Annotated in this window: 115 protein-coding genes, 1 tRNA gene and 1 pseudogene (1 of these 117 only partly in view); 58 read left to right on the top strand and 59 right to left on the bottom strand. The window is 59.3% G+C overall.

Annotated elements, in window-relative coordinates:
* Positions 1-2,185: the 3' portion of an aminomethyl-transferring glycine dehydrogenase gene (gene gcvP / locus J7412_RS14105; RefSeq protein WP_209079227.1), read on the top strand. The gene continues 665 nt to the left of window position 1, outside the view; only the last 2,185 of its 2,850 coding nucleotides appear in the window; its start codon lies off the left edge, out of view; its stop codon occupies positions 2,183-2,185.
* 94 nt (positions 2,186-2,279) lie between these two features.
* On the opposite strand, the gene J7412_RS14100 is transcribed toward gcvP, so the two are convergent.
* Both J7412_RS14100 and J7412_RS14095 read right to left on the bottom strand, forming a co-directional pair.
* Entirely contained in the window at positions 2,280-4,805 is a 2,526-nt protein-coding gene (locus J7412_RS14100) for an FtsX-like permease family protein (protein ID WP_209079226.1), read from the bottom strand.
* The gene (locus J7412_RS14095; protein ID WP_209079225.1) at positions 4,802-5,509 is read right to left on the bottom strand and encodes an ABC transporter ATP-binding protein; all 708 of its coding nucleotides are present in this window, start codon (positions 5,507-5,509) and stop codon (positions 4,802-4,804) included. Before J7412_RS14095 ends, J7412_RS14100 begins: the two co-directional genes overlap by 4 nt.
* A gap of 15 nt (positions 5,510-5,524) precedes the next feature.
* Between J7412_RS14095 and J7412_RS14090 the strand changes: the two genes are divergently transcribed.
* Entirely contained in the window at positions 5,525-6,202 is a 678-nt protein-coding gene (locus J7412_RS14090) for an arylesterase (protein WP_247743939.1), read from the top strand.
* Between the two features lie 3 nt (positions 6,203-6,205).
* Positions 6,206-6,817, top strand: a complete 612-nt coding sequence (locus J7412_RS14085; protein ID WP_209079224.1) for an SOS response-associated peptidase — start codon at positions 6,206-6,208, stop codon at positions 6,815-6,817.
* Here the strand turns inward: J7412_RS14085 and xth are convergent.
* Both xth and J7412_RS14075 read right to left on the bottom strand, forming a co-directional pair.
* The gene (gene xth, locus J7412_RS14080; protein WP_209079223.1) at positions 6,814-7,593 is read right to left on the bottom strand and encodes an exodeoxyribonuclease III; all 780 of its coding nucleotides are present in this window, start codon (positions 7,591-7,593) and stop codon (positions 6,814-6,816) included. The genes J7412_RS14085 and xth overlap by 4 nt on opposite strands.
* A 78-nt stretch (positions 7,594-7,671) precedes the next feature.
* Entirely contained in the window at positions 7,672-7,995 is a 324-nt protein-coding gene (locus J7412_RS14075; protein WP_209079222.1) for an iron-sulfur cluster assembly accessory protein, read from the bottom strand.
* Positions 7,996-8,088: 93 nt separating this feature from the next.
* Here J7412_RS14075 and J7412_RS14070 point away from each other — a divergent pair, with 93 nt between their 5' ends.
* The 7 genes from J7412_RS14070 (at position 8,089) to J7412_RS14040 (ending at position 14,993) form a co-directional block, all read left to right on the top strand.
* Positions 8,089-9,228, top strand: a complete 1,140-nt coding sequence (locus tag J7412_RS14070; protein ID WP_209079221.1) for a deoxyguanosinetriphosphate triphosphohydrolase — start codon at positions 8,089-8,091, stop codon at positions 9,226-9,228.
* Positions 9,229-9,301: 73 nt separating this feature from the next.
* On the top strand, positions 9,302-11,047 hold the full coding sequence (gene argS, locus J7412_RS14065) for an arginine--tRNA ligase (protein WP_209079220.1): 1,746 nt from the start codon (positions 9,302-9,304) through the stop codon (positions 11,045-11,047).
* Between the two features lie 91 nt (positions 11,048-11,138).
* Entirely contained in the window at positions 11,139-12,167 is a 1,029-nt protein-coding gene (locus J7412_RS14060; protein WP_209079219.1) for an SPOR domain-containing protein, read from the top strand.
* Complete coding sequence (gene nagZ, locus J7412_RS14055; RefSeq protein ID WP_209079218.1) at positions 12,164-13,147, top strand: beta-N-acetylhexosaminidase; 984 nt, start codon at positions 12,164-12,166, stop codon at positions 13,145-13,147. Before J7412_RS14060 ends, nagZ begins: the two co-directional genes overlap by 4 nt.
* 12 nt (positions 13,148-13,159) lie before the next feature.
* Positions 13,160-13,972 carry a ScpA family protein gene (locus tag J7412_RS14050; protein ID WP_209063334.1) on the top strand — a complete coding sequence of 271 codons (813 nt, stop codon included), beginning with the start codon at positions 13,160-13,162 and terminating at the stop codon, positions 13,970-13,972.
* Positions 13,965-14,681, top strand: a complete 717-nt coding sequence (gene scpB, locus J7412_RS14045) for an SMC-Scp complex subunit ScpB (RefSeq protein ID WP_209079217.1) — start codon at positions 13,965-13,967, stop codon at positions 14,679-14,681. Before J7412_RS14050 ends, scpB begins: the two co-directional genes overlap by 8 nt.
* A gap of 87 nt (positions 14,682-14,768) precedes the next feature.
* Positions 14,769-14,993, top strand: coding sequence for a hypothetical protein (locus J7412_RS14040; protein WP_209079216.1), 225 nt, complete (start codon positions 14,769-14,771; stop codon positions 14,991-14,993).
* A 21-nt stretch (positions 14,994-15,014) separates the two neighbouring features.
* Here the strand turns inward: J7412_RS14040 and J7412_RS14035 are convergent, their stop codons facing one another.
* From J7412_RS14035 to J7412_RS14000, 8 genes are all read right to left on the bottom strand, one after another.
* Entirely contained in the window at positions 15,015-16,091 is a 1,077-nt protein-coding gene (locus J7412_RS14035) for a 2'-deoxycytidine 5'-triphosphate deaminase (protein WP_209079215.1), read from the bottom strand.
* A gap of 58 nt (positions 16,092-16,149) precedes the next feature.
* Positions 16,150-16,226: transfer RNA gene (locus tag J7412_RS14030), tRNA-Pro, on the bottom strand.
* A 73-nt stretch (positions 16,227-16,299) separates the two neighbouring features.
* Positions 16,300-17,544, bottom strand: coding sequence for a MerR family transcriptional regulator (locus J7412_RS14025; RefSeq protein ID WP_209079214.1), 1,245 nt, complete (start codon positions 17,542-17,544; stop codon positions 16,300-16,302).
* 15 nt (positions 17,545-17,559) lie between these two features.
* The gene (ihfA, locus tag J7412_RS14020) at positions 17,560-17,862 is read right to left on the bottom strand and encodes an integration host factor subunit alpha (RefSeq protein WP_209063326.1); all 303 of its coding nucleotides are present in this window, start codon (positions 17,860-17,862) and stop codon (positions 17,560-17,562) included.
* Between the two features lie 123 nt (positions 17,863-17,985).
* The gene (locus J7412_RS14015; RefSeq protein ID WP_209079213.1) at positions 17,986-18,960 is read right to left on the bottom strand and encodes a beta-ketoacyl-ACP synthase III; all 975 of its coding nucleotides are present in this window, start codon (positions 18,958-18,960) and stop codon (positions 17,986-17,988) included.
* A gap of 23 nt (positions 18,961-18,983) precedes the next feature.
* Positions 18,984-20,072, bottom strand: a complete 1,089-nt coding sequence (gene plsX, locus J7412_RS14010) for a phosphate acyltransferase PlsX (protein ID WP_209079212.1) — start codon at positions 20,070-20,072, stop codon at positions 18,984-18,986.
* 20 nt (positions 20,073-20,092) lie between these two features.
* The gene (gene rpmF, locus J7412_RS14005; RefSeq protein ID WP_058311355.1) at positions 20,093-20,299 is read right to left on the bottom strand and encodes a 50S ribosomal protein L32; all 207 of its coding nucleotides are present in this window, start codon (positions 20,297-20,299) and stop codon (positions 20,093-20,095) included.
* A 138-nt stretch (positions 20,300-20,437) separates the two neighbouring features.
* Positions 20,438-20,998, bottom strand: coding sequence for a DUF177 domain-containing protein (locus J7412_RS14000; RefSeq protein WP_247743938.1), 561 nt, complete (start codon positions 20,996-20,998; stop codon positions 20,438-20,440).
* A gap of 110 nt (positions 20,999-21,108) precedes the next feature.
* Here J7412_RS14000 and bamE point away from each other — a divergent pair, with 110 nt between their 5' ends.
* From bamE to J7412_RS13980, 4 genes are all read left to right on the top strand, one after another.
* Positions 21,109-21,582, top strand: a complete 474-nt coding sequence (gene bamE, locus J7412_RS13995) for an outer membrane protein assembly factor BamE (RefSeq protein WP_209079211.1) — start codon at positions 21,109-21,111, stop codon at positions 21,580-21,582.
* A gap of 94 nt (positions 21,583-21,676) precedes the next feature.
* On the top strand, positions 21,677-22,405 hold the full coding sequence (locus J7412_RS13990) for a GNAT family N-acyltransferase (protein WP_209079210.1): 729 nt from the start codon (positions 21,677-21,679) through the stop codon (positions 22,403-22,405).
* A 60-nt stretch (positions 22,406-22,465) separates the two neighbouring features.
* Positions 22,466-24,277 (top strand): ATP-binding cassette domain-containing protein, encoded by a 1,812-nt coding sequence (locus tag J7412_RS13985; RefSeq protein WP_209079209.1) that lies wholly within the window; start codon positions 22,466-22,468, stop codon positions 24,275-24,277.
* 222 nt (positions 24,278-24,499) lie between these two features.
* A complete protein-coding gene (locus J7412_RS13980; protein WP_209079208.1) occupies positions 24,500-25,372 on the top strand; it encodes a hypothetical protein in 873 nt (290 codons plus the stop codon).
* A 226-nt stretch (positions 25,373-25,598) separates the two neighbouring features.
* On the opposite strand, the gene J7412_RS13975 is transcribed toward J7412_RS13980, so the two are convergent.
* Positions 25,599-26,615 (bottom strand): ribose-phosphate pyrophosphokinase, encoded by a 1,017-nt coding sequence (locus tag J7412_RS13975; protein WP_209079207.1) that lies wholly within the window; start codon positions 26,613-26,615, stop codon positions 25,599-25,601.
* A gap of 107 nt (positions 26,616-26,722) precedes the next feature.
* On the opposite strand from J7412_RS13975, the gene J7412_RS13970 reads away from it, so the two are divergent.
* On the top strand, positions 26,723-27,322 hold the full coding sequence (locus J7412_RS13970) for a 2-hydroxychromene-2-carboxylate isomerase (RefSeq protein ID WP_209079200.1): 600 nt from the start codon (positions 26,723-26,725) through the stop codon (positions 27,320-27,322).
* Positions 27,323-27,325: 3 nt separating this feature from the next.
* Positions 27,326-28,138: an alpha/beta hydrolase gene (locus J7412_RS13965; protein WP_209079199.1), complete on the top strand. Its 813-nt coding sequence runs from the start codon at positions 27,326-27,328 to the stop codon at positions 28,136-28,138.
* A gap of 73 nt (positions 28,139-28,211) precedes the next feature.
* On the opposite strand, the gene J7412_RS13960 is transcribed toward J7412_RS13965, so the two are convergent.
* Positions 28,212-28,694 (bottom strand): ester cyclase, encoded by a 483-nt coding sequence (locus tag J7412_RS13960; RefSeq protein ID WP_209079198.1) that lies wholly within the window; start codon positions 28,692-28,694, stop codon positions 28,212-28,214.
* Positions 28,695-28,779: 85 nt separating this feature from the next.
* Here J7412_RS13960 and J7412_RS13955 point away from each other — a divergent pair, with 85 nt between their 5' ends.
* Positions 28,780-29,139, top strand: a complete 360-nt coding sequence (locus J7412_RS13955; RefSeq protein WP_209079197.1) for a helix-turn-helix domain-containing protein — start codon at positions 28,780-28,782, stop codon at positions 29,137-29,139.
* A 34-nt stretch (positions 29,140-29,173) separates the two neighbouring features.
* Here J7412_RS13955 and J7412_RS13950 read toward each other — a convergent pair whose 3' ends face one another.
* From J7412_RS13950 to tyrS, 11 genes are all read right to left on the bottom strand, one after another.
* Positions 29,174-29,806, bottom strand: coding sequence for a Fic family protein (locus tag J7412_RS13950; RefSeq protein ID WP_209079196.1), 633 nt, complete (start codon positions 29,804-29,806; stop codon positions 29,174-29,176).
* Positions 29,799-30,128: a hypothetical protein gene (locus J7412_RS13945; protein WP_209079195.1), complete on the bottom strand. Its 330-nt coding sequence runs from the start codon at positions 30,126-30,128 to the stop codon at positions 29,799-29,801. The genes J7412_RS13950 and J7412_RS13945 overlap by 8 nt, the downstream gene beginning before the upstream one ends.
* 259 nt (positions 30,129-30,387) lie before the next feature.
* Positions 30,388-30,576, bottom strand: coding sequence for a DUF6500 family protein (locus J7412_RS13940; RefSeq protein ID WP_209079194.1), 189 nt, complete (start codon positions 30,574-30,576; stop codon positions 30,388-30,390).
* Between the two features lie 7 nt (positions 30,577-30,583).
* Positions 30,584-31,636 carry an aminotransferase class V-fold PLP-dependent enzyme gene (locus J7412_RS13935; RefSeq protein WP_209079192.1) on the bottom strand — a complete coding sequence of 351 codons (1,053 nt, stop codon included), beginning with the start codon at positions 31,634-31,636 and terminating at the stop codon, positions 30,584-30,586.
* On the bottom strand, positions 31,636-32,112 hold the full coding sequence (locus J7412_RS13930; protein ID WP_209079190.1) for a YcgN family cysteine cluster protein: 477 nt from the start codon (positions 32,110-32,112) through the stop codon (positions 31,636-31,638). The genes J7412_RS13935 and J7412_RS13930 overlap by 1 nt, the downstream gene beginning before the upstream one ends.
* Positions 32,109-33,041, bottom strand: a complete 933-nt coding sequence (locus J7412_RS13925; protein WP_209079189.1) for a bifunctional riboflavin kinase/FAD synthetase — start codon at positions 33,039-33,041, stop codon at positions 32,109-32,111. Before J7412_RS13925 ends, J7412_RS13930 begins: the two co-directional genes overlap by 4 nt.
* Before the next feature lie 256 nt (positions 33,042-33,297).
* Entirely contained in the window at positions 33,298-33,741 is a 444-nt protein-coding gene (locus tag J7412_RS13920) for a MaoC family dehydratase (RefSeq protein WP_209079188.1), read from the bottom strand.
* A 111-nt stretch (positions 33,742-33,852) separates the two neighbouring features.
* On the bottom strand, positions 33,853-34,728 hold the full coding sequence (locus J7412_RS13915; protein WP_209079187.1) for a TIGR01459 family HAD-type hydrolase: 876 nt from the start codon (positions 34,726-34,728) through the stop codon (positions 33,853-33,855).
* Positions 34,729-34,828: 100 nt separating this feature from the next.
* Positions 34,829-35,446 carry a hypothetical protein gene (locus tag J7412_RS13910; RefSeq protein ID WP_209079186.1) on the bottom strand — a complete coding sequence of 206 codons (618 nt, stop codon included), beginning with the start codon at positions 35,444-35,446 and terminating at the stop codon, positions 34,829-34,831.
* Between the two features lie 72 nt (positions 35,447-35,518).
* Positions 35,519-36,274, bottom strand: a complete 756-nt coding sequence (locus J7412_RS13905; protein WP_209079185.1) for an SDR family oxidoreductase — start codon at positions 36,272-36,274, stop codon at positions 35,519-35,521.
* 196 nt (positions 36,275-36,470) lie between these two features.
* On the bottom strand, positions 36,471-37,724 hold the full coding sequence (gene tyrS, locus J7412_RS13900) for a tyrosine--tRNA ligase (RefSeq protein ID WP_209079184.1): 1,254 nt from the start codon (positions 37,722-37,724) through the stop codon (positions 36,471-36,473).
* A gap of 63 nt (positions 37,725-37,787) precedes the next feature.
* Here tyrS and J7412_RS13895 point away from each other — a divergent pair, with 63 nt between their 5' ends.
* Positions 37,788-38,921 carry an anhydro-N-acetylmuramic acid kinase gene (locus tag J7412_RS13895; protein WP_209079183.1) on the top strand — a complete coding sequence of 378 codons (1,134 nt, stop codon included), beginning with the start codon at positions 37,788-37,790 and terminating at the stop codon, positions 38,919-38,921.
* Between the two features lie 144 nt (positions 38,922-39,065).
* Here the strand turns inward: J7412_RS13895 and J7412_RS13890 are convergent, their stop codons facing one another.
* The 5 genes from J7412_RS13890 to J7412_RS13870 all read right to left on the bottom strand — a co-directional run bounded on the left by J7412_RS13890 (position 39,066) and on the right by J7412_RS13870 (position 44,138).
* The gene (locus J7412_RS13890; RefSeq protein WP_209079182.1) at positions 39,066-39,974 is read right to left on the bottom strand and encodes a fatty acid desaturase; all 909 of its coding nucleotides are present in this window, start codon (positions 39,972-39,974) and stop codon (positions 39,066-39,068) included.
* Entirely contained in the window at positions 39,971-40,396 is a 426-nt protein-coding gene (locus J7412_RS13885; RefSeq protein ID WP_209079414.1) for a cupin domain-containing protein, read from the bottom strand. Before J7412_RS13885 ends, J7412_RS13890 begins: the two co-directional genes overlap by 4 nt.
* Before the next feature lie 125 nt (positions 40,397-40,521).
* Entirely contained in the window at positions 40,522-41,796 is a 1,275-nt protein-coding gene (gene eno / locus J7412_RS13880) for a phosphopyruvate hydratase (protein WP_209079181.1), read from the bottom strand.
* Positions 41,797-41,926: 130 nt separating this feature from the next.
* Entirely contained in the window at positions 41,927-42,796 is an 870-nt protein-coding gene (locus J7412_RS13875) for a DMT family transporter (RefSeq protein WP_209079180.1), read from the bottom strand.
* Positions 42,797-42,833: 37 nt separating this feature from the next.
* Positions 42,834-44,138: an HlyC/CorC family transporter gene (locus tag J7412_RS13870; protein WP_209063263.1), complete on the bottom strand. Its 1,305-nt coding sequence runs from the start codon at positions 44,136-44,138 to the stop codon at positions 42,834-42,836.
* A gap of 138 nt (positions 44,139-44,276) precedes the next feature.
* Here J7412_RS13870 and J7412_RS13865 point away from each other — a divergent pair, with 138 nt between their 5' ends.
* Entirely contained in the window at positions 44,277-44,981 is a 705-nt protein-coding gene (locus tag J7412_RS13865; protein ID WP_209079179.1) for a transporter substrate-binding domain-containing protein, read from the top strand.
* 161 nt (positions 44,982-45,142) lie between these two features.
* Positions 45,143-45,976: a metallophosphoesterase family protein gene (locus tag J7412_RS13860; RefSeq protein WP_209079178.1), complete on the top strand. Its 834-nt coding sequence runs from the start codon at positions 45,143-45,145 to the stop codon at positions 45,974-45,976.
* On the opposite strand, the gene J7412_RS13855 is transcribed toward J7412_RS13860, so the two are convergent.
* Genes J7412_RS13855 through J7412_RS13845 form a run of 3 tightly spaced genes read right to left on the bottom strand, consistent with a single transcriptional unit; the run spans position 45,892 to position 48,570 of the window.
* The gene (locus tag J7412_RS13855; protein ID WP_209079177.1) at positions 45,892-46,890 is read right to left on the bottom strand and encodes a site-specific tyrosine recombinase XerD; all 999 of its coding nucleotides are present in this window, start codon (positions 46,888-46,890) and stop codon (positions 45,892-45,894) included. The two genes, J7412_RS13860 and J7412_RS13855, sit on opposite strands and share 85 nt — an antisense overlap.
* Positions 46,891-46,897: 7 nt before the next feature.
* The gene (locus J7412_RS13850; protein WP_209079176.1) at positions 46,898-48,421 is read right to left on the bottom strand and encodes a hypothetical protein; all 1,524 of its coding nucleotides are present in this window, start codon (positions 48,419-48,421) and stop codon (positions 46,898-46,900) included.
* On the bottom strand, positions 48,418-48,570 hold the full coding sequence (locus tag J7412_RS13845; RefSeq protein ID WP_209079175.1) for a hypothetical protein: 153 nt from the start codon (positions 48,568-48,570) through the stop codon (positions 48,418-48,420). Before J7412_RS13845 ends, J7412_RS13850 begins: the two co-directional genes overlap by 4 nt.
* 120 nt (positions 48,571-48,690) lie before the next feature.
* Here J7412_RS13845 and J7412_RS13840 point away from each other — a divergent pair, with 120 nt between their 5' ends.
* Both J7412_RS13840 and aroB read left to right on the top strand, forming a co-directional pair.
* Positions 48,691-49,242: a shikimate kinase gene (locus tag J7412_RS13840; RefSeq protein WP_209079174.1), complete on the top strand. Its 552-nt coding sequence runs from the start codon at positions 48,691-48,693 to the stop codon at positions 49,240-49,242.
* Positions 49,242-50,354 carry a 3-dehydroquinate synthase gene (gene aroB, locus J7412_RS13835; RefSeq protein ID WP_209079173.1) on the top strand — a complete coding sequence of 371 codons (1,113 nt, stop codon included), beginning with the start codon at positions 49,242-49,244 and terminating at the stop codon, positions 50,352-50,354. The genes J7412_RS13840 and aroB overlap by 1 nt, the downstream gene beginning before the upstream one ends.
* A 58-nt stretch (positions 50,355-50,412) precedes the next feature.
* Here aroB and J7412_RS13830 read toward each other — a convergent pair whose 3' ends face one another.
* From J7412_RS13830 to ssb, 4 genes are all read right to left on the bottom strand, one after another.
* Positions 50,413-52,038 (bottom strand): fasciclin domain-containing protein, encoded by a 1,626-nt coding sequence (locus J7412_RS13830; RefSeq protein ID WP_209079172.1) that lies wholly within the window; start codon positions 52,036-52,038, stop codon positions 50,413-50,415.
* 137 nt (positions 52,039-52,175) lie between these two features.
* Positions 52,176-53,417 carry a peptidase T gene (gene pepT, locus J7412_RS13825; RefSeq protein ID WP_209079171.1) on the bottom strand — a complete coding sequence of 414 codons (1,242 nt, stop codon included), beginning with the start codon at positions 53,415-53,417 and terminating at the stop codon, positions 52,176-52,178.
* A 157-nt stretch (positions 53,418-53,574) separates the two neighbouring features.
* Positions 53,575-55,197, bottom strand: a complete 1,623-nt coding sequence (locus J7412_RS13820; protein WP_209079170.1) for a peptidoglycan-binding domain-containing protein — start codon at positions 55,195-55,197, stop codon at positions 53,575-53,577.
* A gap of 261 nt (positions 55,198-55,458) precedes the next feature.
* Positions 55,459-55,980 (bottom strand): single-stranded DNA-binding protein, encoded by a 522-nt coding sequence (ssb, locus tag J7412_RS13815; RefSeq protein ID WP_209063242.1) that lies wholly within the window; start codon positions 55,978-55,980, stop codon positions 55,459-55,461.
* A gap of 216 nt (positions 55,981-56,196) precedes the next feature.
* On the opposite strand from ssb, the gene J7412_RS13810 reads away from it, so the two are divergent.
* Complete coding sequence (locus tag J7412_RS13810) at positions 56,197-56,790, top strand: lytic transglycosylase domain-containing protein (RefSeq protein ID WP_247743937.1); 594 nt, start codon at positions 56,197-56,199, stop codon at positions 56,788-56,790.
* An 81-nt stretch (positions 56,791-56,871) separates the two neighbouring features.
* Positions 56,872-57,423: a hypothetical protein gene (locus J7412_RS13805; RefSeq protein WP_209079168.1), complete on the top strand. Its 552-nt coding sequence runs from the start codon at positions 56,872-56,874 to the stop codon at positions 57,421-57,423.
* Between the two features lie 37 nt (positions 57,424-57,460).
* On the opposite strand, the gene J7412_RS22110 is transcribed toward J7412_RS13805, so the two are convergent.
* Positions 57,461-58,414 (bottom strand): AraC family transcriptional regulator, encoded by a 954-nt coding sequence (locus J7412_RS22110; protein WP_209079167.1) that lies wholly within the window; start codon positions 58,412-58,414, stop codon positions 57,461-57,463.
* Between the two features lie 132 nt (positions 58,415-58,546).
* On the bottom strand, positions 58,547-59,425 hold the full coding sequence (gene miaA / locus J7412_RS13795) for a tRNA (adenosine(37)-N6)-dimethylallyltransferase MiaA (protein WP_209079166.1): 879 nt from the start codon (positions 59,423-59,425) through the stop codon (positions 58,547-58,549).
* Positions 59,426-59,542: 117 nt separating this feature from the next.
* On the opposite strand from miaA, the gene pyrH reads away from it, so the two are divergent.
* A complete protein-coding gene (gene pyrH, locus J7412_RS13790; protein ID WP_247738765.1) occupies positions 59,543-60,277 on the top strand; it encodes a UMP kinase in 735 nt (244 codons plus the stop codon).
* Between the two features lie 74 nt (positions 60,278-60,351).
* Here the strand turns inward: pyrH and J7412_RS13785 are convergent, their stop codons facing one another.
* Positions 60,352-61,176, bottom strand: coding sequence for a formate/nitrite transporter family protein (locus tag J7412_RS13785; protein WP_247743936.1), 825 nt, complete (start codon positions 61,174-61,176; stop codon positions 60,352-60,354).
* Positions 61,177-61,453: 277 nt separating this feature from the next.
* Here J7412_RS13785 and frr point away from each other — a divergent pair, with 277 nt between their 5' ends.
* The 13 genes from frr (at position 61,454) to J7412_RS13725 (ending at position 73,465) form a co-directional block, all read left to right on the top strand.
* Entirely contained in the window at positions 61,454-62,020 is a 567-nt protein-coding gene (gene frr, locus J7412_RS13780) for a ribosome recycling factor (protein ID WP_209063229.1), read from the top strand.
* A 4-nt stretch (positions 62,021-62,024) separates the two neighbouring features.
* The gene (locus tag J7412_RS13775; protein ID WP_209079165.1) at positions 62,025-62,759 is read left to right on the top strand and encodes an isoprenyl transferase; all 735 of its coding nucleotides are present in this window, start codon (positions 62,025-62,027) and stop codon (positions 62,757-62,759) included.
* Positions 62,756-63,538: a phosphatidate cytidylyltransferase gene (locus J7412_RS13770; protein WP_348540504.1), complete on the top strand. Its 783-nt coding sequence runs from the start codon at positions 62,756-62,758 to the stop codon at positions 63,536-63,538. The genes J7412_RS13775 and J7412_RS13770 overlap by 4 nt, the downstream gene beginning before the upstream one ends.
* Before the next feature lie 24 nt (positions 63,539-63,562).
* Positions 63,563-64,732 carry a 1-deoxy-D-xylulose-5-phosphate reductoisomerase gene (dxr, locus tag J7412_RS13765; protein ID WP_209079164.1) on the top strand — a complete coding sequence of 390 codons (1,170 nt, stop codon included), beginning with the start codon at positions 63,563-63,565 and terminating at the stop codon, positions 64,730-64,732.
* 33 nt (positions 64,733-64,765) lie between these two features.
* A complete protein-coding gene (gene rseP / locus J7412_RS13760; RefSeq protein ID WP_209079163.1) occupies positions 64,766-66,112 on the top strand; it encodes an RIP metalloprotease RseP in 1,347 nt (448 codons plus the stop codon).
* 133 nt (positions 66,113-66,245) lie between these two features.
* Positions 66,246-66,377, top strand: coding sequence for a hypothetical protein (locus J7412_RS22030; protein WP_280637737.1), 132 nt, complete (start codon positions 66,246-66,248; stop codon positions 66,375-66,377).
* A 213-nt stretch (positions 66,378-66,590) separates the two neighbouring features.
* Positions 66,591-68,936, top strand: a complete 2,346-nt coding sequence (gene bamA / locus J7412_RS13755) for an outer membrane protein assembly factor BamA (protein ID WP_209079162.1) — start codon at positions 66,591-66,593, stop codon at positions 68,934-68,936.
* A gap of 6 nt (positions 68,937-68,942) precedes the next feature.
* Positions 68,943-69,524, top strand: coding sequence for an OmpH family outer membrane protein (locus J7412_RS13750; RefSeq protein WP_209079161.1), 582 nt, complete (start codon positions 68,943-68,945; stop codon positions 69,522-69,524).
* Between the two features lie 116 nt (positions 69,525-69,640).
* Positions 69,641-70,105, top strand: coding sequence for a 3-hydroxyacyl-ACP dehydratase FabZ (gene fabZ / locus J7412_RS13745; RefSeq protein WP_209079160.1), 465 nt, complete (start codon positions 69,641-69,643; stop codon positions 70,103-70,105).
* Positions 70,106-70,110: 5 nt separating this feature from the next.
* Entirely contained in the window at positions 70,111-70,908 is a 798-nt protein-coding gene (lpxA, locus tag J7412_RS13740; RefSeq protein WP_209079159.1) for an acyl-ACP--UDP-N-acetylglucosamine O-acyltransferase, read from the top strand.
* Positions 70,909-70,932: 24 nt separating this feature from the next.
* On the top strand, positions 70,933-71,733 hold the full coding sequence (gene lpxI, locus J7412_RS13735) for a UDP-2,3-diacylglucosamine diphosphatase LpxI (RefSeq protein WP_209079158.1): 801 nt from the start codon (positions 70,933-70,935) through the stop codon (positions 71,731-71,733).
* Entirely contained in the window at positions 71,733-72,890 is a 1,158-nt protein-coding gene (gene lpxB, locus J7412_RS13730) for a lipid-A-disaccharide synthase (protein WP_209079157.1), read from the top strand. The genes lpxI and lpxB overlap by 1 nt, the downstream gene beginning before the upstream one ends.
* The gene (locus J7412_RS13725) at positions 72,887-73,465 is read left to right on the top strand and encodes a hypothetical protein (protein WP_209079156.1); all 579 of its coding nucleotides are present in this window, start codon (positions 72,887-72,889) and stop codon (positions 73,463-73,465) included. The genes lpxB and J7412_RS13725 overlap by 4 nt, the downstream gene beginning before the upstream one ends.
* A 42-nt stretch (positions 73,466-73,507) precedes the next feature.
* Here J7412_RS13725 and mnmA read toward each other — a convergent pair whose 3' ends face one another.
* Positions 73,508-74,653: a tRNA 2-thiouridine(34) synthase MnmA gene (mnmA, locus tag J7412_RS13720; protein ID WP_209079155.1), complete on the bottom strand. Its 1,146-nt coding sequence runs from the start codon at positions 74,651-74,653 to the stop codon at positions 73,508-73,510.
* Between the two features lie 124 nt (positions 74,654-74,777).
* Between mnmA and J7412_RS13715 the strand changes: the two genes are divergently transcribed.
* From J7412_RS13715 to J7412_RS22025, 5 genes are all read left to right on the top strand, one after another.
* Entirely contained in the window at positions 74,778-75,056 is a 279-nt protein-coding gene (locus J7412_RS13715; RefSeq protein ID WP_209079154.1) for a DUF1153 domain-containing protein, read from the top strand.
* Between the two features lie 100 nt (positions 75,057-75,156).
* On the top strand, positions 75,157-75,873 hold the full coding sequence (locus tag J7412_RS13710) for a response regulator transcription factor CtrA (protein WP_209063203.1): 717 nt from the start codon (positions 75,157-75,159) through the stop codon (positions 75,871-75,873).
* A 106-nt stretch (positions 75,874-75,979) separates the two neighbouring features.
* Positions 75,980-78,226 (top strand): NAD-dependent DNA ligase LigA, encoded by a 2,247-nt coding sequence (ligA, locus tag J7412_RS13705; RefSeq protein ID WP_247743948.1) that lies wholly within the window; start codon positions 75,980-75,982, stop codon positions 78,224-78,226.
* On the top strand, positions 78,223-80,313 hold the full coding sequence (gene recG, locus J7412_RS13700) for an ATP-dependent DNA helicase RecG (RefSeq protein ID WP_209079153.1): 2,091 nt from the start codon (positions 78,223-78,225) through the stop codon (positions 80,311-80,313). Before ligA ends, recG begins: the two co-directional genes overlap by 4 nt.
* 107 nt (positions 80,314-80,420) lie before the next feature.
* On the top strand, positions 80,421-80,543 hold the full coding sequence (locus tag J7412_RS22025; RefSeq protein ID WP_280637736.1) for a hypothetical protein: 123 nt from the start codon (positions 80,421-80,423) through the stop codon (positions 80,541-80,543).
* Positions 80,544-80,950: 407 nt separating this feature from the next.
* Here the strand turns inward: J7412_RS22025 and J7412_RS13695 are convergent, their stop codons facing one another.
* On the bottom strand, positions 80,951-81,403 hold the full coding sequence (locus J7412_RS13695) for an iron-sulfur cluster assembly scaffold protein (RefSeq protein ID WP_209079152.1): 453 nt from the start codon (positions 81,401-81,403) through the stop codon (positions 80,951-80,953).
* 67 nt (positions 81,404-81,470) lie between these two features.
* Between J7412_RS13695 and hisI the strand changes: the two genes are divergently transcribed.
* Positions 81,471-81,833, top strand: a complete 363-nt coding sequence (gene hisI / locus J7412_RS13690) for a phosphoribosyl-AMP cyclohydrolase (protein ID WP_209079151.1) — start codon at positions 81,471-81,473, stop codon at positions 81,831-81,833.
* Positions 81,834-81,865: 32 nt separating this feature from the next.
* Here the strand turns inward: hisI and gluQRS are convergent, their stop codons facing one another.
* The 3 genes from gluQRS to J7412_RS13675 are packed head-to-tail and all read right to left on the bottom strand — an operon-like array spanning position 81,866 to position 84,965.
* Positions 81,866-82,726: a tRNA glutamyl-Q(34) synthetase GluQRS gene (gene gluQRS, locus J7412_RS13685; RefSeq protein WP_209079150.1), complete on the bottom strand. Its 861-nt coding sequence runs from the start codon at positions 82,724-82,726 to the stop codon at positions 81,866-81,868.
* A 46-nt stretch (positions 82,727-82,772) separates the two neighbouring features.
* The gene (trmFO, locus tag J7412_RS13680; protein WP_209079149.1) at positions 82,773-84,128 is read right to left on the bottom strand and encodes a methylenetetrahydrofolate--tRNA-(uracil(54)-C(5))-methyltransferase (FADH(2)-oxidizing) TrmFO; all 1,356 of its coding nucleotides are present in this window, start codon (positions 84,126-84,128) and stop codon (positions 82,773-82,775) included.
* Positions 84,129-84,179: 51 nt separating this feature from the next.
* Positions 84,180-84,965 (bottom strand): enoyl-CoA hydratase, encoded by a 786-nt coding sequence (locus tag J7412_RS13675; RefSeq protein ID WP_209079148.1) that lies wholly within the window; start codon positions 84,963-84,965, stop codon positions 84,180-84,182.
* A gap of 56 nt (positions 84,966-85,021) precedes the next feature.
* Here J7412_RS13675 and J7412_RS13670 point away from each other — a divergent pair, with 56 nt between their 5' ends.
* Positions 85,022-85,456 (top strand): PaaI family thioesterase, encoded by a 435-nt coding sequence (locus tag J7412_RS13670; protein ID WP_209079147.1) that lies wholly within the window; start codon positions 85,022-85,024, stop codon positions 85,454-85,456.
* Positions 85,457-85,507: 51 nt separating this feature from the next.
* Here the strand turns inward: J7412_RS13670 and J7412_RS13665 are convergent, their stop codons facing one another.
* Entirely contained in the window at positions 85,508-85,738 is a 231-nt protein-coding gene (locus J7412_RS13665; protein WP_209079146.1) for a DUF1127 domain-containing protein, read from the bottom strand.
* Positions 85,739-85,827: 89 nt separating this feature from the next.
* Here J7412_RS13665 and J7412_RS13660 point away from each other — a divergent pair, with 89 nt between their 5' ends.
* From J7412_RS13660 to rpsI, 3 genes are all read left to right on the top strand, one after another.
* Entirely contained in the window at positions 85,828-87,219 is a 1,392-nt protein-coding gene (locus tag J7412_RS13660; protein WP_209079145.1) for a PLP-dependent aminotransferase family protein, read from the top strand.
* A 168-nt stretch (positions 87,220-87,387) separates the two neighbouring features.
* On the top strand, positions 87,388-87,849 hold the full coding sequence (gene rplM / locus J7412_RS13655) for a 50S ribosomal protein L13 (RefSeq protein WP_209079144.1): 462 nt from the start codon (positions 87,388-87,390) through the stop codon (positions 87,847-87,849).
* 3 nt (positions 87,850-87,852) lie between these two features.
* Complete coding sequence (gene rpsI, locus J7412_RS13650) at positions 87,853-88,338, top strand: 30S ribosomal protein S9 (protein WP_058240297.1); 486 nt, start codon at positions 87,853-87,855, stop codon at positions 88,336-88,338.
* A gap of 153 nt (positions 88,339-88,491) precedes the next feature.
* Here rpsI and J7412_RS13645 read toward each other — a convergent pair whose 3' ends face one another.
* On the bottom strand, positions 88,492-88,977 hold the full coding sequence (locus J7412_RS13645; protein WP_209079143.1) for a pseudoazurin: 486 nt from the start codon (positions 88,975-88,977) through the stop codon (positions 88,492-88,494).
* A gap of 303 nt (positions 88,978-89,280) precedes the next feature.
* Here J7412_RS13645 and J7412_RS13640 point away from each other — a divergent pair, with 303 nt between their 5' ends.
* Genes J7412_RS13640 through J7412_RS13630 form a run of 3 tightly spaced genes read left to right on the top strand, consistent with a single transcriptional unit; the run spans position 89,281 to position 91,318 of the window.
* Positions 89,281-89,955, top strand: a complete 675-nt coding sequence (locus tag J7412_RS13640) for a cytochrome c3 family protein (RefSeq protein ID WP_209079142.1) — start codon at positions 89,281-89,283, stop codon at positions 89,953-89,955.
* Positions 89,952-90,839: a DUF3365 domain-containing protein gene (locus tag J7412_RS13635; protein ID WP_209079141.1), complete on the top strand. Its 888-nt coding sequence runs from the start codon at positions 89,952-89,954 to the stop codon at positions 90,837-90,839. The genes J7412_RS13640 and J7412_RS13635 overlap by 4 nt, the downstream gene beginning before the upstream one ends.
* A complete protein-coding gene (locus J7412_RS13630; protein WP_209079140.1) occupies positions 90,827-91,318 on the top strand; it encodes a hypothetical protein in 492 nt (163 codons plus the stop codon). The genes J7412_RS13635 and J7412_RS13630 overlap by 13 nt, the downstream gene beginning before the upstream one ends.
* Positions 91,319-91,345: 27 nt before the next feature.
* Here J7412_RS13630 and J7412_RS13625 read toward each other — a convergent pair whose 3' ends face one another.
* The 8 genes from J7412_RS13625 to secG all read right to left on the bottom strand — a co-directional run bounded on the left by J7412_RS13625 (position 91,346) and on the right by secG (position 99,083).
* Positions 91,346-92,107 (bottom strand): hypothetical protein, encoded by a 762-nt coding sequence (locus tag J7412_RS13625; RefSeq protein ID WP_209079139.1) that lies wholly within the window; start codon positions 92,105-92,107, stop codon positions 91,346-91,348.
* Positions 92,108-92,113: 6 nt separating this feature from the next.
* On the bottom strand, positions 92,114-92,731 hold the full coding sequence (locus J7412_RS13620) for a TetR/AcrR family transcriptional regulator (protein ID WP_209063167.1): 618 nt from the start codon (positions 92,729-92,731) through the stop codon (positions 92,114-92,116).
* Entirely contained in the window at positions 92,724-93,593 is an 870-nt protein-coding gene (gene ppk2 / locus J7412_RS13615; RefSeq protein ID WP_209079138.1) for a polyphosphate kinase 2, read from the bottom strand. Before ppk2 ends, J7412_RS13620 begins: the two co-directional genes overlap by 8 nt.
* A gap of 40 nt (positions 93,594-93,633) precedes the next feature.
* The gene (locus J7412_RS13610; protein ID WP_209079137.1) at positions 93,634-94,593 is read right to left on the bottom strand and encodes an alpha/beta hydrolase; all 960 of its coding nucleotides are present in this window, start codon (positions 94,591-94,593) and stop codon (positions 93,634-93,636) included.
* 122 nt (positions 94,594-94,715) lie between these two features.
* Positions 94,716-95,660, bottom strand: a complete 945-nt coding sequence (metA, locus tag J7412_RS13605) for a homoserine O-succinyltransferase (RefSeq protein WP_209063161.1) — start codon at positions 95,658-95,660, stop codon at positions 94,716-94,718.
* Between the two features lie 39 nt (positions 95,661-95,699).
* Complete coding sequence (locus J7412_RS13600) at positions 95,700-96,569, bottom strand: ATPase (protein ID WP_209079136.1); 870 nt, start codon at positions 96,567-96,569, stop codon at positions 95,700-95,702.
* 266 nt (positions 96,570-96,835) lie between these two features.
* Positions 96,836-98,479 carry a CTP synthase gene (locus J7412_RS13595; RefSeq protein ID WP_209079135.1) on the bottom strand — a complete coding sequence of 548 codons (1,644 nt, stop codon included), beginning with the start codon at positions 98,477-98,479 and terminating at the stop codon, positions 96,836-96,838.
* Positions 98,480-98,720: 241 nt separating this feature from the next.
* A complete protein-coding gene (gene secG / locus J7412_RS13590) occupies positions 98,721-99,083 on the bottom strand; it encodes a preprotein translocase subunit SecG (protein WP_209063154.1) in 363 nt (120 codons plus the stop codon).
* Between the two features lie 209 nt (positions 99,084-99,292).
* Here secG and nthA point away from each other — a divergent pair, with 209 nt between their 5' ends.
* From nthA to J7412_RS13560, 6 genes are all read left to right on the top strand, one after another.
* Positions 99,293-99,910: a nitrile hydratase subunit alpha gene (gene nthA / locus J7412_RS13585; RefSeq protein ID WP_209079134.1), complete on the top strand. Its 618-nt coding sequence runs from the start codon at positions 99,293-99,295 to the stop codon at positions 99,908-99,910.
* Positions 99,907-100,584, top strand: a complete 678-nt coding sequence (nthB, locus tag J7412_RS13580) for a nitrile hydratase subunit beta (RefSeq protein ID WP_209079133.1) — start codon at positions 99,907-99,909, stop codon at positions 100,582-100,584. Before nthA ends, nthB begins: the two co-directional genes overlap by 4 nt.
* Complete coding sequence (locus J7412_RS13575; RefSeq protein WP_209079132.1) at positions 100,581-100,922, top strand: nitrile hydratase accessory protein; 342 nt, start codon at positions 100,581-100,583, stop codon at positions 100,920-100,922. The genes nthB and J7412_RS13575 overlap by 4 nt, the downstream gene beginning before the upstream one ends.
* Before the next feature lie 124 nt (positions 100,923-101,046).
* Positions 101,047-102,360: an adenylosuccinate synthase gene (locus J7412_RS13570; RefSeq protein ID WP_209079131.1), complete on the top strand. Its 1,314-nt coding sequence runs from the start codon at positions 101,047-101,049 to the stop codon at positions 102,358-102,360.
* 41 nt (positions 102,361-102,401) lie between these two features.
* Complete coding sequence (locus tag J7412_RS13565; RefSeq protein WP_209063145.1) at positions 102,402-102,647, top strand: DUF2842 domain-containing protein; 246 nt, start codon at positions 102,402-102,404, stop codon at positions 102,645-102,647.
* 122 nt (positions 102,648-102,769) lie between these two features.
* Complete coding sequence (locus J7412_RS13560; protein ID WP_209079130.1) at positions 102,770-103,237, top strand: DCC1-like thiol-disulfide oxidoreductase family protein; 468 nt, start codon at positions 102,770-102,772, stop codon at positions 103,235-103,237.
* Positions 103,238-103,317: 80 nt separating this feature from the next.
* Here the strand turns inward: J7412_RS13560 and J7412_RS13555 are convergent, their stop codons facing one another.
* On the bottom strand, positions 103,318-105,831 hold the full coding sequence (locus J7412_RS13555) for a hypothetical protein (RefSeq protein ID WP_209079129.1): 2,514 nt from the start codon (positions 105,829-105,831) through the stop codon (positions 103,318-103,320).
* 194 nt (positions 105,832-106,025) lie between these two features.
* Between J7412_RS13555 and J7412_RS13550 the strand changes: the two genes are divergently transcribed.
* Entirely contained in the window at positions 106,026-106,652 is a 627-nt protein-coding gene (locus J7412_RS13550; protein WP_247743935.1) for a thiamine diphosphokinase, read from the top strand.
* On the opposite strand, the gene J7412_RS13545 is transcribed toward J7412_RS13550, so the two are convergent.
* From J7412_RS13545 to J7412_RS13535, 3 genes and pseudogenes are all read right to left on the bottom strand, one after another.
* Complete coding sequence (locus tag J7412_RS13545) at positions 106,609-107,520, bottom strand: DMT family transporter (protein WP_209079127.1); 912 nt, start codon at positions 107,518-107,520, stop codon at positions 106,609-106,611. The genes J7412_RS13550 and J7412_RS13545 overlap by 44 nt on opposite strands.
* Positions 107,521-107,961: 441 nt before the next feature.
* On the bottom strand, positions 107,962-108,294 hold the full coding sequence (locus tag J7412_RS13540) for a hypothetical protein (protein WP_247743934.1): 333 nt from the start codon (positions 108,292-108,294) through the stop codon (positions 107,962-107,964).
* A 368-nt stretch (positions 108,295-108,662) separates the two neighbouring features.
* Positions 108,663-109,323, bottom strand: a pseudogene (locus J7412_RS13535) (AMP-binding protein); the annotation flags it as partial.

The following is a 109,323-nucleotide window of genomic DNA, read 5'->3' as shown; positions in this document are numbered from 1 at the left end:
CCATGTGCGCGATTTCACGAAGGAGATGGAGGCGCTGCATGCCACCAAGGCGATTGGTGTTGTCGCGGCCGATATTCTGGCGCTGACCCTGCTTAAAGAGCCGGGCGCGATGGGGGCGGATATTGCCGTAGGCAGCACGCAGCGCTTTGGCGTGCCGGTGGGCTATGGCGGCCCGCACGCTGCATACATGAGCTGTCGTGATGCCTTCAAACGCGCGATGCCGGGCCGCATTATCGGGGTGTCTATCGACAGTCACGGCAACCGTGCCTACCGCTTGTCTTTGCAGACGCGGGAGCAACACATTCGCCGTGAGAAAGCCAACTCCAACGTCTGTACGGCGCAGGCGCTGTTGGCGGTGATGGCCTCGATGTATGCGGTTTTCCATGGGCCCAAGGGGCTGAAGGCGATTGCACAGCGTATCCACCGCAAAACCGTGCGTCTGGCGCGTGGGCTTGAGGCCGCAGGTTTTACCGTGGAGCCAACGGACTTCTTTGACACGATCACAGTCGATGTTGGGCTGCTGCAACGCGGTGTTCTGCAACATGCGGTGCAAGAAGGCATCAACCTGCGCAAAGTGGGCAAAACCAAAGTGGGCATCTCGCTTGATGAGATGACCCGACCGCAGACCATAGAAGCGGTTTGGCGTGCCTTTGGCATCGTTCAGGACGATGATGATTTTGCGCCAGCATATCGTCTGCCGGAGTCGTTGCTGCGCAAGTCTGGGTATTTGGATCATCCGATTTTCCACATGAACCGCGCGGAAACCGAGATGATGCGCTACATGCGGCGTTTGGCGGATCGGGATCTGGCACTGGACCGTGCGATGATCCCGCTTGGTTCCTGCACCATGAAGCTGAATGCTGCTGTGGAGATGATGCCGGTGAGCTGGCGCGAATTCTCGCTGATGCACCCCTATGCGCCCAAAGATCAGGCGCAGGGCTACACCCAGCTGATTGACGATCTGAACGACAAGCTTTGCCAGATCACTGGGTATGACGCGATTTCCATGCAGCCAAACTCTGGTGCGCAGGGGGAGTATGCGGGGCTTTTGACCATTGCAGCCTATCACCGCGCACGCGGTGAAGCGCATCGCAACGTCTGTCTGATTCCGATGAGTGCCCATGGCACCAATCCGGCGTCGGCGCAGATGGTGGGCTGGAAAGTTGTGCCGGTGAAGTCTGCCGAGAATGGCGACATTGATTTGGACGACTTCCGTGCAAAAGCGGAAAAGCACGCGGGCGAGCTGGCAGGGTGCATGATCACCTATCCGTCCACGCACGGCGTGTTTGAAGACACGGTCCATGAGGTCTGCGGCATCACGCATGAATTCGGTGGGCAGGTCTATATTGACGGTGCAAACCTCAACGCCATGGTCGGGCTAAGCCGTCCGGGCGATATTGGCGGGGACGTCAGCCACCTCAATCTGCACAAGACCTTCTGCATTCCGCATGGCGGGGGCGGCCCCGGCATGGGACCGATTGGTGTGAAAGCGCATCTGGTTGCGCATCTTCCGGGCCATCCCGAAACCGGTGGCTCAGAAGGTCCGGTTTCGGCGGCACCATTTGGGTCTCCAAGCCTTCTGCCAATCAGCTGGGCCTATGTCTTGTTGATGGGCGGTGAGGGGCTGACCCAGGCGACCCGTGTGGCGATCCTGAACGGGAACTATATCGCCAAGCGGCTCGAAGGCGCGTTTGACGTGCTTTACAAAGGTCCAACCGGCCGTGTGGCGCATGAATGCATCATCGACACGCGCCCCTTTGCGGAAAGCGCGGGGATCACGGTGGATGATATTGCCAAGCGCTTGATGGATGCGGGTTTCCATGCGCCGACCATGAGCTGGCCGGTGGCAGGGACGCTGATGATCGAGCCAACGGAATCGGAAAACAAAGCCGAGATCGACCGCTTCTGTGAGGCCATGCTGGCGATCCGTGAGGAAATTCGGGACATCGAAGACGGCCGTATTGATGCGGAAAACAACCCGCTGAAAAACGCGCCGCATACGATGGAAGATCTCGTGAAAGAATGGGATCGCCCCTACAGCCGCGAGCAGGGCTGCTTCCCTCCAGGTGCGTTCCGAGTCGACAAATATTGGCCACCTGTGAACCGGGTCGACAACGCCTTTGGCGACCGCAATCTGGTGTGCACCTGTCCTCCAATGGATGATTACGCTGAAGCCGCAGAATAAGGCGAGGGGGCCAGCCCCCTCACTTGTGTGACCACAAGCTCTCCCCCGGGATACTTCTCGAATGAGAAGATCTTTGGGGGTGGGCTTTTTTTGTTCAGTCTCTGGCGCGCAGAATACGGGCCGGGCGCGTTGCCAGCGAAGGCCAGGCAAAGACGAGACCGGCCAAGAGGTTGGCGAAGACGCCGGCGCTGAGGATCCATAAAGCGTTGGGCCAAATGACGATGAAATCGCTCTCCATCACAAAGGTCATCACGGCCCAGCCTCCCAGCAGGCCAACTGCGAGTGCGACGCCGCCAGCGGCACCGCCCAGAAGGGCTGCGCGCCAGGCGAAGCTTTTGAGGATCTGGCCGCGCGTGGCGCCGAGGGTTTTTAATATGGCGGCCTCATAAGTGCGCGCGGATTGGCCCGCGGCGGCGGCGCCAAAAATCACCAGAAGGCCTGTGAGCAGGATGGTGGAGGCGCCGTAGGTTGTCGCATTGGCCAGCTGCGCCACCAAATCTGAAACCTGTTGTGCAGCGTCGCGTACATGGATCGCGGTCACATTGGGGTAGGTTTCAGACACCTCTTTCAACAGGCTCGCTTCGCTCTCAGCCTCCGCGTAGACGGTTGCGATGAAGCTGTGGGGGGCGCCGGCGAGGGCGGCTTCGTTCATGATGATGACAAAGCCCATGCCAGCGTTGGAGAAATCCACCTCACGGAAGCTGGTCACCGTGCCGGTGATATCCCGTCCGAGGATGTTAATTGTCATGCTGTCGCCCAGTGAGAGACCCATCTCTTCGGCTTCTTCATCGGCAAAGCTGATCTGGGGCGTGCCCGAATGCTTGGGATTCCACCATGTGCCAGCGGTGAGTTTGGTGCCTTCGGGCATGTCGCTGGCATAGCTCACGCCACGGTCGCCGCGAATGACCCAGTGGTCGCCGGCCACGTCTTTGGCGGGGCGGTCGTTGATCCGGGTGATCACGCCGCGCAGCATGGGGGCGTTTTCGACATCTTGGATGGTTGGCGTGTCTGCCCAGTCAGCTTCCAGAAGCGGCATCTGATCGCGCTGGATGTCGACAAAAAAGAAGGAGGGCGCGACTTCGGGCAGATCACTGGCAATGGCGTTGCGCAGATTGCCGTCCACCTGGCCAACGGTGGCAAGCACGCTGAGGCCCAAACCAAGGGATAGCACGACCGGGGTTGTTGCCTCCGAGGCGCGGCCTACGGATTGCAGCGCCCAGCGGACTTGTGGGGATTGGCGCAGACGTTGGGAGAGGCTGTTGAGCAATGCGCGCAGTCCGGCGGAGGCGGCAGTCAGTGCGAACATGGCGATGGCGACGCCCCCCGCGAACCAGATCGTGAGGCGCGCTGAGCCTGAAAGCCAGCTTGCGAGGGTGATCAGTAAGGCGATTAGGCCCACAACTGTGAGCATATAGCGCAGGGCAGGCCAATGGCGGGTTTGCCCAAGCTGGTCGCGAAACAGCGCGCTGGGGCGGACGTTTTCCACGCGCGCCAGCGGCCAGAGGGTGAAGATGGCGGCGGCCAATGTGCCGTAGAGTGCGGCTTCGATCAGCGGGAGCGGATAGATCGCAAAACTTGCCGGAAAAGGCAGTACAGCGGTGATCAGCGGAGCAAGCAGAATTGGCAGCAGTGCGCCGAGGATCAGGCCTGAGGTAATCCCAATCAGCGCCACAAAGCCGATTTGCAGGAAATAGCTGAGAAATATCGTGCGACGCTCAGCGCCAAGGCTGCGCAGGGTGGCGATGGTCTCGGTCTTGCGGGCGAGATAGGCGCGGATGGCGGTGGAGATTCCCACGCCGCCTACGGCAAGGCCCGCAAGGCCCACAAGGATCAGGAACGCGCCGAAGCGTTCCACAAAACGAGTGATGCCCGGCGCACCGTTGCGGCTGTCTCGCCACCGCAGCCCTGTGCTCTCAAAGGTGGCTCTTGCGTCGGCTTCAAGCGTGGCAAGGTCGGCTTGCGTAGGTAGGTTGAGGCGGTAATGGGAGGTGAACAGCGTACCGGGGGCCAGAAGGCCGCTTTCAGAGAGGTCACTTGTGCGCACCAGCGCGCGGGGGGCGAAGGAGAAACCATCGCCGGTGTCGGGCTCGCGCAGAAGGCGCGCCATATAGACGAAGGTTTGCGATCCCAGTTGAAAGGTGTCGCCGGGAGAAAGGTCAAGACGATCGGCCAGAAGCCCGTGGAGTACCGCGCCTGGCAGGTTGTCTTGGCCGTTCAGCGCGTCCTCCAAGGAGATGTCTGGCGACAGAGAGACTGCGCCGACAAGCGGGTACGCGGTATCCACCGATTTGACTTGGGCCAGCGCGCGTTCGGTCTCGGCCTCCCTCGGGACAACCACCATGGAGCGGAAATCGATGATTTCGGAGCTTCCCGTGGTGTTGGAGGCCATCCATGCGCGCTCTTCCTCGGTGGCGCGCCGGTAGGTGAAGCTCATTTCCGCATCCCCGCCGAGTAGGGTCGCGCCCTCAGAGCTGAGACCGGTTTGGATGGCACTGCGCACGGAGCCAATGGCGGCAATGGTGGCGACGCCAAGGATTAGGCAGGCGAGAAAGACGGTGAAGCCCCGCAACCCGCCCCGGATTTCCCGGCGCGCGATGCGCGTTGCGGTTGACAGGCTCATGCGCGGGCCTCGGATGCGACGGGTGCCAGATGGGTTTCATCATCCAAGCGACCGTCACGCAGGCGCACAACCCGTTCGCAGCGAGCGGCGAGGCTGTTGGAATGGGTCACCATGATCAGAGTTGTGTCGCGTTTGGCATGCAGATCAAACAGCAGATCCATGATGGTTTCACCGGTTGCCTGATCAAGATTGCCGGTAGGCTCATCTGCCAGAAGCAGTCGCGGTGATGGGGCGCAGGCGCGGGCCAGCGCGACGCGTTGCTGCTCCCCGCCCGACATTTGACTTGGGTAGTGATCGGCGCGGTGTGCGAGGCCGACGGCCTCAAGCTCGGCACGGGCGCGCTCTTGCGCGTCGCTGCGACCCGCCAGCTCCAGAGGGGTGGCGACGTTTTCCAGCGCGGTCATGGTGGGGATCAGGTGGAAGTTTTGAAACACCACGCCCATGTTTTCGCGGCGGAAGCGCGCAAGGGCATCCTCATCCATCGCCGAAAGATCGTGATCCAGCGCCATGATCTGCCCGGAGGTCGCGCGCTCAAGCCCACCCATCAGCATCAGGAGTGAGGATTTCCCTGAGCCAGAGGGGCCAACAAGCGCCAAAGTTTCGCCCGCGGCCACATCTAGCGAGATCCCATGCAGAATTTCTATCCGTCCGGCATTGCTATCCAGCGCTAAAGTCGCATCTTTGAGGGAGAGTATGGATGACATGTCGGAGGTCGCCTGTTGAAACTTCATTCCTCTCTATATGGGGCCGTGTCGCGTTGCGGCAAGGCATTGGCATTTGGCATTTTAAGCGTCTCATTAAGCGTTTCTGCGGCCAAGGCGGAGACCGTTGTGATTGCCGCTTTGGGGGACAGTTTGACCCACGGCTATGGCGTGGCGCAGGGTGCCGGGTTTGTGCCGCAGCTTGAGGCCTGGCTGATTGCGCAAGGCCATGATGTGAAGCTGCAAAATGCTGGCGTGTCCGGAGACACGACGCAGGGCGGCTTGTCACGTGTGGGCTGGACGTTGGGGCCGGATGTGGACGCGATGATTGTGTCTCTGGGTGGCAATGATGCGCTGCGCGGCATTGATCCGGCGGTGAGCAAAGCCAATCTGGCGGGCATCGTGGAGGCCGGACAGGCGGCAGATGTGGACGTGATGCTGGTCGGAGTGCAAGCGCCGATGAATTTTGGTGCGGACTACAAGCAGGACTTTGATGGCATGTATGGAGCCTTGGCGGAGGACTACAACCTGACGCTTGCGCCGGATTTCTTTGCGGCCATCCGGGATTTGCCGGAAGATCAGCTTCGCGCTTTGATGCAGCCAGATGGCATTCACCCAAATGTAGATGGGGTGGCAGCGATTGTCCCTGTTCTGGGGTCTTATGTGGTCGAGATGCTGGAGCAGATGCAGGAGTAGGCGATGCCGGGGCGGTTCTTTCTGACCACGAAAATGCGCGATGTTGGCCAGTGGGTCAGCGCAGATGCATCGGCGGTCGAAGATGAGCCGCCGCGCCGAAATATTGCTCCGGGGCAGGAGGTTGTCTGTCTCACCTCAAGTGGCTTTCAGCGTATGCGCTGGGGGATCATCCCGGTGGGGCGCGTGAATGCGCGTGGGCGGCCTGTGATGGAAACGATCATCAATGCGCGCTCTGAAACCGTGTTTGACAAGTCGGCTTTTGAGGGCACAGGGCGCGCCGTGATTATCGTCGATGGCTGGTATGAATGGACGGGTGAGACGCGGCGCAAGACAGCTTGGCGGATATCTGGCGACGACCCACTGATCTTTGCCGCGATCACAGATGTCTGGAAAGCGCCGGGTGGGCGCGAGGTACATCAGGTGGCGGCAGTGACTTGCGCGCCGAACGCCGATGTTGCGCTGATCCATCACCGGATGGGCGTGTTGCTTGAGAAGCAGGATGTGCCGCTTTGGCTGGAAGGCTCACCGGAAGAAGTGCGCCCGCTGATGGTGCCTTGGCCCGATGGTCGGCTCAAAATTGAAGAGGCATCAGATGTGGATTGGGACGCGCCTTAGGCCGCCAACTCAATCCAGACAGGCACGTGATCTGAGGGTTTGGAGCGGCCGCGCTCTTCTTTGTCGATTTGGCAATCCTGCAAGAGATCCGCACATTGCGGGCTAAGCAGGAAGTGGTCGATGCGGATGCCGTTGTTGCGGTTCCATGCGCCGGCTTGGTAATCCCAGAAGGAATACATGCCGGATGCAGAAATGCGGGCGCGGAACGCCTCTGTCAGGCCGAGGTTCACAAGGCGGCGATAGGCGGCGCGGCTTTCTGGGCGGGCGAGGGCGTCTTCTTGCCAGTCTTCGGGTTGGGCGGCGTCTTCATCCTGCGGGATGATGTTGTAGTCGCCTGCCATGAGGAAAGGCTCTTCCGCTGCGAGGAGCGCTTCGGCACGGGCGCGCAGGCGCTCCATCCATGCGAGTTTGTAGTCGTACTTCAGCCCGGGCGTCGGGTTGCCGTTGGGCAGGTAGAGGCCACAAATGCGGATCGGCGTGTCGCCCATCACCGTTGCTTCGATATAGCGGGCCTGTTCGTCGCTGTCGTCACCGGGTAGACCGCGTGTCACGTCTTCCAGTGGAAGCTTGGACAGGATCGCCACGCCATTGAAGCTCTTCTGGCCGTGGGTTTCGACCTGATAGCCGCGCTCTTCAAAAATCTCGCGCGGAAAGGCCTCATCGACGGATTTGATTTCCTGCAAGATCGCCACATCGGGCTGCGCCTCATCCAGCCAGCGGGGCAGGGTTTCGATGCGCGCCTTGATGCCATTGATGTTGAACGTGGCGATTTTCATGAGGCTGTCCTTTGTCCGCTGGGTCTTTGTATCTACCCAGCAAACATCGGTGGCGGCAAGATGAGAAACGCCGCGTGCTTACATCGAAAAGCTGGTGCCGCAGCCGCAGGAGCTGGTGGCATTGGGGTTGTTGATCACAAACCTTGCACCGATCAGCTCTTCAGAAAAGTCGATGACCGCATCCGTCAAGAACGGCAGAGAGACGCTATCGACCAGAACTTTCTCTCCAGCACCTTCAAGCACAAGGTCATCATCCTTGGGCGTATCGAGCTTGATCTCATACTGAAAGCCGGAGCATCCGCCACCCTCGACGGCCACGCGCAGGGCTTGACCCTGATCGGCGGCGCCGATCTCTGCGAGACGTTCGAAGGCTCTTTTGGTTACTTTGGGCGGCAACTGCATGATTTTTTGTCCTATTCGCGCGATTTGCCCGGTTCAAAGCGGGCGCAAAACCCAATATAGAAAAGCCAAGGACAGGCTACAAGGACCACGCACATGTATGCGCCCTACGCCTCAGATCCGGCACATGCGCGGGGACGGCGCATTCCGGAGGAGGAGAGCAGCTTTCGGTCATGCTTTCAGCGGGATCGGGACAGGATCATTCACGCCAGCGCCTTTCGGCGGCTCAAGCACAAAACGCAGGTGTTTGTGGAGCATGAAGGGGATTATTTCCGCACGCGGCTGACCCACTCTATTGAGGTCGCGCAGGTGGCGCGGACCATCGCAGGGGCTCTGGGCCTCAATCAGGAAATCACTGAGGCCATCGCTTTGGCGCATGATCTTGGTCACACCCCTTTTGGCCATACGGGTGAAGATGCGCTGGACGCGCTGATGCAGCCCTACGGCGGCTTTGATCACAACGCCCAAGCGGTGCGGATCGTGACATCACTTGAGCGGCACTATGCGAATTTTGACGGGTTGAACCTGACCTGGGAAACCCTTGAAGGCATTGCGAAACACAATGGCCCAGTTGTCGGCGATCTGCCTTACGCGCTGGCGGATTACAACGCGGTGCATGATCTGGAGCTTCACACCCATGCGAGTGCGGAGGCGCAGGTGGCAGCCTTGGCCGATGATGTGGCTTACAACAACCACGACCTGCATGATGGGTTGCGCGCTGGGCTCTTCACCGAAGAAGAAATCTGCGCGCTGCCGATTGTCGGGGATGCTTTTGCGGATGTGGACAAGACCTATCCAGGGCTTGAAGCGATCCGTCGGCGGCATGAGGCCTTGCGCCGTGTGTTTGGTGTAATGGTGAGCGATGTGATCGCAACCTCGCGCGCGGCGCTTGAAGAGGTGGGAGCGCAATCTGTGAAGGAGTTGCGGGGATGCGGAAGGCCGGTGGTGCAATTCTCCAGCGCATTGTGGGCAGACCTCAAAGAAATCCGTGCCTTCCTGTTTAGCCGCATGTATCGCGCGCCTTCAGTTGTGAAGATGCGCAAAGAAGTGACAATCGTGGTGGAGGAGCTGTTTCCGCTGTTCCTCAAGCAGCCTGATTTGCTGCCTGCACGTTGGCATGATGATCTGCGACGATGTGGCGATGAAACCGCTGTGGCGCGCATGGTGTCGGACTATATTTCGGGTATGACTGACCGCTATGCATTGCAGCAGCACGCGCGCCTTATTGGCAAGTGACGTTGACGTGACAGCCTGTGGTGATAAACCCACCGCAATCTGACAAGACCAAAGACATGTATAGGACGGTCTGATGAACCTGTTTTCCGAGATCCGCGCGCTGGTGATTGACGCGCTGGAAGCGATGCAAGCCGAGGGCGCACTGCCTGAAGGGCTGGACTTTAAAAACGTGGCCGTTGAGCCACCGCGCGATGCGCTGCATGGCGATATGGCCACCAACGCAGCGATGGTGTTGGCCAAACCTGCCAAAATGAAACCGCGCGACATTGCCGACACGCTGGCGGGTAAGCTCGCGGAAGATGCGCGTGTCGACGTGGCGGAAGTTGCGGGCCCCGGCTTTTTGAACCTGCGCCTCGCGCCGGTGCTCTGGCAGAATGTTGTGAAAGCCGCGCTGGAAGGCGGCAATGACTTTGGCCGCTCCACCATGGGCGCGGGCAAGAAGGTCAACGTAGAGTATGTTTCTGCGAACCCGACTGGCCCACTGCACGTGGGGCACACCCGCGGCGCGGTCTTTGGCGACGCACTTGCGAGCCTTCTGGATTTTGTCGGCTTTGACGTCACGCGCGAATATTACATCAACGACGGTGGTGCACAGGTCGATGTGCTCGCGCGCTCTGTGTACCTGCGTTATCAGGAAGCGCACGGACAAGAGGTGGCGTTTGAAGATGGCACCTATCCCGGTGACTATCTGATCCCGGTTGGAGAAGCGCTGAAAGAAAAGGTGGGCGATGCCTATCTCGACAAAGGCGAAGACGTTTGGCTCGCCGAAATTCGTGAGTATGCCACGGAAGCCATGATGGATCTGATCCGCGCTGACCTGAAGGCGCTGGGCGTGACCATGGATAAGTTCTACTCGGAAAAGTCGCTTTATGGCACCGGCCGGATTGAGAGCGCCCTGGCGGAGCTTGAGGGCAAAGGCCTGATCTATGAAGGTGTGCTGGAGCCACCAAAGGGTAAGAAGCCGGAAGACTGGGAGCCACGTGAGCAGACCCTGTTCCGCTCCACCGATCATGGCGACGATGTTGACCGTCCGGTGAAAAAATCGGATGGCAGCTGGACCTATTTCGCGCCCGATATCGCATATCACTATGACAAGGTCACCCGTGGCTTTGACGCGCTGATCGACGTCTTTGGCGCGGACCATGGCGGCTATGTCAAGCGCATGAAGGCTGCGGTTTCGGCTCTGTCGGACGGCAATGTGCCGCTCGACATCAAGCTGACCCAGCTGGTGAAGCTCTTCAAAAACGGTGAGCCGTTCAAGATGTCCAAGCGGGCAGGGACGTTCATCACCCTGCGCGACGTGGTGGATCAGGTTGGGCCGGATGTGACCCGTTTTGTGATGCTGACCCGCAAGAACGATGCGCCGCTGGACTTTGACTTTGACAAGGTGCTGGAGCAGTCCAAGGATAATCCGGTTTTCTATGTGCAATACGCGCATGCGCGGGTGTGTTCGGTTCTGAAGAATGCAGCATCTGCGGGCATTACTGCAGACGATGCCACGCTGGCTGGCGCTGACCTGAGCAAGCTCGGCCATGATGCAGAGATTGGTGTGGCCAAAAAGATTGCTGAATGGCCGCGTCTGGTAGAGATTGCGGGGCGCACAAATGAACCGCACCGCATTGCCTTCTATCTCTATGAATTGGCTGGAGAACTCCACGCGCTCTACTACAAAGGTAATGAGGATACCTCGCTGCGTTTCGTGCAAGAGGGCGATGCGGCCACAAGCCAAGCAAAAATTGCACTGGCACGTGCCGTGGCCGTTGTTATTTCCGCCGGTCTTGGTATTCTTGGCGTAACTCCGGCGCAAGAGATGCGCTGAAACTGCACGTTCGTCGGGGTTGAGGACTAGGCAAGACGACCCCGGCGACACCGTATCGCTTACGAGAGCGCGCGCGGGCAGTGAGGCGAAAATGGCAGAAATTCCAATGGGTGCGCCTGGCGCGCCCAACGGCGACTCCCCGAATGCGGCCCTTTTGGTCAATCGCGCGGGTATGTTTGTTTCGGCAGCGCTTGTGCTTGGCACCTGCGTCTGGGGCTACCAAATTCTTTCACGGGATGTGAGCGGCGTGCCTGTGGTGCGCGCGCTGGAAGGGCCGATGCGTATTCAGCCCGAGGATCCCGGCGGACGACAGGCGGGCCATCAGGGTTTGATGGTCAATGAGGTTGCGGCAGATGGCGGCGCGGCTGGTCCCGCCGATCAGGTGATTGTCGCGCCCCCGCCGATTGCATTGACCGAAAGAGACCGGGTTGTGTCTGGCGCTGCCAATGCGGCCGCTCCAGCCGCAGAGCAACCGGTCACGCGTGTGTCACCACCAGCGGTGGAAACGGACACGCTGACGCTTGCTGATACAGCTCCGATCGTAGCCCCCGCGGCTTTGGACGTGAGCAAACCTTTGTCGGTTGAAGAGCTTGCTGCGCAGCTCTCTGCCGGGGCAACACTTTTGAGCGGCACCGAAGCGGCAGAGGCACAGGCCATCCCCGCGTCGCTGAATGTGATCGAAGCTGAGAGCGAGATCGCGCCAGAAACCGAGACACCCAAGCCCGAGATTCAAGGTGGGATCAAGCGCTCCTTGCGGCCCGTGTTGCGCCCTGCAGGCTTGTCAGCCTCTCCGCGACAACAGCAAATTGCTGCGATTGATGCCGCTGTGGGCAGCGTGCTGAAATCCATCGATCCGGAAGATATTCCTGCAGGGACACGTCTTGTCCAGCTTGGTGCCTATGAAACCGCAGAAATTGCGAGCGCTGAATGGGCCCGCCTTCAGAGCCGTTTTGAGCCGTATCTGGGCGACAAAACCCGCGTGATCCAGAAAGCCAGCAGCGGAGGCCGCGTTTTTTACCGGCTGCGCGCCATGGGTTTTGAAAACGTTAGTGATGCACGTCGTCTGTGTTCCGCTCTGAAAGCTGAAAACGCGGACTGTATTCCGGTGACCACCCGGTGAGCCGGTTTGGTGCGGTCATTTCCGGCTGCGAAGGTCTGCGCGTAACTGCGGAGGAGAAAGCGCTCTTTCGCGAGACGCGGCCTTTTGGCTTCATCCTTTTTGCGCGCAATATCGACACTGCGGATCAAGTGCGGGCGCTGTGCGATGATCTACGCGCCTGCGTCGACCATGATGCGCCGATCACCATTGATCAGGAGGGCGGGCGTGTACAGCGCATTCGCGCACCCATGGCCACGGAATGGCTGCCGCCTTTGGAGCAAGTGGCACAGGCCGGTGAGAATGCCGCCCGCGCGATGTATCTGCGCTACCGTATGATTGCGCATGAGCTGCGGGGCCTCGGGATTGATAGCAACTGCGCCCCCATTGTGGATGTGGCACGCCCTGAAACCCACAAATTCCTCCAAAATCGCTGTTATGGCGATGACAGCGCGAAAGTTGCTGAGATCGGACGCGCGGTTGCCGATGGCCTGCTGGATGGCGGTGTCTTGCCGGTGATCAAACATATGCCGGGCCATGGCCGCGCCTTTGTGGACAGCCACTTGGATCTTCCCCGCGTGACAGCTCCACGCGCGGAGCTTGAGGCCGATTTCGCCCCCTTTCGGGCGCTAAATGACCTACCGATGGGCATGACCGCACATATCGTATTTGATGCGGTTGATGATGCCCCGGCAACCACCTCTGCCAAAGCAATGCAGATGATCCGCGAGGACATTGGCTTTGGTGGTCTGATCATGACCGATGACATCGGTATGGAAGCCTTGAGCGGCACCGTTGCTGAGCGTTCCATCGCATCGCTGGCGGCAGGCTGTGACGCGGTTCTGCACTGCAATGGCAGCTTTGCGGATCGACAGGCCGTTGCGGAAGCTTGCGGTGAGATGAGTGATGCGGCACAGGCGCGGGCTGAGGCCGTTCTGGCGATCAAGCGCGTGCCACAACCTGTTGACATTGAAGCGCTTGCCGAGGAACTTAAAGCGTTCTGAACGGGCAGGTGAATGGCCGACACTGACATCGAAGACACCGGACCCGATGACACGGGGGAGATGACTGTCGCTGAGCGTATGGCGGCTGAGGCTCTGATTGTGGATGTCGATGGTTTTGAAGGGCCATTGGACCTTTTGTTGACGCTGTCGCGCACGCAGAAGGTGGATCTGCGCAAGATCTCTATTCTGGAGCTGGCTCAGCAATATCTTGATTTCGTGGAACGGGCCAAGCGTTTGCGGCTGGAGCTCGCAGCGGATTATTTGGTGATGGCCGCATGGCTTGCCTTTCTGAAGTCGCGGTTGCTGCTCCCTCCTGATCCCACGGAAGAAGGCCCCTCGGGCGAAGAACTCGCTGCGCACTTGGCGTTTCAGTTGGAACGCTTGCAAGCGATGCGTGATGCGGCGGCCAAGCTCATGGCGCGTGATCGGTTGGGGCGAGATTTTTTTGCGCGCGGCATCCCAGAGAGCGTGGAGCGTGTGCGCAAAGTGACATTCACAGCCACACTGCTTGACCTGATGCAGGGATATGCGCGGCTTAAAACCAAAGATGAGTTCCGCCCATTTGTGATGGACCGCGAATCCGTCTTTACGATGGAAGAAGCCTTGGAGCGCATGCGCGGGTTGATCGGCTTTGCTGGCGCTTGGACGGATATTTTAAGCTACTTGCCAACTGGGTGGGAGAACGATCCGAAGAAACGGCGTTCGGCCACGGCGGCGACATTTGCAGCGTCTTTGGAGCTGGCCAAGGAGGGCAAGGTATTTATCCGGCAAAGCGAGACCTTTGCGCCGATAGAAGTGCGCAGGAGAGACGACAGGGATGACTGAGACCGACAACGCCGCCAATATTGATTCCGGGGCAGAGGCTGAGGCTGCGCGCAAAGAGCGGCCCGGGCAGGAGGAAAGCCTGTTTGAGGCACCGCCCATTGCGGAGCAGGAGCGCATGTGTGAAGCGATCCTCTTTGCCAGCACAGAGCCCGTGAGCGTCAAGGAAATGAACGATCGCATGCCCCACGGCTGTGATGCGGCGGAGGCGCTGGCGCACCTGCGCAAGCGCTATGAGGGGCGCGGCGTGCGTGTAGTCAAAGTGGGCGACGCTTGGGCCATGCGGACAGCGCCTGATCTAAGCTTTTTGCTGCAGAAAGAAACCGTTGAGACGCGCAAGCTGTCGCGTGCAGCGATCGAAACACTTGCCATTATCGCATACCATCAGCCGGTGACTCGCGCCGAGATCGAAGAAATCCGGGGCGTGAGCGTGAGCCGGGGCACGGTTGATCAGTTGCTTGAAATGGAATGGATCCGTTTAGGGCGTCGTAAGATGACCCCGGGACGTCCGGTGACCTTTGTGGTGACGCCTGAGTTTCTGGATCATTTTGGCCTGTCCAGTGCGCGCGATCTGCCCGGTTTGAAAGAACTGCGTGCCGCGGGGCTTTTGGAGAACCGTCCGCCGCCGGGCACCATCCCGTTGGGTGTATCCACAGGTGATGATGAGGACGAAGAGGCCGTCACAGGCCAATCCGAACTCTTTGAGGATTAAACACAATCCCGACAACAGGGAGCGTGGGCCTTAAATTCGGCGCAATCTTAGTATACATTCCGCTTGAGGCAGCAGGGAGCGCGCAAAATGAACGCGAACCAACTTATCAATATGGTCATCCGTCAGGTTGTGCGGCGGCTGGTGAATGGCGGGATCAACGCAGGCTTTGACGCCCTGTCCAAATCGCGTGGCAAGTCCCAGAAACATGCGCGCGCGAATGGTGACGAAGGGCAGGGGCCGCAAGTGAACCCGCAAGGGAGCAAGCAGGCCAAACAAGCCATGCGCGCGATGCGCCGGCTGAATCGCTTCTAAGCTCCGATGGCAGCGTCTGTGTTACGCTGCCTTAAAATGTTTGCTGAGTTTCAGGCCTTGACCCTGATAGTTGGACGCAATGCCAGCGCCATATAGCTGTTCTGGCACATCCGCCATGCGCTCATAGACCAAGCGTCCGACCACCTGGCCATGTTCCAACACAAAGGGGGCCTCGTGGCAGCGTACTTCCAACACGCCCCGTGACCCTGTTCCACCAGCTTCAGCGTGGCCAAAGCCCGGATCAAAGAAGCCCGCGTAGTGAACGCGGAATTCACCGACCATCGCAAGGAACGGAGCCATCTCAGCGGCATAAGCCGGTGGGATATGCACGGCTTCACGGCTCACCAGAATGTAGAATGCGCCGGGATCGAGAATGATCTTTCCGTCCGAGCTGTGCAACTCTTCCCAGTATTCTGAGGGGTCGTAATGCCCGATATTTTCCAGATCAATCACGCCCGTGTGCGGCTTGGCACGATAACCAACAAGAGTGCCGTCTGCGGGTTTCAGATCGACAGAAAAGCCAAGACCGTCGTCAATTACAGCCTCGCCGTCCACCAGTGGGCTGCGCTCATGCAAGACGCGCAGATCGGCGTCGCTCAGGAGGCTTTGTCCCGCACGGAAGCGAATCTGGTTGAGGCGCATTCCAGGGCGCACCAGCACCGAAAAGCTGCGTGGGCAGATCTCTGCATAAAGTGGGCCGTTGTAACCGGCAGCGATGCGGTCAAATTCCGTGCCGCCATCCGTGATGGTGCGGGTCAGCAGGTCCAGTCGGCCAGTTGAGCTTTTGGCGTTGGCAACAGCTTGAACATCTTCGGGAAGGTTAAGCGCTTCCATCAGGGGCACGACATAAACGCAGCCCTTTTCCAGCACCGCGCCATCTGAAAGGTCAATACGGTGCATCTCAAATTCGCTGAGACGTTCGGCCACCGTGCGGCCCTGTCCGGCCAGGAATGATGCGCGCACGCGATAGGCAACATTGCCCAGGCGCAGATCAAGCGATGCAGGTTGGACCTGGCCTTCAACAACCGGCTCTGACACGCGAATTTCGCCGTTTGTCAGCATGGTTTCAATGGTTTGGCTGGGCAATACGCCGGTCATAATGGTCCTTCCGGATATACAAAACGCCCGGACCTTGCGGCACACGGGCGGTTTTGAATGGTCGGGCTAGCAGGACTCGAACCTGCGACCTTCCGTCCCCCAGACGGACGCGCTACCAGGCTGCGCCATAGCCCGACGATGGGCTGTTCATAACGGAATTGCGGGCGGGAGCAAGTCAAAAATTGCAACTTTTTCGCACCCTTCCGGATTAGCTTGCTTTGGCGTGCAATGCCTCAAGGCGCGCTAAAAGCTCAGCGGCGCGGCTTTGATTTTCTGGAGCCACACGCACCTGTTTGGTGAACACGGAAAGGAAGGCATCTTGGCTTTCCTCCTGTTCTATTGTCATGCCGGTTGTTTCTGCCTCGACAGGCTGGCCTTCCTCTGCACTTGCGGGCTGAACTGCGTCTACTGAAGGCATATCTTCAGGCGTCGCAGGTGCTGTCTGTTCAGGTGCGAAAGGCTCGTTCTCGGCAGACGCATCAACAGCCTGAGCTGTGTCTGCAGCAAACGGAGCAGCCTGTTCCGGAGAAGAAGCGGCAGGGGCAGTCGTTTCTGGCGCTTCACTGACTTCGGACTTAAACGCCGGTTCCGGCATGTCGGTCGGGCTTGTTTCAAGCGTGTCCTCGACAGTGAAATCCGCTTCTACATCCGTTGGCGTAGAGGAGTCTGTCGCAGGCTCAGGCGTTTCGGTCTCTAAGACAGAGTCGAGCTCTTGTTCTGCCGATGCAGCGTCCAAAGAGGCAAAGAGATCGCCTATAGTTGCGGTGTCCGCGCTACCTATTGTGTTGTTGGCAGCTGGCGCCGAGGCCGGCGCGTCGTCGCTGGCACTTGGCGTTGGCTCAAAGCTCATCTCCGCGTCAGCGGTGCCCGCCGCCACCCTGTCTGGAAGCTCTTCCGGCTCAAAGAGAGGCGGGGTTTCCAGATCATCTGCGCCTGAAGCCACAGGAGCCGCAATCTCGTCCTGCGAAATCTCTTGCTCGTCTGTGCCGGTCACTTCTGTTTCAGAAGCTTCTGGCAGCGGCGTTTCTTCGAGCTCTTCTTGGGGCTCAAAGGCTGGCGCTTCGGTTGTTTCAGATGGGGTAAACGCCATCTCAGGAGATGGCGCGACCTTCGTCTCAGTCGCCACCGGTTCCGGCGTCGCTTCGATTTCTGCCTTAGCAGGGGACTTGCTTGGCTCGTCTATGGGCTGAGATAGCGAAGAAACGTGTTTCACACCCATTTCGCGAATGAGCTTCTGCGCATCTTTGATGGGCATGCCATCTTCGTGCAAAAGCTTTTTGATACCGCCCAGCAATTCCATGTCCTGCGGTCGATAGTAGCGTCGACCACCGGCACGTTTGACAGGTTTCACCTGCGAGAATTTGCTTTCCCAGAACCGAAGAACATGGGTTTGGACATCAAGCCAATCGGCCACTTCGCTGATTGTGCGAAAGGCCTCCCGGGATTTCGCCATGGGATGTAACTCGCTTTATTTCTTATTGCCTGCCGCGACGCGGTCTTTCATCAGGTGAGACGGGCGGAAGGTCAGCACGCGACGCGGGTTGATCGGCACTTCCTCACCGGTTTTGGGGTTGCGGCCAACGCGGGCGGCCTTGTCGCGGACGCTGAAGGTGCCGAACGAAGAGATCTTCACCTGTTCGCCACGGACCAGTGCATCGGACATATGTGCCAGAACACTCTCTACGAGTTGCGCGGAATCATTTCGGGAAAGGCCCACTTCGCGAAACACGGCTTCGCTCAGGTCCATCCGGGTCAATGTCTTTCCAGTCATGCAGTCCCCCCTGTGAATAACGCTCTCAAAAAACATAGAGGCATGGGAATTTATAAGTCAATGATTTGGGCTGTGCCAGCCCCGTTTAACTTTGATGCGCACCAAAGGCTTAGGCGGCAATGCTTACCAACGAAGCGCCACCGATCCCCAAGCCAAACCACCGCCAATAGCTTCGGTTACGAGCAGGTCGCCGGGTTTGATTTTGCCGTCGGCAACACCAACGGAAAGCGCAAGCGGAATGGAGGCTGCAGACGTGTTGCCATGGTCCTGAACGGTGACAATCACGCGCTCCATCGGGATGCCGAGCTTTTTTGCGGTGCCTTGAATGATCCGGATATTGGCTTGATGCGGCACGATCCAGGCGACGTCATCATGGCCCAGATTGATCTTGTCGAGCGCGGTTTGTGCCGTAAAGGCAAGCTTCTCGACCGCCTGACGGAAGAGCGCGTTGCCCTGCATGCGCAGTTTTCCGGAGACACCAGAGGTGGAGACCCCGCCGTCGACATACAGCATATCGCGATAGCGGCCATCAGAATTTAGGTCAGCGCTCAGAATGCCGCGATCAGAGGATGTGCCTTCGCCTTCTTGCGCTTCGAGAATAAGTGCGCCTGCGCCGTCCCCAAAAAGCACGCAAGTGGCGCGGTCTGTCCAATCCATGATCCGGCTGAAAGTTTCGGCACCGATCACCATCACACGTTTGGCTTGGCCAGAAACGATCAACGCATTGGCGTTTGTCAGCGCATAGACAAATCCGGCGCAAACCGCCTGAACGTCAAACCCAAAGCCGCGGGTCATGCCAATTTTCTGCTGCACCATGGTGGCAACAGATGGGAATGTCAGATCCGGTGTCGAGGTAGCCACAACAATTGCATCAAGGTCATCTGCCTCCAGCCCGGCATTTTGCAGTGCGGCTTTGGCTGCGAGGCTGCCCAGGTCAGAGGTGGTTTGATCATCTGCGGCAAAATGGCGGCGCTCAATGCCTGAGCGCGTGCGAATCCATTCGTCGGTCGTGTCGAGGGTTTTTTCAAACTCGGCGTTTGGAACGACCCGTTCGGGCAAGTAGTGGCCTATACCCAAAACCACGGCGCGTGTCGTCATCTGTGAGCCTTGCTATATTATAGTTATTCGCTTGAGTTCTCGGCATCTTGCGGCAGGGAAACCGCAGATGCAACCCGCGCGGCGAGCTTTTCAGAGAAGCCTGATTGCGCAAGTTTGAACGCAAGCTTTACCGCGGAGGAAACACCGGTGGCATCAGAGGAGCCATGTGATTTCACGACGGTTCCGTTGAGACCAAGGAAAACACCGCCATTCACGCGACGCGGGTCTATGCGTTTGTTGAGGCGGTTCAGGGAGGTGTAGGCCATCAGAGCCGCGAGACGCGACAGAGGCGAATACTTGAACGCCTCACGCAAACGGGCGCCAATCAGCCCTGCGGTGCCTTCGCCGGTCTTAAGCGCCACATTGCCTGTGAAGCCATCTGTAACAATCACGTCGGCCTTGTCTGACGGAATGTCATTGCCTTCTACAAAGCCGACAAAATCATAGTTCGCGATCTCGGCATTGCGCGCGATCAGGTCGTGCGCGAGCTTGAGCTCGTTGCGCCCTTTGTGTTCTTCGGTGCCGACATTCAGCAGGCCAACACGGGGGCGTTGAAGCTCCATGCCATTGCGCGCGTAGGAGGCCCCCATCAGGGCATATTGCAGCAGGTCATGTTCATCCGCGCTGATGTCCGCACCGGCGTCGAGCATGATGTTGAAGCCCTGCGGGGCGCGGGATGGCCAAAGAATGGCGATGGCCGGGCGGTCCACTCCTAGAATTTTGCGCAGGCGGACAACGGAGAGCATCATGAGCGCGCCGGTGTTGCCGCAGCTGACCACGGCATCGGCTTCGCCGGAGCGCACCGATTCGATGGCGGACCACATGGAGGTGGATTTCCCGCGCCGTATCACGTCGCGCGGCTTGTCTTCCATTGCAACCGCACCGGAGACATCGCGAATCTCCACGCGCCCTTCGAGATTGCGTTTGCGCGCAACCAAAGGTTTCAGCTCGGCTTCAGGGCCGTGCAGAATGAAAGCAATATCCGGGTTTTTGTTCGCAGACAGCGAAATGCCGGCAACAACAGCTGCCGGCCCGCGATCGCCACCCATGGCGTCAACTGAGATCACCGTGCGCCCGCCAACGGGGTTTGCTGATGTAGTCAAACCGGCCATGAGGACGCAGATCCTGTTGTTTATGCTGCGTCTTCGTCCAGATCGACGTCTTCAACCATCGCAACGACTTCACGGTCGTCGTAGTGGCCGCAGGATGCGCACACGTGGTGAGGGCGCTTCAGCTCGCCGCAGTTTGGGCATTCGTTAGGGTTCGCTGCAACCAGGGCGTCGTGTGCACGGCGGTTGTTGCGGCGCGATTTAGATACTTTGTTCTGCTGGACAGCCATGTCGCAACCTTTGATTTACTGGGGCAAGTTGCCCGTTTTCCTGAGCGTCCTGAGCCTCTACGCAATAAGCGCGCCCGAGTCCAACGCTAAATTCGAATGAGCGCGCGAAAATACTGCGATTTTCCCACAACGCAAGCCCTATTCGTTGTCTTTTGCCGACAGTTGGTCCCGCAGGGCCGCCAAGCCAGCAAAGGGGCGTGCATCTTCGTCTGTCATCGCCTTTTTCCCCGCTTCGGTAAAGACGGCATCTTGCAGTTCTGCGCCAGCAGCGCGCGGAAACTGCGGGACATTCAGCGCCAAGGCTTCCTGCATGACCGCAAAGACATCAATGGTGCTGCCAAGCGGTTCGGCGTCTTCGTCCTCAGGCATCTCAACTTCTTCGTCTTCAGCAACCAATTCTGGCATCTGGGCGAGGAAGCGGCGCTCGATCTCTTCATCTATTCGTGAAGTCACAGGATCCAGAGACACTACGCAGGGCTGGACGACAGTTGCCCCAAGGTCGGCCACAAGCTCCCAGTCGTTTTTGCCAAAGGCGTGGATCTCGCCTTTAAAGACCAGCTTTTTGAGCCCTATCAAATCAAGCTCTTTGGCAATGGTCTCAAGCGTTTGCGGATCGGGGCGCAGCTCAAACGGCGTGGCGCGATTTTGCGGGAGGTCCGCCACACGAAATGTGGTGGAAGGGGGCACAGTTTGTGACATGGTTTCTGACTTTGGTCTGGAGTAATCCAACGCGCTTACTTTCTTGAACCGCGCGCATTCCTTCTATAAGCGAGATAAAAGGCAAGACGAGCCAACACAAGAGGACAAAGATGAACACGCGCAAGACGATGATCAAAGTGACGGTCATGGGGGCGGTGATTTTGTCTCTGGCCTCCTGTGCGACGCGATATAGAAATCACGGCTATGTGCCCTCTGATGAAGAGCTGGCTTCGATCACGCTAGGAGTGGATACCCGCGATTCCATTGCAGAGACCTTTGGCCCTCCGTCTGCCTCTGGTGTTTTGAACGACAGCGGCTATCTCTATGTACGCAGCCGCGTAAAACACTTTGGCCCGCGTCGGCCGGAAGTGGTGGATCGCCAGATCGTGGCCATTGGTTTTGATGGCAACGGAATCGCGCGCAACATTGAGCAATATGCGTTGGAAGACGGGCAGGTCGTGCCGTTGTCACGCCGGATCACCGACAACAACATCCAGTCCGGTGGTTTGCTGCGGCAGCTCGGCAGAAACCTCGGAAACTTCTCGCCTATTGGTACACCGGCTCCGGGCTCGGGTGACTTCTAAGCCGTTGAGACAAAACCGTCGGGCGTATGTCATTTGGCTGTCACCGGCGGTCTGCTAAATACATCGTATTCGGGACCAGCCCATAGGCAAGAAGATGCTGCAACAAGGCCGTTATCAGGTACGGATCGCCGCCGGCGAAAAGGATTTGCAAGCGGCGCAGCGGCTGAGGCATCTGGCGTTTCACGGGACAGCCGATGCCCTGGACTGCGACGATTTTGATCCAATCTGCACACACTACCTGATTGAGGCGTGCGCGAGCGGGCGTTTGGTCTGTGTTTTCAGGATGTTGCCGCTCACCGATGGGGCCGATATCGGGCGGAGCTATGCCGCGCAATATTACGAATTGAGCGCCCTGCAAGAGTATCAGGGGCGCATGGTGGAGATGGGGCGGTTTTGTATGCACCCTGAGGTGCACGACCCCGATGTGTTGCGCCTAGCATGGGCGGCGATGACCGCCTATGTCGATGAAAACAATGTCGAACTTCTCTTTGGCTGCGCGTCTTTCTCAGGTACGGATGCCAACTACTACCTCGACAGCTTCGCTATGCTCAGGGACCGTCATCTTGCACCTAAAAGGTGGCTTCCTAAGGTCAAGGCACCCAGCGTGTTTCGCTTTGCCGCGCGGTTGCGCCACAGGCCGAATCTCAAGCTCGCACAGCGGCACATGCCGCCTATGTTGCGCAGTTATCTGATGATGGGGGGCTGGGTCAGTGATCACGCCGTCGTGGATGAAAAAATGAATACGCTGCATGTGTTTACCGGTGTTGAGATCAAAGCGATTCCGCCGGCGCGCAAACGCTTGCTGCGGGCGCTGACGGCATAAGCTCGAACTCGGCCCGGCGAAGGTTGACGGGGTTTCATTTGCGGGCTAGGCGCTTTTGTCATGGCACGTATACCTCTTTTGCAGATGAACGATATCTCCCTGACCTTTGGCGGAGATCCGGTTTTTGATCAGCTGAGCCTTGTGGTGCAGCCCGGGGATCGGGTGGCGCTGGTCGGGCGCAACGGCTCGGGCAAATCCACCTTGATGAAGGTGATGGCCGGGCTGGTTGAAGCGGACCGCGGAGAGATCGTTGTGCCGCCGGGCATCAGCGTGGGCTACATGGAGCAAGACCCTGATATGAAAGGGTTTGCGACGCTTGGGGATTTCGCTTCGGTAAGCCTTGATCCGGGTGAGATGTACAAGGTTGAGCGGGCCGGTGAAGGCCTCAAGTTTGACCCGGCGGGCGCGGTGGAGACTGCCTCTGGCGGGGAGCGGCGGCGGGCGGCTTTGGCACGACTGATGGCCGAGGCTCCGGAGTTGATGCTGCTGGATGAGCCGACAAACCACCTTGATATCGAGGCCATTGCCTGGCTTGAGGCGGAGCTGAAAGCGACGCGCGCGGGCTATGTTCTGATCAGCCACGACCGCGCGTTTCTGCGTGCTCTGACCCGTGCAACCCTTTGGATTGACAGGGGAATGGTGCGGCGTCAGGAGAAAGGCTTTGAGGCGTTTGAGGCCTGGCGCGACAAGGTTTGGGAAGAAGAAGACATCCAGCGCCACAAGATGGATCGCAAGATCAAAGCTGAGGCGCGTTGGGCGGTGGAAGGCATCAGTGCGCGGCGCAAGCGCAATCAGGGGCGTGTGCGGGCGCTGAAGGATCTGCGGGCAGAGCGTGCCTCGATGATCTCGCGGCAGGGCTCTGCGGCGATGGAGCTGTCGGCGGCGCCAAAGTCTGGCAAAAAGGTGATTGATGCCAAGGGCTTGTCCAAAGGATTTGGCGACAAAGCCATTGTGTCGGACTTCTCTCTGACGGTGCAGCGCGGGGATCGGGTGGCCTTTGTGGGGCCAAATGGTGTGGGCAAAACCACGCTGATCAAGATGCTGATGGGGGAGCTTGAACCGGATGCCGGGACGGTGACTTTGGGCACCAATCTGCTGCCTGCGGTGTTTGACCAGGCGCGCGCGAAACTGGACCCTGAAATGACCCTCTGGGACAGTCTCACAGGCGATCCTGAGATGCGGGTTTCGGGCAAGGCGGATCAGGTGATGGTGCGCGGAAACCCCAAGCATGTTGTTGGATACCTTAAAGAATTTCTGTTTGATGATCGCCAAGCAAGAGCGCCTGTGCGGTCTCTTTCCGGTGGTGAGAAGGCGCGGTTGCTGCTCGCAAAACTGATGGCCAAAGAGAGCAATCTTTTGGTCATGGACGAGCCGACAAATGACCTTGATGTGGAGACGCTGGATCTTCTGCAGGAGCTGCTGGATGACTATGTCGGCACCGTGCTTTTGGTGAGCCACGACCGGGATTTTCTTGACCGTGTGGCCACCACAACCATTGCCCTGGAAGGCAATGGCCGGGCTGTAACCTATGCTGGGGGCTGGTCGGATTACCGAGCGCAGCGGCAGGAAGATGCGCCGAAAAAGGCCGAAAAAACAAAAGCTAAAGCGGAAAAGGTGAAGCAGGAAAAAGCGCCCGCAGCAGGGCTGAGCTTTACCGAAAAACACCGTCTTGAGGCGTTGCCGGGGATCATGGAACGGCTGGAAGCGGAGATCGCGAAGCTCGAAGAATTCATGGCGGACCCGGAGCTTTTCACCAAAGAACCGGTGAAATTCCAGAAGGCGACAGAGGCGCTGGTGGAGCGTCAAACGGCGCTTTCGGAGGCCGAGGATGAGTGGCTGACGCTGGAGGAAAAGGCCGAACGCAACACCTGAATCGCACGTCGGTATCGCGTCTGTATTGCGTCGTTATCGCGGAGGTCTGCGATTCTTGAATATGTTGCTTTGGGACGGTGGGGTAGGATGGCGTTGTCAGTTTTCCTGATGTGCAATTATAGGTTGCATAAACAGCACATTTCATACTTACGATTTTGACACACTTCAAACGACACCAGTCGCGATCTAGTTCTACTCAAAACAGACTAGAGAGGGAGCAAAATGGTTGGATCAACAAAATCTGATCACGAGTTATACAAGAGGATTGCGTGGGCTGTCTCGATTGGTGTCGCCTTAGTCTTTTTTCTAATAGTGGTTCTTAAAACCGTTGCATTTGAGCTGCCGTTTACTACCGACTATTTTGACCTAACCGCGATTACTGAACTCGGACTAAATGAATGGGGAGATTTCTTAGCCGGCGTTGGCGGTACATTGGCTTTAGTTTGGGTCATAACTTCGACAGTTCTACAGAGCGCCGAACTCGCGGATCAGCGCAAGGAACTTGTGAACCAGAACAAGGAACTAGGGCATCAAACTGAAGCTCTTCTTAAAGTGCGTAGCGCGATGGATGCACAAGCAGCAGCATTGAGAGAACAAGCCGATATTCTCCAGGAAACAAAGCGGAGCAATATCGAAGACCAAGCCTGGCGAGATATCAAAGAGCTGCTTGAAGCCATTCGTGAAAGAATCCCAGTCAACGACGACTTCTATTTTTGGACTTTGTCTAACACGGGTGGCACTGAAGGCGATAAATGCACGATCTCGTTCTGCTATCAAACGGACAATTCAGAAGATCTGGAGAAAGTCAGCGACATTACCTTCCTTTTTCGTGCCGGGGGAGGCCTCAGAAATGCAATGAAATTGTATAAGAGCAAGGTATCTGAGGGTTATAGTGTCGTGGAGAGTAGAAGTGGTGAGAAACGTTTCCAAGAGCTGAAGCAGCTATTTAGCCACGTAGAGGCGTTGAGCAAAGAAGTGTCTCTGCACTGTAAGAAGCTGGTTGAGGCCTGTCGTGTTTCTGAGTGGAACGCCCTGCTTGATACAGCGATAGAGGCATCCGACAAAAAAAGAAAACGTAGGACATTGGTGTCCTGAGGTTGCGCCGCTGCGGATGGCGTGATTGATGAGGGCCTTACCGAACTTTGGATTAGGTTTAGAAAGGTCTTGGGGCGGATGATCGCTTTGTCCGTCAAATTGTTCGCACGCGCTTTGGGTTCGCCTATCAACGCGTTAGAAGGCGATGCGCGTTTTTGGGACAATAAACAAAAAAGCCCCGACGCATCCGCCGGGGCTTTCTCTATTCTAACGCTTTCGCCTCAGATCAGGCCTTGAACAGACCCTCATAGGCAGGCTCCAGTGTCTCGGTCTCAAAGAGCGAGCTCACCGAGGTGCCTGCGGCGGTGTTCATGATGGCTTGGGCAAACATCGGGGCGGTGGGCACGATGCGGATGTTGCTGGCGCCGAGCACGGCTTCGGTGGGCTCGATGCTGTCGGTGATCACCAGAGACTTCATCACGGAGTTGGTGATGCGCTCGATCGCGGGGCCGGACAGAACACCGTGGGAGATGTAGCTGTGGACCTCGGTGGCGCCGTGCTCCATCAGCACTTCGGCGGCTTTGCAGAGCGTGCCTGCGGTGTCGCAGATGTCGTCCACGATGATGCATTTCTTGCCTTCGACATTGCCGATCACGGTCATCTCGGCAACTTCGCCCGGCTTCTCGCGGCGCTTGTCCACGATGGCGAGCGGGGCGTTGATGCGCTTGGCCAGCTCACGGGCGCGGGCCACACCGCCCACGTCAGGGGAGATGATCATCACGTCAGAGAGCGTGTCTTTGAACTGGGACTTGATGTCGAGCGCAAAGATCGGGGAGGCGTAGAGGTTGTCCACCGGGATGTCGAAGAAGCCCTGAATCTGCGCGGCGTGCAGATCCATCGTGAGCACGCGCTCGATGCCCGCTTCGACCATCATGTTGGCGACAAGCTTGGCGGTGATCGGGGTGCGTGCCTTGGTGCGGCGGTCCTGACGCGCGTAGCCGAAGTAAGGGATCACCGCGGTGATGCGGGCCGCCGAGGAGCGGCGCAGGGCATCGGCCATGATCAGCAGTTCCATCAGGTTGTCGTTGGCCGGGTTGGACGTGGACTGGATGATGAACATGTCTTCGCCGCGCACGTTGTCGTAGACTTCGACAAAGATTTCGGCGTCGTTGAAACGCTCAACGCGGGCGTTGACCAGATCCATCGCAGAGCCCCGGTGCATGGTCATGCGCCGCGCAATCGCGTTGGCAAGCGGTTTGTTGGCGTTGCCAGTGATCAGTTTGGGTTCGAGAATGTTTGCCATAGCGCGGAGGTCCCTAGGTGGCTTTGGTGACAGATTCGTGACATTGCACTCCGCTTAACATGGCCCTAACGTCTCGCAAAGCGATGCAGATGGATAGAGGGGCGCAAATGGCCACGATCACCTATTATTTCTCGACAATTTCTCCTTATACCTATTTGGCAGGCACCCGTCTGGAAGAGGTTGCGGCCAAACACGGGGCGGAAATTGTCTATAAACCGCTGGACATTATGGCGCTGTTTTCGCGCACCGGGGGCACGGCGCCCAAGGATCGGCACGCCAGCCGTCAGGAATACCGCGCACAGGAGCTGGTGCGTCAGGGCAAGAAGCTGGGCATGGATTTCAACCTCAAGCCCGCGCATTGGCCAACGAATATGGCGCCGTCCTCTTATGCGTTCATTGCGGCGCAGAATGCCGGTGGCGGTGATCTGGGCGCGCTGGCGCATGGCTTTACCCGCGCCTGCTGGGCCGAGGAGAAAGACATCGCGCAGGATGATGTGATCCGCGATTGCCTGAGTGCGGCAGGCTTTGATCCGGCGCTGGCGGACAGCGGCATGCTGGTCGGCGCTGAGACCTATGCGCGCAATCTGGAAGAGGCGGTGGAGGCCGGAGCCTTTGGCGCGCCATTCTACATCACCGACGATGGTGCGCGGTTCTGGGGGCAGGACCGGATTGAGGAGCTGGACATGCATTTGGCCGGTAAGCTCTGACAAATGGCACTGGACGGGAAAGTAGAGGCCGCAGATCACGGCCTCTTTTGGCGTGTGCTGGGGCAGGGGCCGAGGAAAGCGCTGGCGCTGCATTGCAACCTTGGGCATTCCGGCGCGTTTCGCGGTATTGCCGAGGCACTGGGGGATGTGCTGACGCTTGAGGCACCGGATATGCCGGGGCACGGGCGCAGCGTGGCCTACCGCGTGGAGATCCCGGCCGGGCAATGGATGCTGGATGCGATCCTCGATCAGATCACCGAGCCAGTGGATGTGATCGGACACAGCTATGGCGGGCTGCTGGGCCTGCGGCTGGCGCTGTTGCGCCCGGATCTGGTGCGCTCGTTGTCGCTTTATGAGCCGGTGACCATGCTGGGGGCGCTGGAGAAAGCACCGGAGGCGGTGGCAGAGAACCATGCCCATATGGAGCGGGTCATCGCGCTTTATGAGGCCGGGGACTCTGAGGGCGCGGTGCGGCTGTTTGTGGAGGAATGGGGCGATGGACGCCCCTGGGCGGCCCTGCCGGAGGCCACGCGCGCGCAGTTTGCCGGGCTGATGTCCTTTGTGGTCGCCAGCCAGCTTGATGTGCTGCATGACGTGGGCGATATCATGCCGCGCCTTGGGCAGATCGAGGTGCCGGTTGTTGTGATGGATGGCGCGCTGTCGCCGGCCATTATGAAACCGGCCTGCGACTATGTCGCGGCGCAGGTGCAGAACGGGCGGCGGGCGACCGTGGCCGGAGCCGGGCATATGGGGGCGATTTCCCACGCGGCGGAAGTGGCGGCTGAGGTGCGGCGGACGGTGGAGGCCGCTGGCTGATACAGTGGCCCGTTTGAAAGGAAACACCCGCAGCGCCGAGGCGTCGCGGGTGTTTTTGTTTGGCGGGTGTGGATCAGTGGCCTAATGCGCCGATCTGTGCCAGCACCGCGATCCAGTCTTCGAGGTGATAAGTGTGGGTGACCATGCCCTCGTCGTTGAAGTGGTGTACGTCGATTGCTTTGGCGGTGAAGGATTTGCCGGTTGCAGCGTGGCCCATGAAGTCGCTCGCGTGGGTGCCGGAGAAGGTGGAGCGCGCCACGATCACATTGCCTTCTTCGACCAGTTCTTCGACTTTCCACTCAAAATCAGAGAAAGAGGCGGCGATCACCGGAATGAAATCTTTCAGACCCTGACGACCCGCACCTTGACCAGGGTTGGCGTCATAGGTGACCCAATCTTCGATCAGCACTTTGTCCAGAGCGTCTAGATCGCCTTCTGAAAAGGCGGCGTAGAAGTTCATCAGGTTTTTCTTGTTTTGAGACATGTCGTCAGCTCCTGCGGTTGTAGAAAAGAGCGCCAGTGTGAGTGCGGCGATGAAAGAGGGCAGCAGTTTCATGAAGCGATTCCCGTGTTTGTTGCTTGCTGATTTTAGGTATCAATTGTATACCAAGGCGCAAGAACGCACTTTGGGGGGCTTAGGTATGGTCAGAGTAACCGTGCTGGAGAAGAAGGATGCAGAGAATTGTCCCATCCGGGATGTGCTTGATCGGGTGGGGGATAAGTGGTCGATCCTGATTTTCTGTGTTCTGGAGGATGGCGATAAACGCTTTAATGAGATCAAGCGCATGCTGGGTGACATCACGCAGCGCGTTTTGACGAGCACACTTCGCAAACTTGAGACAGAGGGATATCTTACGCGTGAAGTGTTCCCGACATCGCCACCGAAAGTGAGTTACGGGCTGACCGAGCGAGGGCGGACCTTGCTCGAGTTGATGAAGCCGGTGATCGAATGGGCCAGCAGCGCGCATCCGGACATCAAGGCAGATCGCGCGCAGGCATGATCCTTGGAGGCGGGGCGCCGGTGTCCCTGGCCGGTCAGGAAATCGCGCTCAGATACATGCGTCGGAAGACCTGGGCCGTTGGGGCCCAGTCGCCGGTCATGGCGGCGTCACATGCGGCGCCGTAGCCGTCATCTGGTCGGGGTCTGAGCCGAACGAAGGGTGGCAGGCCATAACGCATGGCGATGAACCCGCTCCAGATCCGCGCGGTGCGGCCGTTTCCATTTGCAAAGGGATGAATGCGCACCCATTCGGCATGCACCCAAGCACAGAGCTCGAGAACGGCGTTAAGCAGGTCGCCTGTGTTGGGCGCATCGCACTGGGGAATGAGCGCGTCCAGTGCCGCAGTGGCGCTTTGAACACGCTCTTCAAAGCGCGCCAGCTCCTCACGCACCAAAAAGGCCGGTGTTCCCCTGTGAACGCCAATGCCGACCTCACAGTGCGTCAGCCCAGTCTCGCCTCGAAAACGTCCGGAGAGCGCCTCTGCTGTAACCGAGAGTTGGGAGAGAACCGCGTCAGGGACAGTGAGGCCCTCCAGAGTTCTGGCATGCCAATCTCTGGCCATTTGCAGGGTCGGCTGTTTGCGCGCGAAGGCGGCATCGCGCGATGCGCGGTAGGCATGTTGCAGGTTTTCTGTCAGTTGGTCGCTGTCAGCGTCCCAATCAGGCACTGAGCAGTCCGCGCACAAGGGACGTGGCCTCTTGCGGCTCATCCGTCAGGAGTTCCCCTTGTGCGGGGTCCTCCTCGGTGGAACGTTCGGCGGCGACCACCGCTTCGATGGCCTGTTCAAAATCCGGGTCGGCGGCGCGGTACTGGCGCAACTGCGCAAGGGAGGCCTCAAGCTCAGCCTCCAAGGCGTGGGATTCCTTTGTGACAAACTGGTCCAGCGCCTGCACGATGAGCTTATTGACCGTCATCTTCCGCAGCTCTGCCAGTTTGGCGAGATGGGCCTTGAGGTTCGGGTCAACACGCAAAGACATTTGTACAGACATGGGGATGCTCCTGTCAGGAATGAGTTCAAAATAGGATTTTGATGTCATTTTGTCAAGATGAGTGCATTTTGGGCCATCTTTATGCGGCGCACAGAGACACTGCCGCCAGTGTAGTGTGCTGCGCGCACTATAGCAGATTGCGTTTGACTTGAATCGCTTGTTCGCTGTCTCTCCCATTCGGTCGAACGCGAAAAGCGATCCACTGGCCACATATAAAACGCAAACTGCTTTAGGCCCCAGCGACCATTAAGTCGCGCACCTACACGGCTTTCTCGAAGTGGTCGAGTTCATGCGTTTTGATCCACCAGGTGGCAGCTTCCATGAGGAGGTCCAGATCGTCATTTTTGTTTGCGAAAAACGCATAGAGAGACAGCCCGACGGTTTCGCCTGTCTTGGCGATCTTGTCGTTGCAGATGGTGACGGCTTTGGCGCGCAGGCTGTCTCTCATGAGCGGCTTACCCAGCCGCCAAATCCAAGAACTTGTGGATCTGGTCCTGCTCAATCGACCAGTCACAGACAAACCGTGCGGGCAGCATTTCGGTGTCATCTTCGCCTTCCAGCTCGCCGCCCCACAGGTGATAGACCGCGCCTGCGTCAAAGAGGCGTTTGTGGGTGGCGCGGGGGAGGTAGACAAACAGCATGTTGGCTTGCGGTGGGTGCATGAATTCGACGCCGTCGATCTGGCGCAGGCCGCCTGCGAGATGGGCCGCGCTGGCGTTGGCCTTGGTGGCGGCAGTGATCCATGCGTCGTCTTTGAGATAGCCGAGCATCTGGGCCGACAGATAGCGGTGTTTGGAGAAGAGGTGTCCGCCACGTTTGCGGCGCAGCTCAAATTCGCGGGCGTGTTTGGGATCAAAGAAAATCACCGCCTCAACGCCCATGCAGCCATTCTTAGTTCCGCCAAAGCTGACCGCATCCACACCGGCCTTCCAGGTCATCTCGGCAGGGGTGCAGCCCAGAGCGACCATGGCGTTGGCAAAACGCGCGCCATCCAGATGCACAGGGCAGTCAAAGGATTTGGCCACGTCACAAAGCGCCTTGAGCTCGGCCAGCGTGTAGACTGTGCCGCGTTCTGTCACCTGTGTGATGGAGACCGGGCCGCGTTGGGGGCCATGCACGCCACGGGTTTCTTCACCCTCGATGGCGGCGCGCAGGCTGTCGGGGGTCATCTTGTCGACATCCTTGGGGCTGGCCATGGTGAGCTTGGCCCCGCCGGTGTAGAACTCCGGCGCGTTGCATTCGTCCTCGTGGATGTGGGCCACATGAGAGCAGAAGATGGTTTCCCAAGGTTTGCAAAGGGTTGCCAGCGCCAGTGAATTTGCCGTGGTGCCGGTGGAGACCAGATAAACCGCCGCCTCAGGGGCCTCAAAAACCTTGCGAATTGTCTCGACGGCCTCTGCCATTTCCGCATCCGCCCCATAGCCCATGGCGTAGCCTTCGTTGGCTGCGGTCAATGCTGCGAGGACTTCGGGAAGGGCGGGGCCGGAGTTGTCGGAGGCAAAATGCATCAGAGAGGTTCCTCGATTATATGGTCTTCCCACTGCTCCAGCGGGGTTTCAAATTCGGAGACGGTTTTGAACTGCACCGACACGCCAGCGTCATGCACGGTGTCAGCGGTGCCGGAGATCAGCGGGTGCCAGTCATAGAGCGGTTTGCCTTCCCAGAGCAGGCGATAGGCGCAGGTCTGGGGCAGCCAATAGGCGTGCTCATGGATGTTTTTGGGCGTCATCACGATGCATTCGGGCACAAACTGATGACGGATGTCATATTGGGTGCAGCGGCAGGTCTCATCGTCCAGCAGACGGCAGGCGACACAGGTGAGGGCGACCTCTCCGGTGTCCTCATCCTCAAGCTTGTTGAGGCAGCATTTGCCGCAGCCGTCACAAAGCGCTTCCCACTCACGGTCGTTGAGTTTGGTCAGCGGCTTTTTTTCCCAGAAACGTTTGGCGAGCCCTTGGCGTGCTATGGGATCTTGGGTGCTCATAAGGCGCAGAGGATCTCCCGGGCTTGGTCGCAGTCTTTGCCCATCTGCGCAATCAGGGCGTCAAGGCCGTCAAATTTCAGCTCCGGGCGGAGATAGTCGACCAGCCCCACGGAAAGCGTGTGGCCGTAAAGGTCGCCTGAGAAATCAAACAGGAAGGTTTCGATATTGGCTTTGTTTTCGCCAAACATTGGGCGCGTGCCAATCGAGGAAGCGCCAAAGTAGCTGCCCTGATGGGGGCCGTCGCGCACATCCACCAGCACGGCGTAGACGCCGTATTTGGGTTGGTGCAGATCATCGATCGACATATTGGCGGTGGGAAAGCCCAGATCGCGGCCCCGTTGTTCGCCACCAATCACCGGCCCGTCGATGCGGTGCCAATGGCCCAGCATGGTGGCCGCATCACGGGGGCGGCCGTCGCTCAATGCGGCGCGGATGGAGGTGGAAGAGACCTGACCGTCACCGCCCTGCACCAGAGGCGCAATGGTCACGCCAAAGCCCATCTCCTTGCCAAAAGCGGCGAGGTCTTCTGCGGTGCCTGCGCGCCCTTTGCCAAAGCAGAAGTCTGCCCCGACAACCACATGAGCAAGGCCAAGCCCGTCAGCGATCACTTCACGTGCGAAGGCCTCGGGTGTGAGGCTGGACAGGGCGGCGTTGAACGGCAGCTCATAAAGTCTTTCCACGCCAAGCTTTTCCAGCCTGTGGGCGCGGGTCTCCGCAGAGGTGAGGCGGAAGGTGGGCGCATGGGGCGCAAAATATTCGCGCGGATGGGGCTCAAAGGTCATGATGCCCAGCAGGGCATCCGGCGCGGCGTTGCGCGCCAGGTCGATGACCGCCTGATGGCCCAGATGCACCCCGTCAAAATTGCCAATCGCGACGCTGGCGCCGCGATGCTCGGAGGAGAGGAATTGGTAGTCGCGAATAATTTGCATGCGGCAGGGTTAGCTTTTGCGCGGGCGGGGCGCAAGAGAGGAGCTGACCTCAGGCAGATCGGTTGCGGATCATCGGTGACAAGGGCTGGGGCTTTGCCCCCGACGCCGCAAGCGGCATCTCCCCCAGCATACTGGAAGAATGAGAAGCCGGGGCGGCGGATTTCCCTGTCTGACGCGGGGAATGTGTCCTGTGATGGCAGAGACAAAAAAGGCGGCACCGTTCAGTGCCGCCTGATACGGACCAAGCGTCTTGGCCTCAGTCGAGTTTGCGCGAGGGCGCGAGGACGGTGGCCTCTCCGGCGAGAACTTTCTTGCCCTCAACGGTGCAGGTGCAGTCAAGCTTCACGCGGCGTTTGGCGATGTCGATGTCGGTCACGGTGACCGTGGCCAGCACCGTGTCATCGGGGCGCACCGGGGCGAGGAACTTCAGCGACTGGCCCATGTAGATGGTGCCATGGCCGGGGAGTTGTTCGCCGATCACGGCCGAGATCAGCCCGGCGGTCAGCATGCCATGGGCGATACGCCCGCCAAACATGGTGTCTCTGGCGTAATCCTCATCCAGATGCACGGGATTGTGGTCTGTGGAGACGGCGGCGAACATCTCGATGTCCTGATCGGTCACGGTTTTGCGCACATAGCGGGACATGCCGATTTCGAGGTCTTCGATAAAGATGGTGCCGCGGGGCAGATTGTCCAACATGAGGCCTCCACACAGATGGTTTGAGGTTTTCGCTAGGTAACTTAATGGCGCATGGTGCGCATGATTTGCAACTTTATTACTTTGCAGGCGCAGAAAATCAAGTGTTTTCTGTTAACGAAGCTTGCCAATGGCGTATTGCGGGGTGACTTGCTCTGCCGCGAGATAGGCGGCAAGGGCCTCTGCGTCGGGCTGATGCGCGGTTTTGGTCTCTTTTTCCGCCAGGCCGCCGGTGATGAAGAGCGAATCGATGTTTTCGCCCATGCCGCCGGCAATATCGGTGTGGGGCCCATCCCCGATGGCGAGGATCTCGCTGTCTGATACCGAGACACCCAGGGCTGCGAGGCGGCGGCGGGCGAGATCATAGATCGGCGGATGGGGTTTGCCGAAATAGAGGCTTTCCCCGCCCATGTCGGTGTAGAGCTTGGCCAGAGCACCGGCGCACCATTCGCGGATTTCGCCGCGGTCGACCACAATGTCGGGGTTGGCGCAGAGCAGTTTCATGCCTTTTTGCTTGGCAAAGAGGAAGTCGGGGCGGTTGATCTCGACCTCGGCCATCGGGTCAAACGGGCCGCAGCAGACGATGCCCTCAGCCTCGGCCAGTGGCACGCGCTGGATGTTGACCGGGTTGTCCAGAATCTCAAGCGGCTGGAAGAAGCCTTCGTCACGCGCGGGTTCGCCCATGAAGTAGACCTTTTCGCCAACCGCGCCCTGAAACATCGCGGAGCGCGCGCTGTCCCCGGAGGTGGCGATGGTGTCATAGGCATCAGCAGGCACGCCAAAGTCGCCCAGCTGTTCGGCCACACCGGCGCGGGGTTTGGGGGAGTTGGTGACAAGCACCACAATGCCGCCTTTGGCGCGATAGGCTTGCAGTGCGGCCACGGCCTCAGGGTAGGCGGTGACGCCATTGTGCACACAGCCCCAGAGGTCGACAAACAGAGCTTTGTAGCGGTCGGAAACCTCGGCAAGAGAAGCGATAATTTGGGTCATGATGCGGTCCTGATCGGCTGTTTGCCGCAAGGTATGGCAAATAGCTTGTCAAAGGGCCAGTGATTTCGAAGTGGCGGTGAACTGGGGCTGTGGAGCGGGGTCAGGTGAGGCTGTCTGGCAGGTGCAGCTGGGGGGCAAAGCCGCCGCGCAGGGCGAGGATACTGGGCGCCGGTGTGAGCACAGGCAATGTGCCTTGCGGGCGTTTTATGGGGGCGCCGTAACCGTCGGGTGTAAACGGCAGGGCCATGTCGGCCATGAGCATCAGGGGGCGTTCGCCATCCAGCACAAAAGTGGCGTCAGGCAGATCTGTGACCGCCATAAGGGGGCGGTTTTGCAGGAATTTGCGGGGGATGGCACGCGCGGCGTGCAGGTGCTGGTCAAAGGCAGGCGCGGAGCCTGTGTGGCCAGCCGCAGCAAGATAGGCTTTGTGATCGGCGCGGCGGCATTCGGCGCAAGGGCGGTGACCGGCGGCCAGCGCAACCGCTTCGTCGTGAAAGAAAAGCTCGGTGTAGCGGTGGGGCGCCATGAGGGTGCGGCGGCGGCTTTTGAAGGACAGCACGCAACAGACCCAAGCCTTGTGTTGCCAGCGCCGGTGGGTGAGGCCGCCGTGATCATGCGCCTCGGTGTCATGCAGGATGCCGCGATTGCCCATGAGGCTGCCCCGCGCGGGATGGCGCAGGATCTCTCCGGTGGGCAGAACGCGGTTTTGGCGGGGCATGGTGGGGCTCCTTTTATAGAGAGCCTAGCATGGGGGAGGGGGGAGGTGCGCAGTGAATGCGCACCCTACGGGTTATTGCATTCTGAGGGCGCCGTCGATGCGGATGACCTCGCCGTTGAGATAGCCGTTTTCCACGATGAAACCGGCGAGGCGGGCGTATTCGGACGGGTCGCCCAGACGTTTGGGGCAGGTGACATCGGCGGCGAGCTGATCCTGCACCTCTTGGGGCAGGCCCTGCAGCATGGGGGTGAGGAATATACCCGGGGCGATTGCCATAACGCGGATGCCAGAGCGTGCCAAATCGCGCGCCATAGGCAGGGACAGGCCAACGATGCCGCCTTTGGAGGCCGCGTAGGCCGCCTGACCGCGCTGACCGTCCATGGCCGCAATAGAGGCGGTGTTGATGATCACGCCGCGCGCGCCGTCTGCTTCCGCCGCGTTTTCGGCAATCACTTCGGCTGCCAGACGGGCGACGTTGAAAGAGCCGACGAGGTTGATGTCGATGGTTTGCTGGAAGACATGCAGCGGGTGCGGGCCCTTTTTGCCGATGGTGGTGGCCGCGGGCGCGATGCCTGCGCAGTTGACCGCGGCGGTGATGCTGCCCATGGCGGATTTGGCGGCAGCGATGGCGGCGGCCACGCTGTCTTCATCGGTGACGTCCGTTTCGTGGAAGGTGCCGCCCAGCTCTTCGGCGACTGCTTGGCCGCGCTTCTCATTGAGGTCAAAGAGGGCAACTTTGGCACCATTGGCAGCAAAATGGCGGGCGGTTGCTTCGCCGAGGCCGGAAGCGCCACCGGTGATCACGGCGCAGGTTTGATCAAGTTTCATGGGCGGGCTCCTCCGGGTGATAAATGAACGTGTGTTCAAATAAACGGATCAGCGCGTATCTGTCCAGAGGCATGAGGGGCCAGCCCCTCTTGGCCAAAGGGGCCAATTCACCCCGGGATGTTTTGAGAATGAGAAGCCCAAAGAAAAAGGCCCGCGCAAGTGGCGGGCCTTCGTTTGAGGTGGTTTTTGTTGCGGATCAGCTGTCGAGCTGTACCAGCGCGTGGCGTTTTTTGCCTGCGGAGAGCTTGATTGGCGAAGACAGCGCGGCGGCGTCGATCATCAGCCCTGCGTCGGTCAGCGGCGCGTCATCCAGTTTGGCGCCGTTTTCCTTGATCAGGCGCTTGGCGTCTTTGCCGGATTTTGCGAGGCCGGATTTCACGATCAGCTGAACGATGGAGATACCGTCGCCGAGATCCTCGGAGGTGAGGGTCACGGTGGGCAGATCATCGCCCACGCCGCCTTTTTCAAAGACTTCACGTGCGGTGGCTTCAGCTGTGGCAGCGGCTTCTGCACCGTGGCAGAGGGTGGTCACAGCATTGGCGAGGATGATCTTGGCTTCGTTGATCTCGCTGCCTGCCAGAGCGCCGAGACGGGCACATTCATCAAGCGGCATTTCGGTGTAAAGGCGCAGGAAGCGGCCCACATCGGCGTCGGTGGTGTTGCGCCAGAACTGCCAGAACTCGTAAGGAGAGCGCATGTCGGCGTTGAGCCAGACCGCGCCATCGGCGGATTTGCCCATTTTCTTGCCGTCAGAGGTGGTCAGCAGCGGGGAGGTCAGGCCAAAGAGGCCGCCATCGTCCACACGGCGGGTGAGGTCGATGCCGTTGACGATGTTGCCCCATTGATCAGAGCCGCCGAACTGCACCAGACAGCCGTAGCGGCGGTTGAGCTCCAGGAAATCATAGGCCTGCAGGATCATGTAGTTGAATTCGAGGAAGGAAAGCGATTGTTCCCGATCCAGACGTGATTTCACGCTCTCAAAGGACAACATGCGGTTCACCGAGAAGTGGCGGCCGATGTCGCGCAGGAATTCGAGGTAGTTCAGATCGTCAAGCCACTCGGCGTTGTTGAGCATCAGCGCATCGGTTTCGCCATCGCCGTAGTCGAGGTATTTTGCGAAGACCTTTTTGATGCCGGCGATGTTGTCGTCGATCTGTTCGTTGTTGAGCAGCGGGCGCTCATCGGCGCGGAAGGACGGATCGCCCACTTTGGTGGTGCCGCCGCCCATCAGGGTGATCGGTTTGTGGCCGGTCTTTTGCAGCCAGCGCAGCATCATGATCTGGATGAGCGAGCCCACGTGCAGGGACTTGGCGGTGGCGTCAAAGCCGATATAGCCGGGCACCACACCATCACAGAGTGCTTTGTCAAAGCCTTCATAATCCGTGCAATCGGCCACAAAGCCGCGCTCTAGCATCACGGTGAGGAAATCCGATTTGGGCTGGTAGGTCATGGTGTCGATCCCGTATGATTTGCGAGCCTGTGTATAGGCGGGGAAGAGCAGAAGGAAAAGGCCATGTTGAAGGGCCAGAAAGCCGCGCAAAACGGCGGTGCGCAGAAAGCCACGGTTCAGCGGGCCTTGGGGGCGATGTCAGGCACGTCTTTGGACGGGGTGGATGCGGCTGTGGTGGAGACCGATGGCGTGGAGATCCATGGCTTTGGGGCCAGTGAGTATCGGGCCTATTCTGCAGAGGAACAGGCTGTTTTGACCAAGGCGCTGGGCCATTGGGCCGGGCCTGAGGCGGAGGCCGCTGCCAAAGTGATTGAGGCGGCGCATGCAGAGGTGCTGGGCCGGTTTGAAGATATTGATCTGATCGGCTTTCATGGCCAGACGCTGGCGCATGAGCCGCGCGGACGGGGCACTTGTCAGGTGGGAGACGGGCAGGCGCTTTCAGAAGCGCTGGATGTGCCGGTGGTCTGGGATTTTCGCAGCGCGGATGTGGAGCTTGGTGGCGAAGGTGCGCCCTTGGCACCGTTCTTCCATTTTGCCTGTGCCAAGTGGTTTGGGGCCAAAGAGCCGGTGGCGTTTCTGAATTTGGGCGGTGTTGGCAATATCACATGGGTGGATCCGCGCAAAGAGGGGCCGGAGGCAGACGGTGCCTTGCTGGCCTTTGACACCGGTCCTGCGAATGCGCCGCTCAACGATTTGCTGCGGGCACGGCGTGGGCTGGCGTTTGACGAAGGTGGGAAGATCGCCGCGCAGGGCACTGTGGCCACGGGCGCGCTGGAACTGTTTTTGCAGGAGGCGTATTTCTCACGTATGCCGCCCAAGTCTCTGGATCGGAATGATTTTCCGGAAATGATGGATCTGGTGCGGGAACTCTCTGATGAGGATGCAGCGGCAACCATGACGGCGATGTGTGCCGCCAGCGTGGCGCAGGGTATGGGGCATTGTCCGGTGCCGCCAAGCCGCGTGTTGGTGACCGGAGGCGGGCGGCACAATCCGGTGCTGATGGAGATGCTGCGCGTGTCGCTGGATTGTCCGGTGGTGCCTGTCGAAGAGGTGGGGCTGGATGGTGACATGCTGGAGGCGCAGGCCTTTGCCTATCTGGCTGTGCGCGTCGCGCGAGGTTTGCCGACCTCTGCGCCAAGCACAACGGGTGTGATGGCGATGGTGGGTGGTGGCACGGTGAGTGTGCCGCAGGGGTGATTGCCTTAAGAAGGGCTTTGCCCGACCTCGGGCGGGCGACCTCACATCTGAAATCTGCGAATACATCCCGGCGCATGTAGCGGTTGGGAATGTTCAGAACCAACAAAATCGCCCTCCCATGGGGGAGATCGGGCCAGGCCCGGCCTATCGTCCGGGCGTCAGGTCTGATTGGTAGTCGCTATGAAAAGCTTTGTAGCCCTTTGAAGTGCTTTGCAGATGCGGCTTCAGGTCTTCATGCAGTGCGGGGAGCTGGTGGAAGGGCACGTTCGGGAAGGCGTGATGCTCCGCGTGATAGGGCATGTTCCAAGCCAGAAAGCGCACCAGACGGTTGGTGAAGGTGGTGCGAGAGTTTTCCAGCATATTGGCCACGGGCGGGCAGCGGCCGTGCTCCGCCAGAAGATAGGCGCGCAGGAAAGGCTGGCCGATCAGGCTGGGCAGGATCCAGACCCAGAAGAGGAGCGGCGAGACCAGCAGGCTGACTATGATGAGCGCATAAAGCGTGAGAAGAATGCGGGCCTCGGTGCGCATGGCGGCGTATTTTCGGGCTGGCAGATAGGGGGCGTCCAATGTGCCAAAGGCGTTCTGTAGAAGCGTTTTTACCGCGGCTCGCCAGTAGCTTAGGCCGGAGAGGTAAAGCAGGTAGCTGCGCCATGTTGCCGGGCGTGGGCCGCCTGCCAGCTCCGGGTCGCGCTCGGGATCATTGGTGAATTTGTGATGCGCCATGTGAAAGGCGCGAAACCATGTGAAAGGCAGTATCAGCGGCAGAGCGCAGGCGTGGCCCGCCGCGCGGTTGATCCAGCGGGTGGCAAACGGCGTGTCGTGGGTGCATTCATGACTGAGCGTGAAGAGGAACACCCAGAGCACGCCGAGCGGCAGGAGCATCAGCGGCCAGAGCGGCGCGCGCAGGCCGACCCAAAGCGCGCAGAACAGGAGGGCGCCGAGATAAAGCGCGAGATGGCGCAGGCCTGCGGCGTCAGAGCGGCTTTGCAGCAAGCTGCGGCGTTCTGGCGTAAGACGCGCAAGGGCTTCCTTGTGGTTCAGCGGTGCGCTCATCGCGGGATGTCAAATCCTGGGGCGGCGAGCTCGAAGCCTTCGAACTGGAACGCGGGGGAGACGGTGCAGCCGACAAGGGTCCAGTCGCCCGTGCTGCGTGCGGCTTGCCAGTGGTGGGGCGGCACGATGTGCTGAGGCAGCTGGCCTGCGGCGAGATCCGGGCCGAGGGTCAGGTCTTGCGCCGGGCCAGCGTGGGATTCTGCAAGCGACAGGATCAGCGGCGCGCCCGCGTAGTAGTGCCAGATTTCGGCGGCATCGACGCGGTGCCAATGGGAGACCTCGCCCGCCTTCAGCAGGAAATAGATCGCGGTGCCGGCGGGGCGCGTGCCCTCTGGTGCGTCCGCGATCCATGTTTGGCGGTAATGTCCGCCTTCCGGGTGCGGGGCGAGATTGAGCTGGGCGATGATTTGATCGGCGGTCATTTGGGTAAGTCCAAGTTCTTTTGGCTCCATAGGGCCATATGCAGCGCAAAGCGCAAGAAAAAAGGCGGCTCGGGGAGCCGCCTTTCATCGTTCGTGACGGTGCGCAGTGAATGCGCACCCTACGGTTATTTCAGGATTGAGCGGCCTGCGTATTCTGCCGTCTCACCCAGCGCTTCCTCGATGCGGATCAGCTGGTTGTATTTTGCCAGACGGTCAGAGCGCGACAGGGAGCCGGTTTTGATCTGGCCGCAGTTGGTGGCCACGGCGAGGTCGGCGATGGTGGCGTCCTCGGTCTCGCCGGAGCGGTGGGACATCACGTTGGTGTAACGCGCGCGGTGGGCCATATCGACGGCCTTGAGCGTCTCGGTCAGGGAGCCGATCTGGTTCACTTTCACCAGCATGGAGTTGGCCACGCCCTGCGAAATACCGTCTGCCAGACGGGTCGGGTTGGTCACAAAGAGATCGTCACCCACCAACTGTACCTTGTCGCCGATTTTGTCGGTCAGCAGCTTCCAGCCGTCCCAGTCATCTTCGGCCATGCCGTCCTCGATGGAGATGATCGGGTAGTCGTTGCAGAGCTCGGCGAGGTAGTCGGCGTTTTCCGCAGAGGTCAGGGATTTGCCTTCGCCCTTCATCTCGTATTTGCCGCCCTCGTAGTATTCGGTGGAGGCGCAGTCGAGTGCGAGGTAGATGTCTTCGCCCGGTTTGTAGCCAGCTTTTTCGATAGAGCTCATGCAGAAGTCCAGCGCCTTGCGGGTGCTTTCCAGCGCCGGAGCAAAGCCGCCCTCATCGCCGATGCCGGTGTTGTAGCCTGCCTCAGAGAGCTCTTTTTTCAGCACATGGAAGACTTCGGCGCCCATGCGGATGGCTTCGCGGATGTTGGCCGCGGAGACAGGCATGATCATGAATTCCTGAATATCGATCGGGTTGTCGGCGTGCTCGCCGCCGTTGATGATGTTCATCATCGGCACAGGCAGAACGCGCGCAGAGGTGCCGCCCACGTAACGGAAGAGCGGCTGTGCGGTGTGGTCAGCCGCAGCTTTGGCGGCAGCGAGGGACACGCCGAGGATGGCGTTGGCGCCAAGGCGGCCTTTGTTTGGGGTGCCGTCGAGTTCAATCATGGCGGCGTCGATGGCAACCTGCTCGGTCACGTCCATGCCCACCAGAGCTTCGGCGATTTCGCCGTTTACGGCGTTGACCGCTTCCAGCACGCCTTTGCCCAAGTAGCGGGATTTGTCGCCGTCGCGCTTTTCCACGGCTTCATGTGCGCCGGTGGAGGCACCTGACGGTACGGCGGCGCGGCCCATGGTGCCGTCTTCAAGGATCACGTCGACTTCGACGGTTGGGTTGCCGCGGCTGTCGAGAATTTCACGGGCGAAGATATCAATGATGGTGCTCATCCTGGGGGTCCCTGCACTGGTCAATTGTTGAGGCAGCTATAGCAGGGCGGAGGCAAAAGTAAACGGCATTTGGTAGCGCTAACGGTGGTTTTTATCAAGGTTAGGGCTAACAGTTGCGGGGCGTTGCGAATTATCCGCGGCGGGCGAGGTCGCGTTCGCGCAGGAAGGTGTAAAGACCTGCGGCGACGATGAGGGCCGAGCCTGCGAAGGTGGGCCAAACCGGGCGCTCGCCAAGGATGAAGATGCCAAGCAGCATGGCAAAGACAAGGCGGGTGTAGCGGAAGGGGGCGACGGCTGAGGCTTCACCCACCCGCATGGCGATAACGATGGCCCAATAGCCTGCAGCGCCAAAGAGAGCAGCTCCCAAAAACCGCACAAATTCATCGGATGTCACTGCTCTAATGCTGTCGCCCATTTGAAATGACAGCAACAAGCCCGCCACAAAGAAACTGGAGCACCCCTGAAGAGCCACAACATGAGAGGACACATTGTCGGCTATGCGACGGGTCAGGATATCCCGGATGGCGATCCCCAATGCGGCTCCCAGCACAAGAAGGGAATTGGCGTTGAAACTCCCGAAGCCGGGGCGAATTATCAGAAACACTCCTAAAAATCCGATGACCAGAGCGCTCCAGCGGCGCCAACCGACGGTTTCCTTGAGAAATACTGCGGCGAGCAGTGTGATCATCAGTGGCATGGCTTGAAAGATTGCTGCCGCGCTCGACAAGTCAATGCGCGACAGTGCCATGGTGAACATGATACCGCTGATTGCTTCGAGGGCGGCGCGTAGCAGCAAGAGCGGGCTCCAGTGATGAGGCGCAAAAAGAGGCAGTCGATTATAGATAATAATCGCCAAGAATATGGCCCCGGAGCCCAAGCCGACGCCCATCAACACCTGACTGGGCGGCAGAAACCCGGTCAGCTGTTTCATAAACATGTCGGCGATGGCAAAGCCCAGCATGGAGGCAATGACAAGCAGGCTGCCTTTGATGTTGTTCATTTGTGGTGCAGCCCTAAGTGCAGAATGCTTCTCTGCATCAGAGGGGGCGTATCTTGAGGTCAGTGATCCGGTTGGCCTCGCGCCCAGTGACTTCGAAACGGAAGCCGTGGAAGGAGAAGACCTGCCCCACGGTGGGGATCATCTGGGCCTCATGGATCACCAGACCCGCCACGGTGTTGGCCTCATCATCAGGCAGGTTCCAATCGGTTGCGCGGTTGAGATCGCGGATCGTCATGGCACCTTCGATCAGGAACTGGCCATCCTCGGATTTGCCAATTTTGTGGTCGCCGTCCTCGTCAAATTCGTCGGTGATCTCACCCACAATTTCCTCAAGGATGTCTTCGAGGGTGATCAGGCCCTGCAGCGAGCCATATTCATCTACCACCAGCGCAAAATGGGCGTGGCGGCGCAGGAATTCGCGCATTTGATCGTCAAGCGCCGTGGTTTCCGGCACGAAGTAAGGCTCTTTGGCCACCTCATCGAGCACAATGTCTGTCATGCGCTCAGGCGAGGTGCCCGCCTCACGCACGCGGCGGTACATGGCGCGGAAGAGGTCTTTGGCGTGCACGACACCAATGATGTTTTCCGGCTCATCCTTGAAGACGGGCAGGCGGGTGTGATTGCTCTCCAGACATTGGTTGAGGATGTCGGCGGGGCTGTCATCGGCGTTGATCATCTCAATGCCGGAGCGGTGCAACATGATTTCCTCAACCGTGCGGTCAGAGAGATCGAGTGCGCCCAGGATGCGGTCGCGGTCTTCTTTTTCGACGATGCCTTCAGAATGGCCAAGCTGAATCGCACCCGCGATTTCTTCGCGCACGGCGAGGATCTGGCTGTCCGGGTCGATCTCCACACCAAAGAGACGCAGCACGGTGCGCACCAAGATACGCACAGCGGCCACCACGGGGGAGAAGACCGTGACCACAAGGCTGATCGGGCCAGCGACGGTGGAAGCGGCATCTTCGGGCCGCGTGATGGCGTAGGTTTTGGGCAGCACCTCGGCAAAGATCAAAACCAGCAGGGTCATGACCAGAGTGGCCATGGCCACGCCGCTTTCGCCAAAGGCGCGGGTGAAAAGCGCGGTGGCCAGCGAGGTGGCGAGAATGTTGACGAGGTTGTTGCCCAAGAGCACGGAGCCGATCAGGCGCTCGCTGTCTTCGGTGACGGCAAGGGCGCGCTGTGCGCCGCGGCTGCCTTTGTCGGCCTGCGTGCGCAGCTTGCCGCGCGAGGCCGCCGTGAGCGCGGTTTCAGAGCCCGAAAAGAAGCCCGAGAGCATGAGCAAAAAGAGGATTACCCCGGCGGTGATCCAAAATGCGGTGTCGATGGACGATGCGGGCTCCATAAGATCCTCGTTTGACTGGTCAAATTGGTTATGGGTGCAGGGGCAGGGCGGATCAAGGGGGCGCGGCGCGGTTAATAGTTATTTTATACCGCGCGCTTAAGTGGGCGGCTCAGAGTTAGAAGTGGGAGACTCAGGCTTATGAAAGCCCTTATTTTCTGCGCGATGGCTGTGCCAGCTGTTGCGATGGCAGGTGATGCCGATGTGGCATTTTTGACCGAAGACTATGCGCCTTATTCGTGGATGGAAAACGGCGAGGCGGTTGGCCATGGTATTGATCTGATCCATGAGGTGGCGAACCGTGCGGCACTGTCCTCTTCGGTGGAGATCACAAAATGGACCCGCGCCATTGTGCTGGCGGAAAAGAATGAAAACACCTGTGTGTTTTCGACCGCGCGCACCGAAGAGCGGGAACCCAAGTTTCAATGGGCTGGTCCGATGTATGTCGAGAGCACCTATCTGGTGCAGCGCGCCGGTGAAAACGCAGATGTAACGACATTGGACGTGGCGCTGACCAAAGCCATTGGCACGCAGGTCGGCGATTTCACCGTTGAGTTGCTAAACGGGCTTGGGGCAGCAAAAGTAGACACAGCGCCAGATCTGGAAAAAACGCTGAAGAAACTGCGCGCTGGGCGTCTTGACTACGTCATCCTTGGCGAAGATGGCGCGAAGTCTATTACCGCGCAAAACGACGATCTTGAGATGGCGTTGGAAGTGTCCCGCGATGAGTTCTTTATTGCCTGCTCCAAGAGCACGCCAGCGGAGACCGTCGCAAAGATTGATGCGGCTATGGCGTCCATGATGGAAGATGGCACTCAGGCGCAAATGGTGGCAAAATACAAATAACGCTCTGCAATCGTGGCGCATTTGAAAGGCCGGGGCGTTTGCTCCGGCCTTTTGTTTGTGCTGTCCGATGGGGGGGCGCATTTTGTTGGCGGATTTGTGATTGGGGCCGGCGCGCGCTATTGCGCTAGAGCAGGGGCACGAAGTTAGGGAAGGCGCAGCGGATGCAAGATTTGGGCAGGCTTGATGGACCGGTGTTGGTGTTTGGCGGGCCGTATTCGAATTTGCAGGCTACAGAGGCGGTTCTGAAAGAGGCCAAGGTTCGCGGTATTTCGGGGCGCAATCTGATTTGCACCGGGGATGTGGTGGCCTATTGCGGCCAGCCTGCGGAAACGGTGGCCGCAGTGCGCGACAGCGGTGCGGTTGTTGTTGCGGGGAACTGTGAGCTGCAGTTGGCCAGCGGCGCGGCGGATTGCGGCTGCGGCTTTGAGGAGGGCACGGTCTGTGATCTGCTTTCGGCCGGATGGTATGGCTTTGCCGCCCAACAAGTTGACGATGCAGCGCGGGGCTGGATGGCGGCTCTGCCGGAGATCGTTTGTTTTGAGCTGGCGGGGCAACGTGTGGCGGTGATCCACGGCGGTGTCACGGATGTGGCGCGGTTCCTGTGGTCAACATCGCCGGAAGCCGCCTTTGCCGAGGAGATCGCAGCGCTGAAGGATAAGGTTGGCCCGGTGGATGTGGTGCTGGCAGGGCATTGTGGCATTCCGTTTGAGCGGCAGATCGGTACGGTGCGCTGGATCAATGCCGGGGTGATCGGAATGCCGCCACATGATGGCCGCCAATCCACGCGCTTTGCGATTTTTGACGGGCAGGCGCTGAAAATCTGTGGTTTGGCGTATGATGCCGGGCAAGCTTTTGCAATAATGCAAGAGGCTGCGCTGACCCAAGGCTACCACGAGGGGCTTGTGAGCGGCTATTGGCCGTCTGAAGACGTGTTGCCGGAGGATTTGCGGGTGCCGCTGTATGAGCGGCTTTCGCCCTCACGCGCCAGCGGGTGATGGGTGGTCACCAGCTCATGTAGGCGTTCATCCAGCACGTGGGTATAAATCTCGGTTGTTGAGAGATCGGCGTGCCCCAGAAGGGTCTGGATCACGCGCAGATCGGCGCCATTGGACAGCAGATGGGTGGCAAAGGCATGGCGCAGCGTGTGTGGCGTGACCTTTTCAGGTGGCACGCCTGCGGTGATGGCAAGATCTTTGATCAGCGTGTGAAACCAGTTGCGGGTGACATGGCCGAGTGCGCCGCGTGAGGGAAAGAGAAACAGCGAGGCATGTTTGCCTTTGGTGCGTTTTTCTTCCTCGGCTTTGTCGCGGACTGCCAGCCAGACAGCGAGGGCTTCGCGCGCGGGCGGGGAAAGCGGGACCATGCGTTCCTTATCCCCCTTGCCGCGCACCAGAAGCATCTGCGGATTCCCGCGTGCGGCAGAGACCGGAAGGCTGACCAGCTCGGTGACGCGCATGCCGGTGGCATAAAGCAGCTCCATCAGGCAGGTGTTGCGCAGGCGGTCTTGCGGGGTGCGCCCCGTTTCTCGCGCCGCCGCCAATAGGGCGTCGACCTCGGTCACCTCAAGGGTTTTGGGCAGGCGTTTGGAGCGACCGGGGCCGCGGATTTGGACGGCCGGGTTGTTGTCGCGCCAGCCCTCTTCAAAGGCAAAGCGAAACAGCTGTTTGAGGGCGGAAAGACGTCGCGCGCGGGTGGCCTGTGCAAGGCCTTCGGCGTCACAAAACAGCAGGAAGTCTTCGATTTGCGCCTGTGTGGCGGTTTCAAAGGTGACGTGCTTGCGTTTGGCCCAATCCGTAAAGGCAGTGAGGTCGCGCATATAGGCGGCCAGCGTGTTGGGAGAGGCGCCAAGCTCTGCGGCCTGGGCTTCCAGAAAGGTTTCGATCCAGAGGCTTTGGGAGCTGGGAGCCATGCGCCTGCTAGCCCCGCGTGTCCAGAAGTGCAACCTGAAGGGCGGCGCGGCGGGCTGTGTCCTCCAATCCAACGGCGCGGAAAGTGGCCAGCGCTTCGGTCAATGCGCCAAGGTTGCCTGCGGCGCCGTCGTCCATCAGCGACATGGCGGTGAGGATGCTTTCGCCCAGCTGGCCGCGCGCCAGCATGGTGGAGATTTCCTGCGGAACCCCCGCGCCATGGAAGGCATCGGAGATCGCGCGGTGCACGGGATCTGTGGTGATGCGCGGCGGTGCGCCCAGCGCAAGACCGGCAAGGAAATCACGCGGACCGCTGCGGGCGGCGCGCTCATAGTCTGACGACAAGAGCGCAATGTCGCGGGCCTGACGGGCGGACACACCTTGCAGCGGGAGCTTTAAAAGCAGCGGGCCATAGATGCGGGCAAAAGGCACTTCGAGGTGAACCTGCTGCATAGCGGCCCAAACCGATGGCAGGGTGTCGGCCACTTTGGCGGTGTCATTGCTGCTGATCGCCGCATCAAAGGCCTGAAGCGCGGCGACGCGATCCCAGATCATGCCGGAAGCGGCGGGCTTGCGCTCTGAGTAGATGCCAAGCAGGCGGTTTTCATGGAGCGCGGAGGTGCGCGCCAGACGCTCGGAGGCCTCAAGCTGCGCTTTCCAACCTGCGGTGTCGCGCAGATCCGCATGGGCATAGGCACGGGGCAGGCCGGTGGTGGATTGGGTTTCGCCGATCGCCTCATAAAGACGGAACTTGAGCGGGGTCACCGGCCCTGCGGCGACCAGAAGCGGCTCGCCTTCAAAGAGGTCAGGATCCAGGAACCGCAGAAGGAGCGCGTCCATCTCCTCGGAGATCAGGCCCAGCGCCTTGGCGGAATCCAGTGTCAGCGCTGCGGCGCGCCAGTCTCCGGAGCGGGCGGTGCAGAAGATGCGGGCGGCATAGTCCGGCGCCAGATGCGGCGCCTGCATGAGGGCGTCGCAAGCGCGTTGCTCTTCGCCCATCAAGAGGGTCACATCAAACCAGCGCGCAAACAGCGCGGGCGTATCCGCACCCGCGCGTTCAATGAGGGCACCGGCCTGTTCCAGTGCGCCCATTTCGATCAGCTTGTCGATTCGCGCGATCAGCAGTTCGTTGGCGACTCCGGCATCGCGCGGCGCGTCGGCCTCTGCGAGCAGAAGCGTATAGAGAAGCGCCTGCATCGCCGGAAGCACATCGGGGCGCTGGGCGTTGACAAGATCACTGAGTTTGGAGGCGCGGGAGGCCGACCAGAGCGAGGCCGGAAGGCCGGTGACTGAGGAGGGCAGAAGGCCGGTGGCGTCGTGGCCGTTGTCATCCAGTGAGGTGACTTTGATGTTGGGGGTGCTGAGTCCTTGGGAGACAGGTGGTTCGCCTTGCGGCAGGCCGATGTCCAGCGTCACGGTGGGGGTCGGGTTCAGCCATTCGATGGCTGACAGGGGTGCCTCCTGCGCCACGCCAGGCGCGGCGGCGAGGCCGATCAGAAAGGGCCATGTGCCCAAAGCCCGCAGAACGCTCATTCTTCGCCTTGCAGCTCGATTGGAATGCGGATTTCGTTTTGTTGAGCGGAAAAATCAGCTCCAAAGATTGGTCCGACGTAGGCATATGCAACCAATGCCAGCGCCGCCAAGACGAATAGAACCAATAAGGCCCGAATGACTTTGCCCATGAGTCCTCTCAAATTTCCTGCCCGTTTTTTTCAACTTATAACTGGCCTTTTGCACAAGATCACGTCATTCAATGCCGAAATCTTAATTTTGGGCAAGGCTTGGCCGATTGTGGGCGTTTCATGGGCTATGAACTGAAAAAAACCGTCGTGCTGGTGGGCATGATGGGGGCGGGAAAAACCGCCGTTGGACGGGCTTTGGCAGCGAAACTTGATGTGCCGTTCATCGACTCGGATGCGGAGATCGAGAAGGCAGCCAACATGAGCATTGCCGAGATTTTTACCCGCGACGGTGAGGCGTTTTTCCGCGAGAAAGAGAGCCAGGTGATTGCGCGCCTGCTGGATGAGGAATGCTGCATTCTGTCCACCGGTGGCGGGGCCTATCTGGCCGAAGCCAACCGAGAGGTGATTTCCGAGCGCGGCGTGGCCGTGTGGCTGAATGCGGATGTGGATCTGTTGTGGTCGCGGGTGAAGCACAAGGACACGCGGCCTTTGTTGCGCACCGAAAATCCACGCAAGACGCTGGAAGAGATCTATGCGGCGCGGGTGCCGCTTTACAGCCTTGCCGATCTGCCGGTGGCAGCAGAGGCAGGCTTGAGCATTGAGGAAATGGCGGCGCGGGTGGCTGACGCTTTGACAGGTCAGCGCCCAGACGTTTTGGAAGGGGCAGAGTGATGATGGAAACGGTGCATGTTGGCCTTGAGGGGCGCGCGTATGACATTCACATCGGCCCCGGGTTGCTCGCACAGGCGGGCGCGCTGATCGGGCCAGTGCTGGCGCGCAAACAGGTCTGTGTTGTGACCGATGAAAACGTCGCGGCGCTGCATCTGGAAACCCTTCGGGCTGGCCTGGCAACTGACGGGATCAGCATGGAAGCACTGGTGCTGCCCGCGGGCGAAAGCACCAAGAGCTGGGCACATCTGGAGCAAACCGTGGAGTGGCTCCTGGCGCAGCGCGTGGAGCGTCGCGATCTGGTTGTGGCGCTGGGCGGCGGTGTGATTGGGGATCTGACCGGTTTCGCCGCAGCGATCCTGCGCCGTGGCGTGGGCTTTGTGCAGATCCCGACGAGCCTTTTGGCGCAGGTCGACAGCTCGGTTGGCGGCAAGACCGGGATCAACAGCCCGTTGGGCAAGAACCTTGTGGGCGCGTTTCATCAGCCTAAGCTGGTGCTGGCAGATATTGATGTTCTGGGCACGCTGACGCCGCGCGATTTCCTCGCCGGTTATGGCGAGGTTGTGAAATACGGCCTGCTTGGCGATGCGGCATTCTTTGAGTGGCTGGAAAAGCTGGGGCCGAAGCTTGCGGCAGGGGACGTGGAGGCGCGGATTGCTGCGGTGAAACGCTCCTGTGAGATGAAGGCCGAGATTGTGATGCGCGATGAGACCGAGCAGGGGGATCGCGCGCTTCTGAACCTTGGGCATACATTCTGTCACGCGCTTGAGGCGGCGACGGGCTATGGTGACCGCCTGTTGCATGGGGAAGGCGTGGCTGTCGGCTGTGCGCTTGCGTTTGAGCTGAGCGCGCGTCTGGGCCTGTGTTCGCAGGAAGATCCGAGCCGCGTGCGTCAGCATCTGCGTGAGATGGGCATGAAGGTGGATCTGAAGGACATCGACGGAGATCTGCCGGATGCAGATGCGCTTTTGGATCTGATGGGGCAGGACAAGAAGGTTGTCGATGGTCAGCTGCGCTTCATTCTGGCGCGCGGGATCGGCAATGCCTTTGTGACGGCGGATGTGCCTCGGGATGTTGTGCACGACCTGTTGGTGCAAGAGCTGGCGAACCGCTAAGACCTACCTATGCGCCGTGATGTGAGCCGGACGGTGCCGGCTCACACGGGGTTTTCTATCAGATGAAGACAAAGTCGCTTTCGTCCAGATAGCGAGAATGCAGCGTGATGGAGCCGTTGTCGCCTTCAATGGTGGCGATGCGGCCGCTGAAAGCGGTGTTGTCCATGACGGCCGCGTAATCTGCGAAGTCAGACGTGCTGACCACGATGGTGTCATGCCAGCCAAAATCGCTGATGGTGTCATCGCCGCTGAGCGTGGTGAAGTTGAACTCATCCGCGCCCCAGCCGCCGTGCAGCTTATCGTCGCCTTCGCCGCCAATCAGCGTGTCATGGCCGCTGCCGCCGCGCAGGACGTCATTGCCGTCGCCGCCATCGAGCAGATCATTGCCGCGACCACCTTTCATGTAGTCGTTGCCGCCATCGCCTTCCATGCGGTCGTCACCCCAGCCGCCGAACATACGGTCATTGCCGCTGCCGCCAAACTGGATGTCGTCACCGAGCCTGCCATACATGCGGTCATTGCCTGCGCCGCCGATCTGGATGTCGTCGCCTTTGAAGCCACCGCTGAGATAGTCATCCGCCGCGCCGCCAATTTGCACGTCATCGCCAAAGGAGCCGCGGTCCCAGACAGGGGAGACATCGGCAATGTCGATGGGCAGGAGCACGGAGTCGATCACATGGATTTCGCCGTTTGAGGCTTCGATGTCGGTAAGACCTTCGACAAAGTTGGGGTTGGCACGACCGGGATCGGCATCGTTGAGGCTGTTGCCATCAACCACAAAGCGGCCGCCCTCAAGCGCTGTTTCCACAAGGCGGCCTTCCTGGATGTCGGCAAGGGATTTGCCGCCTGCCTGCACGTGATAGAGCAGCACGTCGCGCACCAGATCAATGCCTACCGCGCCCACAATTGCGCCCGGCAAATCGGCATCAGCAAGGCCTGTGGTGTCAACGCCCAACTCTTCGGCCAATGCGCGGAAGGCATCATCGGTGGGCGCAAAGACGGTGAAGTCGTTGTTGGGATCGGTGAAGAGGTCGACCAAACCTGTGGCAACAAGCGCGCCGACAAGTGCCTCAAAGGCGGGGTTGCCGGAGGCGATGTCCGCTATGGTGGGCTGTGCGTTGGCTTCGGCCACGTCGATGGGCAGCAGCACGCGGTCGATCACATGGATCACGCCATTGGTGGCTTGAATGTCGGTGAGACCATCGACAAATTCCGGGTCTTCCACATCGGGGTCAGCGTCATTGAGCGTGTCGCCGTCCACGCCAAAGCTTGCGTCGCTCAGCAGCGTGTCCACCGAGCCGCTGTTTTGCACGTCCTCAAGGGAGCTGCTGCCAGCTTGCACGTGGTAGAAGAGAATATTGGTGAGCGTCGGGACACCCACTGCGTTGACGATTTCTGTTGCGATTTGGGTTTCTGAGAGGCCGGTGGTGTCGATGCCCAGCGTGTCACGCGCGAGGATTTCGAAGGCTTCATCGGTCGGGGCAAAGACGGTGAAATCGCCGGGGTCGAGGAAGGTCTGGGTCAGACCAGCTGCGTTCAGTGCAGCGACCAGGATATCAAAGTTTCCGTTGGTCGAGGCGATCTCTGCAATGGATTGTGTTGGCGCGGGGGCCGGTGCGGGCTCGGGGTCGTGGAGATTGAGGCGTTCCAGCAACCGCTTCAAGAAGGCTTCGAAAAAGTTCATTGTCTTCTCCCATTTGTTTTCAATGGGAGGGTTACGTAAGCGACAATTTCACGGATGTTCACGAAGCTGTGAGCTGTTGTGGCCTCGGCAAAGACCCGCCAGCAGGTGCTGGCGGGCCATGTGGGGTGAATGGCGGGTTAGCCGCTGCGCTGCACCAAATTGAGGATCACGCGGGTGGCACTGGCCATGTCCTGCACCGAAATCCATTCCAGAGGGCCGTGGATTTCCATCATGCCGGTGAAGATATTGGGGCAGGGCACGCCTTTCTCAGTGAGCTGAGAGCCGTCTGTGCCGCCGCGGATGGGCACGGATTTTGGCTCAAGACCCTCTGCGCGAATGGCGTCGCGGGCGAGCTCCACCGGGGTCATGTCTTTCTCCAGCCAATAGCGCATGTTGCGGTATTGTTTGGTGATGTCGCAGGTCACTGTGGCGCCGGGGAAGGCGGCCTCGGCCTTGCTACAGGCGGCTTTGAGGCGGGTGGCCTGTGCTTCCAGATCGTCCATCTCAAAGGCGCGCAGGATAAACCGGAGCGTGGTTTGCGAGCTGCCACCTTCCTGAGCGTAGATATGGGTGAAGCTTTCGCGGCCATCGGTGGTTTCCGGTGTGGTGCCGACCTCATCGAGCTCGGAGATGTTCTGTGCGGCCACATGCAGCGCGTTGGTCAACTTGTCTTTGGCGTAACCCGGATGGGCGGAGGTGCCGGTGATGGTCACCACAGCACCGTCTGCGGAAAAGGTTTCATACTCCATGGTGCCGCGCTGGGCGCCGTCAAGCGTGTAAGCGAAATCCACGCCAAAGTCGGCGGGCAGATCAGGGTGCACACCGCGCCCGATTTCCTCATCTGGCGTGAACGCGAGGCGTACCTTGCCGTGCTTGAGGCCCGGTGTGGTCAGAAGATGCTCGGCCATGGTCATGATGATCGCGACGCCCGCCTTGTCATCTGCGCCCAGCAGAGTGAGACCGGAGGCGGTGATGATGTCTTCGCCCTCTTTACCGGAAAGATAGGCTGAGGTTTCGGGGGAGAGGATCAGATCAGGATCGTCTGGATAGGTGATCGGGCTGCCGTCCCAACCATGGATCACGCGGGGTTTGACGCCGGTGGCGTTGAACTGCGGGGCGGTGTCCACGTGGGCGCAAAAGCCGATGGTCGGCGCGTCCGGGTCTGTTGCCGGGACAGAGGCGAGAACGGCACCATAAGAGGTGAGGGTCACGTCCGATGCGCCAATGCGCTCAAGCTCGGCCACCAGATGGCGGGAGACATCGAGCTGGATTTCGGTGGATGGCGTGGTTTCTGAGTGTTCGTTGCTTTGGCTGTCGATGGCGCAATAGGCGACCAGACGCGCCTCAAGCGCGCGGTCAAAATTAGGATAGTCAGACACGCTTTGTCCTCACGTTGATGCTGTTTTTCTGAACATAGGCAGCATTTACGCGAGGGGGTAGGGGCTTGGCGCAATCCTGTGCAATTGGCAGAAAAAAGCCCCGGCTGCGAGAGGCGGGCCGGGGCTTTGAGCGGGTTTATTGGGGGAGGCTTTCGCCTCAGTCGCCCAGCGAGATTGTGGGCAATGCGGCTGCAGGCTGCACCAGAGGCGCGGCACCGGAGTCGGCCATCACTGCGGCCTGTAGAAGCGCGGTGCGCTCGGTCTGGCCCGGGGCGAAAACCGGCTCGGCCCCATTGTTCAGCGCGTCAATCGCGGAGGTGTACCACGCCTGCGCCTGATCGGTGTTGGTGGCGACCCCAAAACCGTGTTGCAGGTGATGGGCAATCAGCTCGCCATAAGGCTTCTGACCGATGGCAGACATGATCAGCGCAGAGCCAAGGGCCACCTGCATGTCATCGCGGCGATAGGCCGAGAATAGGCAGATCTGCGCGGTGTCCCGCAATTGCTCCAGCGACATGTTGGAGTTCAACACAAAGCTCTGCACCTCTGACTGCAGTTGCGCAGGGGCAGCGGTGGAGAGTTTGCCCACATAAGGCGCAAGCACGGGGCCGAAGGCGTCACATTGCTGATCGACCTGCGCCTGAGTGGCGCCCTGCACCGATTGCATGAGCTTCTCGCCATTGGCCACCGTGTAGGTGCGCGCGAGGCAGAATTGTTCGCTCAGCACAAAATCGGGGTCGGTGATCTTGGAGACCGTGGTGAAGCCGCCGTTGGAGCTGGTGAGCAGACCGACCTTGCCGCAATAGCCTGCGAGGGATTTTTCCGGCGCGGCGGGTTGCGCTGTCTGGAAGAGAGTGAGGCTCTGGGCCGCGGGCTCCTGCGCAGCCACGGGCACGGTTGCGGGGGCCGTTGCCGGGACAGTCACTGGCGCTGCGGGCGCTGGAGCAACCGGCACTTCAGGTGCGGCGGCAACCTGGGTTGTGGCTGAGTCGTTCAGGCGGCAGGTGGACTGGTGACAAGAGAAGCTTGTCGGTGTGGCCACATGGCTGAGGAAGTCATTTCGGGTGAAGCCGCTGGGGCCTGAGGCAAAGACCATCACAGTACAGTCTTTGGCCCCGCACCAATAGGCGCTGCCGGAAACAGATGTGTCCAGAATGTAGTCGGTTTTGCCGTCGCCATTGAGGTCGGCCAGCTGGATGAAGCCGGAGCGCTGCAGGAGCTGCTCGGCACTTGGATCGGAGCTCTGTGCCACTTCGTCGATGGCGTTTGAGACCTCAACCGGCATGCCACCATAGATCGTGCCGGAGGGGCCGCCATGGACCTCAGCGTACCATGTGGTGAGTAGGCTGCGCACGCCGTGCTGGTGGGTCTGCATGGCTTTCACCACCTGCGGGCCGCCAACCTGTGCGCGGTTGTAGGAGGACACGAGGAAGTCACGCTCATAAGGCGAGAGGCGACCGGTGGCCGGAAAGCCGACGTAGCTTTGATATTGAATGATTGCGGAACGGGAGCGCGCGCCAAGCACACCATCCGGCGTGCCAGCCGGGAAGCCAAAATAGTTGAGCGCGCTCTGGGTTTCGCGGTTTTGGGCGCGGGTGGCGGAATAATAAGCGGCGCTGGAGCGTTGTCTGGCTTTGTTCTTTTGGGCGCTCGATACGATGGCACCACCGACAATGGCACCTGCAATGGCGGCGCCGAGATCGCTGGCCATGGCCGGCGCGGTTGCAGATGTCGCCAGAAGCGCCGCTGCGGCAGTTGTTTTGATAGATTTAGAAAACACGTCTATCTCCCTGATACGTAAGTATGACTTTGCAGAGAGACCACGCGCTCGTCGGTGCTTTTGAGGATATGCCCTCGTGGTGCACCACCCAACTCAACCATGAACTCTCTAACAGAAATGAGTGCGTACTGACATTGAGTGTCCCTTAGTTTTAAGGTTCTGGCAAGTCCGCATTTCCGGATGTGACAGGCCGTGGCGGCAACAAAAAAGGGCCGGCGGATGCCGACCCTCTCTGAATATCTGCCCGTCTGGCGCTGAGGCTTAGAACGGGATTTCGTCGTCCATGTCACGGCTTGGGGCGCCGCCGCCCTGATTGCCGCCGCCAAAGCCGCCACCGCCGCCTTGATCATAGCCACCGCCGTAACCGCCGCCCTGATCGTAGCCGCCACCGCCGCCACCAAAGCCGCCGCCACCGCCGCCTTCGCCACCGGAGCGGCCGTCGAGCATGGTCAGAACGCCGTCAAAGCCCTGCAGCACCACTTCGGTGGAATAACGATCCTGACCGGATTGATCCTGCCATTTGCGGGTCTGCAGCTTGCCCTCGACATAGACTTTGGAGCCTTTGCGCAGGTATTGCTCTGCAATGCGCACCAGGCCTTCCTGGAAGATTGCGACGGAGTGCCATTCGGTGCGCTCGCGGCGCTCACCGGTGTTGCGGTCTTTCCAGGTTTCAGAGGTGGCGATGCGCAGGTTGCAGACCTTGCCGCCATTCTGGAACGAGCGCACCTCTGGGTCGCGGCCCAGGTTGCCAATGAGAATTACTTTGTTCACCGATCCGGCCATACGCCTATCACTCCCACGGATTCTATCAGTCGATTTGGATCACCATACACCACCGCAAGTCGCGAATGGGAAGCAGTTTCTTGTGGAAAAGCTGGGTTTGCGGGTCACTCCGGGCGCTCGAATTTCCAGATGACGGGGCTGTGTCTGGAAAAAATTTCACGATTTGATATAGAAAAGTTCGGAATCATGGTGGAGCGGGCGCACATGCGCAGGATCATGGCACGGAGTTTGGGGGCGCTTGTGGGCGCGGCGGTGGTTACTGGTCTGACGGTCGGCACGGCAGCGGCGCAATCTGTTTCAAGCAAGTCTCAAGCCCGGTTGTTTAAAAATCAGACACGGGTGCTGGATGGTCGGGCTGCGGAGCAATACCGCAATTCGGTGCGTCTTAAGCCAAAGCCGGTCTACACGCCCTCCAAGTGGGGGGATGGCAGCTACAACGGCAAATACCGGGGGCCTTATCTCGCCATGGCGCGGGAGGCGGCCTTGCTGCATGGGGTGCCGGTTGATCTGTTCCTGAAGCTGGTGCAGCAGGAAAGCAACTGGAACGCCAAGGCGAAATCCCACAAAGGGGCGTTGGGGCTCGCGCAGTTGATGCCTGGCACCGCGCGGGCGTTGCGGGTGGATCCGCTGGATCCTCAGCAGAACCTTGAAGGGGGCGCGCGCTATCTCAAGCAGCAGTATTTGAAGTTTGGCAGCTGGCGCTTGGCGCTGGCGGCTTATAACGCAGGTCCGCATGCGGTGGAGAAATACGGCGGCGTGCCACCATTCAAAGAGACCCGCAACTACGTGCGCAAAATTTTGGGCGGCTGAGGGGGCTGCCCGAACATTCAAACCTGCCAGGCGCGCTTTGTGATCCCAGCCAAGTTTTTCATCCTGTGAAAGGAGTGCGCTTTGCCGCATAAAACTTGGACCGCAGACCACAAAGGTCACAGCATCCGCTTGCACAATCACTGGTCTTTATTTCCTCATAAGAGCCGTGGGGAGTGGATCGAGGTTGATGGCGCAACCGTGGTGTCGGGCAAAACATCTGCTTGGCTGGATTTAGGGGCGCGGTTGAACGTTCCGTTGGAGATCGAAGGCGATCGCTTGGTTTTGGAGGGGCGTCTCGGTTGGGACGGTTACAAGTTGCGCGGTCAGATACTTGTGGATGGAGAGACGATTGGCGGTGATGCCAGTATGGGGGGGCTTGCACGCAGATATCTACAGAAGACAGTCGATCGCGGCTTTATGCGTCATGTCGTTGTGTCTGGGATGTTGAGCTTTGGTTTGCCCTTTGGTCTTACAGTATCAGTTGCGCAGTATCTCACGATGGATTTGGAGTCTGACCTGATGTTCCGCTCTGTAGGTATTTGGACCGTTTTCTATGGCGGGATGATGGGCATTTGTACTTACGTGATGCGATGTCGTGCCTATCGCAAGCTCTATGCAGATCTTGCGCCCTAGGGCTTGATCCACAAAGGTATGGCGTTATCAGCCCATTTCAGATCCCACGTGCCTGTTTGCGCAGCTTTGTTGGTGCGGCGCCGAAGTGTTGCTGGCAAAACCGTGTGAAATAGGCGGCGCTGCCAAAGCCAAGGGCGCCTGAAATGCGGTTGATGGGCAGATCGCTTTCCATCAGCAGGCTGCGGGCCCTGTGTTGCACCATTTGTGAGAGCATTTCTGCGGCGGTGATACCGGCTGATTGGCGGCAGACGCGGGTGAGATGCGTCGGCGTGATGTCGAGCTGTTCTGCATACCAAGCCATGGGATTGCCCGAGGTGAACTCCTGCGCGAGAAGATCGCAGAATTGACGCACCAGCCGCTCGGTGGCGCGGGCGCGTGGGGGCGGGCCTTCGCGGTCGATGGCGCGCCGGAGCGTGACAGAAAGCAGCTGCGCATGCGCGTTTAAGGCGTCATTCATCAAGGGGCGCAGGTCGGCGCATTCGCGGCGCATGGCGTCAAGAATGCCTGTGAATTCAACCTGTTCGGCGCTGTCGTTTAAGCGGATCAGATGCGCTTGGTCCGGCAGCGAGATGCGTCCGTCGTTTGGCAGCATCGTTGCCAGCCCTTGTACTTGCGGGCCAAGCTCGATGGAGAACAGATGTCCCGCAGGCACAAAGATCACATTACAGGCGCTGAAGCCGCGACGGCGGCCATGCAGCAGCACGCGGCCCTGTCCGCGGGTGGACCAGAGCAACATGTGGTGGTCGCGCTGATGCAGCTGTTCAAGCTTCCAGCGCGCGGTCTGGCTGGCGCCCACCAAACTGATGACGGTGATGTCAGAGACCGGCTGATCCGGTTGGCGCAAGGCCGCGCGTTTGGAGCGCGGTGCGCGTGGTTTGATGGTTTTGGGCAGGGCTTTAGACGGGGCTTTGGGCGCGGCGTCTTGCGTCGGTTTGGACCCCATGCCGGGCCGCGTCATGAACGACGGGATATTGATCGTCTTCTCAGTCACCTTGGCGGGGACTTAAGCGCGGCGGAATAGATTCGGGCAAGCTTTTGGTTAACGCAGACCGATCTGTGCCAAAATCTGCCATCAGAATAGGCGCTTCAGTGGAGAACCGCTTGCACCGGCTGACGGGCAGTCTCAGTCGGTTGGGGTGTAGTGATGCCATTTGGACATTTTGGAGCGAAACCATGTGCGCTGGCGTTTGGCGAACTGGCGCGTTGCGATGGTGGCGCGCTCGCGGGCCTCATCCAGAGTGAGGGTTCCGCGCAGATGGGCGATGAGCTCGGGCGCACCGATCGCCTTGGCGGAAAGCTGCGTCGGGTCGAACGTGGTCAGGTTTGACTGGGCTTCTTCCAAAGCGCCTTCTTGCAGCATCAGATCAAAGCGACGGGCAATGCGGGCGTTGAGCCAGTCTTTGTCCACGTCAAAGACAATCGGCATTGTGTCTGACAGCGGCAGGAGGGGCGGGGGCGTGTCGTCTTGCCACTCTGCCAGCGGGCGGCCTGTTGCAGTGAGCACTTCCCAGGCCCGCTGCACGCGCATCGGGTTTTGGGTGTCGATGCGCGCGCGGGTTTCAGAATCAAGCTCTGCCAGCAACGCTTCGAATCCCTCCGAAGCGACGCGGGCGTTGGCGGCAAGGCGCAGATCAGGCGGTGTGGCGGGGATATCGGCCAATCCTTGGGTGAGCGCTGTAAAATAAAGGCCGGTGCCGCCAACAATGATCGGGCGGGGGCCCTCTTTCAAAAGAGGGGCGACATCGCGCAGCCAATGGCCAACAGAATATTCTGAGGATCCCGGAACATGACCGTAAAGGCGGTGCGGTGCCCGTGCTTCATCCTCGACAGAGGGGCGGGCGGTTAGGACGCGCCAATTGCCAAATACTTGAATTGCATCAGCATTTACGATCACGCCGCCCTGCGTTTCGGCGATTTCCAGCGCCAGGGCGCTTTTGCCGCTGGCGGTGGGGCCTGCGATCAGGACCGGCTGATCCGGCGCGATGGATGGCAAAGATGGCATGAAGTGGCCCGGCTTTTGAGAGTTTGTGTGGAAAGCAGGCAACTCTCGCATTGAACCCGCGCCCGTTTTCCGACATTTTGCGCGCAATCCTAAAACGATGCGCAGATGGAGTGCAACATGAGCGACGCCGCCGTTCCCGCCGAGGTGACCTTTAACCGTGTGATGTTGAAGATTTCGGGGGAGGCGTTGATGGGAGATCAGGGCTTTGGCCTGCATCCGCCCACGATTGAACGCATCGCCAAGGAAGTGAAATCCGTTCACGACATGGGCGTTGAGATCTGCATGGTGATTGGCGGCGGCAATGTGTTCCGCGGTCTGTCCGGTGCGGCCCAAGGCATGGAACGCACCACTGCGGACTATATGGGCATGCTGGCCACCGTGATGAACGCGCTGGCGATGCAGAGCGCGCTGGAAGGGCTGGGTGTTTTCACCCGTGTGATCAGCGCGATCCGTATGGATGAGGTGGCAGAGCCTTACATCCGCCGCCGCGCCGTGCGCCACCTTGAGAAAAAGCGGGTCTGCATTTTTGCGGCAGGCACCGGCAACCCCTATTTCACCACCGACACGGCGGCGACGCTGCGTGCCAATGAGATGGCCTGTGAGGCGATCTTTATGGGCAAGAACGGTGTGGACGGGATCTATGACAAAGACCCGGCGGAACATGACGATGCGGTGCGCTTTGACGCGATCAGCTATGATGACGTGCTGACCAAACGCCTGAAGGTGATGGACGCAAGCGCGATTGCCTTGGCGCGTGACAACAACCTGCCTTTGATCGTGTTCCCGCTGGATGAGCCGGGCGGGTTCCGCGGCATTCTCGGCGGCAAGGGCACCTACACAAAGGTGAGCTGAGCCTAGGCCTTTATCAGATGTTTTTGGAGCGCAGCAGGTTTCGGCCCGCTGCGTTTTTTCTTTGCGAGTTGGGGTTACTCCGCAGGCACAGGGTGCTCATCCGTGAGGTTGCGGCCGTAGGCCAGGCGGTAGGCAAGCGCCACGATCCCGGCACCGCCGATGATATTGCCAATCAGAACTGGCACCAAGTTGCCCATGAGCGCAGCGAAGCTGACATCAGCACCCGACAGAGCACCTGCGGGGATCAGGTACATATTGGCGATGGAGTGCTCCAGACCGATGGCCACAAAGGCGGAGACCGGCCACACGATGGACAGGATCATGCCGAGTGTGGAGCGCGCTGACACCGCAAGCCAGACCGCCAGACACACCAGCGCATTACAGAGAATGCCACGGCAGAAGGCTTCCAGCGGTGTGAGAGCAATTTTGGCCTCGGCAATGGCTGTAGCGCGGGTGCCGTGGGAGCCATCCAGCAGGCCCGATCCCTGCACCAGAAGCAGCACAGCGATGCAGCCAAGTGCATTGCCGACAAGCACCACCGCCCAATTGCGCAAGAGCGCTTTGGTGGTGATGCGTTTGTCCACATAGGCCATCACGATCATTGTGTTGCCGGTGAAGAGCTCTGCGCCGCCTATGACCACGAGTATGAGGCCAAGGGAAAACGCAATGCCGCCCATCAGTTTGAGGGCGCCGTTGATGTCGGCAAATCCGGATGTGGTCTGGGTGAAGAACAGCGCGCCAAAAGAGATAAATGCGCCACCAAGGATCGAGAGGGTGATGAGCGGGAGAAGCGGCATTTCCGCTTTGGTCACGCCGGACAGTCTGACCAGCCGGGTGATTTCGGCTGGCTTGTGGGCGTCCAGTCCGCCGGCGCTCATATTGGGAATCATTCTGCTCATGGGAGGTATCCTGAGATAGGGGTCTTTCGAATTCTTATAAAAATTATCAGGTACTATCGCGATGAGGAAAACGACCTTTCAGAGCGGCTTTGCGCAGGCATCATAACAGCTTGGGCAAGCGCGGCAGAAAGGGTGCGCGAGAATGTGGCGTCAAAACGGCAGCGTTTGGCAGAGGTAGGGGAGAGGGGACTTCACCGTCCCTGTGCGGTGCTATACAAAGAATGGACAATAGCCTATGAGCGTTACCAGCAGAACATGAAAGACTGGAAGAGCAGCAATGTCTGACCAAGAATTTGAACTTGATACCGATGACCTGACGCGCCGCATGGATGGTGCAATGGGGGCTCTCAAAACCGAATTTGCCTCGCTGCGGACCGGCCGCGCCTCGGCCACGATGCTGGAGCCGGTGATGGTGGATGCCTATGGTTCCAAGACGCCGATCAACCAGGTGGGCACCGTGAACGTGCCGGAGCCACGTATGGTGACCGTGAACGTCTGGGACAAATCGCTGGTGAGCGCGGTTGAGAAGGCGATCATGAACTCCGGCCTTGGCATCAATCCGCAGACCAACGGCACCATCGTGATGCTGCCGATCCCTGAGCTGAACGAAGAGCGCCGCACCGAGCTGGCCCGTGTGGCGGCGCAATATGCCGAGCACGCCCGTGTGGCGATCCGCAACATCCGTCGTGACGGCATGGACCAGATCAAGAAAGCCAAGGGCGATGGCATGTCTGAGGACGACCAGAAGCTCTGGGAAGGCGAAGTGCAGGAGTTGACCGACAGCTACATCAAGCAGGTCGACAGCGCGCTGGAAAACAAACAGTCCGAAATCATGCAGGTATAAGGACATGGCTGAGGACCTTCCCGCGACCGCTACACGTTCCGGCCCGCGACATGTGGCCATCATTATGGATGGCAATGGCCGTTGGGCTCAGGCGCGCGGGCGGCCTCGGCTGTTTGGGCACCATGCAGGCGCCAAGCGTGTCAAAGAGATTGTACGCGCTTGCTCGCCGCTGGGTGTTGAGTATCTGACGATTTTTGGGTTTTCGACGGAGAACTGGAAGCGGACACAGGCCGAAGTGGCGGGGCTTATGAGTCTGTTCCGCCAGTATATTCGCAAAGAGGCGCGCTCTCTCAAAGCAGAGGGCGTGCGGGTGCGCTTTATTGGCGACCGCCCCGGGCTGGATGTGAAGCTGCAGGCGCTGATGGATGAGCTTGAAGAGCTGACCGCTGAGAACACCGGCGTCAACCTGACCATTGCGCTGAACTATGGCGGGCGGGACGAGGTCGCGCGTGCCACGCAGCGGCTGGCGCAGGATGTGGCGGCTGGCAATCTGAAGCCGGAAGATGTGAACGAAGAGACCTTGCCCAAGTATCTGGACACCTGCGTGCTTCCAGATCCGGATCTGGTGGTGCGCACCAGTGGTGAGGCGCGGATCTCCAACTTCCTGCTGTGGCAGTCCGCCTATGCAGAATATGAATTTATCGACACGCTGTGGCCGGATTTCTCCAAAGAGGAGTTCCGCAAGCTGGTGGAAGCCTATTCGACTCGTGATCGCCGCTTTGGAGCCGTGAGCGCGTGAGCAGCGCCGGGAAGGACAGCGGGATCTGGGGGGATCTGCCAGCGCGGGTCGCATCTGCGCTGGTGATGCTTCTGGTTGGTGGAGTGGCCATCTGGCAGGGCGGCGTGCTGTTCCATGAATTGGTCGTCGTGATCTGTGCCGGGATGATCTGGGAGCTGACCCGGATGCTGAACGGCGGGGACGGACGCAGCGCCATCGTGGTGGCGGTGATTGCCGCCGCGGCGCTGTTGGCGACCTATGTGCTGCCGGGGCAGGCGATTGGGCCGGTGCTGGCGGCAGCTGGCTTTGTCGGTGCAGGTCAGGCCAAGAAATATCGTTTGGTTTACGGCGCTTACGCGATTGGCCTGATGTTTGCCTGCTATGGGCTGATTGTGCTGCGTGATGTGCGCGGGGCCTATTGGCTGTTGTGGCTTGTCTCTGTGGTGGTGGCGACGGATATCGCGGGCTACTTCGCTGGGCGCATGATAGGTGGGCCGAAATTCTGGCCGAAGGTGAGCCCCAAAAAGACCTGGTCCGGCACGATTGCGGGCTGGGTTGCGGCGGCCTGTGTGGGCTTGGCCTTTGGCGGCACGACCCTGATTGTCCTGAGCATTCTGACCTCCTTTGCCTCCCAGATGGGCGATGCGGCAGAGAGCGCGCTGAAACGCAAGACCGGGATCAAGGACAGCTCCAATCTGATCCCCGGACATGGTGGCCTGCTTGATCGCTTTGACGGGATGATGGGCGGTGCGCTGCTTGTGTTGTTGATGGGCGTCGTTCTCGGGCTGCCTGCAACGTAAAACCGGTGACAAGAGACTGGTAAGATGAGAAAAGTTTCCATTTTTGGCGCCACCGGATCGATTGGTCAGAACACCATTGATCTGATCCGGCGCGATCCTGCAGCTTATGATGTTGTCGCGCTGACAGGCGGGCAGAACATTGCGCAGCTGGCAGAAGATGCGATTGCGCTGAAGGCCGATGTGGCTGTGACTGCCAATGAGGCGCTGCTTGGTGATCTGCGCGATGCGCTTGCAGGCAGCGGGATTGAGGCGGCGGCAGGCGCAGAGGCGATTGCAGAGGCCGCGGCACGGCCTGCAGACTGGGTGATGAGTGCAATTGTTGGCGCTGCGGGCCTGGCTCCGGGGCTGGTGGCGTTGGAGCAGGGCGCGACCCTTGCGCTGGCCAATAAGGAATCTCTGGTCACGGCTGGCCATCTGATCATGGGCACCGCTGAGAAACACGGCGGCCGTATCCTGCCGGTGGACAGTGAACATTCTGCGGTGTTTCAGGGTCTTGTCGGCGAAGACATGGACGCGGTGGAGCGCATCATCATCACCGCCAGCGGCGGCGCGTTCCGGGATTGGACCCTGGAAGATATGGCGCGCGCCACGCCGGAGCAGGCCAGCAGCCACCCGAATTGGAATATGGGGCAGCGGATCACCGTGGACAGTGCCTCGATGTTCAATAAGGCGTTGGAGGTCATTGAGACCAAAGAATTTTTCGGCTGCGCCCATGAGCAGATCGAAGTGCTTGTACATCCGGAATCGCTGGTGCACGCGCTGGTGGGCTTCAAGGACGGGGCACTGATGGCCCATGTGGGACCGCCGGACATGCGCCATGCGATTGGCTATGCGTTGCATTGGCCGGAACGCAAGGATCTGCCGGTATCCCGACTGGATCTGGCGCAAATCGGATCGCTGCATTTCCGCGCGCCGGATCTGGAGCGCTACCCCGCGCTGCGACTGGCGCATGATGTACTGGAGATCGGTGGACATGCTGGGGCGATGTTCAATGCCGCCAAAGAGCGGGCGCTGGATGCCTTCCTGGATCACCGCATTGGCTTTTTGCAGATGGCCGAGGTGGTGGAAGAGGTGCTTGCGCAGCTTTCTCCCTCACATTGCCTCAAGAATGCCGAAATGAGCCTTGATACGGTGATGGAAACTGACCATCTCGCCCGCAAGACTGCGGATGAGATCATGCAAAAAATGGCTTAAGGCCGCCAGAAGCGCCAAAAAGAGGACGTGCATTTGGATATTTCGACGCTAATCCCGAGTTTCGGCAGCGGCGCCCTAACGGTTGTTTGGTTTGTGGTGGCCTTGTCGATCATCGTGGCGATCCACGAATACGGCCACTACATCGTTGGTCGCTGGAGCGGTATCGGCGCGGATGTGTTCAGCATCGGGTTTGGCCCTGTGCTGTGGTCGCGCGTAGACAAACGCGGCACGCAATGGCAACTCGCCGCGATCCCGCTGGGCGGATATGTGAAATTCAAAGGTGACGCCAACGCCGCAAGCGGCAAGGATGGGGAGGCCATGGCGGAGATGAGTGACGCCGAGCGCCGGGCCACCATGCATGGTGCGCCGCTTTGGGCGCGGGCCGCCACCGTCTTGGCGGGGCCGGTGTTCAACTTCATTCTGTCGCTGATCATTTTTGCCGCGGTGATGATGTCCAACGGGCAGGTGGGCGACAAGCTTATCGTCGGTGACATGCGCGAACTGCCAAACGCCCCCTACACCTTGCAGGAAGGCGATGTGGTGCGCGCAATCAATGGCGAGACGCTGCCTTCCTTTGATGAACCCGGCGCATTTGATGACTTCTGGGACGAGATGGCAAAGCAGGATCCGCTGCCCTATGTGGTGGGCCGCGCGGGGGAAGAGATTGAGGTTTCCGGGCCATATCTCTATCCGCCAATGGTCCTATCGCTGGCACCGCGTTCGGCGGCGTATAATGCGGGGCTTGAGGTTGGCGATGTATTCACGGCAATCGACGGCACCCCGATTGTTGCGTTCTCCGAGCTGAAAGAGGCGGTGGAATCCGGCGAAGGGCGCACATTGCTGTTGACTGTTCAGCGGGACGGCGAGGCGCAGGAGTTTGCCCTGACACCCCGCCGCGTGGATGAGCCGCAAGCGGATGGTGGCTTCGTCACCAATTGGCGGATCGGAATTGGCGGCGGTTTGGCCTTTGAGCCTGCAACAGAAGCCCTGCCATTTGGCGACGCTGTTGTGGCAGGCGCGCGTCAGACCGTTCGGATCATGGAAGGCTCGTTGAGCGGGCTTTATCATATGGTCACCGGTGCGATCAGCAGCTGTAACCTGTCTGGCCCGGTTGGGATTGCGCAGACCTCTGCCGCGATGGCGAGCCAGGGCACGCAGAGCTTCATTTGGTTCATTGCGGTGCTGTCCACCGCGATCGGGTTGCTGAACTTGTTTCCGATTCCAATGTTGGATGGCGGCCATCTTGTGTTTTACGCCTATGAGGCGGTTGCAGGGCGTCCTCCAGCCGATGGCGTGCTGCGCGTGCTTATGATGGGTGGTTTGATGATCGTGCTGGGCATGATGCTGTTTGGTCTGACAAACGATCTTTTCTGCCCCTGATCGCAGGGTTTTTGATACCCGCTTTCTGGCGGGGCTGAGTTAACCATGTGGGCGCGCAGATCATCTGTGCGCCCAAATTTTGCCCTATTCTAAGGTTACTATTGTTTAACGATACTGCGTTGGGATGTGGGAAATGCAAACGATTACAAGTGGATATCGCGCAATTGGCCTGTTGATTGATGTCAACTGGGAGAGATTCCTTTTTCCGTCGGCGGTTGTGGTGGGCCTGTTGATCGGGGCCTACATCAGCAGCCTGATCCACTGATCGCCGGGATGTGACAGGGGCAGACCACCTGGTTTGGTGTGCTCTCTTTGATCTCAATGAGTTACAAGATGATGTGGCGTCGCAGTCTGCGTGCGCCACAATTTGCTATGTTGGCTATAAGAAACAATGGCGATTTTCGTGCCATTGCAGTTTTGACAATGCCGGGTATTCCCGTTACTCACATGCTATACAGGGATACTTCGGAGTTTGGGAATGACCAAACAAGCATGTGCTTTGGTAACAACCAAAGACCGTGACGAGGCGCAGAGCAGGCGTTTTGTGACAGGAATTTATGGTCTGGCTTTTGCGGCAGCGATGACGCTGCCGACGCTTGGCCATGCCCAGAACTACAATTTTGGCTCCATTCGCGTGGATGGGAACCAGCGGATCGAGGCCTCCGCGATCACCAATTATGCTGGATTGCAGACCGGCACGCCGGTGACCGGTGGCCAGTTGAACGCGGCCTATCAACGGGTGCTGGAAAGCGGCCTGTTTGAGACCGTAGAGCTGGTGCCAAGCGGCAATACGCTGACGATCAAGGTGACCGAGTACCCAACCATCAACCGCATCAGCTTTGAAGGCAACCAACGCCTGAAAGACGACGCGCTTGAGGGTTTGGTCGAGTCCGAGCCGCGCCGCGTTTTGAACCCGACGGTAGCGGAACGCGATGCCGCGCGCATCACGCAGGCCTACGCGGAATCCGGTCGTTTGGCGGCGCGTGTGACCCCGCGGATCATTCGCCGCAGCGAGAACCGCGCCGATCTGGTGTTTGAAGTTTTTGAAGGCGGGATCGTTGAGATCGAGCGCATCGGCTTTGTGGGCAACCAGAACTTTGGTGACAGCCGTCTTCGTCGTGTGTTGGGCACCAAGCAGGCTGGCCTGCTGCGAACATTCTTCCAGCAAGACACCTTTGTGAACGACCGCATCGAGTTTGATAAGCAGGTTCTGCGCGATTTCTACCTGTCCCGCGGTTATGTGGATTTCCGTACCCTCAGTGTGAACGCCGAGCTTTCCCGTGAACGCGACAGCTATTTTGTCACGTTTAACGTTGAAGAAGGGCAGCAGTTCAAATTTGGCCAGATCACCGCATCAAGCGATATCGAAGGGCTGGATCCGCAAGAGTATCTGGAAACCCTGCGTCTGAAGCCGGGGGTGGTTTACACGCCGAGCCTGGTGGAAAGCTCGATTGCGCGCATGGAGCGCTTTGCGCTGAAGCAGGGGCAAGATTTCCTCCGTGTGGAGCCGCGCATCACACGCAACGATCGTGATCTGACGCTGGATGTGGATTTTGCCATCACCCGTGGCCCGAAGATCTTTGTTGAGCGTATCGACATTGAAGGCAACACGACCACACTGGACAAGGTGATCCGTCAGCAGTTCCGCATAGTGGAGGGCGACCCGTTCAACCCGCGTGAAATCCGTGAGAGTGCTGAGCGCATCCGTGCGCTGGGGTTCTTCTCTTCTGCGGAAGTAAATGCACGTGAGGGCAGCAGCCCAAGCCAGGTGATTGTGGATGTGGATGTCGAAGAGCAGCCAACCGGCTCGCTGTCTTTGGGCGGCACCTACTCCACCAACGACGGTATCGGTCTTGCAGTCCGCTTTAATGAAACCAACTTCCTCGGGCGCGGTCAGAACCTTGGCGTGTCGTTCTCGACTTCCTCGGACATCGTGGACTATGGGCTTTCTTTCCAGGAGCCGGCTTTCCTCGGGCGGGATTTGAGCGCTGGGTTCAATTTGTCCTATCGCGAGTTTGAACCAAGTGATGCGCGTTTCACTAACACGATTGGTGATTTTACGCCGGCCATCGGGTTCCAGCTGGGCGAAAACTCCCGGATGCAGCTGCGCTATTCGCTCGTGAACTCCGATTTGAGCGTCCCGGTTGACGCCGCTCTTAACGGTACGCTGATCAACCAAGAGGCCGCGCGAGGCGACATCTGGAAGAGCGCTCTGGGATATACCTATCGCTATGATACACGCCGGTCTGGTCTTGATCCGACACGGGGTGTGCTGCTTGAGTTCAGCCAGGACTTTGGGGGCATCGGCGGTGATTATACCTATATCGAAACCACTGGCCGTGCTGTGGCAGAGACGCTGGCCTGGAACGAAGAAGTCACATTGCGGGCCACCTTTGAAGGGGGCGCACTGTACTCTCCTGATGACGACAGCCGTGTGGATGACCGCTTTATCGTAACAGCGCGCAACATCCGTGGTTTTGAACCGTACGGCGTTGGTCCACGTGAACAGGGTGCCGGCTTTGATGATGCTCTGGGCGGCAACTTTTACGCCGTGGCCCGGTTTGAAGCAGAATTCCCGCTTGGTCTGCCAGAGGAGCTGGGGCTGCGTGGTGGTCTCTTCTATGACGTTGGCTCGCTCTGGGGGCTGGATCAGACCTCCAACAATGTGGTGGGCGAGGACTTCTCGCTGCGTCATGTGATCGGGGCGTCTATTTTCTGGACCACGCCAATTGGTCCGCTGCGCTTTAACTTTACCAAAGCGCTGCAGAAAGAAGACTTTGACCGCGAGCAGACGTTTGACTTCACGATCAGCGCTCAGTTCTGATTTGTGATGCGGCGACTGGCAGCAGGTTTTGCAATTGTGGTGGCGGGGCTTTTTCAAGCGCCCGCCACTTTCGCGCAGGAGGAGGCGCGCGCGCCGCAAGAGGTGCCGACCGCAGCCGTTTTGACCGTGGACAGCGATTTGATGTTCTCCCAATCGCTGTTTGGCCTGCGGGTGACTCAGGAATTGGCAGCGGAAGAGGCGGTGCTTCTGGCAGAAAACCGGCGCATTCAGGCCGAGTTGACGGCTGAAGAACGAGAACTGACCAATCAGCGCGAGGGGATGGATCCCAAGGCGTTTCGCGCTGTTGCCGATGCCTTTGACGTGCGCGTCGTGCAGATCCGCAACGAGCAGGAGCAGAAGTCGCGCAATATTGAGGTGCAGCGACAGCGGGAAGAAGAGGCCTTCATCCGCGCAGCCAGCCCGATTTTGACGGATCTGATGCGGGAGGCGGGCGCCAGTGTGATCCTGGAGCGGCGGGAGGTGCTGTTGTCTGATCCCGCAATCGACATCACGTCGATGGCGATCAAACGGCTCAACCAAATTTTGGGAGATGGCCTTCCATCCGCGACAGATACGCCTGAAGACTGAATAAGCGGCACCTTTCAGGTTTGGCCTAGGGGACTGCCAAATCGGTCGTATGCTTGCCCCCGGCGCCTGGGATTGCTAGGGCTACTTCAACAAACAAGACGCAGCAGGAGCGCAAGATGTCTCAAGAGCTTAAGAGTGCCGATATTGGCCTGATCCAGCGGATCATTCCGCATCGCTACCCGTTTCTGCTGGTGGATAAGGTGGTTGATATCGATGGCTATGCCTCTGCGACGGGTATCAAGAACGTCACCATGAACGAGCCCCATTTTCAGGGCCATTTCCCGTCCAAGCCGATCATGCCGGGCGTCACCATCGTTGAAGCGATGGCGCAGACCTCTGCGGTGATGGTTGGCGTTTCGCTGGGCATGGAAGACAAAGAGCTGCTGGTCTACTTCATGGGCATCGACAAATGTAAATTCCGTCGCATGGTGGTGCCTGGAGATGTGCTGGAAATGCGCGTGACCACGACACGCGGCAAGCCGGGCGGCAAAGTCTGGAAGTTTGCGGGCACCGCAACCGTTGACGGAGAAGTGGCCTGTGAAGTTGAATTCACAGCCATGATGGATTTGCCCAAGGAGTGAGCCTCATGGGAATTTCTGAAACCGCTGAGATCCACGCGTCTGCGGTCATTGAAGAGGGTGCGCGCATCGCGGATGGCTGTGTTGTCGGCCCGTTTTGCGTGGTCGGGCCAAATGTCGTGCTGCACAAAGGTGTGGTGCTGAAAAGCCATGTGGTGGTGACCGGCAACACAGAGATCGGCGCGGAAACTGAGGTTTTCAGCTTTTCGGTGATTGGCGAAGTGCCACAGGACCTGAAATTTGATGGCGAGGCCAGCAAACTCGTCATTGGTGAGCGCAACCGCATCCGTGAGCATGTCACGATGAATAGCGGCACCGAAGGCGGTGGCGGCGTGACGCGCGTGGGCGATGGCGGGTTGTTCATGGCTGGCTGCCACATCGCACATGACGCGCAGATCGGCGATCGTGTGATCGTGGTGAATTCTGCCGCTGTGGCAGGCCACTGTATCATCGAAGATGACGTGATCATTGGCGGTCTGTGTGGCATCCATCAATGGGTGCGCATCGGCCGTGGTGCGATAATTGGCGCGGTCACAATGGTGACCAATGATGTGATCCCATACGGTCTTGTGCAAGGTCCGCGTGGGGAGCTCGACGGGCTGAATCTTGTCGGGCTGAAGCGTCGTGGTGTTGCGCGCGCGGACATCACGGCGCTGCGTGCGGCCTTTCAGATGCTTGCGCAGGGCGAAGGCGCTTTTCTTGAGCGTGCAAGACGTCTGGGGGACGAAACTGACAGCGACTATGTGCAGGAAATTGTGGCCTTTGTGCTGGGCGAGACCGATCGCTCCTTCCTGACACCACGGTAAGCCCTAACTTCCGGCGAGGTTGAAATGAGCAAACTGGGGATCCTATGTGGCGGGGGCAATCTGCCGCTTGCCTTGGCGGCTGCCAATCCTGAGGCCTATTGTGTGGTCTTTGAGGGTGTCGAGCACGCTATGACCGGGCAAGTGCACACCCACCGGTTTGAGGAAATGGGCGGGCTGTTTGCTGCGCTGCATGATGCTGGTGTGACCCAGCTGGTGATGTCAGGTGGCCTTGGCCGGCCTGCGCTTGATCCGACACGGTTTGATGCCGGTATGATGGCGATTGCGCCGCGTTTGCTGCCTGCGTTGCAGGGCGGGGACGATGCGATTTTGCGGCTGATCATTGCGGTCTTTGAAGAGCAGGGATTTGAAGTGGTCGGGGCGCATAGTCTGCTGCCGGAACTGTGCATTGAAGAGGGGCTGGTGGCCGGTGCAGCGCCCTCAACGCAGGCGCTGGCCGATGCGGATCGCGCTTATGATATTCTGTCGGCGCTTTCACCGCTGGATGTGGGGCAGGGCGCTGTTGTGGCGGCCGGTCTGTGTCTGGGGATTGAGACTTTGCAGGGTACAGACGCTTTGTTGCGCTTTGTCAGCGAAACCCCGCAGCATTTGCGCCGGGGCAAAGGCGTGTTTGTGAAGGCATCAAAACGCGGGCAGGATCTGCGCGTGGATATGCCTGCCATTGGGCCGGGCACAATTGCCGCGGCGGCGGCAGCCGGTGTGGAAGGTATCGTTGTGGAGGCGGGCAAGGTGATGATCATTGATCGCGCCGAAACTCTCGCAGCGCTCGAAGACAGCGGGTTGTTTCTAATGGGACGGACGCTCTGATGAAGGTGTTTCTGGTCGCTGGAGAACTGTCGGGCGACCGGTTGGGCGGGGCCTTGATGGCGGGCCTGCGCCAGTTGGTGCCCAATGTCGAATTTGCGGGTGTTGGCGGACCTTTGATGGGCGTGCAAGGGCTTGAGAGCCTGTTTCCCATGGATGAGCTGAGCGTGATGGGCATTGCAGAGGTGCTGCCCAAATATCGCCACCTCGTCAAACGGATGCATCAGACAGCGAAAGCGGTGCTCGACTGGCAGCCGGATGTTTTGATCACGATTGACAGCCCGGATTTCTGCCTGCGTGTGGCACGCGAAGTCAAAGCCGTCAGCACCATCCGTTGTGTGCATTATGTGGCGCCGTCGGTCTGGGCCTGGCGCCCCAAGCGCGCGCAGAAAATGGCGCGGTCCGTGGATCATGTGCTCGCGCTTTTGCCGTTTGAGCCGCCCTATATGGAAGCTGTGGGACTGCGCTGTGATTTTGTCGGTCATCCGGTGGTCACGGAGCCTGTTGCGAGCGCTGAAGAGGTTGCCGCCTTTCGGGCGCAGCATGGCATTGATGATGCGCCCCTGATGGTGGCGTTGCCGGGATCGCGTCGCGGCGAAGTTGGACGGCTGACGCCCGCGTTTGGCGAGGTGGTTGCGCGGCTAAAGCAGAAAAAGCCAGATTTGCAGGTGGTTGTGCCCGCGGCTGCACCGGTGGCGGATGCAGTGAAAGAGGCGGTGGCCGGATGGCCGCATGTGCCGATCGTACTGGATCCCAACCTGATGGGGCCAGAGGAAGGGCTTGGGCAGAAACGCGCGGCCTTTGCCGCCGCGGATGTGGCATTGGCGGCCTCGGGCACTGTGTCGCTGGAGCTGGCGGCCAGCGCGACGCCGATGGTTGTGGCCTACGACATGAGCTGGCTGAGCTGGCAAATCATGAGCCGCATGGCGCTGATTGATACGGTGACGCTGGTTAATCTGGTGTCAGAAACACGCACCGTGGAAGAGTTCCTTGGCCCTGCGTTTCAGCCCGAAGACATTGCACCGGCCATTTTGCGCATATTGGATAACCCTGAGGCACAACAGGCGGCCATGGCGTTGACCATGGAACGTCTCGGAAAAGGGCATGAAGCGCCGGGGCTGCGCGCCGCGCGTGCCGTGCTGGACGGCCTCGGCGCATGATGGAGGCCGTCGCTCTGGCGGTTTCTTCTTGCCTGACCCATTTGGCGACCAATCTCGACAATCTGGTGGTGATGCTTGGGCTTGCACTAACGACGGCGCGGTTTCAGGTGATTGCGGGCTATATGCTGGCGCAGGTGCTTGTGCTCGCAATTGCCTTTCTGGTGGCCGAACACGTGGACACAGAACTGCCGCTGCCTGTGGGCTGTCTGGGGTTGGTGCCAATCGGGCTTGGCCTCTGGGGGATCGGGCAAAACCGCAGCGCGGCCGACGTTGATGGGCAAATGCCAGTGGTGAAGGCAAACACCATGGCGTTGACGGTGCTGTTTCTGAGCCTGTCGTTTGACACTTTTGTGGTGTTCACGCCGCTGCTCGCGGACTCCCGTGCGGTCTATTCAGCTCCGGTATTGGGAGGCGCGCTGATTTCAGCGCTTGTGGTCGCGGCCATCGGGGCGGCTGGTGCAGGTATCGCGCCAAGCCGGATCGTAAGTTTGCAAAAGCTCGAAGGCTTTGCGCCTTATGTGATGATTGCGGTCGGCCTCTATGTTGTTTTGAACACAGCGACCGACGCGATCTAGAGCGGGCAGGTGGCCTAAGAGTTCACCCAGAAACTTGGCTGCTTAGTAGCCGCGCCATATCCAGCCGCCGCCAAAGATGCGCGAGCTTTCATTGTCATAAAAGACGCAGGCCTGACCGGGGGATACACCTTCTTCCGGTGTCAGCAATTCCACCTCTGCGGTGGTCGGGCCGGTTGGACGGATGATGGCGTCGCGCGGCGGGCGTGTGGAGCGGACCTTGACGGCCACATGCCATTCCGGTTTGGAGTCAAAGGGTTCGTCACCAAGCCAGTTGATCTCGCGCACAGGAATGATGCGGGTGGCCAGCATCTCTTTGGGGCCGACCACCACCTGTTTCTTCTCAACGTCCAGTTTCACCACATAAAGCGGCTCAGTGAGCCCGCCGATGCCAAGGCCGCGACGCTGCCCGATGGTATAGTGAATGACGCCATTGTGGGTGCCGCGCACATTGCCTTCGTGATCCACGATTTCGCCCGCGTCGGCTGCGCCAGGGCGCAGTTTCTCAATCACGCTGGCATAGTCGCCATTGGGCACGAAACAGATGTCCTGACTGTCGGGCTTGTCGGCCACCGAGAGGCCGTACTCTGCCGCCAGCGCGCGCGTTGCGTCTTTGTTGGGCAGATGGCCCAGCGGGAAGCGCAGGTAGTCGAGCTGTTCCGGCGTGGTGGAGAACAGGAAATAGCTTTGATCGCGACGGGCGTCTTCGGCGGAATGCAACTCTGCGCCTTGGGTGCCCATCTTGCGCTGGATGTAGTGGCCCGTGGCCATGCAATCTGCATCCAGATCCTTGGCAGTCTCCAGAAGATCCTTGAATTTCACTCGTTCATTGCAGCGAATACAGGGCACCGGAGTGGCGCCTGCGAGGTAGCTGTCGGCAAATTCGTCAATCACCGCGTCTTGGAAGATATTCTCGTAATCCAGGACATAATGCGGGAAGCCTTTTTCCTCGGCGACGCGGCGTGCATCGTGAATATCGATTCCCGCACAGCACGCACCTTTCTTCGCCAAAGCCGCGCCATGGTCATAAAGTTGCAGTGTTACACCCACCACATCGTAGCCTTCGTCCGCCAATTGGGCTGCGACAACGGAGCTATCCACCCCGCCGGACATGGCAACGACCACGCGGGTTTCAGAAGGGGGCTTCGCAAAACCCAATGAATTAAGGGGTGTGTCGCTGTGAAGCGCCATGGTGAGTCTCTCCGGTCAGAAGTCGACGAGAATATAGGAAAATCTTAGATACTCTCAAGGGGCGCTTTAGGGCCTCGTTAAGTCCACTCGTAGAAAATTTTCCTCACGCGAGGAGATGGACGCAATGTTTTTGAAAAAAGTTGAGGGGCCAAGATGTGTTACCCTGTCAGACGGGCAGGTGATGACGCGGGCCGATTTGCCACCGGCCAATACCAAACGCTGGGTGGCATCACGCAAAGCTGCGGTTGTGCGCGGCGTGGCCTATGGGTTGATTACAAAGCGTGAAGCGCTTGAAACCTATCGATTAAGTGATGATGAGTTCAACGAATGGGTGACCGCTGTGTCGACCCATGGACAGGAGGCTTTGAAAGCGACAGCGGTGCAGAAATTTAGGCAGAACTGATTTTGCCTCTTAACCTTCCTAAATTGGTAACGGCTCGTTAACCTTTAACCATTAAGGTTAATGTTAACGCATAAACCCTCCCAGTTGTAAGGAAGTCCAAATGAGAGTGCTGCTGGTCGAAGACGATCCCACCACATCTAAAAGCATCGAGATGATGCTGACCCACGCCAACCTGAATGTCTATGCCACAGATCTTGGCGAAGAGGGCATCGACCTGGCAAAGCTCTATGACTACGACCTGATCCTGCTGGATCTTGGCCTACCAGATATGACGGGCCACGAAGTGCTGCGTCAGCTGCGCACATCGCGCATCGACACACCGATCCTGATTCTGTCCGGCGCAGATGACACCGAAAGCAAGCTGAAAGGCTTTGGCTACGGTGCAGATGACTACCTGACCAAACCGTTCCACCGCGAAGAGCTGGTGGCGCGCATTCACGCGATCATCCGCCGCTCCAAAGGCCATTCGCAGTCTGTCATCAAAACAGGCCGCATCTCTGTGAACCTGGACGCCAAAACCGTTGAAGTTGAAGGCAAAACTGTTCACCTGACCGGTAAAGAGTATCAGATGCTGGAGCTTCTGAGCCTGCGCAAGGGCACCACGCTGACCAAAGAGATGTTCCTGAACCATCTTTACGGTGGCATGGACGAGCCGGAACTGAAAATCATCGACGTCTTCATTTGTAAGTTGCGCAAGAAACTCAGCGAAGCAACCGGTGGCGAGAACTATATCGAGACAGTCTGGGGTCGTGGCTATGTGCTGCGCGATCCTGAGCCGGTATCGGCGACCGACGATCCGGTGGCAATGCGCGCCTGATAAGCGCCGGGATCTACTGGACCTCGCCGCGTCTCAGCCCTATCACTTGGGAGGGTATGATAGGGAGACGCACGTGGCCAAAGAGATTGCCATTGCAGAATTGACTATGGAGCAGGCGCGCGAGGAACTCGGGCGCCTTTCCGCGTTGCTGGCTCAGGCGAATCGCGACTATCACGGCGCCGATGCGCCAAAGCTTTCGGATGCGGAATATGACCGGCTGAAGCGGCGCAACCAAGAGATTGAGGCGCGTTTCCCCGATCTCAAACGAGTGGACAGCCCCTCTGAGCAGGTGGGTGCGGCGCCAGCCGAAGGTTTTGGCAAGATCACCCATGCTGTGCCGATGCTGAGCCTTGGCAACGCGTTTGAGGACCAGGATGTTCAGGATTTTGTCGACCGTATCCGCAAGTATCTGGGGCAGGGCACTGGCGCGCTGGCGTTTACAGCGGAACCCAAGATTGACGGATTGAGCCTGTCGTTGCGCTATGAGCAGGGCAAGCTGGTCTATGCGGCGACCCGGGGCGATGGCGCGACGGGGGAAAATGTCACCGAGAATGCCAAGACCATTGCAGATATTCCCCATGAGATCGCCGGTGCGCCGGATGTGCTGGAGGTACGCGGCGAAGTCTATATGAGCCACGCGGATTTCGCGGCCTTGAATGCGCGGATCACGGCAGAGAACGAGAAACGGGCAGAGGCGGGTAAGCGCGCGCTGACCGTGTTTGCCAACCCGCGCAACGCGGCGGCGGGCAGCTTGCGGCAGCTGGATGCAAATGTCACCCGCGAGCGCCCGCTGAGGTTCTTTGCCTACGCCTGGGGAGAGCTGTCTGAGCCGCTGGCAGAGAGCCAGTTGGAGGCCATCAAACGGCTTCAGTCCTTTGGGTTCGTGATCAATGATCTGACGGCAGTTTGCACGAACGCCGACGAGATGATCGCGCATTACCGCAAGATCGAGGATGGCCGCGCGGACCTTGGCTATGACATCGACGGCGTGGTCTACAAGGTGGACGAACTGGTCCTGCAGGCGCGGCTGGGCTTTCGCTCAACCACTCCACGGTGGGCGGTGGCCCATAAGTTTCCGGCAGAACTGGCCTGGACCTGGCTTGAGGCCATCGACATTCAGGTGGGCCGCACCGGGGCGCTGAGCCCGGTGGCGCGTCTTGCACCGGTGACGGTGGGCGGCGTGGTGGTCTCCAACGCAACGCTGCACAATGAAGACTACATCGCCGGACGGGACAGCAAAGGTGTTGAGATCCGCGGCGGTAAAGACATCCGCGAAGGCGACTGGGTGCAGGTCTATCGCGCGGGCGATGTGATCCCAAAAGTGGCGGATGTGGACCTGAGCAAGCGCAAGGATGATGCCGCGCGTTATGCGTTCCCGGAAAGCTGTCCGGTGTGTGGCTCACCTGCGGTGCGTGAAGAAGGCGACGCGGTGCGCTATTGCACTGGCGGGATGATCTGTGCCGCGCAAGCTATTGAAAAGTTGCGCCATTTCGTGGCGCGCAAAGCCTTTGATATCGAAGGGCTAGGCGCAAAACAGATCGAGATGTTTTTTGACGATCCGGATCTGCCCATTCGAGAACCGGCTCAGATTTTCACGTTGGAACGCCGGGATGTGGGCAATCTGAACAAGCTGAAAAACCGCAAAGGCTGGGGCGATCAGAGCGCGGCCAATCTGTTTGCGGCCATCAACGATAAGCGCAAGATCGCCTTTGCGCGGGCGCTGTTCAGCCTTGGCATTCGCCATGTCGGCGAGAGCGCAGCCAAAGATTTGGCGCTGCATTTCATGAGCTGGGACAAGCTCGTGCATGCGGCAGAAGCGGCGCGACCAGCCGCGCTTGCCCATCGGGCGGCGGATCAGGCGGAAGAGGCCGAACGGATCGTGGCACAGCGTGAAGGTCGTCGCGCGCGGGTCAAGGAAAGCCGGGATGCGGCGATTTCTGAGTGCAAGGTGCCTGCTGGGGCGAAGGCGGTCTGGGCGGATCTGACCGGGATTGATGGCATTGGTGCCGCAGTGGGGCTGTCTCTCACGGATGCTTTTGCCAACGCCGAAGAACGCGCGGCCATTGACCGTTTGATGGATGAGCTGGACATCATCCCACCTGAAGCGCCGTCTCAGGAAAGCCCGGTGGCTGGCAAAACCGTGGTTTTCACCGGCTCGCTTGAGAAGATGACACGGGCCGAAGCCAAGGCGCGGGCGGAAAGTCTTGGGGCGAAAGTGTCCGGCTCTGTTTCCAAGAAAACCGACCTGCTTGTGGCAGGGCCGGGGGCAGGCAGCAAAGCAGCCAAGGCGCAGGAGCTGGGGATTGAAACCATCGACGAAGATGGCTGGCTGGCGATGATCGAGGGCCTATGAGCGGACGGCCGGAAAGCCTGTTTCCGCTTTTTGCGGATCTGACAAAACTGGACGGTGTTGGGCCCAAAACGGCGCAGCATCTGGGGCAGATTGATGTCACCAAACCGCGGGATCTGTTGTTTCTGCTGCCCTATGCGGGGATTGACCGTGCGCAGAAGCTTTCGGTGAATGAGGCGGAACTGCCCGGTGTGGTCACCGTGCAGGTGCTGGTGGGCGCGCATCGCCCGCCGCGCAATAAGGGCGGGGCATATCGGATCACGGTGCAAGACGCGATGACCTCGTTTCAGATCGTGTTCTTCCATGCACGCACAGATTATTTGCAGAAAATCCTGCCGGAAGGGGCGCGGCGCGTCGTGTCCGGCAAGGTTGAGCTGTTTGATGGCGTCGCCCAGATGGTGCACCCGGAGTATGTGGTTGCGCCTAATGAAGCCGAAGATATTCCCGCCTTTGAGCCTGTTTACCCGCTGACCCACGGGGTTTCGCAAAAGACCATGGTGAAGGCTGTCCGCTCTGCTTTGTCCAAGACATCGGATTTTGCGGAGTGGATTGATCCTTCCCAAAAGGATCAGGCGAAGTGGCCGTCGTGGTCCGAGGCGATGGCTCTGGTGCATCACCCGGAAGCGATGGAGCAGGTGTCCCCCAACCATCCGGCGCGGGAGCGGCTGGCCTATGATGAGTTTCTGGCGCATCAGATCACGTTGGCGCTGGCGCGGAGCCAGTTGCAGAAAGCCAAAGGCGTGATTTCGCAGCAAACCACTGTGTTGCAAGCGAAGGTTCGCGCGGCGCTGCCCTATAAGCCCACAGGGGCGCAGGAGCGGGCCATCGAGGCGATTGCGCGCGATATGGCTGAGCCAAGCCGCATGAACCGCCTGCTGCAGGGCGATGTCGGCGCGGGCAAAACGCTGGTGGCGTTTATGGCTTTGCTGATCGCTGTGGAGGCGGGCGGGCAGGGCGTGATGATGGCCCCAACCGAGATTTTGGCGCGCCAGCATATGGAAGGTCTGCGGCCTCTGGCGGAAAGCGCGGGCGTGGTTTTGGAGATCCTCACCGGGCGCGACAAAGGCAAAGAGCGCAAAGCCAAGCTGGAGGCGCTGGCGGGGGGGGACATTCACATTCTGGTCGGCACCCATGCGGTGTTCCAGCAGGACGTCCACTTTGAAGATTTGCGGCTGGCCATCATTGACGAACAGCACCGCTTTGGTGTGCGCCAGCGGCTGGAGCTGGGCAAAAAGGGTGCCGGTGCCGATGTTCTGGTGATGACGGCCACGCCGATCCCACGCAGTCTGGCGCTGGCGCAATATGGCGACATGGATGTGTCGGTGCTGGATGAAAAGCCACCCGGACGGCAGCCCATCACCACCGCCTTGATCCCGACCACCCGTATGGATGAGGTTGTGGGGCATCTGCAGAAAGCGGTGGCGGAGGGCAAGCAGGCCTATTGGGTGTGCCCGCTGGTCGAGGAAAGCGAGCGGGTGGATTACACCGCCGCAGATGCGCGGTTCAAAGCGCTCAGGGCGGCGCTTGGCGAAGGTGTGGTTGGGCTTGTGCATGGCCAGATGCCCCCTGAGGAGAAAGACGCGGCGATGGCGGCGTTTCAGGCCGGGGAGACACAGGTTCTGGTGGCAACAACCGTGATTGAGGTAGGCGTGGATGTGCCCAACGCCACGATCATGGTGATCGAGCGCGCGGAAGCCTTTGGCCTGGCGCAGCTCCATCAGTTGCGCGGGCGTGTTGGCCGGGGCTCGCAAGCCTCAACTTGTTTGCTGATGTATCAGGCACCGCTGACTGAAGGCGGGGAGAAGCGTTTGAAGGTGCTGCGCGAGAGCGAAGACGGCTTTGTGATTGCCGAAACCGATCTGCAAATGCGCGGGGCTGGCGATCTGATTGGCACCGCGCAGTCCGGTCTGCCGCGTTTTCGGATTGCGGATGTTGAAAGTCAGGCGAGCCTGATGGCGGTGGCGCAAAGCGATGCACGCAAGCTTTTGCATGATGACCCAACCTTGGAAACAGAACGCGGGCAGGCGGCACGTGTTCTCTTGTGGCTGATGGAGCAAGATCAGGCGATCCGTTTGATTTCAGTGGGTTAGCTTCCAAAGTCTCTTAATGTTCTCTTTTGTTCTCAAAAAGTTCTTTACTCGAATCGCGTCGCATGAGAACAAAGTGGCAACAAAACTTAGGGAGAAGGAGAGGCCCCATGATGCAGCAAATCAAATCGGTCGTGCGCAGTTCAGGTGACACACTGTTGCAGGATGCTGTTGGCGGGGTGGCTCTGGTGATCATGCTGGTGCTTGCGCTGCATGTGCCCGGTTTTGTGTGACTTGATCGACTGAACTCTTTCTGTGCCACTGAGGCAGTTTCTGTCTCACCTCATTGCCTGCGGCTTTCACGCTGACCATCTTCGCATCTGTCCCCACGTGATGCGTTCTGACTGACACTGCCTGTTCCTAGTCCTCTTGGGGGTCTGCCTCCCCCTTTGTAGATGGCTCAGGTCCCACGTGATAACGCTTGGCCTTACCGCCGCCTTCTCCCCGGAAGTGCGGCGGTTTTTTTGTTGTAGGGCAAGGCGTTTGGGTGGCAACGCGCGGAAGAGGAACAGCGGCAATGCGGCTTCCTCTTGCCCGCAATATCTCGGGGGAGAGGCCGAAGGCCGAGGGGGTTGGCCCCCTTTCATAGGGGGAAGGTCCGATAAAGCAGGCTTTGCCCCGCCCGGCCTGTGGTCGGGAATTAAGCGCAGTTGGCCTGTTCGGCGGCCTCAAAAGCTTCTGCTGTGGCTTCAAGGGCGAGCAGAATGGAGGCGTGGCGATTTTTATAGTCGCGCGCGGGGCGCAGAACTTCGAGCCCGTCAAAGGGGGGCGGAGGTGTTGGGCCGTCCTGTTTCAGCATCTCTTTGAGTGCATCGCGCGCGGCATCAATCTCTGCGCGGCTGCGGCCGATGACATTGGCACCGACGACGGAGGCGGCAGCCTGGCCGAGCGCGCAGGCCTTCACATCCTGGCCAAATGCGCTGATCACGCCATCAGCGACCGACACATCAACCGTCACAGTGGAGCCGCACAGGGGCGAGCGCTTTTTGACGGTTGCGTCCGGTTCATCAAGCCGGTTGGTGTGCGGAATGGATGCCGCCAATTGCAGGATCTGGCCAGAGTAAAGCTTGATCAGGTCGGTTTCGCCGGACATCGCTGTTTCCTTTGCTGCGTCATTCCTAGATAGAGAGGAAAACACGGGATGCAAAGGGGACGAAGGTATGGAATTTGATCCAAAATCACTGACCTACAATGAGGCGGGGCTGATCCCGGCGATTGCGCAGGACAGCGAAAGCGGTGAGGTGTTGATGATGGCCTGGATGAACGCCGAGGCGGTGGCCAAGACGTTGGAAACCAAGCGGGTGACTTACTGGAGCCGGTCACGCCAGTCGTTCTGGATCAAAGGGGAGACCTCTGGCCATATGCAGGAGCTGGTCGATTTCCGTTATGACTGCGATCAGGACTGCATCCTAGTGCTGATCAAGCAGGTTGGGGCGGCGTGCCACACCAACCGTCGCACGTGCTTTTACACCGCTGTGCGGGATGGGCAGACCGTTGAGCTGATGAAGCCGATGGATGAATGAGCTTCCAGCTCATGCCTCCGGCGGGAGTATTTTCAGCAGAATGAAGCCGGGGGCAGGCCAACCATGGCGCGGATATCTGCGGGGGAGGCGCCGTCTTCTCTGAACTTGGCGATGGCGCGGGCATCGTCGCGTTTCGCCAGACGTTTGCCCGCTGCATCGCGGATCAGATCGTGATGGTGATAAGTGGGCGTGGGCAGCTTGAACAGCGCCTGCAGGAGCACGTGGATTGCGGTGGCTTCAAAAAGATCCGCGCCGCGAATGACATGGCTGATATCGGTTGCCGCGTCATCCAGCACCACGGAGAGGTGGTAGGAGGCGGCCATATTGCGGCGCGCAAGCACCACATCCCCCACGTGGGTGATCAGCCTTTGGGCGACGAGCTGATGCGTGCCTGTGTGCAGTGAGCCCTGTTCTTCAAACGCTGCTGGTAAGGCCAAAGCGCAGGCCTTCTCCATATCAAGCCGTGTGCAAGTGGCATCTTGTGTGGCGTGATGGGCGTGGCGGCATGTGCCTGGATAGATGCGTCCGTCCGGGCCGAATTCTGGCACACCTTCCTGTGGCGCGTTGGCGGCGGCTTCAATTTCGCGTCGTGTGCAGGTGCATTCATAGGTCAGCCCCAGGTCGCGCAACTGTGTCAGAGCCAGATCGTAGTCGGCAAAATGCTCGGACTGTTTGCGCAGCGGGCCATCCCAGGAGATCCCGAGCCAGTGCAGATCCTCATAGATTTGCTCTTCCCACGCGAGACGGGCGCGGGATTGGTCCAAATCATCAATACGCAGAAGAAACCGGCCACCTGCCGCGCGGGCGGCATCATGGGCGCGCAGCGCGGAATAGGCATGCCCGAGATGCAAGGGGCCGGTGGGGGAGGGCGCAAAGCGCGTGATGAATGTCACGATGGTCTGCCGCTTGTCAGTTTGCACCACCCTAGGGCGATGCGGTTTAGGCGTCTACCGTTGCTTGTGCATCAAGCCACGCCTGCCAGTCGGCTTTGGCGCGGCCGGTGTAGGCTTTGTAGCGGTCCTTGCGGCCGCGGCGGCCCCCTTTGAGGCCATCTACCGGCTGGAACAGGCCAAAGTTCACGTTCATCGGCTGGAAGGTTTTGGCCTCCGCGCCGCCGGTGATGTGATGGACCAGCGCGCCCATTGCTGTGTTCAGCGGGGCGGTGGGCAGCGGTGCGTCGAGGATTTCAGCGGCCGCAAGACGTCCAGCGAGCAGGCCCATGGCCGCGCTTTCCACGTAACCTTCAACACCCGTAACCTGCCCGGCAAAACGGATGTTGGGGCGGGATTTCAGGCGCATCTGATCGTCCAGAAGGGTGGGCGAGTTGATGAAGGTGTTGCGGTGAATGCCACCAAGGCGCGCAAAGGAGGCGTTTTCCAGGCCGGGGATCATTTTGAACACATCGGTCTGTGCGCCATATTTCATCTTGGTCTGGAAGCCAACGATATTATAGAGCGTTCCCAAGGCGTTATCGCGGCGAAGTTGAACCACCGCATAGGGCTTGTCATCCGGTTTGTGGACGTTGGTCAGGCCAACCGGTTTCATCGGGCCAAAGCGCAGGGTCTCGCGGCCGCGCTCGGCCATCACTTCAATCGGCAGGCAGCCGTCAAAATATCCAGCTGTTTCGCCTTCGTGAAATTCGGTTTTGTCTGCCGCCAGCAGCGCGTCGATGAAGGCCTCATATTGATCCTTCGTCATCGGGCAGTTGAGGTAGGCTTTTCGCTCTTCTTCGGTCTCGCCTTTGTCATAGCGCGACTGCAGCCAGGCCACATCCATGTCGATGCTCTCGGCATAGACAATCGGGGCTATGGCATCAAAAAACGCCAGTCGGTCCGCGCCGGTTTCGGCCTGAATGGCCGCGCCAAGCGCGCTGGAGGTCAGCGGGCCGGTGGCGATGATCCAGTGGCCATCGCTGGGCAGTTCGCTGATCTCGCCGTACTCAACTGTGACATTGGGGTGCGCCATCAGCGCCTCTGTCACAGACTCGGCAAATGGATCACGGTCCACCGCCAGTGCGCCACCGGCAGGCAGGCGGTGTTCATCCGCCTTGGACATGATCAAGCCGCCCGCGGCACGCATTTCCCAATGCAGGAGACCCACGGCGTTTTGCTCATCATCGTCAGAGCGGAAGGAGTTGGAGCAGACCATCTCCGCCAGATGCCCGGTGCGATGGGCAAAGGTTTCCACCTTTGGGCGCATCTCGTGGATCACCACCTGAACGCCCATGTTTGCCGCTTGCCACGCAGCCTCGGAGCCGGCCATACCGCCGCCAATGATATGCAATGTCTGTGTCATGGGGGCGGACATAGGCGACGGCGCGCTCTTTGGGAAGGGGCAAGCGGCGCTCTATTGCTCCCAATTGGGCGTTTCTTTGTTGAGGAAAGCGTTGATCCCGGCCTCGGTTTCCCGCCAGAGCATATTTTGAACCATGACATCGCCGGTATAGTCGTAGGCCTCAGAGAGCGGCATCTGGAGCTGTTCATAGAACGCCTGTTTGCCGATCTTCACGGCCACACCAAGTTTGGCGGCGACGGTTTGAGCGAGCTCTTTGGTGGCAGGCCCGAGTTGGTCTTGCGGCACAACGCGGTTGATCAGTCCGAGGGTTGCGGCGCGATTGGCATCGATGAACTGGCCGGTGGTGAGCATTTCAAAGGCCTGTTTGCGCTGGATGTTGCGGCTGAGCGCCACCATGGGGGTGGAGCAGAAGAGGCCGATGTTGACGCCATTGACGCCAAAACGCGTGCCCTCAGCCGCCACCGCCATATCGCAGCTTGCCACAAGCTGGCAGCCTGCAGCGGTGGCAATACCATGCACTTGTGCAATGACCGGTTGGGGCAGGCGCTGGATGCTTTGCATCATGGTAGCGCAGCGGGTGAAGAGGTCTTTGAAATAGGCTTTGCCACCATCCTCAGATTGCCGTCCGGCGGTCATTTGTTTGAGATCATGGCCGGCGCAAAAGGCCTTGCCACGGCCTGAGAGGATCACAGCGCGAATGCTGCTGTCCTCACTCAAGGTTTCAAATTCAGCCTGTAGGGCGGCAAGCATTTCATCAGAGAGTGCATTCAGTCGATCCGGTGCATTCATCGTGAGATGTGCCACCGCTTCCGTGTCGCGACGTTCCAGAATTGTCATCTTGCCCTCCCTGACGTTTGCGGCAACGGTAACCCCAGAGGGCAGGGAGGAAAAGCATGCAAGCAGTGATGAGTGCAGAAGAAATGACCGATTGGCTGCAGTCGGTCTTTCCGCAGGTCAAAGACGATTTTGTGGTGGAGCATATTGATGGCACCAACACGGTGATGCGCCTGATGGTGGCGGAGCGGCATTTGCGCCCGGGGGGCACGGTTTCCGGGCCGTCAATGTTCGCGCTGGCCGATGTGGCGGCCTATGTGGCGACCATGGCTTGCATCGGAAAAGAGGCCCTGACGGTCACCACCAATTGTTCGCTGGATTTCATGCGCAAACCGGCGTCTGGCAAAGACCTGATTGCGAAAGCTACGCTTTTGAAGCTCGGGCGCAGCCTGTCAGTGACAAGCATTCTGATCTATTCCGAGGGGGAAGAGAGGCCGGTGGCACGGGCCAATATGACCTATGCGATCCCGCCCAGAAAGGCTCAGGCAGAATAAAAAAAGGCCGGGATGAACCCGGCCCAGGGGGGAAGAGGCAACTGACGGGAGTCAGATTTGCCACATCTTCTTTTCGACTTCTGCGCGGGCGTCTGCGAGCGATACGCCAATGTCTTTGAGCTGCGCTGCGTCGAGCTTGGAGAGGGCACGGCGGGTGCGTGCGCGCTGATCCCATGCGGTGACCAGAGCTGCGAAAGACAGCGCGAGGCGTGCGGCAACAGGAAGTTGTGCATTGGCGGCGTGGCTGGTCAGGCTTTCGAGATGTGCCGTGGTCATTGTCATGGTCGTCTCCAATATTGTATTGATACAATCCTCAAGTTTGTTACACTGCTTGTGTAGCTTTGGCGTGATACAATGGCGAGGAAAACATTGTGACTGGTACAATTTGGCCGCCTGATTTTGAAAATTGTACCGATCCGAAGTATCTTGTGTTGGTACAATCTCTTCGGTGTGCCGTGCATGGCGGGCAACTGCCTGTGGGAGAAAAGCTGCCCACGGTGCGGGACCTGGCGTGGGATCTTGGGATCACACCGGGAACGGTCGCTCGCGCTTACAAGCTCGCTGTGGAAGAGGGGTTGCTGGACACCACTGTAGGACGCGGCACCTTTGTGGCCGAGGGGCGCAGTGCGCCTGTGGCAGGGCCGGATCCTTTGGTGACGGACAGTCAGAGCGGCGATATTGATCTGCGGGCTGTCCGTGTGCCGGATGTGGGGCAGGACGGGGCCATTCGCGCGGCCATGGCGCAGACTTTGAAGGAGGGATCGCGCTATCTGCTCTGCCCTGACTCAACAACAGATAAGGTCGCGCGCGAAGCGGTTGTGCAGTGGATCGGACAGGACATTGCAGGGCGCATTTCAGCGGATGATGTGGTTCTGACGCTTGGGGCGCAGAGTGCCTCGATGATTGCCTTGCAATCCTGCCTGCATGGGGCGTCTCCTGTGGTTCTGACCGAAGAGATCACCTTCCCGGGGGTGCGTCACGCTTGCCGCCTGTTGCGTGCTGAGGTGATTGGCATTGGGCTGGACCAACATGGCATTCGCCCGGATCGGTTGGAGGAGGCGCTGCGGCGGCATGGGGGGCAGGTTTTGATGACCTCCGCCCAAGCGCACAGCCCAACGGCCATTCACACGCCGCTGGAAAGACGTCAGGAGATCGCGGCATTGGCGCGCCGATACAATGTGCAGATTGTTGAGGACGATTGTTACGCAATTTCTCCAACCGATGTGCCGTCTTACCGTGTTCTGTGCCCGGACCGCACCTGGTATCTTGGCTCGCTGACAAAGGCGGTCTCCTCTGCCTTGCGCTTCGGCTTCCTTGTGCCGCCGGAAGGGCGGGCGCAGCAGGCGCGGCATGTGGCGCAATCCAATTTCTATGGCGTGCCGCAGCCGATGTTGGACATCTGTGCCGAGCTGATCCTGAACGGGCAGGCGGATGGTATCAAACGGCGTGTGTTGGCTGCGATTGATGAGCGTGTCCGTGTGGCTGTGAATATTCTGGGCAGCTGGAACATTCGCTGGCGACCGGATGTGCCGTTTATCTGGCTGCGTTTGCCACAGGGCTGGCGTGGGTCCACTTTTGTGCGGGCGTGTGATGCGCAAGGCATCCGGATCAAATCGGCGGATGAATACGCTTTGCCGGATGGACAGGCGCCAAATGCCGTTCGGATTGCCCTCGCACCGGAATTGCCGGTGAGCGAATTGCAGGCCGCATTGGAAACCGTCTCGCGTTTGCTCGCGAAACCGCCTCTTTTGAATGAAAATTGATGGGGTAAAATAATACCTATTTTGTAAGTTGTTGTTTTTGTGTTTTTATTTCGGATTTACGCCGCTTGACGTGACGCATGGCTGCTTTATAACCCGCCCATCATTTACTGGAGAGACCGGCGTGCCGGGATTCCCGGCCAACCCGTCAACCAATCTGGAAGACCTAATATGAAAACCTTCTCTGCTACTCCGGCAGACATCGAGAAGAAATGGATCATCATCGACGCCGAAGGCGTGGTGCTGGGCCGTCTTGCTTCGATCGTCGCCATGCGCCTGCGCGGCAAGCACAAGGCGTCCTTCACCCCGCACATGGACATGGGTGACAATGTCATCGTGATCAACGCGGACAAAATCCAGCTGACCGGTAAGAAGCGTTCTGACAAGAACTACTACTGGCACACTGGCCACCCAGGCGGCATCAAATCCCGCACTGCAGGTCAGATCCTGGAAGGCGAGCACCCAGAGCGCGTGGTGACCAAAGCCGTTCAGCGCATGCTGCCTGGCAACCGCCTGTCCCGCAAGCAGATGACCAACCTGCGTGTATACGCTGGTGCCGAGCATCCGCATGAAGCACAAGCGCCTGAAGTCCTGGACGTTAAGTCCATGAACAGCAAGAACACCCGGAGCTAATCAATGGCTGATCAAATCAACTCGCTTGAAGAGCTGAACGCCGTAGCCGGTGAAGAAGCTGTTGTAGAAGTTGCGGCTCCTCGTGAGCCAGTGCGCGACGAACTGGGCCGCTCCTACGCGACCGGTAAACGTAAAGACGCTGTTGCCCGCGTTTGGATCAAGCCGGGTTCCGGCAAGGTCATCGTGAACGGCAAAGACCAGGACAAGTACTTTGCACGTCCGGTTCTGCAGCTGATCCTGCGCCAGCCTTTCCAGGTTGCCGGCGTAGAAGGCGAATTCGACGTATATGCCACCGTGAAAGGTGGCGGTCTGACCGGTCAGGCCGGTGCGGTGAAGCACGGTATCTCTAAAGCTCTGCAGCTTTATGAACCCTCCCTGCGCGCACCTCTGAAAGCCGCTGGCTTCCTGACCCGCGACAGCCGCGTTGTGGAACGTAAGAAATACGGTAAGCGCAAAGCGCGTCGTTCGTTCCAGTTCTCCAAGCGTTAATCGCTGGACAACATGCCAAAAAGAAAGGGCTCGCAGTTTTGCGGGCCCTTTTCTTTTGCGCATCTGGCGGGGCGATTGGTCGGTGATGCTGCAAGAAAAAAGAGGGGGCGTGGTGAACGCCCCCTTTGATTTTTGTGTTTGATTTGCAGGACGTTAGGCTTGCGCCAGGCCTTCTGCCTCGACCTGTTCCCAGATCGCGTCCCAGGCTTTCTGCATCCGGCCTTTGTGCTTCACGCCTTTGGCCGCATCATAGTTGGCCATCATGCCGTCGCCCTGCACGATGATCAGGCCGGCCATCCCCATGCTGGCATGCGGGGTGCATTTGTAGCCATAGAACCCTGGCACATCGAGCGTGATCTCAAAATCTTTGCTGATCTTGCTTTTCCAGGTGTCGACGCCTTCGGGGAGCATGCCCTCTATGCTTTCGCTGTTGTGGCCTTTGTCCTCAGAGACAAAGCGCACCGTGTCGCCGGCTTGCACAACCTGAATGAGCGGGTCGAACACCATGCGGCGCTTTTTGTCTTCAGGGTGTTTGTTCAGCATCTGAATGTCGACAGTGGATTGCGCAAAGGCAGGGCGCGCCAGCATCAGGGCAGCACCTGCAAGCATCAGCTGGCGGCGATTGATCTCAAATTTCATAGCGATGTCTCATGTTTTTGGCTGGGTGCCATACTGGCAAGCGGCCCTAGTTCTAGCTGGCAGCGTCTCTAACGCTTCATGGCTATGTTTAACGAGTTAATCTTGTGCGGCAGGAGCTTCAACCCAAATGGGAGGCAGTTTTGGCGACATTTTGTCTCTGTCACATTTCTTAGGCGGCTTCGGAATAGCTCTCCGTCACCGGGGAGTAAGTCACCGTTGTCGCTCAGGATTTTCACAATTAACGGTTGATTAACCATTTCTAACGACTCTTTAACCACGTTTGTTTGTGTTGCGGAGAGGGTTATGGTGTCTCCATCTGCGCGTGTTGTTCGCCTGTTGGCCTTGATGGCTGCGGTGCCAACCGTGGCGCTTGGCGGGTTGGCGATGCTGTCACAGGACAGCAAGCATGTGCTGGCGCATGGGCCGTTGATCTCAGGTCATGCGGAGGTCGCCTGCGACGCCTGCCATGTGAAAAGCACGGGGAGTATCCGGCAACAGATACAGGCGCAGTTGCACTACGCGTTTGGATCACGCGCCACGGCTGTGGATTTTGGATATCAAGAGGTGACATCAAAGGCGTGCTTGGCCTGTCATGCACGTCCCAATGAGCGGCATCCGATCTATCGTTTTCAGGAACCACGGTTTGCGCAAGCGGTACAAATGATGGATGCGCGCAGCTGTTTGGGCTGCCATTCTGAGCACCGTGAACAGGTCGTACACAGCGCTGTGGATGTGTGTCAGGCCTGTCATGAGGAGATCAAAGTTAAGAATGATCCCATTGATATAAAACATGAAATACTCATCGAGCAAAAGAAGTGGGAGAGCTGTCTGGGCTGTCACGACTTTCATGGCAATCATGCAATCAAGGCACCGTTTCATATCGCGGAGGCCATACCAGCAGAGGTGATCAGGCAATATTTTCTGGGAGGGCCTGATCCTTATGGGGAGGAAAAACTCTATGAAGCGAGGACGGAATGACAACGCTGCGTATCGTTTTGCTTGGCGGTTTTACCTGTCTGGCGATCTATCTCTTCGCCACGGCGCCGCCGCCTTTGAAAGACGGCGGCGAAAGGGTCAGCGACTGTCAGCACCCGGTCACCGATCTGTTTGCCGTTGCCAATCACATCAATGCGGCGGCGCGGGGCATCTACACCAAGCGCATCGTGGGCGGAGGGATGGCCGCTGGTCTCAAATTTGGTGAAGAGTGGCAGGAGCCCGGAGTGGAGCAGGGGCCATTGCCCGCTCTCTTATTGCGGGAGACGGCGGCGCAACTGGAGGCGTTACCACCGCGTCTGGGGCTCTATTTGGGCTCTGATGCGCCGATCAATCCCTCAAATCTCTTCTCCGATGCGCAGATGCGTGCGTTTGAGCAACTCAAACAGACGCGCGCACCGGTGTTTTCAGAAGATCATCTGGCCGGCCAAGTGGCGATGTATCCGGATTTGGCCTCAGTCGCGCCATGCGTCAGTTGCCACAATGAGCATAAGGACAGCCCCAAAACAGACTGGCAGCTCAATGATGTGATGGGGGCCACCACCTGGACCTATCCTTCCGCGCAGCTCTCTACAGAGGAGTTCTGGACCACCATCGAGGCGTTGTTTGTTGCGGTAGAGCGGACATATAGCGCCTATCTGGCCAAAACAGATGGCTTTGAGAAAGCGCCTGTTGTTGGAGCGCACTGGCCCGCGAAAGACAGCTATCAACTGCCGGAGACCAATGTGTTTGTCGGCGAGGTCCGATCGCAAGTCTCTGATGGCATTCTCAAAACCATGCTCCGCAGTCAGCGTAGCAAGGAGAGCGAAACCCAATTTGGCGCTGCAAATGCGGCTAGTATGGAAGGAGATCTCTCATGCGCATTTTGATCGCCACCATGCAACGTGTACCCTATGCGGCGATGGCTGTTTGGGGATTAAGCCTTGCTGCGACCATTCTGTTCTTTGAAATCAAGATGGGGTTGCTTGCGCCTCTCTCAGGCTTTGGCCAGCAAGTTCTGACAGGGTGTTTGCTGCTGGGGCTGCTGGGCTATCAATGGGTGCTGTTTGCCAAACGTGTGCGCAAAGACAACAGCCATATGCGGCAAAACCTGACCATCCACCGCTGGGTCGGTGTGGCGGCGACCTTTGTTTTTGCTTTGCACGCGGTGCGTTTCGGGCATGTCTGGATGACGGGTGTGAGCACGGTGTTCTTTTTTATCGCTGTGACAGGCGTGTTCAATCGCACGGTGCTTGGGTATCGCAAGAATTGGATGTATCTCGTTTGGCTGTTTAGCCATATCGGCCTGTCAGCCGCGCTTTTCCCGCTGGTCGGGGTGCATATCTGGGTGGCGCTTGCGTATCAGTGACGCGGGCGAAGCGCCTTGGTGGGGGGGCTATTTCCGACGCCGCTTCAGCACGCGGCGCATCAACCTTAGGCGCCTAAAGATATTGCGTTTATCGCGGTTTATTTCTGTGAGCAGATGGCAGGCCAGCGGCGCGAGCACAGGGTCTTCTTCTGCAGAGAGCCACAGCATGCCCAAAAGATTGCGATCCAGATCTCCATGCACGAGCGAATAGGGCGTGAGTTTGAGCGGAAGCTTTTTACCTTTACGAATTTTCGGATCAAAAGCGGTCTCAGCGGAGGCGCCGCTATAGAGGCGCTCTGTTTCATAGAGCTTCATCATGTTGAAAAATATGATGAGTTCTCCGGCGCATCGCCTCTGTGCCTCGGTTGTTCCCAAGTCGCGAAAGGTCTGGAGGGCAGAGAGCTTCCAACGCATGTCCAGCTCTTCCAAAAGGAACCTGGGGTGATCTTGCCAGCAGTTTTGAAACAGATCCTGCGCGATCTGTGGCGTGTTGCGGCGTCGAGAGGCTGCGATGACCAGCGCATGCAGAGCAAGCAGTTGGGAGCGCCCTGAGAATTCTGCCTGAATGTTCTGAAATTTCTCCGCTGCCGAAGCGAGGTTTTCGATATCCAGATTTTCGGTGGGCGGCGCGGTTTGGTCTTTGAGCTGCTCGAGGCCACCTTGGCTGATCTCTTCCAGAAGTGCCTGCATCCCGTGGTATTCGGCACGCTGCTGGGGCGCGCGTTTCACCATGGAGGCGAAACCATCCGGATAGGTTAACTCACCGCGAAATATGGTGAAAATATCCATTGCGGCTTACAAATCCTTGTCGATCAAACCAAGGCCGCGCAGGTAGACGCCGATGCCACTTTCCAAGAGGTCTTCGGGCGCGAAGGGGCTTTGGGTGCCGGGGGAGTTGCGTGCGTAGAGTTCGACGACACCGTGGCTCATGGCCCAGACATGGGCGGAGAACATGCTCGCGGGTGGGCGTTTTTCCGGTGGGATATGTTTGGAAAGCTCTGCGGCGGCGTGTTCCATAACGCCTCGGGCGCGGGTCGCGACTGCGGCAAGTTCTGGCGTGCGGTTGACGGAAATGCCGCTTTCAAACATGGCGATGTAGTGGCCGGGATATTTGCGGGCAAAGGCGAGATAGGCCCGCCCCGTGGCTTCAAAAGAGGCGAGGGCGGATGGCTGACCCTTATCAAAGGCGAATTGCATGAGGTCGGCAAAGATCTCATAGCCTTGACGGGCGGCCTCTGCGATCAGGTCTTCGCGGCCTTCAAAATGGCGATAGACCGCCGCTGGTGTGACGCCTGCGGTTTTGGCAGCCTCAGACAGGGTAAAGCCTGTGGGGCCTTTTGCCTCGATGAGACTCAGCGCTGCTTCGACCAGCGCCTGGCGCAGGTTGCCATGGTGGTATCCGCGTTTAGGCATCCCAGATATCCGGTCCGCCGCACACAGATGTATCAACCTTCCCAATAGCTTGCGTGTCTTTCCTTTCGTAAGGCAAGGCGTGCAGAACCGTGCGGATGGCATTGAGGCGCGCGCGGCGCTTGTCATCAGAGCGGATCACGGTCCAGGGCGTGTGCAGGCCATGGCAGCGTGTAAGCGTCTCCTCAATGGCGCTGGTATAGGCATCCCAGCGTTTGAGGCCTTCAACATCAATCCAGCTGAGTTTCCATTGCTTGAGCGGGTCTTTCTCGCGCTCCAGAAAGCGGCGGAGCTGCTCTGCGCGGCCGACGTTGAGCCAGAACTTGAAAAGATGCACACCGTCATCCACAAGCGCCTGTTCAAAGGCCGGGGTTTGCTGAAAGAATCGTTCACGATCTGCGTCTTCGGTAAAGCCAAAGACCTTCTCGACCACGCCACGGTTGTACCAACTGCGGTCAAAGAACGTGATCTCGCCACCGGAGGGCAGGTGATTGATATAGCGCTGAAAATACCACTGGGATTGTTCCGCCTCAGTGGGTTTTGAGAGCGCGACAACCCGCGCGCCGCGTGGGTTCAGGTTTTCGCGAAAGCGTTTGATGGTGCCGCCTTTGCCCGCGGCATCGCGCCCCTCAAAGACCATGGCGATGCGCGCGCCGCTTTCCTTGACCCAGCGCTGCATCTTGACCAGTTCGATTTGCAGCGCTTCCAGCTCTGCCTCGTAGGTCTTGCGGCTCAGGCGCTCTTTGTGGGGGTAGCTTTCGCTGAGAATGTCATTCTTGTCCGCCCCTTTGATGGCATCGCGTATGGGCTTGGGGGCCTCGTCTTTGAAATACGCGCTGATGGCACCGTCAAATGGCAAGTCCATGAAACATCTCCGTTTTCCCCAATATGGGGTGCATCGCGCCCTAGTGCAATCCGGCGCGGGTGGCGGCGCGGTCGATGGCGGCGACAATCTCGTCGGGGTTGGTGTGATGGGGCATATGCCCGACACCTTCCAGAGTGACAAGATGCGCGCCTGAAATGTCCTCAACCATGCGGGTGGAGTGTACTGTCAGGCCAACGATGGTGTCGGCGTCACCATGCACGATCTCTACTGGCAGGCTAAGGCTCTGATACTGTGGTGCCAGTGCGCGCAGCTCCTCTCGCAGGTCGGTACGCTGCTGGGCATTGGCGATCAGGGAGTGCGGGCGGAGGATCAGAGGCACGGCAATGGCCTCTGCATAGCCTTCTGGTGCGGCCTGTGGGGCAAAGATCTCGGCGATGCTTTTGGCGACGTATTCCTCGCTGGCCCATGCTGCGATGAGACGGGAGATTGTTGGGCCACTCCAAGGGTTTGCGATACGTTTGTAGAACCGGTTCAAAGGGCCTTGCCACGGGTATGTTGCTCCGGCGATGGAAACAGCGGCAGCGATGTGGTCGGGGTGATGCACGGCCCAGGCCATGGTCACCGCCCCGCCGAAGCTTTGGCCGACAACAATCGGATTGTCCGCCCCAAGCATCTTTGCGGCGGAGGACAGCAGCGTGGCCTGATCAATGAGCGTGACGCCTTTGCGCGCGAGCGGCGGGGTGTGGCCCATGCCGGGGCGGTCAAAGACAAGGACGTGATAGCGGTCGGTGAGGTGGTCCACAAAATCAAAGGTGAAGTCATGGGTGTTGCCGGAGGCGCCGTGGATCAGCACCACAGTTGGGTTTTCAGGGTTGCCACGCGCAACATAGTGCACGGGGTGACCGCCGACCTCCACAAAGGCCCCTTCAGGCGGGAAATTCTCTCGTGCGGCTCTCAAGCGGGATTGGACCTTCCACCAAGTGGCTGCTTTCACGACCAAAATCGTGATCAAACAAAGTATGACAATCCACCGCAGCATGTCTCTTCCTCCCGTCAATGACGCTCAGATCGCTCTGGGCATCTGTCCATAGACTAGCCAAAGTTGTGGGCATGAGGGGATTCACAATTGCGCGGGTGACGCAACGGGAGGCTGCGCGGGGGTTAGCCGCGCAGGTCGGTGATCTCCTGGCCGATGCGGCTCATGTCAAACGGCGTGGTGTGATAAATCTCGGAGATCCAGTTGCCGTAAAGCAGATGCGCGTGGCTGCGCCAGCGGTTCTGCGGTGGGTTGGCGGGATTGTCGTCCGGGTAGTAATTCATCGGCACGTTGATGGGTGTGCCCTCGGCTACGTCGCGGTCATACTCTTGTTTCAACGTGTCACTGTCGTATTCGAAGTGGTTGAAAATAAAGAGATCTCGGCTTTCAGGTGCCTCCACGAGACAAGGGCCGACGTCGGCGCTGTAGAGCAGGGTGTTCAGCTCTGGCCGGGCGTCGATTTCATCCTGACGGATTTCGGTCCAGCGGCTGACCGGGATCACGCAATCGTCTGAAAAGCCACGCAAATAGGGCGAGGCTTCGGCCAGATTCTGATGGCGGAAACAGCCAAAGGCCTTGTGATCGAGCAGGTGTTTTTTGACGCCGTGGAAATAGTTGATCATCGCCATGCCACCCCAGCAGACGCCAAAGGTGGAGTGCACATGTGTGCGGGTCCAGTCAAAGACTTCGCAGAGCTCTTCCCAGTAGGTCACATCATCAAAGGGCATATGCTCGATGGGCGCGCCGGTGATGATCAGCCCGTCAAACTTCTCTCCGCTGGCTTTAACATCCTGAAAAGGCCGGTAAAACTCTGCCATATGCTCGGCGGCGGTGTTGCGGGTTTTGTGCTCGCTCATGCGGATGAGCGAGAGTTCGATCTGCAACGGCGTGGCACCGATCAGGCGGGCGAACTGGTTTTCGGTCTGAATTTTCTTGGGCATCAGGTTCAGAAGCCCGATGCGCATGGGGCGGATGTCCTGACGGGCCGCTTGATCTTCGGCCATGACCATGACGCCTTCGTGCTTGAGCACGTCAAAGGCGGGTAGGTCGGCGGGGATCTTGATAGGCATGTCGGTCTCTTAAACTCTGAATGTCAGGAAGGGCGATACTTAAGCGGCGCGGGCCTGGTCCTCAAGGGCGCTGGCGATCACATGATTGAAATCATCGGCTGTGGCAACGGTTGCAACGCTTTCGGGCGTGATCGTGATGCCCCATTTGGCCATGGCGGCATAGCGCGGCTGGCGGTGCGCGAGTGCGCGGGCATAGGTCCAGCGCACGAAGGCGTCAGGATCAACGCTGCTTTCGGTCTGGCCGGTTTCGCCGAGATAGTCGCTCCACGCGGACAGAAGGAATTCCGGCTGGTAATACATAGGCTTAGGGTCGCGATCAAAGCGCTTTACCAAGGCCTCGGTATGGGATTCGGTGCCCTTGAGCCAGACCATCAGCGTGGTCTCAGACAGGGCGGTCATCACCGGGTCCGTCGAGTCCTCAGGATCAACCACCTCGCAGATCGATCCACCGGTGTCGCAGACAAAATGGTCGTAGCCGTAGAGGTCGTGCGCGCGGTTGATAAAGAGTTTGGTATCCATCAATGCGGCAATCTCTGCCGTGCGATGTTGCTCCTGCCGCGCCATGTATTCGGCAAACGGCAGACCGCCCTGGTCCGGGTTGCCCGGTTTGCCAAGGTAGGTGGAGAGCGGCGCGAGGTTGTTGAAGGTGATGTTGGAGCCGATGTAGATCGAATCCGTCATCAGGAGCTCGCGCAGAAAGGGCACTTTCATCGCCTCGCGCTTGGCGTTGTCGGCAATGTGCTCGCCCATGTAGCGGGTGCCGATGCGATAATCGACCGAGTAGTGGAACCAGTCGCCGTTGTCCCGCAGGGCGTTGGAAATATGCGTTTTTCCCAAACCTGACATGCCGAAGAGCAGCACTTTTTTCTGTGCCGCATCAAGCCAGTCTTGCGCCGATTTGTAGATCATGGGCGGGTCCCCTTTGTCTTGCGCCCATGGTGGTACTGCGCGCGGGCAGAGGGGTCAAACGCAATCGCGCAACGGGGGGCGTTAACCATGAAATCTCGTGTCGGTATTGCGTCGCTATCGCGGCTGTATCGCGGAGGTGCGAAAATCGCGTCCGAAAATTGGTTACGGCACCGCGCGTTGCGTGGATTTGCGCACCGCCGGAAAAGAAAAGGGCATGACCTGCGTCATGCCCTTGGTGTTGGTTTTGTCTGATTTTTGGTCAGTGATCAGACCAGCCGCGAGTTGTCTTTGGCGGCGCGCACAAAGTCGCGGAAGAGGGGGTGCGGATCAAACGGCTTGGACTTCAGCTCCGGGTGGAACTGCACACCGATGAACCATGGGTGGTCTTCCCACTCCACGATTTCCGGCAGGCGGCCATCAGGGCTCATGCCGGAGAAGCGCAGGCCGCAGGCCTCAAGCTGTTCGCGGTATTTGATGTCGACTTCATAGCGGTGACGGTGACGCTCTTCGATCGCCGTGCTGCCGTAGACCTCGGCCACTTTGGAGCCTTCGGTGAGGGCCGCGTCATAGGCGCCAAGACGCATGGTGCCGCCTTTGTTGTCAGACGCCTTGCGGGTGACCTTGGCGTTGCCCTGCACCCATTCCTTGAGGTGGTAGACCACCGGCTCAAAACGCTTGCCGCCAGCTTCGTGGTCGAACTCTTCGGAGCCTGCAGTATCGATGCCAGCCTTGTTGCGGGCCGCTTCGATCACAGCCATTTGCATGCCGAGGCAGATGCCGAGGTAGGGGATCTTGTGCTCACGCGCATATTGCGCCGCTTTGATCTTGCCTTCGGTGCCGCGCTCGCCAAAGCCGCCGGGCACCAGAATGGCATCATAGCCTTCCAGATGCGGGGCTGCGTCACCCTTGTCAAAGACCTCGGCGTCGACCCAGCTGACCTTCACTTTCACACGGTTGGCCATGCCGCCGTGGGTGAGCGCTTCTTTGATCGACTTATAGGCGTCTTCGAGCTGGGTGTATTTGCCAACGATGGCGACATTCACCTGACCGTCGGTGTTGTGCAGACGGTCGTTGACGTCTTCCCAGACGGAGAGGTCAGGGCGTGGGGCCGGAGCGATGCCAAAGGCATCCAGAACCGCCTGATCCAGACCTTCACGGTGATAGGCCAGTGGTGCCTCATAGATGGACTTCAGATCGTAGGCGGGCACAACGGCCTCTTTGCGCACGTTACAGAACAGGGCGATTTTGCCGCGCTCTTTTTCCGGGATCGGCTGCTCGGAGCGGCAGACCAGAATGTCAGGCGCGATACCGATGGATTGCAGCTCTTTCACGGAGTGCTGGGTTGGCTTTGTCTTCAGCTCGCCGGAGGCTGCGAGATAGGGCAGCAGGGTGAGGTGCATGAAGATCGCATCGCCACGGGGTTTGTCATGGGCAAATTGGCGGATGGCTTCAAAGAAAGGCAGACCTTCGATGTCGCCCACGGTGCCGCCGATTTCACAGAGCATGAAGTCAACTTCGCCGTCGCCCACATGCAGGAAGTCTTTGATCTCGTTGGTGACGTGCGGCACGACCTGAATGGTTTTGCCGAGATAGTCGCCACGGCGCTCTTTCTCCAGCACGTTGGAGTAGATGCGGCCGGAGGAGACGGAATCGGTCATGCGGGCAGGCACGCCGGTGAACCGCTCGTAGTGGCCGAGGTCGAGATCGGTTTCGGCGCCATCGTCGGTCACAAAGACCTCGCCGTGTTCAAACGGAGACATGGTGCCCGGATCAACGTTCAGATAGGGATCCAGTTTGCGCAGACGCACTGTGTATCCCCGCGCTTGCAGAAGCGCGCCCAATGCGGCTGATGCCAGGCCTTTGCCCAGCGATGAAACAACCCCACCCGTAATGAAAATGTAGCGAGCCATGCCTCTGGCGTCCCCCGTGATTGTCGATTTAGCAGCGCCCAAGCCGAGGCGATTCACACCGCCAAATGACCCAGCATCACGGGACTTAATTTATATAGGATTCGCAGCAAGAAGGCAACCGGACCGCAAGATGCTGTTGCGGTCGGCTTTCGTGCCTCAAGCTATGGTGGTGCCCGCAGGGGGCAAAAATAGTTGTGGCCCCCAAAGGAGGGCCACGTCAGCCAGCCCTTTGGGCCAGAGATCAGTCGGCGCGCGGCACCAGCGGCGCGTTGTCGCCTTCAGACGGTGGCAGCAGCGAGTCGCCAGCACCCGGCAGTGTCGGCGCGGTTTGCTCTGCCGCAGGGGCTTCGGTGCCCAGACGGTCAAACACAGAGCTGGATGCGGAGTTTTTCGCTGCGATCACGGTCAGGGCGATCGATGTACAGATGAACGCGCCCGCCAGGATCCAGGTCACACGTGTCAGCGCGGTTGCAGCTGCGCGGCCGGATACGGCACCGCCGCCGCCGCCCATGCCAAGGCCACCGCCCTCGGAACGCTGCATCAGAACGACGCCAATCAGCGCCAGAGCAAGAAGAAGGTGGATGATGAGGACAACGTTTTCCATTGGGACCTGTAAAAGCGAGCGTTCGGTTTTGTTAGCGGGGTATGTAGGCAAGTTTGGCGCGGGGGGCAAGGTGGTTTCGCGCGGCTCTTGCGCGAACACAGTGTTGACGGGGTGTTGCTGGGGCGTTGAGGCGTGCTGAAAGGGCAATAATCGTGCCATGCCAATGAGGTGACTGGACAGGTTTAAGAGCCCGTGGCAGGCTCCGGCCCATGCCACATGATCACGTAGACCACCCGCATTCACATTTGCCTTCTGACCCTGCTTTGCGGGTGAAGGCGCTGGAAACATTGTTGACGGACAAAGGTTTGGTTGATCCGGCCGCTTTGGATGAGATCATTGATCTTTATCAGAACAAGATTGGTCCGCAGAACGGTGCCAAGGTGGTGGCAAAGATGTGGGCGGACGCTGAGTTTCATGCGCAGATGATGGCCGATCCGATGCCAACGCTGCGCGAGATGGGGCTTTATGGGCGGCAAGGCGAGCATATGGTGTTTGTCGAAAACACCGATGAGACCCACAATATGGTCGTTTGCACGCTGTGCAGCTGTTACCCGTGGCCGCTTTTGGGCATTCCGCCGGGGTGGTACAAGTCAGACGCCTACCGTGCGCGTTCGGTCCGGGAGCCGCGCAAAGTGCTGGAAGAATTTGGTGTGACCTTGCCGGAAGGTCAGAAGGTGCGTGTCTGGGACAGTACGGCGGAGGTACGCTATCTGGTGGTGCCACAGCGGCCCGCTGGCACTGAGGGCATGAGCGAGACGGCGCTGGCGGAGCTGATCACGCGGGACAGCATGATCGGCACTGCCTTGGCGAGGGAGCCAGAGACATGAGCCGGATACATGATATGGGCGGGCGTCTGGGCACCGGGCCGGTGGACCCGACGGATGGCTATGAGTTTGCAGAGGCCAAGGAGTGGCACAAACGGGCACTGGCTCTGAACGTGGCCTGTGGCTTTCTGGGGCAGTGGAACATTGATGCCTCCCGCCATGCACGCGAGCTGCTGAGCCCTGAGGATTACACGCGGTTCTCTTATTATGAGAAATGGATGGGCGGCCTTGCGGATCTGATGGTGGCGCGCGGGATTCTGACGGAAGCGGAGCTTGCCGGTGGGCAGGCGGAAGGTGTCTCTCCCGTGGCGGATCGTGCGGCAAAGCCCGGTTCGGTCACAGGCGCGCTGATGAATGGCAGCCCCTATACACGGGAGGCCGCTGCGCCGCAGTTTGCGGTGGGCGCAAATGTGCAGACCCGGCGGCCTGCGCGCAATGTGATGGTGCAGGGCGGGCACACACGCCTGCCGGCCTACGCCAGCGGGGCCAAAGGCGAAGTGGTCCTGCGGCATGGCGCACATGTGTTTCCTGACAGCAATGCGCATTTTCAGGGCGAGGCGGCTGAGCCGCTTTATGCGGTGCGTTTTTCGGCGCAGGAGCTCTGGGGCGCGGAGGCTGACCCGCGTGATGAGGTCGTGCTGGACCTGTGGGAGAGCTATCTGGAGCCCGCAAAATGACGTGGTGCGGTGGCAAGCCTGAGCCTGCGTTTGATGCGCCCTGGCATGCGCAGCTTTTCGCGCTGACTGTCGCGCTGAATGAGGCAGGGCATTTTGGCTGGCCGGATTGGGCCGAGCGCTTTGGGGCCACGTTAAAAGCCCATGGGCTGGCCAAGGAGCTTGATGGCGGGGAAGACTACTTCAACGCCTGGCTGGAAACGCTGGAAGGGTTCTTGCAGGATCTGGGATTGGCGCAGGCCGCGGTTTTGCGTGATCTGAAAGAGAGCTGGACACGGGCTTATCTGAACACGCCACATGGGGCGCCAGTCCACTTGGCGGCGGGAGAAGGCGCGGGCTGAGGCCATTTGCGCGTTCTGTCAGAGAAATTGCGGCACTTACGCGCTTTGGCGCAGTTTGCGGTTTCGCACCTGCATCAACATCGCTAAAAGGGCGCGGGTTTGAACTCTCTGCAAAGGACCGGATATGGCCAATGTTGTTGTTGTAGGCGCTCAGTGGGGCGACGAGGGAAAAGGCAAGATCGTCGACTGGCTCAGCGAGCGTGCCGATGTGATCGCACGTTTCCAAGGTGGACATAACGCTGGCCATACGTTGGTAATCGACGGGAAAGTCTACAAGCTGCACGCGCTGCCGTCTGGCGTTGTGCGCGGTGGCAAGCTGTCGGTGATCGGCAATGGTGTGGTGCTGGACCCGTGGCACCTGATCAAAGAGATTGCGACCGTGCGTGAGCAGGGTGTTGAGATTTCCCCTGAGACCCTGATGATCGCGGAAAACACCCCGCTGATCATGCCATTCCACGGTGAGCTGGACCGGGCGCGCGAGGAAGCCGCCTCCAAAGGCACCAAGATTGGCACCACCGGTCGCGGCATTGGCCCGGCCTATGAAGACAAAGTGGGCCGCCGTGCGATCCGTGTGGCAGACCTTGCGGATGAGGCCACGCTGGAAGCCCGTGTGGACCGTGCGCTGCAGCATCATGATCCGCTGCGCAAAGGTTTGGGCGTGGAGCCGATTGACCGTGACGCGCTGATTGCTCAGCTCAAAGAGATTGCGGCAGAAATCCTGCCTTATGCAGCGCCTGTCTGGAAGGTGCTGAACGAGAAGCGTAAAGCAGGCAAGCGTATCCTGTTTGAAGGCGCACAAGGCGCGCTTCTGGACATAGATTTTGGCACATATCCTTTTGTGACCTCCTCCAATGTGATCGCAGGCCAGGCGGCCACCGGTGTCGGCATTGGCCCGGGTTCCATCGACTACGTGCTGGGCATTGTGAAAGCTTACACCACCCGCGTGGGTGAAGGCCCGTTCCCAACCGAGCTGCTGAAAGAAGACGGCACACCGGATGCGGATGGCGAGCGCCTTGGCACCCGTGGCCATGAGTTTGGCACCACCACCGGCCGTCAGCGCCGTTGTGGCTGGTTTGACGCCGCGCTGGTGCGTCAGACCTGTGCAACTTCCGGCATCAAAGGTATCTGTCTGACCAAGCTCGATGTTCTGGACGGCTTTGAGACGCTGAAAATCTGCGTGGGCTATGAGCTGGACGGCGAAACGCTGGACTACCTGCCCACAGCGGCGGATCAGCAGGCGCGCTGCAAGCCGATCTATGAAGAGATCGACGGTTGGAGCGAAAGCACCGAAGGCGCGCGCAGCTGGAATGACCTGCCGGCGAATGCGATCAAATACGTGAAACGCGTGGAAGAGCTGATCGAATGCCCTGTGGCACTGCTCTCCACCAGCCCGGAACGGGAAGACACCATTCTGGTGACCGATCCGTTTGCGGATTGATCGCGTAGTTGATTTGAAGGTCGCGGAAGGGAGAGAGTGAGATGGCACTGAGCTACAAGGCACGGCGGCGCGTTGCGCTTTTGGTTCTCGTGGTGGGGCTGCCGATCTACATCATCCTGGCGTCCGTTCTGGCCACGACGCTTTCGCCAAACTCCTTCATCGGGACGCTGGCGCTCTATGTCGGGCTGGGGATTGTCTGGATCCTGCCGTTCAAGTCGGTTTTCAAAGGCATCGGCCAAGAAGACCCCAATGCCGCGCCGCATCGGTTTGACGATGATCCGCAATAAGCGCGACCTAAATTGATAGAGAGAGCGGCGACACCTTTGTGTCGCCGTTTTCGTTTTTGCTGCGGGGTTGCGGGGCAGGCCGGGGTTTGCAAAGCTATAGCCAGACAGGAGAGGCAAGGGCCATGGCGCAGCTTCCAGAACGCACCGCGTTTTCTTACCGCGACGATCCCGCGATCCCGGATTTTGAGGACAGCGGACCCATTGTCGTGATGGACGGGGACTGTGCGCTGTGCAGTTTTGGGGCGCGGATGATTGCGCGGTTTGATCGCGCCGAGCGGTTTCGGATTTGCCCCGGACAGACCGCGCTGGGCACCGCGCTTTTGGCGCATTATGGCTTGCGGCCGGATGATCCGGAAAGCTGGCTTCTGATTGTTGATGGGCGCGCTTACAGCTCGCTTGATGCCGTCATTCGGGTCGGGACCGAGGTGGGTGGCGTGGGCCATCTGATGTGGCCTCTGAGGCTTCTGCCGCGTGCGGTTCAGGATTGGATTTACCGCCGCATTGCGCGCAACCGCTATGCGCTGTTTGGCCGCGCTGATATGTGCGCGCTGCCGGATGCACGGCTAAAGGCGAGGTTGTTGCTGGAGTGAAAAGCCTCACGTTAACCTCTGACTTTAAAGCAAAAACCCCGACCAACGGCCGGGGTTCTCTCGTCTTTTTAAAGTAAAAATCAGCCCGCTTCGCGGTCGCGGGGCTGGAAGTTGATCGCTTGGTTGGCGGTGAAACGGCCACCGGCGAGTTTGTCGATCTTTTGCTGGCGCAGGAGTTGGCCGAAGCTGCGCAGACCCTCTTCGCGGGAGAACTGCGGGATGTTCACTTCGCGGGCCATACGCATCAGCATCGGGCGGGTGAAGCGGTCCAGACCTTCCACATAGGTCAGATAGGCCGCTGCGGCCTCAACGCTTTCCGGCAGCTGGGTGGCGCCAACGGATTTGGCGTAGTCCAAAAATCCGCTCATCGCAGAGCTGCCCGAGCTGACCGGAGCCGCCGCGCGTGCAGCTTCTTCGCGGTCGACCTGATCAGCGGAAATGCGACGCGGGCGAACAGGGATGCGGCGCGGCGCTTTCTTGGGGGCAGTGCTCTCTGGTTGAGCGGATTTTTCTTCGGCCTCGGCGGGCGTGTCGACACGCTGGGCAGCCACCAGTTTCAGCGGGGCGGCTGCGGATTTGGCGCCACCTGTGGCGGCGCGCACAACGCTGGCGAGATCGCTGCGGTAGGCGGTTGTGCCGTCTTTGCTCTTGTTCGCAACGGCGTGTTTTTCGGCGCGGGTGGCAGCTACTGCGGCGCGCAGATGCGCGATTGCGCTGCGGCGGCCTTTGCCCGCAGGTTCCTGCATTTCGCTGTCCGCTTTGGCCATCAGACGGCTGAGATCTGGCTCAGGCTGCTGTGGGCGTTCTGGTGCGGGGGCGGCGGCTTCCTCTTCGGCCTCTGCGGCGGAGTCCTCAGAGAGGTCTTCGGCAAAGAGGTTTTCTTCTTTTTCCGGAGCTGCGACGGCGTCTGCCTCTTTGAGTTCGGCTTGCACTTTGGCCAGCTCAGAAAGCAGATCCGCTTCGTCTTCGGGTGTCAGGCTGGAGGTTGGGGCCGCCTCGGCGGTTTCCTCTTCGTCCTCATCCACAGGTTCCGCTTCCAGCAGACCGGCGGCAACCGCTTCTTCGAAGTCGGCCTTTTTCATGCGCACGACGCGGGCGCGCAGCGGCTGGGCTTCTGCTTCGGCATCAGCGGCGTGTTCGGCCTCTTCTGTGGCCTCAGCAGCGATTTTGTCCTCTGCTTCCGGCGCGTCGTCTTCGATCTGGGGATCCGCTTCGGCAACCGCTTCAGTGACGGCGGCGAAGTCGTCTTCTGACAGCACATCCTCAGAGGCTGGGGCGTTTGCCACTTCCTCAGCCGCAGTCTGCTCTACAGGTGCGACGTCCTGATAAAGCGCGGCGTCTTCTTCAAAAATGTTGCCGTCTGCAGCGGTCTCGCCGTCTTCCTCGGCGTCCGCTTCCATCGGGGTGGCGTCAGCTTTGGCGCTGTCGGCGCGGGAGACAACGGCGCGGATGCGCTCCAGCTTGGCCGCGATGGAGTTTTCCTCATAGGCAGCGCTGTCTGCCTCGTCTTCGTCCCAGTCAGACAGGTCGGCAACTTCAGGTTCGTCGTCGGCGTCTGCCTCTTCGCGCACCTCTGCGTCGGCGACGGCTTCAGGAGCCTCATCTGCCTCAGTGGCGAAAGGATCAACGGTGTCTTCTACCGCGTTCTCCAAGATCAGTGGGGCGTCTGCTTCATCGGAAATGTCGAGCGCGTCAACTTCCTCGGCGACTTCTTCCGTCAGCTCTTCGGCCAGATCCTCAGCATTGTCTTCCGCGGCGGTTTCAACGGTGTCTTCGTCTGCAAGCTCCGCGGCCTCTTCAGCCACGTCTTCTGCTGCGGAAAGCTCTTCGACCGTCTCTTCAACAACCTCTTCCGCCAGATCGTCCTCAGCCACATCGGCATTCACCGCGGCGGCGATGGCGCCGAGGTTGATCGGAGTCTCTTCGGCGGCGTCCTCAGGCGTGTCTTCGATGAAGGCGTTTGCATCGTCGGTCGCAGGGGTGTCGAGCGTGTCGTCTGCGATGACGGCAAGCACGCTGTCTGTCACGCTTGGAGCGGCCTCGGCCTCGATCACGTCCTTTTGGGGCGTGTCTTCAGCGACAGGTGCAGAAACAGGGGTGGCTTCGGCCTCTGCCACAACAGCGATTTCTTCTGCGGCCGCGATGTCTTCGAGCTCAGGCTCAACAACATCAGGCTCAACCGGTGCGGGAGCTGGAGTTTCGGCAACTGGGGCAGGCGCTGGTGCTTCGACCGGCGCTTGCACAGGAGCAGCGGCGGCGGGTGCTGCGGGGGCAGGGGCTGCTACGGGAGCTTCTGCAACAGGTGCTTGAACAGGTGCCGGGGCTTCGGCGGCTTGCGGTGCATTGGTGCTCAGAACGATGGTGCCCTGATCCATACGTGCGCTCACGCGGCGGGCAATTTCTTTCTCCGCAATACGGGCAAGCATTTCAGCGTCCGGGGTGGGAGGCTCGGCACCAAAGTACCGATCATCCGCGGCCAGATCGCGGAAGTACTCAGCGATGGCTTTCATTGTGTCAAACGACTCCTCAAACCCTTCAAGGGTGCAGGAGAACGTCCCGTATGAAACCGTGAGTACTTTGTTATTCGTAACCATCTTTGCGGGTCCTTTGCACTACTCAGCAACCAAACTATCACTCAAGGAACGTCGAAACGTGAACGAATCTGTGAAACTTAGAGTATGATTTTGGGGCGAAAATGTGTCCAACTACGCGGGGATAGGGGGGCGACCACAATATGTGCCAAATTCTTCAAAAATTTGCACCAATAACCTTGGCGGGGGCGGGTTCTTTGGAACCGTCCGACCTGTCTGTGGCCCTGGAACTGGGCCCAACCCTTGTGGCGGCGGATGGCGGGGCAGCCCATTGCCTGAGCGCCGGGCACATGCCGGAGGTGGTGATCGGGGATCTGGATTCGCTTCCAAAGAACATGCGAGAATCGATACCGCCAGAACAGTTAATTTTTGTTTCAGAACAAGATAGCACGGATTTTGACAAAGCTTTGCGGCATATTTCTGCACCACTGGTGCTGGCGGTGGGCTTTACCGGCGCGCGGGTGGATCATGAGCTGGCCTGCTATAATGCTCTGGTGCGGCATGCGGATCGGCGTTGTGTTATCATCGGGGAAAGCGATGTGGTCTGTCTTCTGCCGCCAAAGCTGTCGCTGCCTCTGGCCGCAGGCACGCGGGTGTCACTGTTTCCCATGCGCGCGGTGCAGGGGCGCTCAGAGGGACTGAAGTGGCCGATTGACGGGATCGGCTTTGCACCGGATGGCATGGTGGGCACCTCCAATGAGGCCACCGGAGCTGTGCAGCTGGAGGTTGAGGCGCCGGCGATGCTGTTGATCCTGCCCAAGGCGCATCTGGGGCTGCTGGTCAGCCAGCTTCTGGCGACGTCCGAAGGCTGGCTCGCTCCCTGAAGATCACATAAAGCCCGGCGCCCATGGTGACACAGATGCCCAGCGAGGCCAGCGTATTGGGCCAGTCGCCAAAGATCAGCCAGCCCACCAGCGCGGCAAAGGGGATCTCGACATATTGGATGGAGGCGAGCGTGGTGGAGGGCGCATAGCGCAGGGACCACGACATGAAGAGATGGCCCACGGTGCCGAGCAGCCCGATCAGCAGCAAAAGCCCCCATGTGTTGCCGGTGGGGCGGATGAAGGAGAGCTCTGCCACGCCAAGCTGATGGCCGATCAGCAGGGCCGGAAGCAGGAGTGCAGTGGCAATCACTCCGTTGGTTGCCTGCAGGGCGATGGGGTCAACCTCTTTGGCGATCTGGCGGGTGACCAGCATAAAGAGCGCAAAGATCACTGCCACGGCCAGCGGCAGCAACGCGGGCGCGCCGACCTCCACAAAGCTCGGTTGGATCACCATCAGCGTGCCGGAAAAGCCGACGATGCAGGCCATCAGGCGGCGCAGGCCAACCTCTTCGCCCAGAACGTATTTTCCCAGCATCAGCATGATGAACGGCATGACAAAGGCGATGGCCACCGCATCGGCCAGCGGCAGATAGCGCAGGGCGGTGAACATGCAGCCGATGCCCGCCATATGCAAAAGCGTGCGCCAGATCACGAGGCCCATCAGCTGTGGCCGCAAGCGCCACGGACGGCGGGTTGCGATGACAATCGGGATCAGGATCGCGGCCTGAATGGAGAAGCGCACAAGGATGAGCATGCCCAGCGGCAGGACGTTGGACAGCAGCTTTGCCGTGGCATCGCCCAGCGGGGCAAGCACACAGAAGCCAAGCATCAACAGGATGCCGAGAAGCGGGCGATCAGCATGGGACATTGGGGCAGGTTAGGGAGGAGTGAACGGTTGTTCAACTGGTTTGGGGGAGACACGCCTAAGGTAGATTGTCTTGGTCTTTGGGGGCGCGCGGTTCTGGTCTGACATTTGGCTTTGCGAGGCAAAGCTGCCGTGCCACCAGTTTTCACTGGATGTCCGGTCTTCGGTTCACGACCGAAGACCGGAAAAACTCATAGCGAGATTTGCCAACGGGTTGTGGCACGAAGCTTTTTGGCGAATTCCTCAACGTCCCGCGAAATGACAAAACGACCGTTCAAGAATTCGCCACAGAAAGATGCCGAGTCTCTTGGGCTACCCGCTGTCCAAGACGATCTAATTTAAGTGCATGTCGATGAACTGCTCAAAGGCACTCAAGGATCGCGTTTTGGATTAGACACTGAGGCTCGGCGCGTGGGTTTCGACCCAGTAGAGCCTGCGTTCCAATCAGTTGTAGGTGAAGGTGCCCGTCTTGCATACGTCAACACCAGAGCGCGTGAGAACGTCTCCGTCTTCGAACACAGCCTTGAAGTCAAACATGCAGTATCCGGTGCCATCCTCGAAATTTACCCGCACCGAACCCCCGGGTGGGAGAATGTCGGCGCCCAGAATATCTTCTTCCCAATCGTCCGTCCCCGCATTCGATCCATAGAACTCAACCATGACATAACCGGTTTCGTTCTGAATTCGGACGCGCTTGTCCTGCGCAACAACAGGCCCAACCGACGCCGCAAAAAACGCAACTGCAACAGCTCCAATTACTGTAGTTCTAGAAGTCATCCAAAGTTCCAATCTTATTGAAATTCAATCAAAAAGTGTCAGAGCCGCCTGACAAAAGCAATACGGTGAAAGAATATTCTAACGTTGAGTGAGCAACTGTGTCCGAGTGTGCCGGTTCGCAACGGTATCTATGATTGTGATCAGGGTGCACAGTTTTGCCGGCTTTCTGCGCACAGCAGTCTTTGGTGATCGACGCGGCATTCGTCACTTCGGGCTCAAAGCCACTTTTCCTCGCGCTTTAGTGGCAAGCCAGGTTGCAAACCATTCGCGCAAACCACTCCTCTCCTCCAAAAAAAACGGGCTGACGCGAGGGCCAGCCCGACAGGGAGTGATCCGGGCGCTGGAGTGTGCGCCCGGCTCGGGAAGGTCTATCGGTTCATGCGGTTTTCAATAAGATCATCGACGACGGCTGGATCGGCCAGCGTGGAAGTATCCCCCAGCGCGCCGTAGTCGTTTTCTGCGATCTTGCGCAGGATGCGGCGCATGATTTTGCCGGAGCGGGTCTTGGGCAGACCGGGCGCCCATTGGATCAGATCGGGGCTGGCAATCGGGCCGATTTCCGTGCGCACCCAGTTGCGCAGCTCTGTGCGCAGCTCATCTGACGGTTCGCGGTCATTCATCAGGGTCACGTAGCAGTAGATGCCTTGGCCCTTGATGTCATGGGGGTAGCCGACCACAGCGGCCTCGGCCACGGCGGCGTGCGCCACCAGCGCGCTTTCGACCTCTGCTGTGCCCATACGGTGGCCTGAGACGTTGATCACATCATCCACACGCCCGGTGATCCAATAGTCGCCATCGGCGTCGCGGCGGCAGCCGTCACCGGCGAAGTAATAGCCTTTGTAATCAGAGAAATAGGTCTTCTCAAAACGCTCGTGATCGCCCCAGACGGTGCGCATCTGGCTGGGCCAGCTGTCGGCAATGGCCAGCACACCTTCCACATCATTGCCGCTGATTTCCTCGCCGGACTGCGGATCCAGCACCACAGGGGCGACGCCAAAGAAAGGCTTCATAGCCGCACCCGGTTTGGTG

Source organism: Shimia sp. R9_3, assembly GCF_017743755.1.
Lineage (GTDB): Bacteria > Pseudomonadota > Alphaproteobacteria > Rhodobacterales > Rhodobacteraceae > Shimia.
Note: the sequence above shows the minus strand (reverse complement) of the source record. Positions and strands in the feature narration are given on the sequence as shown.

What these genes read in the sequence shown, in the direction of transcription:
- J7412_RS14100 (WP_209079226.1), bottom strand. Translation starts at nt 4,805, where the DNA reads ATGAGCCTGTCAACCGCAACGCGCATCGCGCGCCGGGAAATCCGGGGC.
- J7412_RS14095 (WP_209079225.1), bottom strand. Translation starts at nt 5,509, where the DNA reads ATGTCATCCATACTCTCCCTCAAAGATGCGACTTTAGCGCTGGATAGC.
- J7412_RS14085 (WP_209079224.1), top strand. Translation starts at nt 6,206, where the DNA reads ATGCCGGGGCGGTTCTTTCTGACCACGAAAATGCGCGATGTTGGCCAG.
- xth (WP_209079223.1), bottom strand. Translation starts at nt 7,593, where the DNA reads ATGAAAATCGCCACGTTCAACATCAATGGCATCAAGGCGCGCATCGAA.
- J7412_RS14075 (WP_209079222.1), bottom strand. Translation starts at nt 7,995, where the DNA reads ATGCAGTTGCCGCCCAAAGTAACCAAAAGAGCCTTCGAACGTCTCGCA.
- J7412_RS14070 (WP_209079221.1), top strand. Translation starts at nt 8,089, where the DNA reads ATGTATGCGCCCTACGCCTCAGATCCGGCACATGCGCGGGGACGGCGC.
- argS (WP_209079220.1), top strand. Translation starts at nt 9,302, where the DNA reads ATGAACCTGTTTTCCGAGATCCGCGCGCTGGTGATTGACGCGCTGGAA.
- J7412_RS14060 (WP_209079219.1), top strand. Translation starts at nt 11,139, where the DNA reads ATGGCAGAAATTCCAATGGGTGCGCCTGGCGCGCCCAACGGCGACTCC.
- J7412_RS14050 (WP_209063334.1), top strand. Translation starts at nt 13,160, where the DNA reads ATGGCCGACACTGACATCGAAGACACCGGACCCGATGACACGGGGGAG.
- scpB (WP_209079217.1), top strand. Translation starts at nt 13,965, where the DNA reads ATGACTGAGACCGACAACGCCGCCAATATTGATTCCGGGGCAGAGGCT.
- J7412_RS14040 (WP_209079216.1), top strand. Translation starts at nt 14,769, where the DNA reads ATGAACGCGAACCAACTTATCAATATGGTCATCCGTCAGGTTGTGCGG.
- J7412_RS14035 (WP_209079215.1), bottom strand. Translation starts at nt 16,091, where the DNA reads ATGACCGGCGTATTGCCCAGCCAAACCATTGAAACCATGCTGACAAAC.
- J7412_RS14025 (WP_209079214.1), bottom strand. Translation starts at nt 17,544, where the DNA reads ATGGCGAAATCCCGGGAGGCCTTTCGCACAATCAGCGAAGTGGCCGAT.
- ihfA (WP_209063326.1), bottom strand. Translation starts at nt 17,862, where the DNA reads ATGACTGGAAAGACATTGACCCGGATGGACCTGAGCGAAGCCGTGTTT.
- J7412_RS14015 (WP_209079213.1), bottom strand. Translation starts at nt 18,960, where the DNA reads ATGACGACACGCGCCGTGGTTTTGGGTATAGGCCACTACTTGCCCGAA.
- plsX (WP_209079212.1), bottom strand. Translation starts at nt 20,072, where the DNA reads ATGGCCGGTTTGACTACATCAGCAAACCCCGTTGGCGGGCGCACGGTG.
- rpmF (WP_058311355.1), bottom strand. Translation starts at nt 20,299, where the DNA reads ATGGCTGTCCAGCAGAACAAAGTATCTAAATCGCGCCGCAACAACCGC.
- J7412_RS14000 (WP_247743938.1), bottom strand. Translation starts at nt 20,998, where the DNA reads ATGTCACAAACTGTGCCCCCTTCCACCACATTTCGTGTGGCGGACCTC.
- bamE (WP_209079211.1), top strand. Translation starts at nt 21,109, where the DNA reads ATGAACACGCGCAAGACGATGATCAAAGTGACGGTCATGGGGGCGGTG.
- J7412_RS13990 (WP_209079210.1), top strand. Translation starts at nt 21,677, where the DNA reads ATGCTGCAACAAGGCCGTTATCAGGTACGGATCGCCGCCGGCGAAAAG.
- J7412_RS13985 (WP_209079209.1), top strand. Translation starts at nt 22,466, where the DNA reads ATGGCACGTATACCTCTTTTGCAGATGAACGATATCTCCCTGACCTTT.
- J7412_RS13980 (WP_209079208.1), top strand. Translation starts at nt 24,500, where the DNA reads ATGGTTGGATCAACAAAATCTGATCACGAGTTATACAAGAGGATTGCG.
- J7412_RS13975 (WP_209079207.1), bottom strand. Translation starts at nt 26,615, where the DNA reads ATGGCAAACATTCTCGAACCCAAACTGATCACTGGCAACGCCAACAAA.
- J7412_RS13970 (WP_209079200.1), top strand. Translation starts at nt 26,723, where the DNA reads ATGGCCACGATCACCTATTATTTCTCGACAATTTCTCCTTATACCTAT.
- J7412_RS13965 (WP_209079199.1), top strand. Translation starts at nt 27,326, where the DNA reads ATGGCACTGGACGGGAAAGTAGAGGCCGCAGATCACGGCCTCTTTTGG.
- J7412_RS13960 (WP_209079198.1), bottom strand. Translation starts at nt 28,694, where the DNA reads ATGAAACTGCTGCCCTCTTTCATCGCCGCACTCACACTGGCGCTCTTT.
- J7412_RS13955 (WP_209079197.1), top strand. Translation starts at nt 28,780, where the DNA reads ATGGTCAGAGTAACCGTGCTGGAGAAGAAGGATGCAGAGAATTGTCCC.
- J7412_RS13945 (WP_209079195.1), bottom strand. Translation starts at nt 30,128, where the DNA reads ATGTCTGTACAAATGTCTTTGCGTGTTGACCCGAACCTCAAGGCCCAT.
- J7412_RS13940 (WP_209079194.1), bottom strand. Translation starts at nt 30,576, where the DNA reads ATGAGAGACAGCCTGCGCGCCAAAGCCGTCACCATCTGCAACGACAAG.
- J7412_RS13935 (WP_209079192.1), bottom strand. Translation starts at nt 31,636, where the DNA reads ATGCATTTTGCCTCCGACAACTCCGGCCCCGCCCTTCCCGAAGTCCTC.
- J7412_RS13930 (WP_209079190.1), bottom strand. Translation starts at nt 32,112, where the DNA reads ATGAGCACCCAAGATCCCATAGCACGCCAAGGGCTCGCCAAACGTTTC.
- J7412_RS13925 (WP_209079189.1), bottom strand. Translation starts at nt 33,041, where the DNA reads ATGCAAATTATTCGCGACTACCAATTCCTCTCCTCCGAGCATCGCGGC.
- J7412_RS13920 (WP_209079188.1), bottom strand. Translation starts at nt 33,741, where the DNA reads ATGTTGGACAATCTGCCCCGCGGCACCATCTTTATCGAAGACCTCGAA.
- J7412_RS13915 (WP_209079187.1), bottom strand. Translation starts at nt 34,728, where the DNA reads ATGACCCAAATTATCGCTTCTCTTGCCGAGGTTTCCGACCGCTACAAA.
- J7412_RS13910 (WP_209079186.1), bottom strand. Translation starts at nt 35,446, where the DNA reads ATGCCCCGCCAAAACCGCGTTCTGCCCACCGGAGAGATCCTGCGCCAT.
- J7412_RS13905 (WP_209079185.1), bottom strand. Translation starts at nt 36,274, where the DNA reads ATGAAACTTGATCAAACCTGCGCCGTGATCACCGGTGGCGCTTCCGGC.
- tyrS (WP_209079184.1), bottom strand. Translation starts at nt 37,724, where the DNA reads ATGACCTACCAGCCCAAATCGGATTTCCTCACCGTGATGCTAGAGCGC.
- J7412_RS13895 (WP_209079183.1), top strand. Translation starts at nt 37,788, where the DNA reads ATGTTGAAGGGCCAGAAAGCCGCGCAAAACGGCGGTGCGCAGAAAGCC.
- J7412_RS13890 (WP_209079182.1), bottom strand. Translation starts at nt 39,974, where the DNA reads ATGAGCGCACCGCTGAACCACAAGGAAGCCCTTGCGCGTCTTACGCCA.
- J7412_RS13885 (WP_209079414.1), bottom strand. Translation starts at nt 40,396, where the DNA reads ATGACCGCCGATCAAATCATCGCCCAGCTCAATCTCGCCCCGCACCCG.
- eno (WP_209079181.1), bottom strand. Translation starts at nt 41,796, where the DNA reads ATGAGCACCATCATTGATATCTTCGCCCGTGAAATTCTCGACAGCCGC.
- J7412_RS13875 (WP_209079180.1), bottom strand. Translation starts at nt 42,796, where the DNA reads ATGAACAACATCAAAGGCAGCCTGCTTGTCATTGCCTCCATGCTGGGC.
- J7412_RS13870 (WP_209063263.1), bottom strand. Translation starts at nt 44,138, where the DNA reads ATGGAGCCCGCATCGTCCATCGACACCGCATTTTGGATCACCGCCGGG.
- J7412_RS13865 (WP_209079179.1), top strand. Translation starts at nt 44,277, where the DNA reads ATGAAAGCCCTTATTTTCTGCGCGATGGCTGTGCCAGCTGTTGCGATG.
- J7412_RS13860 (WP_209079178.1), top strand. Translation starts at nt 45,143, where the DNA reads ATGCAAGATTTGGGCAGGCTTGATGGACCGGTGTTGGTGTTTGGCGGG.
- J7412_RS13855 (WP_209079177.1), bottom strand. Translation starts at nt 46,890, where the DNA reads ATGGCTCCCAGCTCCCAAAGCCTCTGGATCGAAACCTTTCTGGAAGCC.
- J7412_RS13850 (WP_209079176.1), bottom strand. Translation starts at nt 48,421, where the DNA reads ATGAGCGTTCTGCGGGCTTTGGGCACATGGCCCTTTCTGATCGGCCTC.
- J7412_RS13845 (WP_209079175.1), bottom strand. Translation starts at nt 48,570, where the DNA reads ATGGGCAAAGTCATTCGGGCCTTATTGGTTCTATTCGTCTTGGCGGCG.
- J7412_RS13840 (WP_209079174.1), top strand. Translation starts at nt 48,691, where the DNA reads ATGGGCTATGAACTGAAAAAAACCGTCGTGCTGGTGGGCATGATGGGG.
- aroB (WP_209079173.1), top strand. Translation starts at nt 49,242, where the DNA reads ATGATGGAAACGGTGCATGTTGGCCTTGAGGGGCGCGCGTATGACATT.
- J7412_RS13830 (WP_209079172.1), bottom strand. Translation starts at nt 52,038, where the DNA reads ATGAACTTTTTCGAAGCCTTCTTGAAGCGGTTGCTGGAACGCCTCAAT.
- ssb (WP_209063242.1), bottom strand. Translation starts at nt 55,980, where the DNA reads ATGGCCGGATCGGTGAACAAAGTAATTCTCATTGGCAACCTGGGCCGC.
- J7412_RS13810 (WP_247743937.1), top strand. Translation starts at nt 56,197, where the DNA reads ATGGCACGGAGTTTGGGGGCGCTTGTGGGCGCGGCGGTGGTTACTGGT.
- miaA (WP_209079166.1), bottom strand. Translation starts at nt 59,425, where the DNA reads ATGCCATCTTTGCCATCCATCGCGCCGGATCAGCCGGTCCTGATCGCA.
- pyrH (WP_247738765.1), top strand. Translation starts at nt 59,543, where the DNA reads ATGAGCGACGCCGCCGTTCCCGCCGAGGTGACCTTTAACCGTGTGATG.
- J7412_RS13785 (WP_247743936.1), bottom strand. Translation starts at nt 61,176, where the DNA reads ATGAGCAGAATGATTCCCAATATGAGCGCCGGCGGACTGGACGCCCAC.
- frr (WP_209063229.1), top strand. Translation starts at nt 61,454, where the DNA reads ATGTCTGACCAAGAATTTGAACTTGATACCGATGACCTGACGCGCCGC.
- J7412_RS13775 (WP_209079165.1), top strand. Translation starts at nt 62,025, where the DNA reads ATGGCTGAGGACCTTCCCGCGACCGCTACACGTTCCGGCCCGCGACAT.
- dxr (WP_209079164.1), top strand. Translation starts at nt 63,563, where the DNA reads ATGAGAAAAGTTTCCATTTTTGGCGCCACCGGATCGATTGGTCAGAAC.
- J7412_RS22030 (WP_280637737.1), top strand. Translation starts at nt 66,246, where the DNA reads ATGCAAACGATTACAAGTGGATATCGCGCAATTGGCCTGTTGATTGAT.
- bamA (WP_209079162.1), top strand. Translation starts at nt 66,591, where the DNA reads ATGACCAAACAAGCATGTGCTTTGGTAACAACCAAAGACCGTGACGAG.
- J7412_RS13750 (WP_209079161.1), top strand. Translation starts at nt 68,943, where the DNA reads ATGCGGCGACTGGCAGCAGGTTTTGCAATTGTGGTGGCGGGGCTTTTT.
- fabZ (WP_209079160.1), top strand. Translation starts at nt 69,641, where the DNA reads ATGTCTCAAGAGCTTAAGAGTGCCGATATTGGCCTGATCCAGCGGATC.
- lpxA (WP_209079159.1), top strand. Translation starts at nt 70,111, where the DNA reads ATGGGAATTTCTGAAACCGCTGAGATCCACGCGTCTGCGGTCATTGAA.
- lpxI (WP_209079158.1), top strand. Translation starts at nt 70,933, where the DNA reads ATGAGCAAACTGGGGATCCTATGTGGCGGGGGCAATCTGCCGCTTGCC.
- lpxB (WP_209079157.1), top strand. Translation starts at nt 71,733, where the DNA reads ATGAAGGTGTTTCTGGTCGCTGGAGAACTGTCGGGCGACCGGTTGGGC.
- J7412_RS13725 (WP_209079156.1), top strand. Translation starts at nt 72,887, where the DNA reads ATGATGGAGGCCGTCGCTCTGGCGGTTTCTTCTTGCCTGACCCATTTG.
- mnmA (WP_209079155.1), bottom strand. Translation starts at nt 74,653, where the DNA reads ATGGCGCTTCACAGCGACACACCCCTTAATTCATTGGGTTTTGCGAAG.
- J7412_RS13715 (WP_209079154.1), top strand. Translation starts at nt 74,778, where the DNA reads ATGTTTTTGAAAAAAGTTGAGGGGCCAAGATGTGTTACCCTGTCAGAC.
- J7412_RS13710 (WP_209063203.1), top strand. Translation starts at nt 75,157, where the DNA reads ATGAGAGTGCTGCTGGTCGAAGACGATCCCACCACATCTAAAAGCATC.
- ligA (WP_247743948.1), top strand. Translation starts at nt 75,980, where the DNA reads ATGGAGCAGGCGCGCGAGGAACTCGGGCGCCTTTCCGCGTTGCTGGCT.
- recG (WP_209079153.1), top strand. Translation starts at nt 78,223, where the DNA reads ATGAGCGGACGGCCGGAAAGCCTGTTTCCGCTTTTTGCGGATCTGACA.
- J7412_RS22025 (WP_280637736.1), top strand. Translation starts at nt 80,421, where the DNA reads ATGATGCAGCAAATCAAATCGGTCGTGCGCAGTTCAGGTGACACACTG.
- J7412_RS13695 (WP_209079152.1), bottom strand. Translation starts at nt 81,403, where the DNA reads ATGTCCGGCGAAACCGACCTGATCAAGCTTTACTCTGGCCAGATCCTG.
- hisI (WP_209079151.1), top strand. Translation starts at nt 81,471, where the DNA reads ATGGAATTTGATCCAAAATCACTGACCTACAATGAGGCGGGGCTGATC.
- trmFO (WP_209079149.1), bottom strand. Translation starts at nt 84,128, where the DNA reads ATGACACAGACATTGCATATCATTGGCGGCGGTATGGCCGGCTCCGAG.
- J7412_RS13675 (WP_209079148.1), bottom strand. Translation starts at nt 84,965, where the DNA reads ATGACAATTCTGGAACGTCGCGACACGGAAGCGGTGGCACATCTCACG.
- J7412_RS13670 (WP_209079147.1), top strand. Translation starts at nt 85,022, where the DNA reads ATGCAAGCAGTGATGAGTGCAGAAGAAATGACCGATTGGCTGCAGTCG.
- J7412_RS13665 (WP_209079146.1), bottom strand. Translation starts at nt 85,738, where the DNA reads ATGACAATGACCACGGCACATCTCGAAAGCCTGACCAGCCACGCCGCC.
- rplM (WP_209079144.1), top strand. Translation starts at nt 87,388, where the DNA reads ATGAAAACCTTCTCTGCTACTCCGGCAGACATCGAGAAGAAATGGATC.
- rpsI (WP_058240297.1), top strand. Translation starts at nt 87,853, where the DNA reads ATGGCTGATCAAATCAACTCGCTTGAAGAGCTGAACGCCGTAGCCGGT.
- J7412_RS13645 (WP_209079143.1), bottom strand. Translation starts at nt 88,977, where the DNA reads ATGAAATTTGAGATCAATCGCCGCCAGCTGATGCTTGCAGGTGCTGCC.
- J7412_RS13640 (WP_209079142.1), top strand. Translation starts at nt 89,281, where the DNA reads ATGGTGTCTCCATCTGCGCGTGTTGTTCGCCTGTTGGCCTTGATGGCT.
- J7412_RS13635 (WP_209079141.1), top strand. Translation starts at nt 89,952, where the DNA reads ATGACAACGCTGCGTATCGTTTTGCTTGGCGGTTTTACCTGTCTGGCG.
- J7412_RS13630 (WP_209079140.1), top strand. Translation starts at nt 90,827, where the DNA reads ATGCGCATTTTGATCGCCACCATGCAACGTGTACCCTATGCGGCGATG.
- J7412_RS13625 (WP_209079139.1), bottom strand. Translation starts at nt 92,107, where the DNA reads ATGGATATTTTCACCATATTTCGCGGTGAGTTAACCTATCCGGATGGT.
- J7412_RS13620 (WP_209063167.1), bottom strand. Translation starts at nt 92,731, where the DNA reads ATGCCTAAACGCGGATACCACCATGGCAACCTGCGCCAGGCGCTGGTC.
- ppk2 (WP_209079138.1), bottom strand. Translation starts at nt 93,593, where the DNA reads ATGGACTTGCCATTTGACGGTGCCATCAGCGCGTATTTCAAAGACGAG.
- J7412_RS13610 (WP_209079137.1), bottom strand. Translation starts at nt 94,593, where the DNA reads ATGCTGCGGTGGATTGTCATACTTTGTTTGATCACGATTTTGGTCGTG.
- metA (WP_209063161.1), bottom strand. Translation starts at nt 95,660, where the DNA reads ATGCCTATCAAGATCCCCGCCGACCTACCCGCCTTTGACGTGCTCAAG.
- J7412_RS13600 (WP_209079136.1), bottom strand. Translation starts at nt 96,569, where the DNA reads ATGATCTACAAATCGGCGCAAGACTGGCTTGATGCGGCACAGAAAAAA.
- J7412_RS13595 (WP_209079135.1), bottom strand. Translation starts at nt 98,479, where the DNA reads ATGGCTCGCTACATTTTCATTACGGGTGGGGTTGTTTCATCGCTGGGC.
- secG (WP_209063154.1), bottom strand. Translation starts at nt 99,083, where the DNA reads ATGGAAAACGTTGTCCTCATCATCCACCTTCTTCTTGCTCTGGCGCTG.
- nthA (WP_209079134.1), top strand. Translation starts at nt 99,293, where the DNA reads ATGCCACATGATCACGTAGACCACCCGCATTCACATTTGCCTTCTGAC.
- nthB (WP_209079133.1), top strand. Translation starts at nt 99,907, where the DNA reads ATGAGCCGGATACATGATATGGGCGGGCGTCTGGGCACCGGGCCGGTG.
- J7412_RS13575 (WP_209079132.1), top strand. Translation starts at nt 100,581, where the DNA reads ATGACGTGGTGCGGTGGCAAGCCTGAGCCTGCGTTTGATGCGCCCTGG.
- J7412_RS13570 (WP_209079131.1), top strand. Translation starts at nt 101,047, where the DNA reads ATGGCCAATGTTGTTGTTGTAGGCGCTCAGTGGGGCGACGAGGGAAAA.
- J7412_RS13565 (WP_209063145.1), top strand. Translation starts at nt 102,402, where the DNA reads ATGGCACTGAGCTACAAGGCACGGCGGCGCGTTGCGCTTTTGGTTCTC.
- J7412_RS13560 (WP_209079130.1), top strand. Translation starts at nt 102,770, where the DNA reads ATGGCGCAGCTTCCAGAACGCACCGCGTTTTCTTACCGCGACGATCCC.
- J7412_RS13555 (WP_209079129.1), bottom strand. Translation starts at nt 105,831, where the DNA reads ATGGTTACGAATAACAAAGTACTCACGGTTTCATACGGGACGTTCTCC.
- J7412_RS13545 (WP_209079127.1), bottom strand. Translation starts at nt 107,520, where the DNA reads ATGTCCCATGCTGATCGCCCGCTTCTCGGCATCCTGTTGATGCTTGGC.
- J7412_RS13540 (WP_247743934.1), bottom strand. Translation starts at nt 108,294, where the DNA reads ATGACTTCTAGAACTACAGTAATTGGAGCTGTTGCAGTTGCGTTTTTT.